Raw genomic sequence first — 113,373 nt, 5'->3', positions numbered from 1 at the left:
CCAGGCAGAAGATGGTGTGCTCCGGGTGCTCGTCGGCGAGCCGGTTGACCAGGTTGATCTCGGTGCCGATCGCGAAGGTGCTGCCGGGCTCGGCGGCCTCGACCGCCTTGCGGATGTGGTCGGTGGAACCGGACTCGTCCGCGGCGTCGACCACGGGCATGGGGCACTCCGGGTGCACGATCACCCGCACGTCCGGGTGCTCGGTGCGGGCCTGCTCGATCTGGGCGACGGTGAAGCGGCGGTGCACCGAGCAGAAGCCGTGCCACAGGATGACCTTGGCGTCGGCCAGCTGGTCCGCGGTGCTGCCGCCCAGGTCGTGGCGGGGGTTCCACATCGGCATCTGCTCCAGCGGGATCCCCATGGCCTTGGCGGTGTTGCGGCCCAGGTGCTGGTCCGGGAAGAAGAGCACCCGCCGGCCGCGCTCGAACGCCCACTCCAACACGGTGGCGGCGTTGGAGGAGGTGCAGACGATGCCGCCGTGGCGGCCGCAGAACGCCTTGAGCGCCGCGGACGAGTTCATGTAGGTCACCGGGATCACGGTCTGCCGGCCGTCGTCGTCGGTCTCCCCGAGCACGTCCATGAGCTGCTCCCACGCCTCCTCGACGGAGTCCTCGTCGGCCATGTCCGCCATGGAGCAGCCGGCGGCGAGGTTGGGCAGGATCACCGACTGGTGGTCGCCGGAGAGGATGTCGGCGGTCTCGGCCATGAAGTGCACGCCGCAGAAGACGATGGCCTCCGCCTCCGGGCGGCTGCGCGCGGCGCGGGCCAGCTGGAAGGAGTCGCCGAGGAAGTCGGCGTGCTTGACGACCTCGTCGCGCTGGTAGAAGTGGCCGAGCACCACCACGCGGTCGCCCAGGATCGCCTTGGCGGCGGCGATGCGGCGGTCGAGCTCCTCCGCGGTGGCCTGCTGGTACTCGGCGGGGATGACCGGCTGCGCGGGCGAGCCGGCGGGCACGGCGTCGTCCTGGGAGGCGCCGGGGCCGTAGCCGGCCGAGACCGTGGGGGCGAAGTCCCACGGGCTCGTCCCGAGCGCGGTGCTGCACGTGCTCGGGGCCGGAGAGGCGCCGGGCAGGTTCGCGGGCTTCTCGGTCAGCAGGTCGATGCGGGTGGCGACGGAGGTCATGTCTGCTCCTGGGTGCTGCGGCCGGCCGGGGTGCGGTCGGCGAGGTCGAGGTCGGAGTCGTAGCGGTAGAGCCGGGGCGGGCGGTGCCGGGTGCCCTCCAGGCGGGTGCCGGTGTCGAGGACGGCGCCGGAGGCCAGCACCTGGCGCCGGAAGTTGGCGGGGTCCAGGGCGGTGCCGAGGATGGCCTCGTGCACCTCCCGGAGCTCGGCGAGGGTGAAGGTCTCGCCGAGGAACGAGTGGGCCACGCGGCTGTACGTGATCTTGTTGCGCAGCCGGTAGACCGCGTAGTCCACGATGTCGCTGTGGTCGAAGGCCAGTGGCGGCAGGTCCGCCACGCGCATCCACGTGACGTTGAGGTCGACGTGGAGGTCGGAGGCCTGGTCGGCGCGGATCGAGGCCCAGTAGACGATCGAGACCACCCGTTCCTCGGCGTTGGCCGAGCGGGTGAGCCCGCCGAAGGCGTAGAGCTGCTCGAGGTAGCCCGGCTGCAGGCCGGTGGTGAGCTGCAGGGAACGGGCGGCGGAGGCCTCGAGGTCCTCGTGCTCCTGGAGCGGGCCGCCGGGCAGGGCCCACATGCCCCGGAAGGGGTCACGGATGCGGCGGACCAGGGGCAGCCAGAGCTCCTTGCGGCCGTCGGGGCCGGTGTCCCGGGCGGCGAAGATGACGGTCGACACGGCCAGGGCCACGTTCTGCGCGATCATCATCACCTCCAAGCACCTCGGACCTTCAGGTTGCAGTGACTATAACACCGTTCTGGTCAGTCTGACGTTAACGAAGTCGTGACCATATCGCTCCTGACCAGGACGCATGCAAATGCGTATTGATCGCTTCCACAGGGGTTGCTCGAGCACAGCGCGCGCGGTCTAGCATCTGACCCATCCGACCGGGGCGTCCGGCCGCGGCACAGCGAAGCGGAGAACTCATGGTGCGGTCCAGTCCACTCCCAGCGGCAGCCGGCGGGGCCCTCCTGGCGGCCCTCGTCCTCACCGGTTGCGGCTCCGACGACGACGGCGCCGCGGCGTCGCCTTCCAGCCCGGCGTCGGCCGGTGTCCCGCTGGACGAGTCAGTCGGCGGTTCGCCGTCACCGTCAACGACTTCCAGCTCCGCCGACGCGTCCGCCGAGTACGTGCCGGCCTCGCTGGACGGGCCGGCGCAGAACGTGCCGAAGCCGGTCATGCCCGAGCTCGCGCGGGAGGAGTCCCGGGAAGGGGCGCAGGCGTTCCTCGACTACTGGTCCGACGCGATGTGGTACGCGTACCAGACCGGAGACACCTCGTATGCCCGGGATATCATCAGTGATTCCTGTGATGTTTGCAGCGATCAATTAGACCTACTAGAAGAAATCTATCAATCAGACGCCTGGGCAGTTGGTGGACGGGAGTCTGTAACAATCAAAGAGTCCACAATTACGTCTGGTCCAGATGGCGTCTATAAACCGGTCGTGTCCGGTGTTACGGAGGGTGCCAAGCTGATCGAAAACGGTCAAGTTTCACTAGATGTGCCGCCAGACAGTGGGGCGGGGGACCCGCATGTTATCTATATGGATTACGTGCAAGGAGAGTGGGTATACATATCGGCGGCTAATCTTCCTGGGGGGAACCATGCGGATACCTAGCATCTTATGCCTCGTATTGACGCTCCTGGCAATCCCTATGTCTCAATCACACGCACGAGCTACACCGAATCAGGAACAATCTATAAGCGATTCAGCCCAATCAAGAGGATTTGGGGGTTCTAGGGCTGGCCAACGAGGTGTTCCTGACTTTAGTCGTTCATCTGCTCGTGCTGTGGGAGATGAAGTACGTTTAGAGGCGGAATTTAAATCAGAGCCCGTCAAGCAGCATGTGCGATTGCCACCTAATAAGCCAGGCGGCTCAGCTTCAGTTGCCTACGACCCCGACGAAGATCCCGCCTTCCAGAAAGCGCTTCGCCAGTACCTGAGCGATCAGGGGATCGACCGGCCGTTCAACCCGGACACGATCGCGCAGTCGAAGTCGCAGACGTTCGGTCTGCAGAACCCGTGCACCAACCGGAGGGGCGCAGTCCTCGACGACTGTCTCGCCGAACGGGTCTGCACCACGGACGGGGGTGGTGAAGGCGTCTACATGAACGTCGTCGTGCGCCAGGGGGAGGGGCCGAGCACGCCGTGGGGAGAGCCCATGTGCGTGGCGGCCGCCGAGGCGGAGGGCGACGAGGAGATCGTGGAGCTGCCGACCTTCACCCTGCAGGACTTCAGGACGCTCGCCGTCGCACCTGCGGCCAGCGCGGTCCAGCCGGCGCCGGACACCTTGAAGGGCATGCACACCAACGTCTACGCGGAGGCCCAGGGCCAGCAGTTCGCGACCGAACTAGGTGGTTTTCCCGTGCAGGTGCGGGCCGTCCCGGTGCAGTACGCCTGGGACTACGGGGACGGCAGCACGCTCGGGCCCACCGAGCTCAGCGGTGCCCCTCTGGAGGAGGGAGCGTGGGACGTGCAGACCGACACGAGCCATGTCTCTACCGAGACCGGGGACTACACCGTCACGCTGACCACCTGGTTCTACGGCGAGTACTCCGTGGCGGGCGGGCCGTGGCTGCCCGTGGCCGGGTTGAACGACGTCGCGAGCGCGCCCGTCCCGATCAGCGTCTGGCGCTCCACGGTGCGCAACTACGCGGACGACTGCCTGCAGAATCCGCAGGGCGCCGGCTGCTGACCCGCGCGGCGGCTGTTGGGCCGTCCGACCCGAGTGGCACGATCGGTGCACAGCGGTTCCCGGCCCCGCCGACGAACCGGTGACCGGCCCCCGGACGGACGCCCGGGGGCCGCCACGGCGGAGCAGTGGTGCCACGGGTGGCGAGGTCCAGTGACCGGCAGCCGCTCCAGCACCCCTGTGCCGCAGGAGGAAAGGGGTGGGACGGTGGCGATCTCCGGTACCTGGGTGCTCCACTACAGCTGGGGCTGCACCGGGAACTACGGGCGGACGAGCTTCGACTTCCGGGCGGAGGGCACCTTCTCGGGCGGCGGCTTCTCCGGTTCCTGGCGGCAGCTGGACGGGACCCTGCTGCTCCGCTTCGCCGACGGGCCGGCCCAGTACGGCGGAACGGTGACCGGCCGTGTGGGCACGGGCGCCATGTCCACCTTCGACGGCTCGCTGAACGGCTGCTGGTACCTGATCGAGCAGGGCGCGGCCGGCTCCGCGGAGCCGTCGGACCGCGGAGCCGACCAGCCCGCCGACGTCGCCGGCCGCAGGGCCGAGCCCGGCGAGGCCGCACCCGCCGAGCTGGACGCCGCGGGAAACCGGATCTGATGCGCGAGCGTCGGGAGGAGAGCACCATGCAGCACGCACACGGGGCCATCTGCGGGGTCATTCCGCCGTTCGTGCACGAGCACATGGCCGAGCACGGCGACGAGCGGACCCGCAGGATCGCCCTGGCCGCCCTGTCCGTGGACACGACCGTCCGGGCCGAGCGGCTGATCACCGACCTGACCGCGGGCGGCGTCGTGGCGCGGGCGGCGGCCCACACGAGGCGCACGGTCCACACGGCCCGCAACACCGGCGAACTGCCGGGCACCCCGGTGCGCTCGGAGGGGGAGCCGCCCACCGGCGACCTCGCCGTCGACGAGGCGTACGACGGGCTGGGTGCCACGGTCGACCTGCTGCGGGAGGTCTTCGGGCGGCACTCGCTCGACGACGCCGGCATGCCGCTGCTCGCCACGGTCCACTACCGGGAGAGGTACAACAACGCGGCCTGGGACGGGCGGCAGATGATCTTCGGCGACGGGGACGGCCAGTACTTCAACCGCTTCACGGCCGCGGTGGACGTCATCGGCCACGAGCTGGGCCACGGTGTCACCACGCACGAGTCCGACCTCCTGTACATGCACCAGGCCGGGGCGCTCAACGAGCACTTCTCCGACGTCATCGGGGCCATGATCAAGCAGTACGTCGCAGTGCCCCGGCAGACCGCCGCGGAGGCGGACTGGGTGATCGGGGCCGGGCTGTTCACGAGCGCCGTCAACGGCGTCGGCCTGCGCTCGATGAAGGCCCCCGGAACGGCGTTCGACGACGCCGTGCTCGGCAAGGACCCCCAGCCGGACCACATGTCCCGCTTCGTGGAGACGCTCAGCGACAACGGCGGCGTGCACATCAACTCCGGCATCCCCAACCGGGCCTTCTACCTGGTGGCGACCGGGCTGGGCGGATACACCTGGGAGAAGGCCGGTCGCATCTGGTACGCCGCGATGCGGGACCTCGAGCTGCGGCGCCTGCGCCGGGTCGCCCGCTTCCAGGACTTCGCGCGGCTCACGATCAAGCACGCCGCCGCGCTGCACGGACCCGCCGAGCGGGCGGTGGTGGAGGACGCCTGGCAGCAGGTCGGCATCGCGGTGGAGATCGCACCCGCCGCGGAACCGGTCGCGGACGTGTGGGTGCTGCACTACAGCTGGGGCTGCACGGGTTCCTACGCACGAGCGACGTTGGCGTTCCACGAGGACGGCTCCTTCAGCGGTGATCTCGCGGGCAGGTGGCATCAGCAGGACGGCACGCTGCTGCTCAGCTTCGACGACGGTCCGGCCCAGTACGCGGGCACCCTGGCCGGTGACGCCGCCACCGGTGCCATGTCCACCTTCACGGGGGCGGACGGGTGCTGGCACCTGACCCGGCAGGGCGCCGCGAGTACACTCGGGAAGTGATCCGGCCCGGGCTCGTCGGCCCTCTGCGCGGAGGCGCCCGGACCATCCGCGTCCGAGGAAGGGACGGTGCCCGCCATGGCCAGAGTGCGGTACCACGTGGAAGGCGGCATCGCATACTTCCCCGGTCTGGTCGCGGAGCGGTCCTTCGAGACGGAAGCCCTGCCCCCGGCCCGGCGCGAGGAGCTGCTCGGTCTCTTCGACACCGTCTGCACGCACCGGCTGTCGTCGGCCGACCCGACGATCCCGGAGGGCGCGGCCGACCAGCAGACCTACGTCATCGAGATCCAGGAGGACTCCGGGGTGCGACGCCTCGTGGTGGGCGAGTTCGACGAGGATCCGGTGGCCCGGGAGCTCCTGGAGCGGCTGCGCGACTGCGCCGACCAGTGCGAGGCCGGCGGCGAGCAGTGAGGCAGGTCCGGACGCTCCGGTTCGACAGCGTGTGCACCGCCTCCGGGCACCACTGCTGCGCCGTGCGGCCGAGCATGCAGTAGAACGGGAGGCATGACCTCCCCGGACCTGCCCCCTGCCCTCATCGACGGCCTCGGCGTCCGCCGCGCCCGCCCGCTCGGCGGCGGTGACACCGCCGCCGCGTTCCGCCTCGAGACGACCCGCGGCCCCCTGTTCGCCAAGACGATGGCGGACCCGCCCGCCGGGATGATGGCCGTGGAGGTCGCCGGGCTGCAGGCCCTGCGCGAGCACGCACCGGAGTCCCTCGGGGTGCCGGAGGTGGTGCGCTGGACGGAGGACGGCATCGTCCTCGAGTGGATCGAGGAGTCCGCCGGCCCCCGCCGGCCCGGGACCGAGGAGGCCTTCGGGCGGGGGCTGGCGGACCTGCACCGCGTCCAGGGACCGGCCTTCGGCGCGCTGGCCCCGGAGCTGCCCGGTCGGATCGGCTCCTTCGAGGTGGACCTGTCCCCGACGCAGGACTGGGCGGAGTTCCTGCTCGAGCGGCGGATCCGGCCGCTGATGCAGGACGCGGTCGCGTCCGGCCGGATCGACCCGCGTGCCGCGGACCTCCTGGAGGAGCTCGCGCCGCGGGCCCGCGAGCTCGCCGGGCCCGACGGGCCGCCGACGCTCGTGCACGGCGACCTCTGGGCCGGCAACCGGCTCGTGGACGCCGAGGGACGGAACTGGCTGATCGACCCGTCGGCGTACTGGGGGCACCGGGAGGTCGACATCGCGATGATGCTGCTCTTCGGCGGCTTCGGCGAGGAGTGCCTGGCCGCCTACCACGCGCAGCACCCGCTCGCCCCGGGCTGGGAGGACCGGGTGCCGTGGTACCAGCTGCCCCCGCTGCTGGTGCACGCCGTGCGGTTCGGCGGTGGGTACGGGGACGCGACGACGAGGGCGCTGCTGCGGCTGCGGGGCTGAGCCGCGGCGCGGCGGGGAACTCGTGACGTCCCGCTTCAGGTGCGCTTCAGCCCGTGGTGGTTGTCTGGGTCCTGCGGGGTTCCCCCGGGACACCAGGGAGTGCTGGTGGTCGCCGGGCGCGGGCTGGAGGGCCGGCGGCCGGTGATGCGTCCCGGACACCGGGTCCCGTGCGCGGTGCTGAGGAGTCCGCGCACGGGATCCGGACCCGGTGCCCAGCGGGAGGGCTCGGCGACCCTCGCCCCGGAGCGAGGGGCCCCGTAGAGTGCGAGTCCTGGCCCCGGGCGATGTTGCCCGAGGTGCACGCCCGTCCGGAGCACGACCCGCACGACACAGGAGAACACTGTGCCCATCAACGCCTCCGACTACGCCCACGTCCGCCTCACGGTCACCGACATCGATCGTTCCCGCGCCTTCTATGACGCCGTGTTCGGCTTCGAGACGGCCTTCGAGGCACCTCCCTCCGATGCCGACCAGCAGACCAGGGAGCAGCTGTCCTTCCTGTTCGGCGGCGTCATCTACAAGTTCGGCGGGGGCCTGCTGGGGCTGCGCCCGGTGGCTCCCGGGGCGGACCGCTACGACGAGGACCGGGTGGGTCTGGACCACCTGTGCTTCACTGTGGCGTCCAGGACCGAGCTGGAGGACGCGGTCGTCGTACTGGAGGGCCTGGGGGTCGCTCACCACGGGATCAAGGACATCGGGGTGGGCCACATCCTGGAGTTCCGCGACCCGGACAACATCGCCCTGGAGCTCTTCGTCCCGGCCTGAGCACGGTGTGCCCGGGGCCGGCGGACGCCGGGTTCACTCCTGGCCGAAGGACGCCGCCCACTCGGCCACGCGGGCGCTGCTCTCCTCGTCCGAGAGGTCCTCGACCCGCGTCATGATCGACCAGCGGATGCCGAACGGGTCGCGGATGCTGCCGTACCGGTCCCCCGAGACGAACGCGCTGACGGGTTCGCGCACCGTGGCGCCGGCCGCGACGGCGCGCGCCACCACGTCGTCGACGTCCGGGACGTAGAGGCCCAACGAGTAGCACGCGTCGTCGCCGCCCGGCGGCGGGACGAGGTGGAAGCCGGGATTCACCTCGCCGAGCTGGAGGCGACCGTTGCCGAGGTCCAGCGTCGCGTGCACCACCACGGGCGTCCCGTCCGGGCCGGGCATGTCGGTGCGGTCGACGAGGACGGCCCCGAAGACGCGGGTGCAGAAGTCGATCGCCGCGGCGGCGTCCACCACGGCGAGGAACGGGGTGAGGGACGTGAAACCGTGCGGAGTGCCGTCGGTCGTGTGCGCCCCGGTGACGCCGCGGACGCTCTGTTCTGTGCTCATGCCGCGAGCCTAGGACGCGGGTCCGGCGCGGTCTTGAAGATTCCCGACATCCGAGAAGGAGCGGTGGCTACGCTCGGGTCATGAGCGAGCCGCCCACCACGCGGGGCCACCTCACCCCGGGACCGCACGCCACGGTGACGCGCCTTCCCGCGCCCGACGACGTCGTCCACCTCGTCCGGCAGCTGTGGATCCCCGAGTGGAACCTGCCGGCGGGGGAACGCGTCGAGCAGCTGGTGCTGGGCTATCCGGCGAGCAACGTGGTGGTCGAACCCGAGGGTGTGGCGCTGCACGGGCCCACGACCCGCGCGTCCACCCGGGTGCTGACCGGGCAGGGCTGGGCGGTCGGCGCGCTGCTGCGCCCGGCGGGGGTCCTGCTGTTCACGGAGCGCCCGGCCGGTCTGCTCGACGGGTCGGTGCCGCTCGAGGCGCCGGGACTGCACCGCGCCGTGGCGGAGTCGATGGCCGGAGCCGTCCCCGGCCGGGACGCCGCCGCCCGGCGGGAGCGCGCCGCGGCGCTGCTCGTGGACCACGTCCGCGCCCGGGCGGCGGGACTGCCCTCGGCGACCGCGCGGGACGGCGTCCTGGCCAACCGGCTGGTGGAGCTGGTCGAGTCGGGCACCGGGGCGCGGAGCCCGGGCGCTCTGGCGCGGGAGCTGCACGTGTCCGTGCGCTCGCTGCAACGGCTCGCGGCCCGGTTCGTGGGGATGCCGCCGCAGCTGCTGCTGCGCCGTCGTCGGCTCCAGGAGGCCGCCGAACGGATGCGCGCGGACCCGGACACGGACCTGGGGATGCTCGCCGCGGAGCTCGGTTTCGCGGACCAGGCCCATCTCACCCGGGAGTTCCGCTCGGTCCTGGGCGCCACCCCGCGCGGCTACGGCCGCTCGCGCGCGGGGTAGGACGTGTCCGCGGCGCCGCGCCCTGCCGGGGCCCGGCCCTGACGGCGGGCCCCCACCGGGAATGTGAGGGAGGAGACACCGGAGGCGAAAATATCTGGGCCTCCGATCCCGTTGACACGGCAAGAAGCAGTTCCCTGATGAAAGGTTCCCCTGTGCCGAAGTCCTCCCTGACCACCCCGCTCGATCTCGGTTCCCTGCGGCTGCCGAACCGTCTCGTCATGGCGCCGCTGACCCGGATGCGCTCCGGCCGCGACGGCGTCCCCGGCGAGCTCAACGTGGAGCACTACACCCAGCGCGCCTCGATGGGCCTCATCGTCACCGAGGGCACCTACCCCGACGTGGTCGGGCAGGGCTTCGCCTTCCAGCCCGGCATCCAGACCCCCGAGCAGGTCGAGGGCTGGCGGCGCGTGGCCGACAGCGTGCACGCCGCCGACGGGCGGATCTTCATGCAGGTCATGCACGCCGGCCGGGTCTCCCACCCGGACCTCAACGGCGGCGCCCAGCCGGTCGCGCCCAGCGCGGTCGCCATCGATGGCGAGATCCACACCTACCGCGGCAAGTCCGCGCTGCCCGTGCCGCACGCCCTGACCACCGAGGAGCTGCCCGGCGTGGTCGACTCCTTCGTGCGGGCGGCCCGCAACGCGGTCGAGGCGGGGCTGGACGGCGTGGAGCTCCACGGCGCCAACGGCTACCTGCTGCACGAGTTCCTCGCCCCGGGCGCCAACCAGCGCACCGACGAGTACGGTGGCACCCCCGAGAACCGTGCGCGCTTCGTGCTCGAGGTGGTCCGTGCCGTGGTCGACGAGATCGGCGCGGAGCGGGTCGGCCTGCGGATCTCCCCGGAGCACAACATCCAGGACGCCTGGGAGCTCGAGCACGAGGACGTCGTGGCCACCTACACCGCTCTGGTGACCGGCCTGGCCGACCTGGGCCTGGCCTACCTCTCGGTCCTGCACCGTGAGCCCGAGGGCGAGCTGGTGCAGGGGCTGCGCCGCGCCTTCGGCGGGGTGTTCCTCGCCAACAGCGGCTTCGGGACCCCCACCAGCCGTGAGGAGGGTGTCCGGCTGCTCGAGGAGGACGTGGCGGACGGCGTCGTCGTCGGCCGTCCCGCGATCGCCAACCCCGATCTGGCCCGCCGGTGGGCCGAGGGCCTCGCCGAGAACGTGCCGAACCCGCGGACCTTCTATTCCCAGGGCGCCGAGGGCTACACCGACTACCCGTTCGCGGAGGCCTGAGCCGGCCGCGGCGCCGGCTCTGTGACGGGCCGGTGCCGCCGCGGCGCTCTCACCCGGTGACGTAGGGCGTGCCCCCGGACCTGTTCCCAGCACCGGGCGAGCGCCACAGGGCGACGGCGAGTACGGCCGTCCACAGCAGGAACGCGCCGATGCTGATCCGCTCCCCGACCCCCAGCACCAGGGACGGCCCGCGCGGGGCAGCGGCGAACGCCCCCGCCCCCATGGCCACCGACGTGATCAGCGACGCGATGCAGTATCCTCGCAGCCGGCCGTGGAGCCCCGCCGCAGCGGAGCCCATGGCCCCGAGCATCAGGACCAGCTGCGCGTTCGTGACGACCACGTGCATCGGCACCGAGGCGTCGTCGTCGAGCTCCAACGGGAAGAAGCCGGCCACGATGTTGGACACGCCGTAGCCGGCCAGCATCCCCCCGGAGACGCGCAGAGCCCGCTGGGTGCCCGCCGAGGCCCACACGCCCGCCCCGAAGGCGACCGTCAGCGCCGTGTAGGCCTTCATCAGGTCGTTGAGCACGGGACGCGCCGGGGAGCCGACGGCGAAGAGGTCACTGACCATCCGCTGCGCGCGGTGGTAGTGGTCCCACCGAGCGGCGCCGACCACATCGGTGGCGATCACGTACAGGGCCGAGGACAGAGGGCCGGCGGCCAGCAGCGCCTTGCGCACCACGTTCCAGCGGGCGGCGCCGGCGGTGCGGGCAGCGGTGACCTGCCGGCGGCTCGGTGGCGTGCGCACTTCGTGTCCTCGTCCTTCCCGGCTCCGCCGGGGCGCACGGAAGAACGCCCCGTGCCGGCCACCGTAGGCCGCTGCAGGTGGGGATCGGTCATGGGGCCACAAAGATTGCGTTGCCGTCCTGTCACCGTCGTGGTCCCGTCTCCTGTCGCTCCCTAGCCTGGGAGCAGAGCGCTGCCGGTGCTGGACCGCTGTGCGGGGGAGGCGTGATGGCCGTGCACCACACCCGCTCGTCGCTGGGCCGGCGCCGCGGTACGGCTCCGGGCCCACCGACGACCGGTGACAAGCTGCTGCTCGCCTGCGGGCCGCTCTCGGGACTCGTCTACGTCCTGTGGCACGAGGCCGCCGCCCTGCGGTGGGAGGGCTACAGCCGCATCGCCGACGCCATCAGCGAGCTGCATCTGACCGGCGCCCCGTCGAAGCCGGTGCTGGACCCGTGGGAGGGCATCGTCTACAACGTGCTGGTCATCGCCTTCGGGATCGGTGTGTGGCGATCGGCGGGGGACCGGTGGGTGCTGCGCGTGGTCGGTGCCCTGCAGGTCGTCGCGGGCTCGACAGCCCCGCTGTGGGCGCTGTTCGGAGAGGCCGGCCTGGCCGCCCACTTGGCCCTGGCCATGGTGGGCATCCTGGCCTGGGCCGGGTCGATGGGCTTCGGTGCGGCGGCCTTCGTACGAGGGTTCCGCGTCTTCTCATGGGTGTGTCTGGCGACCGTGATCATGTTCAACGCCCTGGCCCTGTCGTACGCACCCGACGTCGCTGCCGGGGAACCGACGCCCTTCATCGGCCTGGACGAGCGCATCGCCTTCAGCGCCTACTTCCTGTGGCAGGCCGTTCTGGCGGGGCGCCTGTGGCACGAGCGCCGCGCGGAGCCGCGCGTCCGGTCAGCACCGAGGCGTTCCCCCGGCTGATCGGAACAGGCGTTGCTCCGGCCGGATGTCAGCGTCGCCCTCCAGCACCTCGTGCGTGCGGTGCCGTCCCGCCGATGTGCGGCATCTCCTCCGGCCGAGGCACCCGCTCGCCGGTGGCACCTCTTAGGCTGTCCGAGCCGCCTGGGACCATGAGACATGACCATCACCGCCGCCCGGCAGCGGAGCCTGGAGGACGCTCTCCGCGAGGAGACGGACCTGGCCGAGATCGGCCGGGAGTTCTCCGAGGGCGTGCAGGAACTGGTCGAGGAATCCCGTGCCGAGGCCCGTGCGGCGGGGCGCCAGTTCCGGCTGATCCACCGTCTGTGGCAGCTGCAGGAGGAGGCCCGGGAGCAGCGCTGGGCCGTCGAGGTGCACTGGATGCCCGCGGCGGCGGATCGGCTCGGTCCGCACTCGCTCGAGCCCGAGGAGCAGACGCTTCGGGACGTGGCCGATGAGATCGGTCCGGCCCTGCGCCTGCCGGCGGGCACCGCGCTGCGCCGGGTCGAGGACGCTGTGCTGCTCGGGGAGTCGTTGCCCGCCGTGCTCGAGGCCCTCGAGCACGGCGTCGTGGGAGTCCGGCAGACGGGCGTGATCGTCGAGCTGTGGCGGGAGCTCGTGATCGATGCCGCCGACGGCCCGGCCGAGCTGCGGGCGCCGGTCGAGGCCGTCGGACGGATTGCCGACGAGCTGTTGGACCGAGCGCCGAACGCCACCGTCGCCCAGCTGCGCGCTCTGGCACGCCGGCGCAGGGCCGGCCTGCTCCGGGAGACCGAGGAGCAGCGCCACCGGCTGGCGCGCCGCAACAGGCGCGTGTGGGTCGAGCCTCGGGACGACGGCATGGCGCAGCTGTGCGCCCTGCTCGACGCCGCCACCGCCCATGCCATCCAGGACCGCATCGAGACGCTGGCCCACGGCTCGCACTCCGTGCCGTCGCAGGGTTCCCCAATCCCGGGCTCCGCACTTCAGGAGTTCCCGCCGCGGGAATGCTCGTCGCGGGACGTTCTGCCGCAGGGTTCCGATGCCGCGGAATGGGCGTCGCCCGAGGCCGGTGAGGGCGTGCCGCCCCGGCGCACCCTGCCCCAGGTACGGGCGGACGTGCTGGCGGATCTCCTGCTGGACGGTGAGCCGGCGGACCTGCCGGAGCATCTGCGGGGGATCCGCGGGCACGTGACGGTGACGGTACCGGTGCTGTCCCTCCCCCCCGGCGCCCTCGCCGATCGGCTCCCCGGGGCCGGGAAGGACGGGGGCGGGCTCGCCGGCGCTGAGAACGAGTCCGGTCGGCGTGCCGGGACCGGCGCGGGTGGGATCGCCGGCGCCAGGAACTTCTCCGATCAGTACACCGAGGCCAGGAAGGGCGCGGAGCAGCGCACCGGCGCTGGACATGTCGCCGAAGTGCTCACCGGCAACGGGGAGATGGCCGACGTGCTCGCCGGCGCCACCGGTTGCGCCGAGCTGGAGGGCTACGGGCCCGTTCCGGTGGGCATGGTGGAGCGCATCGCAGCCCGGGCGCCGTCCTGGTCCCGGATCCTGACCTGTCCCGTCACAGGCACGGTGCTGGATCGGGACCGCACCACCTATGCCGTTCCGGCGGACCTGAAGCACCGGCTGCGGGCCCGGGACGGCACCTGTCGCTTCCCGGGATGCCGGAGGCGGGCAGCGCGCTGCGACCTCGACCACACGGTGGCCTGGGCCGACGGCGGCCGGACCGCGGCGGACAACCTCGCCCATCTGTGCCGCCACCACCATCTGGTCAAGCACCGGAAGGGGCCGCTGGGGCGATGGCGGGTGGAGCACGTGGGCCGGGGATCTTCGGACCTCGAGCGCCCGGACCCCGATCTCAGTGCGGCCGAGAGGTCGGGGCCTCTGGACCAGCGTGGTGTGCTGGAGTGGACCTCTCCCGCCGGACAGGTACACCGGACGTATCCCCAGGAGTACCGGGGCCCGGCCCCGGCCGGCGGACCGCAGCTCGCGACCCGGCCTGGTCCGCGATTCTCCGTCGCCGATGACCGGCCACCGTTCTGAACAAGGCCGGGCCCCACACGAGGTCGGGTCCCACACGAAGTTCGGCCCACACGAGGCCGGGTCCCACATGAAGTCCGGCCCCACCCGTTGATCGGCCCCACAGAGGGGCCGGACCGATACCATGACCTGTCCCACAGAGCGGCCGGGCCGATACGATGACCTGTCCCACAGGGAGAGGATCCGCACGTGACCACCCCGTCGCCCGCCGAGATGCGCTCGGTGCTGCTCGATCTGGTGCGCCGTCGCGGCGCGGACAAGACCGTCTGCCCCTCCGAGGCGGCCCGGGTCCTGGCCCCCGTCGGCTGGCGGGACCTGATGGAGGACGTGCGCCAGGAGGCGTACCGGCTGGCCGACGACGGGCTCGTGGAGATCACCCAGCAGGGCCGCGTGGTCGACGGTCGGTCGGCTCGCGGACCGATCCGCCTCCGTCTCCGCTGACCACCTGGTCTCTCACCACGGGTACCGTGTGCCCATGACGACCGCCCCCATCAGTGCTCTGCTCGGTTCCGCACTCCGCGTTCCGTTCGTCCTGCTCAAGCAGTTCCGGCCGCAACGGCCCATCCACTCCGAAGGCGTCGGACTCGAGGGCGTCCTGACCCGCACCGGCGGCGGGTCCAGTGGCATCCGCTGGATCGACGAGGCCGGCGAGGACCCCGTGCGGGCCCGCTTCTCCCGCTCCGCCGGCTTCCCGCACGGGTGGCCCGACATCCTGGGCCTCGCCCTGCGCTGCCCGGTGCCACCCTCCGGCCAGATCGACGGCCGCAGCGACGGCCGCGCCGACATCCTTCTCGCCACCGCCGGCAGCGGGCGGCTCTCCCGGTTCGCGCCGACCCTCCACCGGTACGTCCCGGAGAGCCCGTTCACGTCCTTCATGCCCTACCTCGGCCTGAACGGCCCGGTTCTGCTGGCCGCGCACCCCGAGCCCCGTGCGGGGCAGCTTGCTGCTCGCCCCGACCTGTTCCGGGCCTCCGTCGCGGCCGAGCCATGGCGCCTCAGCCTGTCCTGGGCCACCCCTCTCGGCCCGTGGCGCCGCTTCGCCACCGTGGAGCTTTCGCCGGGCGTGCCGTTCGGGGACGACGAGCGCTTCGACCCTCTGCTCAACGTCCCCGCGGGCGCCGAGAACTACGACTGGACCTGCCGCCTGCGGGAACCGTCCTACAGCCTCGCCCGCCAGCCACGAGAGCAGCTGCGCCCGACATAGAATTGCGCCATGGGACTGAGACTGAGCCCGGCATCTTCTGCCTCGACGACCCGCCGCCATGCCCTGGTGGAGTCACCCATCGGCCCGCTGGCTCTCGTCGAGGAGGACGGCGCGCTTGCGGCACTGTCCGTCGAGGGGGCGCGACAGGGACCCGTCCCGGACTCCTTCGGTGCCCGGGACGACGACGTGCTGCCGCACGTCCGCGAACAGCTGGACGCCTACTTCGCCGGCCGGCTCCAGGAGTTCGACGCCGACGTCGTGCTCCACGGCACCCCCTTCCAGGTGCGGGTGTGGAACGCCCTCGCGCAGGTCCCGTACGGGACGACCGGCACCTACGGACAGCTCGCCCGCACGATCGGCGCACCCAGGGCGGCCCAGGCGGTGGGTGCGGCGAACGGCCGCAATCCCGTCAGCCTGCTCGTCCCCTGCCACCGGATCATCGGCGCCAACGGCCGGCTCACCGGCTACGCCGGAGGCATGGCACGCAAGGAATACCTGCTGCGCCTCGAGGGCGCTCTGCTCTGACCACGCCCGGCCGCCGTCCCACCAGGAGGACCCATGCCCCGCCTCGACGACCTTGTCGGCACCAACCTGGCGAAGGCCCGCGCGGCCGGCAGCGGGCGCAGCACGGAACTGGTGGTCCACGACGGCGTCCTGCGCCAGACGGTCATGGCGCTGTGCGCCGGCCGGGAGCTCGCTGAGCACGTGGCTCCACCGGCCGCGACACTTCAGCTGCTGCGCGGCCGGATCCGGGTGCTCAAGCGCGGCCAGCTCGCCGAGGAGCTCAGTCCCGGGGACCTGCTGTCCCTCACCGACTCGCGGCACTCCGTGGAGGCCCTGGAGGACTCGGTGTTCCTGCTGACCACGGTCTCCCGGCCCTCGGACGGCTACGACCCCCGGGTCGCCTGACGCCGGGTCGTCTGGCGCCGGGGCGCTCCCCGGCGCCATGAGCCCGGTCCGCGCCGCTCAGAACGCGTAGCGGACCTCGCAGTACGGCAGCCTGTGGTGCAGCAGGTCGAGGAACTGCTCCAGGTAGCGCTGTTTGTCCCGGAACCGATAGCGCACGTTCAGCGCCCCGTTCTGTGACCGTTTCGCCTCCTGGAGGTCCGGGCGCCACAGCACCTCCTCGGCCTTGGGGTGCCACTGCGTGTTGACCTCGTGCAGCTGGGCGTTGTGGGTCAGGAAGATGACCTCCGCGGCGAGCTGCTCCTTGGCCGCCGCGCCCAGACCGGCATCGAGCTGGTCGAAGAGCTCGGCCCAGTCCTCCAGCCAGGTGTCCGTGACGATCACCGGGGAGAAGTTCACGTGCACCTCGTACCCGGCCGCCACGAAGTCGTCGATCGCCGCGATCCGTTCGGGCACGGGGGTCGTGCGGATGTCCGTGAGCTTGGCCAGACGCTCCGGCATCAGCGAGAACCGCACCCGGGTGCGCCCCTGCGGGTCCCAGTCCAGCAGCTCGCGGTTCACGTACTTCGTGGCGAAGGAGGCCTTCGCCGTGGGGTGGCCGCGGAAGAGGTCCACGAGGTCGTGCACGTTGTCGCTGAACAGCGCGTCCGCCGAGCAGTCGCTGTTCTCTCCCAGGTCGTAGACCCACGCGGCCGGATCGCACTGGTTGGGCTCCGGCTTCACACCCTGGCGGCGGATGTGCCGGTCGAGGTATCCGCTGATCTGCTCGATGTTGGCGAAGACCGTCACCGGGTTGCTGTACCCCTTGCGACGGGGCACGTAGCAGTAGGCGCAGGCCATGGCGCACCCGTTGGCCGTGGACGGCGCGATGAAGTCCGCCGACCGGCCGTTGGGCCGGGCCGCCAGCGACTTCTTCACGCCCAGGACCAGCGCCTCGCGCTTGATCCGCACCCACCGCCGCACGTTGGTCTCGTCCCCGTGCAGCTCCGGGATCTGCCAGTGGCTGGGGACCTCCACCAGGGTGGCGTCCGGCCACCGCTCGAGCACTTCCCGGCCGCGGGGCAGCTCGGCCGCCGCCGGTTCGTAGTAGATGCGGGTGATGTCGACCAGTGACGGATCCGGGGGCATGCCGCCGAGTCTAGGGACCCCCTCCGACAGTGGACTTACCACTCCGGGGCGGACAGGATGGCACCATGACCGCCCGCGAGAACGGCCGTGCCGTCCGCGCGGCCTCTTCACGGGTGCCGCGCCGACCGGGGCCGGCCACTCCGCGCGGCGCCCCGTCCGCCGACCCGCACCGACCACGAGGGAGCAACCCCATGAAATCCGTATGGCTCGACACGTACGAGGTGCCGTCCGCGGCGTCGGACCAGTTCGTCCCCGGCGCGCACTACGACACCGTTGTCGCCGGTGCCGGGCTGACGGGACTGACCACCGCGGTCCTGCTGGCCCGTGCGGGTCAGCGCGTCGCCGTCCTCGAGGCACGCTCCGTGGGCGCCGTGACCACGGGCAACACCACGGCCAAGCTGTCCCTGCTGCAGGGCACCACGCTCTCCCAGATCCGACGGCACCAGTCCGACGAGGTGCTCCGCGCCTACGTGGAGGGCAATCGGGAGGGCCAGTCCTGGCTGGTCCGCTATCTCGAGGAGCGCGGCGTCCCCTTCCAGCGCCGGGCCGCCTACACCTACGCCACGACGTCGCAGGGCGCCGCGCAGCTCCGCAAGGAGCTCGAAGCCGCCCGTGCGGCGGACCTGCACGTGAACTGGACCAGCGACACCGGCCTGCCCTACAAGGTCTCGGGGGCGATCACGCTGCCGGACCAGATCCAGTTCCACCCCATGGAGGTGCTCGGCGCCCTCGTCGCCGAGCTGCGGGAGCGCGGCGGCACGCTCGTGGAGGGCGTCCGGATCACGGGCGCGGGACTCCGGTCGCCCCTGACGGTGCGCACCTCGGAGGGCTCGGTCCGGGCCGACCGGCTCGTGCTCGCCACCGGCATCCCGGTCCTGGACCGCGGCGCGTACTTCGCGAAGGTCTCCCCGAACCGGTCCTACGCCCTGACCTACCGGGTCCCGGGCGCGCCGGGGTCGATCCCGGAGGGCATGTACATCACCGCGGACAGCCCCACCCGCACGCTGCGCACCGTGCCGATCGACGGCCAGGAGCTGCTGCTCGTGGGCGGCAACGACCACGTGGTGGGACGTTCCGCCTCTCCGCAGGCGGCGGTGGACGACCTCGAGGAGTGGACCCAGCGGCACTTCCCCGGCGCCGAGCGCACCCACGCGTGGGCTGCTCAGGACTACGAGTCGATCAACGTCGTCCCGTTCATCGGCGCCCTGCCGCGCGGTGGCGGCAACATCTACCTGGCCACGGGCTACAACAAGTGGGGGATGAGCAACGCCGTCGCCGCTTCGATCGCCCTCAGCAGCGAGATCCTCGGCGGGAACGTCCCGTGGGCGCAGACCTTGGGCCGGCGGACGACCTCGCCGTCGGACGTGCTCACCGCCCTGAAGTTCAACGCGAGCGTGGGCTTCAACGCCCCGAAGGACTGGCTCAAGGCCGAGCTGAAGGAACTGCCCGCGGAGGCGCCGGCGGAGGGGGCCGGCGTCGTCGGCCGTGAGCGCGGGCGGCCCGTGGCCGTGTCCACGGTCGACGGGACGACCTGCCGGATCTCCGGGGTGTGCACCCACCTCGGTGGCGTGCTGCGCTGGAACGACGCCGAGCGGTCCTGGGACTGCCCGCTGCACGGCTCCCGCTTCGCCGCCGACGGCGCGCTGCTGGAGGGCCCCGCGGTCAAGGACCTCCCGCGGATCGACGGCTGACTCCACCCCGCGGACACGACGACGGCCCCCACCTCGCTCGGTGGGGGCCGTCGGTGCTCCTGCAGGACGCGGGCCTTGTGCCGCGCCGGGAGAGGAACTACTTCTTGGAGGAGGTCTCCTCGAGCTTCAGCGCGACGCCGATCGCGAAGAAGGTCGGCGTCCACTCGCCCACGAACAGGCCCCACCGGTCGGCCTGCGGCTTGGACTTGCTCTTGCCGAGGCTGGCCGCCCAGGACAGGACGGACAGGCCGATGGACGCAAAGCCTGCCGCATAGGCGTGCTCGCTGCGGACACCAAGGTTCTGGATCGTGCTGATCATGGAAATACCTCTTTCCTGTGGTGGTCACCATCGTGGGTGAGCTCGTCGAGCCGTGTTCGCCCAGTCTCACACGAAACAGGTGAATAGGAAAGCAGGCTGACGATAAAAGTGGGCGGTCCCCGCGGACGGCCGGGGGAAAGCACCTGCGGGCCGGCCCGAATTGCTCGCACCGGGAGGACCGGCCCCTCATGTCGCGGTTGTGGACAGTTTTGGGGTCCCGGAAAGCGCTGTTAGCTGATGCAAAAGTGTGTTTCCTCATGCAAACTGATCGGTACCCGACGCACCGGTCACCACCGTCGTCGGGTGGACGCCGAACCGGTCGGGGGGCCGGTGGCGTCGACGGCCCGGGCGCGACGGAGTGCCCGGGTCGCGCTGATGATTTCTGGGGGGAAACATGCTGCCATCCGTCGTGGGCGCTCTGCTGAGTGCCGTCGTCCTCGCATACGTGCTGCCGGACGCGAACTACAAGCGCCACAAGCGTTTCATCGTCGGTGCCAGGGGGCTGCGCCGGTCGATCGTCATCGTCTACTCGGTGCTGCTGGCACTGAACCTGTGGTGCTCCACGGTCATGCCCGTGACGCTGGTCTGCGACGCGATCGCGGTCTCGACGCTGGTCGCCACCGGTGTCTTCGGCTTCGCCATCGCCGAGCGGCGGATTCCGGCGGCCACCGTGGTGCAGCGCCGCCGGGTGCTGGCCGTGGGCGCCCACCCCGACGACCTCGAGCTGGCCTGCGGGGCGACCCTGGCCAAGCTGGTCGACACCGGCCACGAGGTCCGCGGCCTGGTGATGAGCTCCGGGGAGGTCGGCGGCAATGCGGGCCTGCGCCCGGCCGAGGCCCAGCGCGGGGCCTCGTTCCTCGGGCTGTCGGGGCTGCGGGTGCACGACTTCCCGGACACCAAGCTGGAGACGGTGACCAACGAGCTGGTGCGCGCGATCGAGGCCGCGATCAACGAGTTCCAGCCCGATGTGATCTTCACCCACTCGGCCCACGACCAGCACCAGGACCACTACGCGGTGCACCAGGCCACCCTGCGCGCCGCGCGGGCCCACCACTCGATCCTGTGCTTCGAGTCCCCCTCGGTGACCCGCGACTTCGACCCGTCGGTGTTCGTGGACATCGACGGCTACGTGGACGTCAAGGTCGAGGCCGTGCTCTCCCACCGGGACCAGGCCGGCAAGCCGTACATGACCCCGGGGCGGGTGCGGGGCATGGCCGCCTTCCGCGGCGCCCAGGCGAAGAACACCAACGCCGAGGCCTTCGAGCCGGTCCGCCTGCTCGGCTCCGCCATCGGCGACCTGTGAGCGGTGGCCGAGTTCCGGACAGGGGTTCAGCCATCGGATGCCCGCAGCAGCCACGACCGGGCGGAGGCCCGGGAATCATGCAGATGCCCGCGGTGGCCGGTGCCGGGCAGGCCCTGTGACCAGGCGAACACCCGCGGCGGCGGGTTCCGGGCAGGGGGCCGGGCCCCGGACGGTCGTCTCCGGCCACCGGCCCGGTGACCGGAGCCCCCGGCGGTGAGCTCCGGGCCGGCGCGCTCAGACCGGCCCGGAGCTGCCGGCGGGGTAGTCGAGCAACGGCACGCGGCCGTCCTCGAAGGCGGCCAGCACCTCGTCGACGATCCGCCAGCCCTGCTCCGCCGCGTCCCCGCGGACACTGAAGGTGTGGTCGCCCTCGAGGATGCCGCGCAGCACGCTGCCGTAGGCCGTCAGGCCCGGCCGGGCCATCCCCGAGGAGAGCGTCACCCGCGTCATCCCACGGGAGTCGAAGGGCCCGCCCACGTTCAGTTCCAGGGACAGCTGCTCCTCCTCGAGACCCATGCGCAGCACGTTCGGGGCGACGTCCCCGGAGCGGGGCAGCTGCTCGTAGTCGTGCGGCGGGCGGCGGAACGTGATGGCGATCTCCTGGCGCGGGTTGCCCACGGCCTTGCCCGAGCGCAGGGTGACCGGCACGCCGTTCCAGCGCCAGGTGTCGACCTCGAGGACGACCTGGGCGAACGTCTCCGTGCCGCGGCTCGGGTCCACCCCCTCCTCGGCCGTGTAGTCGGGCAGCTCCCGGCCGTCCACGGTGCCCGCCGTGTATCGGCCGCGGACCGCGGCCCGGGCGGGGTCGCCCCGCCAGGGCTTCGCGGCCCGCAGCACGTGGCTGGTCAGCGTGGGGATCTCCACCTGGTCGAAGGAGGACGGCGGCTCCATCATGACCAGGGCCATCACCTGCAGCAGGTGGGACTGGACCATGTCCCGCAGCGCCCCCGTGGAGTCGTAGAACCCCGCGCGTCCCTCCAGGCCCAGGGTCTCGTCGAACACGATCTCGACGGACTCCACGTGCTCCCTGCTCATCAGCGGCTCCAGCAGCCGGTTGGCGAAGCGCAGCCCCACGAAGTTGAGCACCGCCGGCATGCCCAGGAAGTGGTCCACCCGGAAGGTGCGCTCCTCGGGCACGAGCCGGCCCACGAGACGGTTCAGCTCCCGAGCGGTCTCCGTGTCGGAGCCGATCGGCTTCTCCAGGGCGAGCACCAGGTCGTCCGGCAGATCCATCCCGGCCATCACCTCGCAGGCCCGTGCGGTGACGGCCGGCGGCAGGGCGAAGTACAGGCAGACCGGGCCCTCCGCGTCGTCGAGCAGGCCGGCGAGGTCCCCGGCGTCGGTGACGTCACCCGCCACGTAGAGGGCCGTCTCCCGGGTGTGCGCGGCGGCGGGCCCGGAGGCGCCGACGGCGTCGAAGGCCTCCGCCACCACCCGCTCCCACCCGTCCGCGGGTTCGCGCGAGGAGCCGACGACGTCGATCCGCAGCTCCGGCTGCGAGCTGAGCAGCGTGCCCAGCCCCGGCAGGAGCAGACGGGAGGTGAGGTCGCCGGTCGCGCCGAGAATGATCAGGGTCCTGATGGGCGTCATACCAGCACGCTACCCCGGTGCCGAGGGGTCACCCCTCCGCGGCCACGTCCGCGGCCAGGTCCCGCTTGCGGATCTTGCCCGTGGCCGTCTTCGGCAGCTCGGCGAGGACGACGACCTCCCGGGGATACTTGTAGGCGGCCAGCGAGCGCCGGGCGTGCGCCACGATCTCCTCCGCGCTGACCGCCGTGCCGGGGCGGGGGCTGACGACCGCGACGATCTCCTGCCCGTGCCGGGGATGGGGCCGGCCGACCACGGCCACCTCGGACACCGCGGGATGCGTGGCGATCACCTCCTCGACCTCTCGGGGGTAGACGTTGTACCCGCCGCGGATGATGAGCTCCTTCTTGCGGTCCACCACGAAGACGAAGCCGTCCTCGTCCATCCAGCCCAGGTCCCCGGTGTGCAGCCACCCGTCCCGCAGGGCCGCCGCCGTGGCCTCGGGGTCCCCGTGGTAGCCCTTCATGATCGTGGGTCCTCTGAAGAGCAGCTCGCCGACGTGCTCGGGGCCGGGCGGCAGGACGGTGCCCTCGTCGTCGACCACGCGGCACTGCGTGCCCCACAGGGGCCTGCCGATGGAGAGCACCTTGCGCTCCTCCCGCGAGACGTTGACCGAGACGGAGCTCGTGGACTCGGACAGCCCGTAGCCCTCCAGGACCGTGGCGTTCGGGAACTCGGTCTCGAAGCGGCGCAGGACCTCGCCCGGCAGGGCGGCGCCCCCGGAGGTCACCCGTTCCACGCTGGAGAGGTCCCGGCCCGCGGTGCCCGCCTCCAGCATCGCGATCAGCATGGTGGGGACGGCGGAGAACCGCACCACCCGGTGCCGCTCGATCAGGTCCATCGCCGCCACGGGGTCGAACCGCGGCAGCAGGACCAGCGTCACCCCGAAGCGCACCCCGATGTTGAGCACGCTGGTGAGCCCGTACACGTGGAAGAACGGCAGGACCGCCAGCACCGTGCCGTCCGGGTCCACCGGCACGCGCTCCGCCGAGGCCGTCGAGTTCATGTAGATCCCGAAGTGGGTCAGCTCCGCGCCCTTGGGGGCGCCGGTCGTCCCGCTCGTGAAGATGATCACCGCCGTGTCGTCGGCCGCGGTCGCCGCGGCGTCCACGGACGGGCGGCGGTCGAGCAGCTCGGCGAAGTCGCGGGTGCCCTCCGGGCGGGAGCCCGTACCGGTGTCCACGACGTACACGGCGACGTCCCCGGCCCCGCGGGCACCGGCGAGGGCCTCGGCGGCCACCGCGTTCGTGGTCACCAGCAGCTCGCAGTCCGCGGTGCGCAGCTGGTGGGCGACCTCGCGGGCCGTGAGCAGCGGGTTCATGGGGACCATGACGCACCCCGCCCGGGTGATCCCGAAGTACGCGAAGAGGAACTGCGGGACGTTGGGCAGCTGGACCCCGACCGCCGTGCCCGGCGCGAGCCCGAGGGCGCGCAGGTTCGCGGCCACGAGGTCGGCGGCCGCGTCCACCTCACTGAAGCTCCAGCTGCGCCGCCCGAGCACCACGCACGCCTTCTCGGGGGTGGCCATCGCGGTCTCGCGCAGCATCACGGACACGTTGAAGCTCATCGGGTGCTCCTGACGTCGGTCGAGGAATCGGTCATGGATGCGGTGCTGGAGCCGGTCGGGGCGTTCGGCTCCGCGGTCGCGGCCGGGCGGGCGCCGCTCGGCCCGTCACGGGCGCAGCAGCGAGACGATCTCGGCCACGCAGGCGGGCCGGTCGGAGTCCTCGACCTCCACCGTGACCCGTACGGTGGCCCGGGCGCCCTGCGGGCCGCGCTCGAGGCCGAGCAGCTCGGCGCCCGCGCGGACCCGGCAGCCCACGGGCACCGGGCGGGGGAAGCGGACCTTGTCGGAGCCGTAGTTGACCACCATGGACAGGCCCTCCACCCGGTAGATCTCACGCAGGAACGCGGGCACCAGCGAGAGGGTGAGGAAGCCGTGCGCGATCGGCCCGCCGAAGGGCCCGGACCGGGCCCGCTCCGGGTCGGTGTGGATCCACTGGTGGTCGTCGGTGGCGTCGGCGAAGAGGTCCACCTGCTCCTGCGTGACGGTCCGCCACGCGCTGTGGCCCAGGTGTGTGCCGAGCGCCGCGGCGTACTCGTCGATCCCGGTGTAGGTCTGCATCTGCTCTTTCCTGTTCTGTGGATCGGCTGCTGTCCGGACGAGTTGCCGTCCGGGCGGCCTGCTGGCCGGACGGCCTGCGGCCGGTGCCGCTGCGGTCGGGTCCGGAGGTGGCGGGGACTGCCCCGGCCGGGAACCTGGTGCCGTCGCCGGCCGGTGTGGAAAGCCGGCCGGGGGTGGGAAGCCGGCCGGGCCGGACATCCGGCCCGGCCGGTCTTCAGGCGCGGGGTCCGCCGGCGACGTAGAGCACCTGCCCGGAGACGAAGGACGCGTCCTCGCGGGCGAAGAAGGACGCCGCCGCGGCGATGTCCTCGGGGGTGCCGGTCCGGGCCACCGGGATCTGCTGGGCGGCCTTCTCGACGAACTGCTCGTAGGGCACGCCCATCCGCTCCGCGGTCGCCCGCGTCATCGCGGTCTCGATCAGCCCCGGGGCGATCGCGTTGACGGTGACGCCGAACTTCCCGAGCTCGATCGCGAGGGTCTTCGTGAAGCCCTGGATGCCGGCCTTGGCGGCCGCGTAGTTGGCCTGCCCGCGGTTGCCCAGGGCCGAGGTCGAGGAGATGTTGACGATCCGCCCCCAGCCCTGCTCCGTCATGTGCGCCTGCACGGCGCGGGACATGAGGAAGTGCCCGCGCAGGTGGACGTTCATCACCGTGTCCCAGTCGTCGGCGCTCATCCGGAACAGCAGGTTGTCCCGCAGCACGCCGGCGTTGTTGACGAGCACGGTGGGCGGGCCGAGCTCGGCGGCCACGGCCTCGACGAGCCCGGCGACGGACGCCTCGTCGGCGACGTCCGCGGCGTAGGCCCGGGCCGTGCCCCCGGCCGCGGTGATGGCCTCGACGACGTCGGAGCACGCGTCGGCGGAGAGGTCGACGGCGGCGACGGCCATCCCGTCGGCGGCGAGCCGCTGCGCGAGCGCGGCGCCGATGCCGCGGGCCGCGCCGGTGACGACGGCGGTGCGCTGGTGCGTGGTCATGGGTCCTCCTGGAGTCGGCCGGGCGTGCCGGTCGGGTGATTCCGGCTGGTGCTTCCGGTGGGTGGGTCCGGTGGGTGATTCCGCCGGGCGGACCGCGGTGGTCGATCCGCGGGATGTGGGCGCTCAGAGCGGACCGTTGAGGCCCGATCCGCCGTCGAGCACGAGGGTGCGCCCGGTGATCCAGGACGCGTCCTCGGAGAGCAGGAAGGCGGTGGCGGCGGCGACGTCGGCGGGGGTGCCGATCCGGCCGAGCGGATAGCCCGCGGCGACCTGCTCCTCGCCCTCGGCCAGCAGCGCCGCCGCGAACCGGGTGCGCACGATCGCCGGGGCCACCGCGTTGACCCGCACCTGCGGGGCCAGCTCGAGGGCCAGCTCCTCGGTGAGGTGCAGCACGGCGGCCTTGGTGGCCCCGTAGAACGCGATGCCCGGGGCCGGGCGCGTGCCCGCCACGGAGGCGACGTTGACCACCGAGCCGTGGGCGCCGAGTCCCGCGCGCACAGCGGTGCGGGTCATCGAGAGCGTGCCGAGCACGTTGACCTCGAGGATCTTGCGCGCCGCCGCGTGGTCGAGCTCGTCGAGGGTGCCGTACACGGGGTTGATCCCCGTGTTGTTCACGAGATGGTCGAGCCGGCCGAAGGCCTCCAGGGTGCGCTCGACGACCTCCGCGTGGTGGTCGGGGTCGCTGCCCTGGCCGGGCACCGCGATCGCCCGCCCGGGCCCGCCGAGGGACTCCACGGCGGCCTCCAGCGCCTCGGGCTTCCGGGCCGTCAGGCAGACCTGGGCCCCCTCGGCCACGAGCCGCTCGGCGATGCCGAGGCCGATGCCCCGGCTCGCGCCGGTGACCACGGCGACCCGGTCCTCGAAGCGCCGGCAGCGGGAGCCGGTGGCCCCGCTCACGAGAGACGCTCCACGATCATCGCCATGCCCTGGCCACCGCCCACGCACATCGTCTCCAGGCCGATCTGCCGGTCGTGCTGGCGCAGCCCGTTCAGCAGGGTGGTGGTGATCCGGGCGCCGGTCATGCCCCACGGGTGGCCCAGCGCGATGGCCCCGCCGTTGACGTTGAGCTTGTCCTCGGGGACGCCCAGGTCCTCGGCGGAGGGCAGCACCTGGGCCGCGAAGGCCTCGTTGAGCTCCACGAGGTCCACGTCGTCGATGCTCATCCCCGCCCGGGCCAGCGCCTGCCGGGACGCCTCGACCGGGCCCAGGCCCATGATCTCGGGCGAGAGGGCGGACAGCCCCGTCGAGACGATGCGGGCGAGCGGAGTGAGCCCCAGCTCCTTGGCCCGGGTGTCACTCATGATCACCAGCGCGGCGGCGCCGTCGTTCATGGGGCACGCGTTGCCGGCGGTGACCGTCCCGTCGGGCCGGAACACCGGGTTCAGCTGGGCGACCGCCTCGAGCGTGGTGCCGGCGCGGGGGCTGTCGTCGCGCGTCACGAGCGTGCCGTCCGGCAGGGTGAGCGGGGCGATCTCCCGGTCCCAGAAGCCGCTGGCCTGGGCCTGCTCCGCGCGGTTCTGCGAGCGCACCGCGTAGGCGTCCTGCGCCTCCCGGGACACGCCGCGCAGCTGGGCGACGTTCTCCGCGGTCTGGCCCATGGCGATGTAGATGTCCGGGACCCCGCCGTCGTCCCGGGGGTCCTGCCACGTCCCGGCGCCGCCCGCGGCACGCCGGTCCGAGCGCTCCCACGCCTGCCGGAAGTACGGGTTGCGGGTGTCCTCGTCCGAGCGGCCCCGGCCGAGGCGGCTCGTGGCCTCCACCCCGGCCGAGAGGAACACGCTGCCCTCACCGGCCCGGATCGCGTGCATGGCCATGCGGGTGGTCTGCAGGCTGGACGAGCAGAACCGGGTGATCGTGGTCCCCGGGACGTCGTCGAGGCCGGCGCGGACGGCCACGAGACGGCCGAGGTTCTGTCCGGACTCCGCCTCGGGGACGCCGCAGCCCAGGATCAGGTCGTCGATCTCCGAGGGGTCGAGCTCGGGGACCTCGGCGAGGGCGGCGCGGACCATCTGGGCCGCCATGTCGTCGGCGCGCATCTCGCGCAGGGAGCCCTTGCGGGCGCGGCCGATGGGGGAGCGGACGGCGGAGACGATGACTGCTTCGGGCACGGGGTTCCTTCCGGTGGGGTGAGCGGGGGGCCGGGCGGCGCTCAGGCGAAGGCCGAGACGCCGGTGATCGCGCGGCCGACGATGAGGGACTGCATGGAGTCGGTGCCCTCGTAGGTGTAGACCACCTCCATGTCGGTGAGGTGGCGGGCGACGTCGTGCTCGAGCAGGAGCCCGTTGCCGCCCAGGACGTCGCGGGCGGTGGAGACGACCCAGCGGGCCTTCTTGGCCGCCGTGAGCTTGGCCAGGGAGGCCATGGGGCCGGTGAGGGCGCCCTCGTCCTGGAGCTCGACGAGCCGGAAGCAGATCAGCTTGATCGCCGTGGTCTCGGCGAGCATGTTGGCCAGGTTGTTCTGCACGAGCTGGTAGCTGCCGATCGACCGGCCGAACTGCTTGCGCTCGCCGGCGTAGCGGACGGCGATCTCGTAGGCGGCGATCGCGTGGCCGAGGGCCTCCCACGCCACCCCGCCGCGGGTGGCGTTGAGGACCTTGTTGACGTCCTTGAAGGAGTCGCAGCGCTGCAGGCGGTTCGCCTCGGGGATGCGCAGGTCCTCGATGACGATGTCCGGCTGCAGGATCGCGCGCTTGCCGATCTTGCCGGTGATCACGGTGGGCCGGAACCCGGCGGGGAACTCCGCGTCCGGTTCGCGCTCGAGCACGAAGGCCTTGACCTGGCCGTCCGCGACGTCCCGGGCGTAGATGATCACGACGTGGGCGTAGGAGGCGTTGCCGATCCAGCGCTTCGCGCCGTCGAGCACCCAGGTGTCGCCCTCGCGCCGGGCGCTGGTCTCCAGGGCCACGGAGTCCGAGCCGTGCTCGGGCTCGGTGAGCGCGAACGCGCCGATCCGCTCGAGGCGGGCCATGGCCGGCAGCCACCGCTGCTTCTGCTCCTCCGAGCCGAGAGCGTTGATCGAGCCCATGGCCAGGCCGGAGTGCACCCCGAAGAACGTGTTGATCGAGCCGTCCCCGCGGGCCAGCTCCAGGGACACCTGGGCCCCGGCCATCCGGCTCATCCCCGGGCAGCCGTGGCCCTCGATGGCCGTGCCGGCCACGCCGAGCTCGGCGAGCTTCGGGACCAGCTCGAAGGGGAACTCGGCGCGCTCCCAGTAGTCGTTGATGACGGGGCGGACCTCCGCGTCGACGAAGGCGCGCACCTTGTCGCGGACCGCGCGCTCCGCGTCGGTGAGGCGGGCGTCGAGCCGGTAGATGTCGTGGTCCTCCAGCACGGAGGTCCGGGGCGCGGTCACGGTCTGGGTCATGGGGTGCTCCTGGGCTCGGGCGGGCATGGGCGCTCGCCACCATCCTGTGCTCCGCATCACAGCCGGTACATGGGCGCGGTGCACGAAGATCCTTGTGCAGCCGTGGCCCTTCAGTGGTCCGGACTGTGCAGTGCGTGCGATCGTGGAGCGATGGAGCACAGCGAGGCACAGGACGCGGCGCAGCCCGGCGGGCAGGACCGGCTCCGCCGCGCCTGGACCGGGATGCTGGCGGACGCGGACCGGATCGCCGACGGGATCACCGCGGTGCTGCTCGCGAAGGACCCGGCCGGCGGCGGCTGGTCCACCCCGGAGCTGCGGGCGCTGCTGCGCCGGAGCACCCGCGAGCACGTCGGCCGGGGCCTGCGCATCCTCGCCGGGCGCGCGGACGACGACGGCGGCGCGGCCCGCGCGGTCGACGTGTGGCGGGACACGGGCATCGAGCGGGCCCGCCAGGGCGTCCCGCTGGAGGCGGTGCTGTCCGCCTACACCACCGGGAACCTGCTGCTCTGGGAGGCGATGACCGAGCGGGTGCGGGACGGCCGGGCCGAGATCACCGCCGAGGAGCTCGTCACCGCCGGCCGCCGGCTGTGGCACGACCTGGGGGTGCAGAGCGAGGTCATGAGCGAGGCCTACCGGCGGGAGACCGCCCGGCAGGAGCTGCGGGACCTGCGCCGGCAGGAGAACTACCTGGCGGGCCTGCTCGAGGGCCGGGCCGCCGACCCCGAGTTCGCCGCCCAGGCCGAGCAGATCCTCGGGATCCGCGCCGACGCCCCGGTGGCCTGCGTCGTCGCCGTCGTGGAGGACCCGCACAGCGAGCCCCTGCACCACCCCGAGGACCGGGTGGAACGGATGGGCGGGACCTCCCGCTGGGGCGTGCGCGACGGCGCCCTCTACGGGGTGGTCGCCATGCAGGGCGCCGACGAGGCGTGGCTGAGCGACCTGCTGCGCCCGGCCGTCGAGGGCCGGGTGGGGGTGGCCCTGGCCCGGCAGGGCATGGCGGACACCGCGGCCGCCTTCCGGCTGGCCGCCCGGGCCGCCGCGACCCTGCCGGTGGGGGCGCGGCGGCTCGTGTGGGCCTCGGCCCGCCTGCCGGAGCTGCTGCTCGAGACGAGCCCGGAGGTGGGCTCGATGATCGTCGAGCAGGTCCTGGCCCCGGTGCTCGCCCTGCCGGCCCACCAGCGCACCACGCTGCTGGACACGCTGCGGGCGCTCCTGCGGCACAGCGGCTCGCCGACGTCCGCGGCGGAGGAGCTGTTCTGCCACCGCAACACCGTGATCTACCGCAGCCGCCGGCTCGTGGAGCTGACCGGGTGCAGCCCGCAGGAACCGCGGGGCCGGCTGCTGCTCGAGCTCGCCGTCCTCGCCCACGACCTGGCCGTGTCCGGGGGCCGGAGCACCCCGGCTGGTTGAATGGGCCCATGAGCGACGAACCCCCGCGGCCCCCGTCCACGCCCCTGGAGGACTACGCCCTCCTCTCCGACCTGCACACCGGACCGCTCGTGTCCCGGGAGGGCAGCATCGACTGGCTGTGCTTCCCCCGGTTCGACTCCCCGTCGGTCTTCGCCGCCCTGCTCGGCGGCCCCGAGGACGGGCGCTGGAAGCTCTCCGCCGTCGGCGGCGAGGTCGCCTCCCGCCGCTACCTGCCCCGCACGTTCGTGCTCGAGACCACGTGGCGCACCCCCACCGGCACCGCCGTGGTCACCGACTTCCTGCCCCCGGGCGGGCCGGAGGGCCACCCCGACCACGCCGACCTGGTGCGCCGGGTGGAGTGCACCGCCGGAACGGTGGAGGTGGAGCACGACCTGCGGATCCGCTTCGACTACAACCGCGCCCTGCCCTGGACCCGGCGGGTCGAGGTGGACGCGGACGGCACCTGCGGGCTGCTCTCGATCGCCGGCCCCGACGCCCTGCTGCTGACCGGGCCCATGCTGCACGCCCACGGGGCCGCGCCGGCCGAGCCGCCCCGGGGCGCGGCGCCGGAGGAGCCCGGCCGGCCCGACGACGACGCCGGCGGGGTCTCCGACCGGCTGACCGGGCGGTTCGCGCTCTCCGCCGGGGAGTCCCTGGACTGGGCCCTGACCTGGCACGAGTCCCATCACCCGCTGCCCCGGCCGGTGGACCCCGCCCGGGCCCTGGACCAGGCGGTCAGGTTCTGGACCGAGTGGTCCTCGCACGTGAGCACGCACAAACGCCATGAGCAGGCCGTGCTGCGCTCCCTGCTCGTGCTGCGCGCGCTCACCCACCGCGGCACCGGCGGGATCGTGGCCGCCCCCACCACCTCCCTGCCGGAGGAGTTCGGGGGAGTGCGCAACTGGGACTACCGCTACACCTGGCTGCGCGACGCGGCCCTGACCATCGAGGTGCTCGTCGCCCACGACTTCACCGACGGCGCCCTGCACTGGCGCAACTGGCTGCTGCGGGCCGTGGCCGGGGACCCCGACCAGGTGCAGATCATGTACGGCCTGGCGGGGGAGCGGCGGCTGGCCGAGACCGAGCTGAGCCACCTCGCCGGGTACGAGGACTCCGCCCCGGTGCGGATCGGCAACGGGGCCGTGGGCCAGTACCAGGCCGACGTCGTGGGGGAGGTCATGCTGGCGCTGGCCGCCCTGCGCGACGCCGGGATCGAGGAGGACACCTCCTCGTGGGAGCTGCAGAAGAACCTGCTGCGCTTCTGCGAGCACCACTACGACCGTCCCGGCCACGGCATCTGGGAGATGCGCGGGGACCCGGCGTTCTTCGTGCACGGGCGGGCCATGATGTGGGCGGCCTTCGACCAGGGCATCCGTGCGGTGGAGGAGCACGGTCTCGGCGGGCCGGTGCAGCGGTGGCGCGAGCTGCGGGAGCGGCTGTGCACCGAGATCATGGAGCGCGGCTTCGACGAGCAGCTGAACACCTTCACCCAGACCTACGGCAGCACCGAGGTCGACGCCTCCCTGCTCCAGCTGCCGCACACCGGGTTCGTGGCCTACGACGACCCTCGGATGCTCGGCACCGTCGCCCGGATCGAGGCCGATCTGCGCGGCCAGCACGGGCTGGTGCACCGGTACCGGACGGCCTCCGGGCTGGACGGGCTGGAGGGCGGGGAGTACCCGTTCCTCATCTGCACGTTCTGGCTCGTCGAGCAGTACGCGCGCAGCGGGAGGGTGGACGACGCCGGGGCGCTGCTGGAGCAGCTGGCCGGCTACGCCAACGACCTGGGCCTCTACGCCGAGGAGTTCGACCCCGGCACCGGGCGGCTGGCCGGGAACTTCCCGCAGGCGTTCAGCCACCTGGGCTTCATCCGCGCCGTGGACGCCGTGGTGCGGGCGCGGGCCGGGGAGGACCTCGAGGAGCGGTCGGTGTCCTAGCCCTGTGCGGTCGGCGGTGTCCTGACCTCGTGCGGTCGCTGTCCTAGTTCCGTGCGGTCACTGTCCTGGGTTCGTGCGGTCGGTGTCCTGGTCCTGCGCAGTTGACGTTCTGGCGCCGTGCGGTTGCCGTCCTGGCGTCGTGCGGCCGGCGTCCTAGTTCCGCGCGGTCACCGTCTGCGCACCGCGGTCCGAGCGCCCCGCCGCGTGCGGGGCCGCCCCGGGCGCCGGGGCGCGCCCGCGCGCGAGCGCCGTGGCGACCACCACCAGCACGGCGGCGAGGGCCGCGCCGTAGGCCAGGGTCAGCGACTGCGGCTCGTCCAGGGCCCGGCCGACCGCGATCCAGGACAGGCCCCACGCCGAGGCGGCGGCCACGGCCCAGCGCCCGCCGACCCGGTGCTGGATCCACGCCAGCACCGCGGCCAGCACGAGCACCACGGCCACGCCGATCCACTCCGCGCCCGGCCCCTCCTGGCGCACGCCCGAGGCGACGAGGGCGGCCGCGACGTTGGCCGCCGTCGCGACGGCGACCCAGCCCAGGTACAGCCCGAACGTGCCGTCCACCACGAGCTGGTCCAGGCGGGTGCCCGGGTCCGGCAGCTCGGCCAGGCGCTGCACCAGCAGGCCCAGGACGAGGACCAGGACGACGATGACGCCGACGCTGACCCAGATCCACCCCTGCTGGGTGACCAGCAGCCAGCCGGCGTTGAGGAGCATGGAGACCGCGGCGAGCCAGCCGGTGGCGCGGGCACGTGGGTCGGCGGCGCGCGAGGGCAGCCACTGCCAGACGGTGTACGCGAACAGGCCCAGGTAGATCACCGACCAGATGGAGAACGCCGTGCCCGCCGGGGCGAGCAGGGTGGCGTCCGCGGCGAGGCTGCCGCCGGAGGACTCCTCGACCCGGGTGCCGAACAGTCCGATCCCCACCAGGGTGCCCAGCACGCACGCGATCTCGTTGACCGTGACCACGACCTGGCGGGTGCGATCCCCGGCGGTCGGCCGGGCGGGTCCGGCAGGGGCGCGGACGGGGGAGGTGCTCACGGGAGGACCTTTCTCGAAGGGCGCGGATCCTTGCCCACCACGGTAGGGGACGGACCTGGGAGCCGGCTTCGGAAAAGGCCTGACCGGGACGGTCGCCTAGAGTGACCGGATGGACTCCACCCAGAACCCCGGGCCCGTCGTGGGCCTGCTCGGGGCCACCGGCATCACCGGGCGCGTGGCGCTGGCCCACCTCGTGGCGCGGGCGCCCGAGGCGGGAGTCGACGTCGTCGTCGGCGCCCGGGACCCCGAGCGCGTGCGCGCCCTGTGCGCCGAGCGCGGGATCCCCGTGCCCGAGATCGTGCCCGCCGACGTGACGGACCCCGGGTCCCTGCGCGCGTTCGTGCGGCGGACCGACGTCCTGGTCAACCTGGCCGGCCCCTACACCAGGCTGGCCCCGCCGGTGCTGGCCGCGTGCGTCGCGGAGGGCGCCCACTACCTGGACCTGACCGGCGAGTCGCAGCTGGCCCACCGCACCGACCGGGACCTGGACACCCCCGCGCGGGCCGTCGGGGTGGCCCTGGTGCACACGGCCGGCTTCGAGGCCCTGCCCGCCGACGTGCTCGTGGACGCCGCCCGCCGGCACGCCGCCGCCCGCGGCGAGACCCTGCGCACCGCGGACCTCGTGACCTCCGTGCGCACCCCGCCGGGGACCGGGTTCTCGGAGTCGGCCTCAGGTGGGACCCTGCAGAGCCTCGTCGAGGTCCTGCGGGATCCCGACCCCGCCCGGATGGGGGACGTGGCCGCACGCCTTCCCGCGCCGGCACCCGGCACCGGCACCGCCGCCGACCCCGGTGCGGTGCGCCGCACCAGCCCGCTGCGCCTGCGCGCCCGGACCGCCGGCGGCCGGGTGCTGGCCCCCATGAGCCCGCTCGCGGCGATCAACCCGCCGGTGGTCCACCGCACCCAGGCCCTCAGCCCCGTGCCGGGGGCCGCCGCGCACCCCCTCGCGTTCCGGGAGGCCGCGGACCTGGGCCGGTCGGGAGGGCTCCCGGGCGCCGGGCGGTTCGCCGCGGCCACGGCGGTGGCCGTCGTCCAGTTCCTGGTCGGGCTCGCCGGCCGCCTGCCGCACCCGGTGCGCGCCCGCCTCGCCGACGTCCTCGCGGCGCGGCTGCCGCAGGCGGGCACCGGCCCGACGGGGGACGTCCTCACCGGCTGGTCCTGGACGACCCGCGGCGTCTTCACCACCCACCAGGGGAGTACCTTCCCCGCGGTGCTGGAGGCGCAGGGCAACCCCGGCTACGGCACCACCCCCTGGCTGACCACGGAGCTGGCCCTGCGGATGGCGGTGCGCGGCGTCCCGGAGGCCGCGCTCGGCTCCTCCACCCCGGCCCTCGCCCTGGACGGGGACCTCGACGCGCTGCTGCCGGCCCGGGTGCGCACCACGGTCGGCTGAGCAGGGCGGGCCGGGCAGGACCGGCTGGGCAGGACCGGCTGGGCAGGGCCGGCTGGGCAGGGCCGGCTGGGCAGGGCCGGCTGGGCAGGGCCGGCTGGGCAGGGCCGGCTGGGCAGAGCGGGCCCGACAGGAGGCGTCGGGCAGGGCGCACCGGGTCGGCGGGGTGCCGGGCAGGAGCGGCCGGGCGGAGCGCACGGTACTGTCCGGGCGCGCGGGGAGCCCCGGCCCTCGCGACAAGGGCCGGGGCTCCCCGGGACACCGCGCGGGGCGCTACGGCTTGAGCACCACCTTGATGCACCCGTCCTGCTTCTTCTGGAACTTCTCGTACATCTCCGGCGCCTGGTCCAAGGAGGCCGTGTGGGTCTTCAGATCCAGGACGCCCAGCGGGTCCGAGGGGTCGTCCACCAGCGGGAGCAGGTCGTCGATCCACCGCTTCACGTTGCACTGGCCCATGCGGAACTGGAGCTGCTTGTCGAACATGGTCAGCAGCGGCAGCGGGCTCTTCGAGCCGCCGTACACGCCGCTGAGCGAGATCGTCCCGCCGCGGCGGACCGCGTCGATCGCGGTGTAGACGGCGTTGAGCCGGTCGCTGCCGGCGGTCTCCATGGCCTTGCGGGCCAGTGCGTCCGGCAGCAGCCCCACGGCCTGCTGCGCCACGCCCGCCACGGGCGAGCCGTGGGCCTCCATGCCGACCGCATCCACCACGGCGTCGGGTCCGCGGCCGTCCGTGCTCTCGCGCAGCTCGTCGGCCACGCCCGAGTGCAGGTCCAGCGTCTCCACCCCGTGGCGCTCGGCCATGGCGCGGCGCTCCGCGACGGGGTCCACCGCGATCACGCGGTAGCCCAGGTGCCGGCCGATCCGCGCGGACATCTGGCCGATCGGGCCCAGCCCGAGCACGGCCAGTGAGCCGCCCTCCGGGGGCGCGGCGTACTTCACGGCCTGCCACGCGGTGGGCACCACGTCGGAGAGGTACAGGTAGCGCTCGTCCTCACCGGTGTCCGGGACCTTGATGGGCCCGTAGTCGGCGTGCGGCACCCGCAGGTACTCCGCCTGGCCGCCGGGCACGGACCCGTACATGCGCGAGTAGCCGTAGATGGCGCACCCGCTGTTGTACTCGCGGACCTGGGTGGTCTCGCACTGGGACTGCAGGCCCTGCCGGCACATGAAGCAGTGCCCGCAGGAGATGTTGAACGGGACCACCACGCGGTCCCCGGGCTTGAGGTTCGTGACGGCGGGCCCGACCTCCTCCACGATGCCCATGGGCTCGTGGCCGACCACGTCGCCCTTGTCCATGAACGGGCCCAGCACCTCGTACAGGTGCAGGTCCGAGCCGCAGATGCCCGACGAGGTGATCCGCACGATCGCGTCCGTGGGCTCCTGGATCCTCGGGTCCGGAACCTCCTCCACGCTCACCGCGCGCTTTCCCTGCCATGTCAGAGCCTTCATCGATCCTCCTTCTCAGGGCCGGGGTCGCCGCCGTCGACGGAACCGTCAGCCTGCTGATCTGTTCGGTCGGGACCGATCCTACCCGCCGGGCTCGTCCCGGGAAAAGGCCGCGGCCTGCCGGGGGGTGTCCCCGTCCCGGAGGAAGTAGGCCCCCACGGACCCGGCCAGGGTCGCGAAGACGCCCACCGAGTACACCGCCAGCACGACCTCCAGGACCCGGGGGAACCCGCCCGGCGCCCCGAGCTCCCGTCCCGTGATCGTGGACATCGCGGCGTCGGAGAGCGCCGGCCCGTAGTCCGGGTAGGCGCCCAGGACGTAGAGCAGCTGGCTCGACACCAGGACGACGACGCCGGTCAGCGCCGCGAGCCAGCCGATCCTGCTGGACAGCAGCCGCCCGGCGGAGCGGGAGCCCCGGACCCCGGCCGAGAGCACGCTCCCGGCCCGGGACAGGCGGGTGAGCCGGATCAGGCGGGCCGCCTGCAGCGCCCGGAAGAAGCGCAGGAAGGGCAGCAGGAGGAAGAGCACCTGCCACCAGTTGCGCTTCCAGAACGCCGCCGAGAACCGCGCGACGTAGGCGCGCAGCAGGAACTCGCTCACGAAGACGGCCCAGAACAGCCACCCGACCACGTTGAGGAAGGCCAGCAGGCCGGGGTCCTCCGCGAGGAGCTGGCCCAGCACCACGAACAGGAAGAGCACCCCCAGGATGCCCATCGGCCGGTCGAGCCGGCGGGCGAGCCCCTCGGCCAGACCCAGCTGCTCGGCCTCCCGCTCAGCCGCACCGGTCGAGCCGGCCCCGGGTCCCCGGTCCTCGTCCTCGGATCTCGTCACGCCGCCCGCCTGTCCCGTTCTCGTCGCTGGTCCGTTCCGCGGTCCACGCTATGCGACCGGGCGCGCGGGGGCCGGTCCTGACCCACAGCGCAGGGCGGTTGCCGGCTGACGCGCCCGCCCGGGCGGGGCCTCGCATCCTCGTCGTGCAGGCCCCCCGCCACGGATTTCCCCCGCAGCGGACAGCACCCGCCGGGGCGGCGGTGCCCACGGTGTCGGTGCCACAGTGGGGCCCATGGACACAGCTCACCCCTCCGCCCGCACCGCGCTGGTCGTCGGCGCCAGCGGCATCACCGGCTCCGCGCTCGTGGAGCAGCTCACCGGCCAGGACTGGGACGTGCTCGCCCTGTCCCGCACCCCCGTGCCGGGCAGCACCGCCCGCCACCTGAGCGCCGACCTGCGCTCCCCGGAGAGCCTCGCGGCGGCGCTGGCCGAGGAGCGGCCCACGCACGTGTTCTTCACCGCGTGGTCCCGCCAGGCCACCGAGAAGGAGAACATCGAGGTCAACGCGGGCATGGCCCGCAACCTCCTGGCCGCCCTGGCCCACGCCCCGGTGGAGCACGTGGCGCTGATGACCGGGCTGAAGCACTACCTCGGCCCCTTCGAGGCCTACGGGCGGGGCACCATGCCGGACACCCCCTTCCGCGAGGAGGAGCCCCGCCTGCCGGTGGACAACTTCTACTACGCGCAGGAGGACGAGCTGTGGGCCGCCGCCGGGCGCCAGGGCTTCCGCTGGTCCGTGCACCGGGCCCACACGGTGATCGGCCACGCGGTGGGCAACGCCATGAACATGGGGCTCACCCTCGCCGCCCAGGCCGCGATCTGCCGGGAGACCGGCCGGCCCTTCGTGTTCCCCGGCTCCGAGACGCAGTGGAACAGCCTGACCGACATGACCGACGCCGGCCTGCTGGCCGAGCACATGGTCTGGGCCGCCACCGAGGAGGCCGCCGGGAATGAGGCGTACAACGTGGTCAACGGAGACGTCTTCCGGTGGCGGAGGATGTGGCCGGCGCTGGCGGCGTGGTTCGGGCTGGAGTGGGAGGGCTACCAGGACGCCCCTCGGCCCCTGGAGGAGCAGATGCGCGGCACCGAGGACGTCTGGGCGCGGATCGTCGAGCGGCACGGGCTGGTCGAGCCCGACCTCGCGCGCGTGGCCTCGTGGTGGCACACGGACGCGGACCTGGGCCGGCCGATCGAGGTCGTCGCCGACATGTCCAAGAGCCGGCTGGCCGGGTTCACGGGGTACCGCCGCACCGAGGACTGCTTCACCCGCCTGTTCGAGCGCTACCGGGCCGAGCGCGTCATCCCCTGACCCGGTGGGGCCGTCAGCCGCCGACGAGCGGTGCGACGGCCTTCACCAGCTGCTGGGCGCCCAGGACGCCGAAGAGCAGGGCGGTGATCCCCAGCGCGGTGTTGGTGTGCCACCTGTTGGCCCACTCCTTGGGGATCCGGCGGCCGTTGAGCAGGCCCAGCAGGGTGAGCGCCAGGAAGGGCATGAACAGGGAGCCCAGGACGCCGTAGGCGAGGATCAGGCCGATGGGCTGGCCCAGGGCGAAGAGGAGCATGGGCGGGAACGTCAGCCAGAGCACGTAGAAGCGGAAGTACTTGCCGCCGACCCGGGTGTCGGGGTGGCCGGACTCCTTGCCGCGGATGTTCCCCCAGAAGTCGGCGAACATCAGGGACACGCCGTTCCACACGCCGATGATCGAGGAGAAGGAGGCGGCCCAGAATCCCACGAGGAAGCCGGTGCCGACCACGTCGCCGTACTCCGCGCGGAGCACGGCGTAGAGGTCCAGCAGGCCCTCGTCCCCGGAGCTGAGCGCCACGCCCGCGGAGCGGACCACCTCGGCGCCGACGATCAGCATGGCGATGACGAAGATGCCTGTGACCACGTAGGCCACGGAGTTGTCGATCCGCATGACGCGCATCCACTTGGGCGTGTACCAGCCCTTCTCCCGCAGCCAGTAGCCGTAGGCGGCCAGCGTGATGGTGCCGCCGACCCCACCGGCGAGGGCCAGCGTGTAGAGCACCCCGCCCTCCGGGATGACCGGCACGAGGCCCCCGATCATCTCGGGGACGTTGGGGGTGGCGATGACCGCCAGCCCCACCACGGTGACGAACATCAGGCCGACCAGCGCGGCGGTGATCTTCTCGAAGGTGGCGTACCTGCCGAACCACACCATGACGAACCCGAGCAGCCCCATGATGATCGCCCAGGCCCACAGGGGCAGGACGGGGAAGACCGCGGCCAGCGGCAGCGCGGCGGAGGACATCGCGGTGGCGCCGTAGACGAAGCCCCAGATCATGATGTACGGCCCGAAGTACCACGTGGTCCAGCGGCCCAGGGAGCGCCAGCCCTCGAAGATGGTGCGTCCCGTGGCGAGCGTGAAGCGCCCGGCGCCCTCCACCAGGATGATCTTCAGGATCACGCCGAGGACCACGGCCCACAGCAGCCCGTAGCCGTAGCGGGATCCGGCCACCAGGGTGGCGACCATGTCCGCGGCGCCCACACCGGTGGCCGCGACCACCAGTCCCGGGCCCACGATCTTCCACTTGGCGGGGGCCCCGCCGTCGTCGTCCGTGCGGGCGGCGTGCGCCCCGAAGTCGTGGTCGTTCTCTGTGCGCAATGCGTGTCCTCGTCGTTCCGTCCGGTGCGCGTTCCGTGGCGGAACCGGCCGGCGAAGGCGCTGCGGTACCGACGTCCGCACCGGAGTCGCTGTGCTCCGAGACACAGTACAGGGTGGGCGCACCGGGCGAGCGCCCACGTCCGCCCGTGCCCGAGCCCCGGTCAGGAGATGCCGTTCTCCTGCAGCCACATCTCGAGCAGCCCCAGCTGCCACAGCACGTTGGAGCGCAGCGGCGTGTGGTGCCGGTTGGGGTCCGCCAGCAGGGACTCCACCACCTCGGAGTTGTAGAGCCCGCGCCGCACCGCCGCCGGGTCGGTCAGCGCCGCCTCGACCCGGTCCAGGGTCCCGCCCTCCAGGGTGCGGATCGCCGGGACCGGGAAGTAGCCCTTCTTCCGGTCGATGACCTCGTCCGGGACGATCCCGCGCGCGGCGCGCTTGAGCACGCCCTTGCCGCCGTCGGCGAGCTTGAGCTCCGGCGGGATGCGCCCGGCGAACTCCACGAGCTCGTGGTCCAGGAACGGCACCCGGGCCTCGAGGCCCCAGGCCATGGTCATGTTGTCCACCCGCTTCACCGGGTCGTCCACGAGCATCACCGTGGAGTCGGTGCGCAGCGCGGCGTCGACGGCCGTCTCGGCCCCCGGGCGGCCGAAGTGGCGCTCGATGAACGCCGTGGGCGCGTCGTGGGTCGCCATCCACTCCGGGGACAGCACCTTGGCCAGCCGCGACCACGGGCGGTCGAAGAACGCCTCCGAGTAGGTCTGGCGCGCGTCGTCGCGCGCGACGTCGGCCAGCGGCGGGTACCAGTGGTAGCCGCCCAGCACCTCGTCGGCGCCCTGCCCGGACTGGACGACCTTGACGTGCTTCGAGACCTCCTCGCTGAGCAGGTAGAAGGCCACGCAGTCGTGGCTGATCATCGGCTCGCTCATCGCGGCCACGGTCCGGTCGATCGCCGGGACCAGCCGGGCGTCGTCGATCGCGATCTGGTGATGGTCGGTGCCGAAGCGGCGGGCGACCCGGGAGGAGAACTCGAACTCGTCCCCGGACTCCTCGCCCCGGGACTCGAAGCCGATGCTGAACGTCTGCAGGTCATCCTGCCCGCTCTCCGCGAGCAGGGCCACCACGAGGCTGGAGTCGATCCCGCCGGACAGCAGCACGCCCACCGGCACGTCCGCCACCATGCGCCGCTTCACCGCGGTGCGCAGCTTCTCGACGAGGCCGTCCTGCCAGTCCTGCGCCGACCAGTCCGAGCGGTCCTCGTCCCGGGTGAACTGCGGGTTCCAGTACTCGTGGTCGGAGGCCGACCCGTCCGGCTCGACCGTGCGCACGGTCGCCGGCGGCATCTTGCGCACGCCCTTGAGGATGGTGCGCGGGGCCGGGACCACCGAGTGGAAGGTGAGGTAGTAGGACAGGGCGGTGCGGTCGATCGAGGTGTCGACGTCGCCGGCCGCGAGCAGCGCCTGCACCGTGGAGGCGAACCGCAGCCGGGCCCCCGTGTGGTCCACGTAGAGGGGCTTGATCCCCAGCCGGTCCCGGGCGAGGACCGTGCGCCCGCTCGTGTGCTCGGTGATCGCGAAGGCGAACATGCCGTGGAAGTGGTAGACGCACTCCCGGCCCCAGCGGTGGTAGGCCTTCAGGGCGACCTCGGTGTCCGAGGTGGAGAAGAACTCGTAGCCCATGCCGCGCAGCTCCTCGCGCAGCTGCCGGTAGTTGTAGATCATGCCGTTGAACACGATCGACAGGCCCAGGCGCGAGTCCACCATCGGCTGCCCGCCCGAGGGGCTGAGGTCCACGATCTTCAGCCGGCAGTGGCCCATGGCCACCGGGCCCTGGGCCCAGGCGCCCGATCCGTCCGGTCCGCGGCCGGACTGGGCGCAGGTCATGCGGTGGATCGTGCCCGGGTCCGCGGTCGCGCCGTCGAACCGGACCTCACCGGCGATGCCGCACATCAGCGCTCACCTCCGCCGCAGGTCCAGGAACTGGTCGGGCGGGACGAGTCGTGGCGGGAGAGCATCCTCCCAGTCTAGGCGCTGGGTGCGGGTCGGCGGTCGGTGTCCTCCGCGAGACCGTCCACCAGCTCCAGTGCACGGTCCCGGGTCGGTCCGGTGACGTGCTCGGGGGTGCCCGCGACCCGCAGGGCCGTGTCCGCGATGCGGTGCGCCGCGTCGTCGGGCAGGCGCGGCGCTCTGCGCTGGCGCTGCAGGATCACGTTCTCCACGAGCCCCATGAGCACGGCCGCGTCGAACGGTGTCGCCGGGCGCCCGCTGGTGCGCTCCAGCAGCGTTCCGTAGATCCGCTCCAGCGCGTCCCGGTTCTCGTGGAACTCCTCGAACCCCTCGCCCCGCAGCTCCGGGGCGAAGTAGAGCGCCCCGAGGTTCTGCGGGTCCTCGAGCAGCAGCCGGGTGTCCGCGAAGCACAGGGCCCACAGCAGCACGTGCCCGGGGGCGTCGGCGGCCAGCAGCCGCTCGGCGAGGCGGCGCGAGGGCACCACCGTGCCGAGCACCAGGCGCAGCAGGACCTCCTCCTTGGAGCGGAACCAGTGGTAGACGCTCGCCTGCTGCAGGCCCGCCGCCTCCGCGATCGCGCGGGTGCTCGTCCGGGCGAAGCCGCGGCGCACGAACAGGCCCCCGGCGGCGTGGAGGACGTCCTGCTCGGCCCCGCGCCCCGTGGGGGAGGCGGGATTCTTGCGCGGGCGTCCTCGGCTCTTCGTCACGGGACAGAACCTACCAATCCCGTCCGCCACCCGGTGGGGCGTCCGGACGGACCGCGGAGTTACCTCCCCGAAACGCCCGCCTGACCCGGGGGAAATCCGGCCCTGCTCTAATACCTGTCAAGCGACAGAAAATCCGTCCGAGAAGGAGCCGGCCATGACCGTCACCGAGACCACGTCCACCACCGGGACGACCGCCGGGGCCCGGGCCCACGCCCGCGCCCAGGAGGGCACCGTCGTCGAGTGCAGCCCCACCGTGCCCGCCACGACCTACGGGGACGCCCCGGCGCGGGTGGCGCCGGAGGACATCGTGTGGGCCGAGCGCGTGGCGGGCGGCAACTACACGCACAAGGTCCTGGCCCGCGGCACCGCCGTCCGGCTCACGGACGTGGCCGGCGACGCCTGCGCCTCGGTGCTGCTCTACAACGCCGCGGAGCCGTTCGAACGGCTCAACGTGGCGGACACGATGAAGATCCAGTGGCAGGTCCGCACCGGCGCCGGCCAGGTGCTGCTCTCCGACCAGGGCCGTGCGCTGGCCACCGTGGTGGAGGACAGCTCGGGCCACCACGACGCCCTCTACGGCGCCAGCTCCCGGGCCCGCAACGAGGAGCGCTACGGGGACGGGCAGCCCCAGGGCCCCAGCCCGGCCGGGCGCGAGCTGCTCGTCCTGGCGGGCGCCAAGCACGGGCTCTCCCGGCGCGACGTCCCGCCCTGCGTCTCGTTCTTCCAGGGCGTGGAGGTCGGTCCCTCCGGCCGGCCGGTGTTCACGGGCTCCGCCGGGGCGGGCGCCTCGCTGACCCTGGTCACCGAGATGCCGTGCGTGCTGCTGCTCGCCAATGCCGCCCACCCCCTGGACCCGCGCGAGGAGTACGTGAGCACTCCGCTCGACGTCGTCGCCTGGCGCGCCCGGGCGACCGCCCCCGAGACCCCCGCCTGGAACTCGGCGCCCGAACGCCGCCGCGCCTACCAGAACACCGCCGAGTACCTCCGCGCCCGCGGCCTGGCCTGAGCCCCTCCAGCGACGAGGAAAGGAACCCACCATGACTGCTCCCACCACCACCCCGGTCCCCGCCACGATCCCCGCCGACCGCGCGGCGGACCTCGCGTCCCGGTTCGGCCCCGAGCTGCGCCGCGAGACCGTGGCCCCGCTCGCCCCCTGGTCCACCGTCCTGCGGGCCGGCCAGGTGCTCACCATCGTGGACGTGGACGGCAACCAGGCCGTCGACTTCCTCGTCTACGACGCCGCGGACACCGCCCGCGCCTACAGTGCGCAGGCCACCCTGCAGGGCCAGGACAGCGTCTACCTGAGCGACGGGTCGGTCCTGCGCAGCAACGAGCACGACCCGCTGCTGACCGTTGTCGGCACGGACGTCGAGCGCCACGACACCCTCGGCGGGGCCTGCTCCAAGGAGTCCAACACCCTGCGCTACGGCCACCACACGTGGTCCCAGCACGGGTGCGCGGACAACTTCCTGGCGGAGCTCTCCACGTACGGCATGGGCAAGCGGGACCAGGTCTCCAACGTCAACTGGTTCATGAACGTCCCGGTGGACCCGGACGGCGCCCTCGGCATCGTGGACGGCATCTCCGCCCCCGGGCTGTCGGTGAGCCTGCGGGCGGAGCGGGACGTGCTGGTGGTGGTCTCCAACTGCCCGCAGGTCAACAACCCGTGCAACGGCTTCGACCCCTCCCGCGCCGAGATGATCGTCTCCGCCGGCACGGTGGCTCCGACCGGTCAGGAGGCGTGAGCATGAGCGCCTTCGACACCGTCCTCGTGGCCAACCGCGGCGAGATCGCCGTGCGGATCATCCGCTCCGTCCAGGCCCTCGGGCTGCGCGCCGTGGCCGTGTACTCGGACGCCGACCGCGGCTCCCTGCACGTGTCCGCCGCCGACGAGGCCGTGCACCTCGGGGCCTCGCCCGCCGCGGAGAGCTATCTGGACATCGCGAGGATCATCGCCGCGGCCGAGCGCACCGGGGCCGGGGCGATCCACCCCGGATACGGGTTCCTCTCCGAGAACACGGACTTCGCCGCGGCCTGCGAGGCCGCCGGGATCGCGTTCGTCGGCCCCACGGAGGAGCAGCTGCGCGTCTTCGGCGCCAAGCACACCGCGCGCGATGCCGCCGTGGCCGCAAACGTGCCCCTGCTCGCCGGCACCGGGCTGCTCGGCTCGCTCGAGGAGGCGCTGGCGCAGGCCGAGGGGATCGGCTGGCCGGTCATGCTCAAGGCCACCGCCGGCGGCGGCGGGATCGGCATGCAGGAGTGCCGTGACGCCGAGGACCTGCGCGCGGCCTGGGAGAGCGTCCGGCGCGTGGCCGGGGCGAACTTCTCCTCCGCCGGGGTCTTCCTGGAGCGGCTCGTGGACCGCGCCCGGCACGTCGAGGCGCAGGTCTTCGGCGACGGGCGCGGCGACGTCCTCGTGGTCGGGGACCGGGACTGCACCCTGCAGCGCCGCCACCAGAAGGTGGTCGAGGAGGCCCCGGCCCCCGACCTGCCCGAGCACGTGTGCGCCACGATCCACGACGCCGCCCGGCGGCTGTGCGCCTCCGTGGACTACCGCTCCGCCGGCACGGTCGAGTTCATCTACGACCCCGACCGCCAGGAGGCGGCGTTCCTCGAGGTGAACACCCGCCTGCAGGTCGAGCACCCCGTCACCGAGGCGGTCTACGGCGTGGACCTCGTCGAGTGGATGCTCCGCCTGGCCGGGGGGGACCGCACCATGATGGACGCCGAGCTCATCGCCCGCGGCGCCGCCGTGGAGGCCCGGGTCTACGCGGAGAACCCCGACCTGGACAACCTGCCCAGCGCCGGCACCGTGACCGGCCTGGTGGTCCCGGACGGCATCCGGGTGGACTCCTGGATCGAGGTCGGCTCCGAGGTCAGCGCCTTCTACGACCCGCTGCTGAGCAAGTTCGTCGCCCACGGCGCGGACCGCGAGCAGGCCTGGGCGCGGCTGGGGGAGGCCCTCGAGCAGGCCCGCGTGCACGGGGTGGCCACGAACCTGGGCGTGCTCCGGGCGATCCCGCAGCTGCCCGCGGTCCGCGACGTCGAGCACTCCACCGCCACCCTGGAGGGCGTGCGCAGCGCCCAGCCGCGCCTGGAGGTCCTGAAGTCCGGGCTGCTGACCACCGTCCAGGACCGGCCCGGGCGGATCGGGTACTGGCCGGTGGGCATCCCGCCGTCGGGCCCGATGGACGAGCTGTCCTTCCGGCTGGGCAACGAGGCGCTCGGCAACCCCGAGCGCGCCGCCGGCCTCGAGGTGACGATGGCCGGGCCGACCCTGCGCTTCCACACTCCGGCCCGGGTGATGGTCACGGGCGCCCCGGTCGAGGTGCTGGTGAACCGGGAGCCGGCGGCGCAGTGGGCCGTGCTCGAGCTCGCCGCCGGGGACGTGCTGGCGATCGGGCGCGCCGAGCAGGGCATGCGCGCCTACCTGCTCGTCGAGGGCGGGCTGGACGTCCCGCTGGTGCTGGGCTCCGCGGCCACCTTCGTGCAGGGCGAGATCGGCGGGGCCGCCGGCCGCGCGCTCGCTCCCGGCGACGTCCTGGGGATCAGCACCCCGGCCGTGCCGCACGAGGTCGCCGACGTCCCGCTCGCCGAGCGCCCCCAGGTGGGCGCCTACTGGGAGGTCGGGGTGCTCGAGGGCCCCCACGCCGCCCCCGAGTTCTTCACCACCGCCGACATGGAGGAGTTCTACGCCGCGGACTGGGAGGTCCACTTCAACTCCGACCGCACCGGTGTGCGCCTCGTGGGCCCCAAGCCCCAGTGGGCCCGCCGTGACGGCGGCGAGGCCGGACTGCACCCCTCCAACATCCACGACACCCCCTACGCCGTGGGCGCGGTGGACTACACCGGCGACATGCCCATCCTGCTCGGCCCCGACGGTCCCAGCCTGGGCGGGTTCACCTGCCCGGCCACGGTGGCCGAGGGGCAGAAGTGGAAGCTGGGCCAGCTGCGCGCCGGGGACCGGGTGCGCTTCGTGCCCATCACCCAGGCGCAGGCCGCGCAGCTGCGCCGCGAGCCCCGCGCCCGGGTGCTCGCCGACCGCGCGGCCGTGGTCGACGGCGGCGTGGTCACCGCCGTGGCGGCCACCGGCGACCGCCCGTCCCTGACCGTGCGCCGCAGCGGGGACGCGAACATGCTCGTCGAGTACGGCGCGATGACCCTGGACATCGCCTCCCGGATGCGGATCGAGGCGCTGCGCCGGGCCCTCCAGGAGCAGATCGACGACGGTTCGCTCCCCGGGGTGCTCGAGCTGACCCCGGGCATCCGGTCCCTGCAGATCCACCTCGACCCGGAGCTGCTCGGCCTGGACGAGGTCCTGGAGCGGGTGCTGGCCCTCGACTCCGCGCTGCCCGCCACCCACGACCTCCGGCTGCCCAGCCGCACCGTGCACCTGCCGCTGTCCTGGGACGACCCCGCCACCCGCGAGGCCATCCGCCGGTACGAGAAGGGCGTGCGCGACGACGCTCCGTGGTGCCCCTGGAACATCGAGTTCATCCGGCGGATCAACGGCCTGGACTCGGTCGAGGACGTGCGCTCGGTGCTCTTCGAGGCCGAGTACCTGGTCCTGGGCCTGGGCGACGTCTACCTCGGGGCGCCCGTGGCCACCCCGGTGGACCCCCGGCACCGGCTCGTGACCACGAAGTACAACCCGGCCCGCACGTGGACGCCGCAGAACGCCGTGGGCATCGGCGGCGCCTACCTGTGCGTCTACGGGATGGAGGGCCCCGGCGGCTACCAGTTCGTGGGCCGGACCACCCAGGTGTGGTCCACCCACCGGCAGCGCGGGCCCTACGAGGAGGGCACCCCCTGGCTGCTGCGCTTCTTCGACCGGATCAAGTGGTACCCGGTGTCCCCCGAGGAGCTCGAGGGCATGCGTGCGGACATGGCCGTGGGCCGGCTGCCGCTGCGGGTCGAGGAGGGCGAGTTCTCCATGGCCGAGTACGCGGCCTTCCTGGCCGAGCACCGGGAGGGCATCGACGCCTTCGAGGCCCGCCGCCGCTCCGCCTTCGACGCCGAGCGGCAGGCCTGGGAGGACGCCGGGGAGTTCGAGCGCGTGGCCGCGCTCGCGGAGGTCGCCGCGGAGGAAGACGTCGCCGTGGAGATCCCCGACGGCTGCGAGGGCGTCGAGGCGCAGTTCGCCGCCAACGTCTTCCGGGTCGACGTCCGGGCCGGGGACCGGGTCCGGGAGGGCCAGACCCTCATGGCGGTCGAGGCCATGAAGATGGAGGCGCCCGTGATCGCCCCCGTGGACGGCGTGGTGCACAGCGTCGTCGTCGAGCCCGGCGCGCACGTGGGCCCGGGCGCGGTGCTGGCCGTGGTCCGCCCGGACAAGAACAGCCCGGACCCGGTCGGCCCGGGCGTCGTCGGTACGGACACGGACGTGCCGGACGCGTCCGTCACGGAGGCGGCCCCGCAGGCGCCGGCCACGACGGCGGATGATCCGGCCGCGGACGTGAACGGACCGGCCGCACCCGCGGACGCGCCCGCCGTGGCCCGGACCGCCTGAGCCGCGGCGCGGATCCCGAGAACGAGGAGGACAGAGATGACGACCACCACCACGGCCGCCCCCACCATGAACGGGCCCGCACCGGCGGAGCGCGCCGCCCACGATCTCGTGGCGCAGCGCTACCGGCTGATCGAGGAGGCGGACCGGCCCGAGGTCTGGATCGGCCTGCGCCCGGAGGCCGACGTGGCCGCGGACGTCGCCCGGGCCCTGGCCGCCCGCGCGGCGGGCGAGCACCTGCCGCTCGCCGGCACGCTGTTCGCGGTGAAAAACAACATCGACGTGGCCGGGCTGCCGACCACGGCGGCCTGTCCCGCCTTCGCCTACGAGCCCGCGGCCGACGCCACGGTGGTGCGCCGGCTCAAGGACGCCGGCGCCGTGGTGCTCGGCAGCACCAACCTCGACCAGTTCGCGACCGGGCTCGTCGGCACCCGCAGCCCGTACGGCGCCGTGCGGCACGCCGAGGACCCCACGCGGATCTCCGGCGGGTCCAGCAGCGGTTCCGGCGTGGCCGTGGCCCTCGGGTTCGCCGACTTCGCCCTCGGCACGGACACCGCCGGCTCCGGCCGGGTGCCCGCCGCCCTGCATGGGCTCTACGGCGTCAAGCCCACCAAGGGCGTGGTGCCCGCCAGCGGGGTGGTGCCGGCCTGCCGCAGCCAGGACGTGGTGACCACCATGGCCCGCGAGCTCCGCCTGGCCCGGCTCGCGGCGGACGTCATGGCCGGCGTCGACGACGGCGACGCCCGCTCCCGCGCCTGCGTCCCGCGGCGCGCAGCCGGGCTCGAGCGCGTCATCGGGTACGCCGTGCCCGAGCAGCTGGGCGAGCTCGCCCCCGGCTGGGCCGAGGCCTACGACGCCGCGGTGCGGCAGTTCGAGGACCGCGGGTTCCGCACCGAGCCGGTCGACGTCGAGCCGTTCCTCGACGCCGCGGCTCTGCTCTACGACGGCGCGTTCGTCGCCGAGCGCTGGACGGCCGTGGGCGCCTTCGTGGAGGCCCGCCCCGGGGAGGTCGACCCGACGGTGGGGCGGATCATCGCCGCGGCCGGGCGGATCCCGGCCCACCGGGTCTTCGCCGACCAGGAGTTCCTGGACGGCTGCGCCCGCACGGCCCGCCGGGTGTTCGGTGCGATCGACGCCCTCGTGCTGCCCACCACCACCTTCCACCCCACCCTCGCCGAGCTCGAGGCCGACCCCGTGGGCGCCAACAGCCGGATGGGCCGCTTCACGAACTTCGCCAACCTGCTCGACCTCGCCGCGCTCGCGGTGCCGGCGGGCCGGGTGGACGGCCTGCCGTTCGGCGTGCAGCTGGTGGGGGACACCTTCGAGGACGCCCGGCTCGTGGACGTGGCCCGGGAGAGCGGCTTCGGTGGCTGCTGAGACCGCGTCCTCGCCCGCCGTGCGCACGGCGGATGCGTGCTCGGCCAGTGCGGCTGCAGACGGTGCGGCTGCGGACGGTGCGGCTGCGGACGGTGCGCCCTCGGGTGCCGCCTCCGCGGTCGCCGGTCCCGGCGCCCCGGAGCTGCTGCTCGTGGTCGCGGGAGCGCACCTGCGCGGCCAGCCGCTGCACCACCAGCTGGCCGAGCGCTCCGCCCGGTTCGTGGAGGCCACCACCACGGCCCCCGAGTACCGGATGTTCGCCCTGGACACCGTGCCGGCCAAGCCAGGGGTGCTCCGCGTCCCGGACGGCGGGGCCGCCCTGGCCGTGGAGGTCTGGGCGCTGGGCGCCGCGGCGTTCGGCACCTTCGTGGCCGGGCTGTCCGCGCCCATGGCCATCGGCCGGGTCCGCCTCGCCGACGGCCGGGAGCTGCCCGGGTTCCTCGTGGAGCCGTGCGCGCTCGAGGGCGCGCAGGACATCACGGCCCACGGCGGCTGGGTCGCCTACCGCGAGGCGTCCGCCTGACCGGCGCGGGACCGCCTCCGCCGGCTCACGGCTCATGGGCCGTACGGTGGCGAGCATGAGCACGAACACCACCGACCTCTGCCTGCTGTCTGCCCGGGACCTCGCCGCGGCCGTCCGTTCCCGGACCGTGTCCGCGCGGGAGGTGCTCGACGCCCACTTCGCCCGGATCGACGCCGTGAACCCGGCCGTCAACGCCGTGGTCACCCAGGTCCGGGAAGAGGCCTACGCGGCGGCCGCGCGAGCCGACGAGCGCACCGCCGTCACCCCGGCGGACGAGCTGCCGCCCCTGCACGGGGTGCCGATGACCCACAAGGACACCCACGCCACCGCCGGGATCCGCACCACCCTGGGCTCCCCGGTGTTCGCCGAGCACGTGCCCGACCACGACGACCTGATCGTGGCCCGCTTCCGGGCGGCCGGGGTGATCAGCACCGGCAAGAACAACGTGCCCGAGTTCGCCGCCGGCTCGCACAGCTTCAACGAGCTCTTCGGCACCACGCACAACCCCTACGACCGCACCCGCAGCGCCGGCGGCTCCAGCGGCGGGGCGGCCGCGGCGATCGCCTCCCGCATCCAGCCCCTGGGCGACGGCTCCGACATGGGCGGGTCCCTGCGCAACCCGGCCGCGTTCTGCAACATCACCGGATTCCGCCCCTCCGCAGGCGTCGTGCCCTCGACGCCGGCCGGCAACGCCTGGGCGTGGCTGGGCCGGTCCGGCCCCCTCGCCCGCAGCGTGGACGACCTCGCCCTGGCGATGTCCGTGCTGGCCGGACCGGACCCTCGGATCCCCCTGGCCTGCCCGGCGGACCGGGCCGGATTCCGGGCGCTGGCGGCCGAGGCCCCCGCCGACCCGGATGCCCGTCCCCTCGCCGGCGTCCGGATCGGGCTGAGCACGGACTTCGGCCTCGGCGTCCCGGTGGAACCGGGGATCGTCGAGGTCCTGAGGGACCAGGCGCGGGTGTTCGAGGAGCTCGGGGCCGTGGTCGAGGAGGCCGTGCCCGACCTGCGCGACGCCGACGAGGTCTTCGACACGACCCGGGCCTTCGACATGGCCGGAAACCTGCGCACCGTGGTCGCCGAGCACCGGGAGCTCGTGAAGCCGGAGATCGTCTGGAACGTGGAGAAGGGACTCGCGCTCACCGCCGAGCAGCTCATGGACGCCGCCCTGGCGCGCACCCGCCTGCACGAGGCGGTGCGCGCGTTCTTCGACCGGTGGGACGTGCTGCTGACGCCCACCTCCCAGGTGCTGCCGTTCCCCTCCGAGGAGCGCTGGCCCCGCACGGTCGCTGGTATGCCGATGCAGACATATGTCGAGTGGATGCGCTCGGCCAGCCTGATCTCGGCCACCGGGTGCCCGGCCGTCTCGGTCCCGGGTGGCTTCACCGGCGGCGGTCTGCCGGTGGGTCTGCAGCTGGTCGCCGCGCACGGCCGCGACGTCGAGCTGCTGCGGACGGCCCGCGCCTACGACCGGGCCACGCGGCACGCGGAGATCGCGCCGAGGATCTGAACGGGGCGGCTCGAGCCGGTTCCGCCGCGTCCTGACTCCCGGGCCGGACCGGCTGCGCCGGAACGTCCGGGTCGGGGCTCCTGCGCCGGAACGTCCGGGTCGGGGCTCCTGCGCCGTGCTCCTGGACAACGGGCACGGCGCAGGCAGGTCTCAGGCGGCGGCCTCCAGCTCGAGCAGCACCGACTTCGCCTCCAGCCCGCCGATGTACCCGCCCAGGCCGCCGTCGCCGCGCAGCACACGGTGGCAGGGGACGACCACCGGCAGCGGATTCGTGGCGCAGGCCGTGCCCACCGCCCGCACCGCCTGCGGACGCCCGACCGACCGGGCCACCGCGCTGTACGACTGCGTGCTGCCGTAGTCGATGCCCGGCAGGTGCTCCTGGACCAGGCGGCGGAAACCCCGCGAGAGCGAGCGGTCCAGGGGGAGGTCGAAGCGGGTGCGGGTCCCGGCGAAGTACTCCCGCAGCTGCTCCACCGCCGGCTCCAGCCGGGCCGGGGCGTGCAGGATCCGCGGACCGAGCCGGTCGGCCAGGTCCGCCAGGACCTTCTCGTGGTCCTCCCGGGCGTAGGCGACCCGCACCAGACCCCGCTCCGTGGCGGCGAGCAGCAGCGTCCCCACCGGGGTCTCGAGCGTGGTGTACGCGACGTCGAGGACTCCCACGGCTGCGGCGGCGTCCTCCAGCCGCCGGTGCAGACGCTCGAGGGTGCTGCCCGGCACGGGGACGGATGTCAGGAGGGCTTCCGGCCGCGGGGTGTGCTGGTCGGTGCTCATCGGTCCTCTCCTTCGAGATCGGTCGTGGTCAGGGCCCGGCGCAGGGCGGCGAGGCCGTCGGCGGCGGCCCGGCGGGCGGCCTCCGGGGTGCCGCCCAGCAGCTCGGCGATCTGCCGGTAGGGCAGCCCGCCCAGATAGCGGTAGGCCACGACGTGGCGCTGCCGGGGCGGCAGGGCGGCCACCGCCGCCCACACCGGGGAGTCGTGCTCGGGTGTCGCGTCCCGGTGCGCGGGCGGTTCCGGCAGGACCGCCACCGGCACCGCCGCCCTCGCCCGGGCCCGGACCACGTCCACCGCCTTGCGGTGGGCGATGGTGACCAGCCACGCCTGCACGTTGGCCGTGTCCGGGAGGCCGGGATAGGCGCGCATCGCGGCCACGAACGTCTCCGACCACGCGTCCTCGGCGTCCGCAGGAATGCTCAGGACCGCCCGGCAGACCCGCCACACGACCGGACCGTGCTGGGTCACCAGCGTCTCGAAAGGCTGTTTCGTCGTCATCACCCCGTAGACGTCCGAGGGGGCCGGAACGTGAGACCGAAGCGTGAATCATTCCGCGCGGGTCACGACAAGTGTGTCCGGGGATCGGGCGCGGTGCTGTGGACCCGCCACGAACGGGCCGGTGGGTGTGCGGTCCGTCCCACGGATTCTCCGCGCCGTGTCAGGTGGGAAGCCGCGTGGATTCTCGGACGACGAGTTCCGGCGGGAAGCTGACGTGGCGGTGCCGGTGCTCGGGGTCGGCAACCTCGTCCTCGAGCAGCTCCACGGCCGTGCGGCCCATGAGCCGGCTCGGTTGGCGGATCGAGGACAGGGGGACGACGGCCGAGGTGGCGAAGTCGATGTCGTCGTAGCCGATGAGCGCGACGTCCTCGGGCACCCGGAGGCTGTGGGTGAACACAAAGGCCTGGAGCAGGCCTAGGCCCAGCAGGTCGTTGGCCGCGAACACCGCCTCGGGCCGGCGTGCCGCGGGGCGGGAAAGCATCGCCGCCCCGGCCCGCCGGCCCTCCAGCACGGTGAGGGCGTCGGTCGGTACGACCTCGAGCGACGCTCCGGGCACCTGCGCCACGGCCTGCTCGGCTCCCGCGTGCCGGTCCACGACCTGGTGCAGCGTGGCGGGGCCGCCCACGAAGGCGATCCGGCGGGCTCCCCCGGCCAGCAGGTGCTCGACGGCCATGCGCCCGCCCTCGACGTCGTCCACGGCCAGCGAGCAGTAGCGGGACGGGGGCGCGTGCTCGTCCACGAGCACCACGGGGATGCCCCGAGCACGCAGGGTCTCGATCCGTGACCGCTCCGGGGTCTGCGGGGTGACGAGCACGCCGCGCACCCGCTGTTCCTCGAACAGGTCCAGGTAGAGGTTCTCCCGGTCCGGGGACTGCCCGGCGTTGCCCATGATCACGGCCTGCCCCAGTTTCTCGGCGGCCGTCTCCGCACCCAGGGCGATCTCGTTGTAGAAGGGGTTCGCCGAGTCCTGCACCACGAGTCCCACGGTGCGCGAGCGGCCGGCCTTGAGCTGCCGGGCGACGTCGTTGCGGACGTACCCCAGGTCGTCGATCACCTGGAGCACCCGACGCCGACGATCGGCGGAGACGGCCTCCGGGCGGTTGAGGACGTTGGACACGGTGCCGATGGAGACCCCTGCCTCCCGGGCGACATCCTTGATGCTCACCGTCGGTCGCTCAGGAGCCACGTCGTCACTTTCCCTCGGGTACGTGCGGAGCCTCGATTCTAGCGAGCACGGCGCGGAGGGAGGGGGCGTTCCGCCTCGCCGCGCGGGACGGGGCTCCGGCCCATCCGCGTCCCGCCGATGGGCCGGAGCCCCTTGTCCCCACCGCGCCGGTTCAGACCGTCGTCCGGGCAGGCCGGGGAACCGGTTTGCCGTAGCGCTCCTCCTCGATCTGCTCCAGGCTCTTGCCCCGGGTGTCCGGGGCTCCGACCACACCGATGAGCAGCGCGGCCACGAGAGCGCCGATCATGATCATGCCCACGAACGGCACGCCGTGCTCGGCGAGCAGGGTGGGGAACCAGTAGCTGAGCAGACCCACGACGATGCGTGCGACGAAGAAGAGCACGCCCTGCGCGCTGGCCCGGTAGCGGGTCGCGAACATCTCCGCGGCCCAGAGGGCGTAGAACGCCTGGGCGCCGATGCCGGCGGAGACGCCCCAGAGGACGGCGAAGAGGATCAGCACCGGCATGGTGACGTGGGCGAAGACGAGCAGGAGCCAGGCGACGATGCCCAGTACGGCGCCGATGCCGTAGAGCAGGCGGCGGTCGACGCGGTCGCCGTAGCGCATGAAGCCGAACCAGGTGGCCAGCACCGTGAAGCTCCACAGGAGCACCTGGAGCAGGTTCTGCTGGGTGGCCGACTCCACACCGGCGGTCTCGTACACCCGCGGCATGAAGATGCCCATCTGACCGGCGACGAGGTTCCACAGGGCGTAGACGCCGATGAGGAAGAACAGGGCCTTGAGATTGGTCGAGCTGGTGAGCAGCTCGCGGTAGTTGCGCCGCTTGATCCCGGTGGCCTCCGAGGCGCGCCGCTCCTCGTCCGACTTCTTCCAGGTGTGGGACTCGGAGAGCCCTCGGCGGACCCACCAGGTGATGAAGGCGACGACGAACAGGTGGGCGAAGACGATGCGGCTCCCCAGCAGCCCCAGCGGGACCACGAAGGTGGCGAACAGGAACACCAGCGCCGGAGCCAGCGACCACGCGAACTGGGCGGTGCCCACGTGCTTCGCACGGTCCTCCGACGGCGCCTCCTCGGCGATGTAGGTCCAGGCCACCGGCACGCCCGCGCCCACGGCGATGCCGGTCAGGATCACCCCGAGCACCAGCATCCACGGGGCGACGGCGAAGATCACGAACGCGGTGCCGATCATGTAGAGGATCAGGTCGTAGGTGTAGATGAACTTGCGTCCGTACCGGTCGCCGAGCGGGCCGCCGATCATCGCGCCCAGGGCCGCGCCGAAGGCGTTGGCGCTGAGCGCGGCCACGAGGCCGACGGCGAGGTTGGTGAAGCCGAAGTACTCCTGCCACAGCCCGAGGCTGGTGGCCAGGGCGATGATGGACCCCGCTTCGATGTAGTTGGACATGGAGACCGCGATGGTGGCCTTCCAGCCTCCGAGCTTGGTGGTGGTCATGGGTGATCCTTCGACGACGGTGACGGTGGTGGCGCGGAGCGCACGACGGGGGCCGGGTCAGGCGAGGTGGAAGTACTGCAGCAGCGGCTCGGGGCGCGAGCCCTCGACGAAGTACTGGGCCATCTCGGCCTGCCAGCGCGTGTTGACGGGATGCTCGGCCATGCGCTGCTCGGTCGCGGCGGTGTCCTCGGCCTCGAAGCAGCCGACCACCAGCCCGTCCTCGGGGCGCAGGAACAGGGAGTAGTTCCGCCAGCCCGTCTCGTGCAGCGCGGCGAGCATCTCGGGCCAGACCCGCTGGTGCACCTCCACGTACTCGGCCAGCTTCTCGGGCCGGATGTGGAGCAGGAAGCACCGGCGGGTGCGTGTGGTCTCCTCGGGCAGCCGGATCAGTTCCTGCAGCTCCGCAGAAGAGGCGTGGGTGCCCATGCAGGACTCCTTCGTGGTGGACGGCCGGACGGGCCGGGACGGCAGGGAAGGCGGTGGCGCTCGCCGGCAAACCGGGCATCGCGTGACCCGCGACGTGTGAGCTGCCTCTCACTACGCCGCTATCGTAGCGATTTTTTGAGACGTTTCAATAGCTCGACATGATTTCCCTCGCGCGGCGTGCCGCGACTTGCCGTTGTCGCGCGCCGACGGTCAAGACTTCGTGTCTTGACGTGATCCACCTCACCGCTTACCGTGATGAAACGATTCATACGCATATCGCGGCCCAGCCGGTCGCGCCCCGCCTCCCGCACGGAAGACGTGAAGGTCATGACTGCATTCGACGACATCGCGCCACAGCTGGCCACCCAGGCCATCGAGCTGCCCTCCTGGGCGTTCGGCAACTCCGGGACCCGGTTCAAGGTGTTTCCCACGCCCGGGACGCCACGCACGGTGGAGGAGAAGATCGCCGACGCCGCCATGGTGCACCGGCTGACCGGGCTCGCTCCGTCCGTGGCGCTGCACATCCCGTGGGACCGGGTCGACGACTACGCGGGCCTGGCCCGCTACGCCGCCGACCAGGGGGTGGCCATCGGGACGATCAACTCCAACACCTTCCAGGACGACGTCTACAAGTTCGGCTCCCTCACCCACACCGACCCCGCGGTACGGCGGAAGGCGATCGAGCACCACCTCGAGTGCCTGGAGGTCATGGACGCCACGGGCTCGCGGGACCTGAAGATCTGGCTGGCCGACGGCACCAACTACGCCGGCCAGCAGGACATGCGGGGCCGCCAGGACCGGCTGGCCGAGTCGCTGGCGGAGATCTACGCCCAGGTCGGGGCGGAGCAGCGGCTGGTGCTGGAGTACAAGTTCTTCGAGCCGGCGTTCTACCACACCGACGTGCCGGACTGGGGCACCGCCTACGCCCAGGTCGCCGCCCTGGGGGAGCGGGCCGTGGTCTGCCTCGACACCGGCCACCACGCCCCCGGCACCAACATCGAGTTCATCGTGATGCAGCTGCTGCGGCTGGGCAAGCTCGGGTCCTTCGACTTCAACTCCCGCAACTACGCCGACGACGACCTCATCGTCGGTGCCGCGGACCCGTTCCAGCTGTTCCGCATCATGGTGGAGGTCGTCCGCGGCTGGGGCCTGGACCCGGCCTCGGGCGTGGCTTTCATGCTCGACCAGTGCCACAACGTCGAGGAGAAGATCCCCGGGCAGATCCGCTCGGTGCTCAACGTCCAGGAGATGACCGCCCGGGCGCTGCTGCTGGACCGGGCCTCGCTGACGGCCGCCCAGGAGGCCGGGGACGTGCTGGGGGCCCACCAGATCCTGATGGACGCCTTCTACACCGACGTCCGGCCCGCCCTGGCCGCCTGGCGGGAGTCGCGTGGACTGCCTGCCAACCCGATGGCCGCCTTCGCCGACTCCGGGTACCAGCAGCGGATCAATGCCGAGCGTGTCGGTGGCACCCAGGCCTCCTGGGCCTCCTGACCCGCTTTCCGCGTCCCTCGCTGCGTGGCGGGAGTCCTGCAACCCGCACGTGGACCACTGGCCGCCTTGGGTTGGCAGGATCCCGGCTCTGCTGGGCCGGCTGACCTGTTCTCCTTCCGCTTTTCTCGACCTCGACCCTGAGAGAGACACCTGATCATGCACACCACCACGCACTCCGTCGTCGAAGCCCTCATCGAACGCTCCAACCGGCTGGGCGCGGATCCGAAGAACACCAACTACGCCGGCGGGAACACCTCTGCCCAGGGCCCCGCCACGGACCCGGTGACCGGCGAGGACGTCGAGCTGCTGTGGGTCAAGGGCTCCGGCGGGGACCTGGGCACGCTCACCGAGCAGGGCCTGGCCACGCTGCGCCTGGACCGCCTGCGGGCCCTGGTGGAGGTCTACCCCGGTGTCGAGCGCGAGGACGAGATGGTCGCCGCCTTCGACTACTGCCTGCACGGCAAGGGCGGGGCCGCCCCGTCCATCGACACGGCCATGCACGGCCTGGTCGACGCCGCCCACGTGGACCACCTGCACCCGGACTCCGGCATCGCGGTCGCCACCGCCGCCGACGGGCAGCGGCTGACCGCCGAGATCTTCGGGGACAGGGTCGTGTGGGTGCCCTGGCGCCGTCCCGGTTTCCAGCTGGGCCTGGACATCGCGGCGGTCAAGGAGGCCCACCCGGAGGCGATCGGCTGCATCCTGGGCGGCCACGGGATCACCGCCTGGGGCGAGACCTCCGAGGAGGCCGAGACGAACTCCCGGTGGATCATCGACACCGCCGAGGCCTACATCGACCAGCACTCCCCGGACGAGCCATTCGGCCCGGTCCTGGACGGCTACGAGGCCTTGCCCGAGGCGGAGCGCCGGGCGAAGGCCGCGGCCCTGGCCCCGGTGATCCGCGGGCTGGCCGGTCACGACCGCCCGCAGGTGGGCCACTTCACCGACGACGCCCGGGTGCTGGAGTTCCTGGCCGCCGCCGAGCACCCCCGCCTGGCCGCCCTTGGGACCTCCTGCCCGGACCACTTCCTGCGCACCAAGGTCAAGCCCCTGGTCCTCGACCTGTCGGCCGACGCCCCGGTTCAGGAGTGCGTGAGCCGGCTGCAGGAGCTGCACGAGGCCTACCGCGCCGACTACCAGGCCTACTACGACCGCCACGCCGGCCCGGACTCGCCGGCCATCCGCGGCGCGGACCCGGCGATCGTGCTCGTGCCCGGGGTGGGGATGTTCTCCTTCGGCAAGGACAAGCAGACCGCGCGGGTGGCCGGGGAGTTCTACCTCAACGCGATCAACGTCATGCGCGGGGCGGAGGGCATCTCCTCCTACGCGCCCATCGACGAGGCCGAGAAGTTCCGCATCGAGTACTGGGCGCTGGAGGAGGCCAAGCTGGCCCGCATGCCGAAGCCCAAGCCGCTGGCCACCCGCATCGCCCTGGTCACCGGCGCCGCCTCGGGCATCGGCAAGGCCATCGCCGCTCGCCTGGCCGCCGAGGGCGCCTGCGTGGTGATCGCCGACCTCGACCTCGAGAAGGCGCGCGCGGCCGCCGCCGAGCTCGGCGGCCCGGACGTGGCCGTGGGCGTGGCCGTGAACGTCGCCGACGAGGCCGCCGTGCAGGCGGCGATCGACGCGGCGGTGCTGGGCTTCGGCGGGCTGGACCTGGTGGTCAACAACGCCGGGCTCTCGCTGTCCAAGCCGCTGCTGGAGACCACCGAGGCCGACTGGGACCTCCAGCACGACGTCATGGCCAAGGGCTCGTTCCTGGTCTCCAAGAACGCCGCCCGGGTGCTCATCGCCCAGGACATGGGCGGGGACATCGTCTACATCTCCTCGAAGAACTCGGTCTTCGCCGGGCCGAACAACATCGCCTACTCCGCCACCAAGGCCGACCAGGCCCACCAGGTCCGGCTGCTGGCCGCCGAGCTGGGCGAGCACCAGATCCGGGTCAACGGGATCAACCCCGACGGGGTGGTCCGCGGCTCGGGGATCTTCGCCGGCGGCTGGGGCGCCAAGCGCGCGGCGGTCTACGGGGTGCCGGAGGAGGAGCTGGGCAAGTTCTACGCCCAGCGCACCCTGCTCAAGCGCGAGGTGCTGCCCGAGCACGTCGCCAACGCGGTGTTCGCCCTCACCGCCGGGGACCTCTCGCACACCACCGGCCTGCACGTGCCCGTCGACGCCGGCGTGGCCGCCGCGTTCCTGCGCTGATGCGCGCTCGGCAGCGGAGGCGACGACCATGACGAGAACCGTGGCGGCGGTGGACCTGGGCGCCACCAGCGGACGGGTGATCCTGGGCGGGATCGAGGACGGGCGGCTCCGGCTGCGCCACCTCGCCCGCTTCCCCAACCAGCCGGTGCGCCTGCACGAGGGCGGGCGGACCGGGCTGCACTGGAACATCACCGAGCTCCACCGGTCCCTGACCGCCGGGCTGGCCCAGGCCCTGCGGCAGGGCGAGCTCGTCGTCTCGATCGGGATCGACTCCTGGGCCGTCGACTACGCCCTGCTGCGGGACGGCCGGATGCTCGGGGCGCCCTACTCCTACCGCGACGAGCGGACCGCCGTCGGGGTGGAGGCCGTGCACGGACGGGTGTCCCCGGAGGAGCTCCACGCCCGCACCGGTCTGCAGCACCTGCCCTTCAACACGGTCTACCAGCTGGCCGTCGACCGGGTCCGCGGCGACCTGGACCTGGCCGACCGGATGCTCCTGGTCCCGGACCTGATCGGCTACTGGCTCACCGGCCGGCAGGTCGCCGAGGCCACCAACGCCTCCACCACCGGGCTGCTCGACGCCCGCACCCGGCAGTGGGACACCGGGTTGATGGACCGGCTCGGCTACCCGCGCGAGCTCTTCGCCCCCGTCGTCACCCCCGGCACCAGGATCGGGGAGCTGCTGCCGGACGTCGCCGCCGAGCTGGGTGCGGCCCCGGGGCTCGCGGTCACCGCCGTGGGCTCCCACGACACCGCCTCGGCCGTGGTCGCAGTCCCGACGACCGACGACGCCGCGGCGTTCATCTCCTCGGGCACGTGGTCGCTGGTCGGGATCGAGCTGGACGCCCCGGTCCTGACCCCGGAGAGCCGTGCCGCCAACTTCACCAACGAGGGGGGACTCGACGGCCGGGTGCGCTTCCTGAAGAACGTCTCGGGGCTGTGGCTGCTCTCCGAGTCGATCCGCACCTGGGACGGCCCCGGCGCCAGCGACGCCCAGCGCAGCAGCGACCTCGCGGCGCTGCTGGCCGAGGCCGCCGCGGTGACCCGGCCCGTGTCCGTCGTCGACGCCACCGACGAGCGCTTCACCGCCCCCGGGGACATGCCCGCCCGGGTCGTGGCCTGGTGCGAGGAGCGGGGCCTGGAGCCCCCGCGCACCCGCGCCGAGGTGGTGCGCTGCATCCTGGAGTCGCTGGCGGCCGCCTACGCCACCACGATCGAGCAGGCCGAGCACCTGTCGGGCAAGCGCATCCGCACGATCCACGTCGTCGGCGGCGGGTCCCAGAACGCCCTGCTGTGCCAGCTCACCGCCGACCGCACCGGCCGCACCGTCGCCGCCGGCCCCGTGGAGGCCACCGCCGTGGGCAACGTCCTGGTCCAGGCCCGCGCCGCGGGCCTGGTGACGGGCGACCTCGAGGCGCTGCGCGGCATCGTGGCCACCACCTTCGAGCCCGTCCGCTACCAGCCGCGGACCGTGACGGACACCGCGCGCTGAGCATCCCGCGCTGTGGGGCCGGCCCCGCCGGACCGGCCCCGCAGCGCGGGTCCCGAGCACTCAGACGCGCGCCGGGACCTGCGGATCGACGGCGGGTTCGACGTCGGGTGCGGCAGCGCGCTCGGCCGCCGCGCCCGCGCGCACGCGCGGGGTGAAGCCCGAGGGCGTCTGCTCGCGGTAGAGGCGGTACAGCTCCAGCCGCTGCGTGTCCGTCTCGGCCTGGGGCCGGGCGGCGGTGAGACCCACGAGCACGTAGGTCAGCCAGCCCAGGGCGCCGGCCAGCAGGGTGGCCCAGCCGTCGAAGGCGCTGGTGACGAGGGTGCTCTCGAGGTGGAAGAGCTCGTTGGGGGCGCCGTAGATCGTGGGCGTCAGCGCGAGGAACACCAGCCGGCTGGTCAGGCCGACGCCCGCCGCGGCCAGGGCGGCGCGGGCGCCGGGCCGCTTCCAGAAGGCGCCCAGGATGAAGGACGCCGACAGGCTCGCCAGCATCAGGTCGAAGGCCAGGGTCAGCAGGATCCCGGTCTGGCTGACCCGCACGGCCAGCAGGATCCCGATGAGCACCACCGGGAGCATGGCCAGCCGCGTCCAGCGCAGCAGCGGGTCGTGGGCGCCGGAGATCTCGGTGCGCCGCACGTTGAAGACGTTGCGCACGGTCACGGCCGAGGTGGCCAGGATCGCGCCGGAGGCCGTGGAGAAGGACGCCGCCACGATGCCGGACAGCACCAGCACCGCAAGCAGTGGAGGCGCGTACTCGCCCAGCAGGGCGTAGAGGATCGGCCCGTCCGCGGCGGAGAGCCCGAGCACGGAGGAGGCGGTGAGGGCCACGAGGGCGAAGATCGTGCCGATCACGGCGGTGGTGCCGGCCGCCAGGAAGCAGGAGCGCTGCGCCACCCGCGGGCTCTTCGCGCCGAAGATCCGCTGCATGAAGTCGATCGCCACGAGGTCGCCGATGCCGAGGGCGACCAGCGTGGCCCAGTTGACCGGGGCGCCGGCCTCCGAGCTGGTGAGCTGCTCCAGGTCGAACGGGCCCATGCCCTCCGGCACCACGATGCCGTAGGTGAGCGCCACCCACACGATGAGCGCCACGGCGGCCACCACGGTGATCACGGTCTGCAGCACCGCGGTGTAGGCGTCGGAGAACAGCCCGCCCGCCAGGGTGTAGCTGAGCACCAGGGCGCTGGCCACCACCACTCCGGCCGCGTAGGGCACGTGCGCGAAGTACTCGAGCAGGAACCCGCAGGCCACGAGGTTGCCGGCCAGCAGGAACGTGAAGGCGAAGATCATGATGAGGGACGCCAGGGTCTCCGTGCGCCGGCCGTAGCGGATCCGGAAGAAGTCCCCGAGGGTGAGCAGCCGCATCCGGTTCATGGGCTTGGCCAGGAAGAGCCCGGCCAGCAGGAGGCACACCGCCAGGCCCAGGGCCAGGGACGCCCCGGCCCAGAAGCCGTAGCCGGAGGTGAGGTCCGTGTTGCCCACGGTGGCGTTCGAGTCCACCGCCGCGGCGGTGAGCGAGACCGCGACCAGCGGCATGCCCAGCTGGCGTCCCGCCACGAGATAGTTGGTGCTGTCCCCGTCGACCTTGCGCGCCACCAGCACGCCGATGACGAGCACCGCCAGGACGGTGGTGCCGACCCCGAGAATGATCATGTGCTTCTCCCCGCCTGGACCCCGCCCGAGCGGAGTTTCTGTCAACTGACAGGTAAAGCATGTCGGCGGGGTGCGGCGCCGGAGTTTCCCTTCCGTAACGGTCGTGTTTAACCGTCCGAGGGCGTCCAGCGGGCCGGTGTGCCCGGCCGTCCGGCGCGGCGGCCCGCAGGGTACCGGCGCCGGGGGCGGTCAGGTACGGGCGGGGTCCAGGAGCCACGCCTCGAGGGCGGCGCCCGTGTCCCGGTACCAGGGCCGGGAGTCCTCGTAACCGGCCCAGCCGTCCGTCATCACGACGACGACGTGCTCCCGACCGTCCAGGGTGAGCAGACCCGCGTCGTGGGAGACGTCCTCGAGCAGCCCGGTCTTGTGCGCGAAGGCCGTGCCCGGCGAGAACCCGGAGGGCAGGGCGTAGTCCAGCTGCTGGTCCTCCAGCAGCTGCCGGAAGAGGGCGGTGGAGGCGGGGGACAGCAGCTCACCGCGGCGCAGATGCTCCAGCAGGGCCGCGACGTCGGCCGGGGTGGTCGTCATGGCCACCCGGTCCGCGTCCCCGGCGTCCGGGTCGAAGGTCGTCGCCGAGAAGCCGTGCCCGTGCGCGAACTCCTCCAGCTCGGCCCAGCCGAGCCACCGGCCCAGGGCGGCGCCCGAGGGGTTGTCCGACCAGCTCATCGTCGCGGCCAGCGCGTGCCCCACGGTCAGCGCGCTGCCCGGCACCGGGTCGTCGAGGGCGAGCTCGCCCCGGTCGACGCGCTCGAGCACGGCGTGGGCGACGAAGAGCTTGTAGAAGCTGGCGCTCGTGAACGGGCGGTCGGCGGCACGGGACGCCAGTTCGTCCCCGTCCGGGCCCAGCAGGACGAGGCCGAACTCGCCGGGCACCCCGACGGCGAGCTGCTCGAGGTCGTCGGCGAGCACGGGCTCCGCCGCGGCCGCCCCGGCGGTCGCCGATGTGCCGGCCCCCGGTTCCGCGGTGCATCCGGTGAGCAGGAGCAGTGCGGTCAGCGCCGCCGCTCCCGTGGTGAGCCCTCGGGGCGGGAGAGGCGTGCTCGGGCGTCGTCGGTCGGACACGGGCGAGCTCCGATCCTGGAGGGCGGAATGACCGCCCTCCAGCCTGCCCCGCCCGTGGCTCCGGTTGCCAGACGCCGTTGTGGGGGCACCGCCGGTGCCGCACAGCGCACCGCCGCCCGCGTGCGAGGCACGCGGGCGGCGGTGGGGATGGGCGCTGAGGCGGTCACACGTCCCGGCGGGACCGGTTCACGATCTTGGAGCGCACGGTCAGCGCCAGCACGACGAACAGCAGGCCGTAGAGCACCAGCGGGATGGGCCCGGTCACGAAGACCGAGTAGTCGCCGTTGGAGGACAGCAGGGCGTCGCGCATGCTGGTCTCGGCCAGCGGCCCCAGGACCATGCCGATCAGCAGCGGGGCCACCGGCACGCCGTGGCGGCGCATGATGAAGCCCAGCAGGCCCAGGCCCAGCAGCAGCAGCAGGTCGAAGATCGCGCCCGAGGTCGCGTAGATGCCCAGGCCGCAGAACACCATGATGCCCGCGTACAGGTACTGGCTGGGGATCAGCAGCAGCTTGGCCCAGTACCGGGCGAAGGGCAGGTTGATGATCAGCAGCACGACCATGGCGATGAAGAAGCTGGCCAGCAGGGCCCAGACGAGCTCGGGAGCGCGGTCGAAGAGCAGCGGGCCCGGCTGCAGGCCGTACTGCTGGAACGCCGCGAGCATGATCGCCGCGGTCGCCGAAACCGGCAGGCCCAGCGCCAGCAGCGCCCCCATGGCGGTGCCGGTGGTGGCGTTGCCGGCGGCCTCCGGGGCGGCCAGGCCGCGGATGGCGCCCTTGCCGAACATCGGGTTCGGGCGGCGGCGGTCGATGCGCCGCTCGAGGTCGTAGGACATGAAGGTCGGGACCTCCGCGCCGCCCACCGGGATGACGCCGAAGGGCAGGCCGATGGCGGTGCCGCGGGCCCAGGCCGGGGCGGCCTCCTTCAGCTCGGCGCGGGACAGGAACGGGCGCCCGCTGAACTTCATCTGGTGGGCCGCGGGGTCGCGCCGGATCCGGGAGGCCACGTGCAGGACCTCGCCCAGGGCCAGCACGGCCACGGAGACGGTGACCAGGGAGATCCCGTCGAACAGGTTCGGGGAGCCGTAGGTGAAGCGCTCCGAGCCGGAGATCGCGTCGATGCCCACCGTGGCGATGCCCAGGCCCAGCACCAGGGACGCCAGGCCCTTGGGCACGGAGTCGGAGACCACCGAGGAGGTCGCGACGAAGGCGAACAGGGCCAGGGCGAAGTACTCGGCCGGGCCGAAGTTCGCGGAGAAGTCGGCGAGCCGGGGCGCCAGGAAGACCACGACCACGGAGGCGACCATGCCGCCGATGAAGGCGCCGATCGCTGCGGTGGCCAGGGCCTGCGGGGCCCGGCCGTCCTTGGCCATCTTGTGGCCCTCGAAGGTGGAGGCGATCGCGGAGCCCTGACCCGGGGTGTTCATCAGGATGGCCATGGTCGAGTCGCCGAACAGGCCGCCGAAGTAGACGCCGGCGAAGAGGATGAACGCCGCGGTGGGGTCCAGCGCGAACGTCATGGGCAGCAGCAGGGCCACGGCCATCGAGGAGCCCAGGCCGGGCAGCACGCCCACCGCGGTGCCGAGCAGACAGCCCACCACGACCCACAGGAGGTTCATCGGCGTCAGCGCGCCGGCGAACCCGTCCATCAACAGGTTGAGTGCGTCCATGTCAGAAACCGCCTCCCAGGAGGCCGGACGGGAGGTTCAGTCCCAGACCGACCGTGAATGCCAGGTAGATCGCGCTGCTCACGAGCAGGGCGAGCGAGATGTCGAAGAGGGGCCGGCGGCTGCCGAAGCCACGGGCCACGGCCCAGAAGAGCAGCGCGGCGGCGAGGATCCAGCCGAGCAGCTCGATGGTGAGCGCGAAGGCCAGGAAGCCGCCCGCGCACCAGAGCACCGCGGACCAGTCCGAGTGGGTCCGCCAGGTGCGCTGCGAGAGCTCCTCCGGGTGCTCGGGGTGGCGCAGGTAGTGGAGCACCAGCAGCGCGGACAGCACGTAGCCGGCGACCACCAGGATCAGCGGGTAGAACGTGGGGCCGGGGAAGTCCGTGCCCTCCGGGATCTCCATGGTCAGGGTGCCGACCAGCAGGTAGGTGCTGAACGCGGCCACCACCGCGGGCACCACGAGGCCGCTGCGCCCGCTCCACCAGGACTTCTGCGTCTCCGGCCCGGCCCACGGGGCCTGCGTGCCGGTCTCGTGCTCTCCCGCCGCGGCGGTGTACGAGGACGTGGGGGTGCTCATCAGGAAATCTCCTCTACCAGCATGGCGATGCGCTCCTGCTCCGAGGCCATGAACTCGTCGAACTCCTCGCCCGCGAGATACACCTCGGTCCACTTGTTGCGCTCGACGGCCTCCTGCCACTCCGGGGTGGCCACGGACTCCTCGAGCAGCGTGCGCAGCTCGGCGAACTCCTCGTCGGTGATCCCCGGCGGGGCGAGCACAGCCCGCCAGTTCGCCAGGTCCACCTCGTAGCCCTGCTCGGTGAGGGTCGGGATCTCGACGCCGTCCAGGCGCTGCGGGGCGGCCATGCCCAGGGCCTTCAGACGACCCGCCTCGATCTGGTCCGCGACGTCCATGTAGCCGGAGGTCGCCGCGTCCGCGGTGCCGGTGATCAGCGCCTGGGTGGCCTCGCCGCCGCCGGACTTGGGGATGTAGGTGGTCTCGGACGGCTCGATGCCGGTCGCGAGCGCGAGCTCGGTCATCACGAGCTGGTCGAAGGTGCCGCCACCGGTCCAGGCCACCTCGGCCGGGTTCGCCCGCCAGGCCCGCACGAGGTCGTCGATCGTCTCGTAGGGCGAGTCGGCGGGGACCACGACGACGTCGTACTCCTCGACCACCCGGGCGATCGGGCGCACGTCGTCGTGCGTCACGGCGGAGTCCAGCTGCGCCACGCCGGCGACCAGTCCGGCGCCGGTGACCATCAGGGTGTTCGCCTGGCCCTCCATGGTGGAGAGCTGGCCCAGGCCGATGGTGCCCGCCGCGCCCGGGATGTTGACCACCTGGGTGTTGTTCACCAGGCTGTTGGCCCGCATCGCCTGCTGCTGCTCCCGCATGAACGTGTCCCAGCCGCCGCCGGCACCGGCCGGGGCGATGAGCGTCAGGTTCGCGCGGATGTCCGAGCCCGCGGTCGCGGACTGGAACGAGAAGAAGGCGGCCAGGCCGATCACTGCGGTGGCCACGATGCCGTAGACGGCCATGACGACCGGGTGCTTGCGGCGGGTGCCGGACCGGGTCTGATCTGGTGGTGAACTCACGGGATCAACTGTCCTTGGTCGAGGAAGAGGAATGCTGGGCTCGGAGTGAGCCGCTGCACAGACCCTAAGTGACCCCCGTCACGTGACCGGCGTTGATCGCGCTTTCGTGCGTACTGATCGTTGTGCAGGTTCTGCGCATTCTGCTCACGCCCGGAGAGATGCGCGTCACAGGTTCGGCCGTAGGGTGGACCTCGCTCTGTCCGTCCACCCCACCCACCACGGAGGCCCCCATGACCGTCGTCGTTGCCCGTACCAGCACCCCCGAGGGCGGGGCCGCGCTCGCGGCCTCGATCGAGGAGGCCCGGCGCCGTCAGGAGGACCTGCTGGTCTTCAACCTCGAGGGCGCCCAGCTCGACCCCGAGGGCAGCGAGCTCGACGGCGTGCCCGTCACCTTCCGCACGCCCGACGCCCGCAACCGGGACGCCGTGGGCGAGCTGCTCGACGCCGCCGAGCAGGTGGACGCCTCCGCCGTGGTGATCGGCGTGAAGCACCGCAGCCCCGTGGGCAAGCTGCTGCTCGGCAGCGCCGCCCAGCAGATCCTGCTCGAGGCCAACGCCCCGGTGATCGCGGTCAAGCCCCGGCGCGACTGAGGGATGCCGGCGTCCTCGGGGCCGCGCTCCGGGGCCTGGCTGTGGTTCCTCGTGGCCGGTGCGCTGCTGACGCAGACCGCACTGAACCTGGTCCGGCCCGTCACCACCTACAAGCTGCTCTCCCTGGACGCCGACTCGGTGACGGTCGGCCTGGTCACGGCCGCCTACGCGGTGCTGCCCCTGGTCACCGCGATGTGGCTGGGGCGGATGACCGACCGGGTGCGGGACCTGCGGACCATGGTGGTCGCCGGCGCCCTGGTCCTGGCCCTCGGGGCCATGGGCCTGGCGGTGGCCCCCACGGTGGCCCTGATCGCCGCGGCGAGCGCCCTGCTGGGGATGGGGCACCTGCTGTTCACCATCGCCGGGCAGTCCGCGGTCGCCCGGTTCTCCCCGGAGGACCAGCTCGACAAGGGCTTCGGCTGGTTCACCGCCGCGTTCTCCGCCGGGCAGCTGCTGGGGCCGCTGCTGGTCGGCCTGCTGCTGGGCACGGGCAGCGACGTCGCCTCCCCCGAGCGGGTCGCCGACATCACCCTGTCGCTGTGGATCGGGGCCGCCCTGTCCCTGCTCGTGGTGCCGCTGATGCTCCTCCGCCTGCGCGCGACGGGCGCGGAGCGCGGCCGTACCCGGGCCGACGACGCCGTGCCCGGTCCCGCCACCGGGGAGCTGGAGGTGGTCCAGGACCCGGTGCCGCGGGCCTCGATGGCGCGGATCCTGCGGGTCCCGGGGATCCCGTCCCACATGCTGGCCTCGCTGGCCCTGCTGGCGATGCTCGACATCCTCACCGCGTTCCTGCCGCTGGTGGGGGAGCGGGCGGGGGTCTCCCCGGCGTGGGTGGGCGTGCTGCTGGCCGTGCGCGGCGGCGCGTCGATCCTCTCCCGCGTGCTGCTGCCGTGGCTCGCCCACCGCATGTCCCGGAGGGCCCTGCTGCTGGTGAGCCTCTACGGCGCGGGGCTGGCGCTGGCCGCGCCGCCCCTGGTGATCACCGTGCCGTGGCCGGCGGCGCTGTGCCTGTTCGTGGGCGGGTTCTGCCTGGGCCTGGGCCAGCCGATCACCATGACACTGGTGTCCACCGCGGTGCCGTCCGCGTGGCGGGGCTCGGCCCTGGCGGTCCGGCTCGTCGGCAACAGGGCCGGGCAGGTGGCCATGCCCCTGCTGGCCGGGCTGGTCGCGGCGCCGCTGGGCCCGGCCGGAGCCATCTGGTCCACGTGCGCGGTGCTGCTGGCCAGCGGGCTGGAGAAGTCGGTGCGGCGGTAGGCCGGCGCACCGGCCCGTCCCGGCGGGCCGCTTCGACAGCCGCGGCACAGGATCGCCACAACGGCGGCACAATCGTGCCTGGTCGGATGGAGGACGAGGGCCCCGAGGGCCCGGGCCGGCGGGCCGCACCCGCCGGTACGTCCGACCGAAGGAACGCACCAGCATGGTCAACGTCCACCACCCCGCCCCCGGGGCGCCGCCGTCAGCAGAGGGCCCGGGGCTGCCCGTGCTCCGGAAGCCCCGGCTCGTGGGGGTGGACGCCGCGCGGGGTCTGGCCCTGGTCGGGATGATGTCGATCCACATCCTGCCCACCTGGAACCCCGAGACCTACGAGCCCACCCTCCAGTGGCAGCTGTTCGCCGGCCGGGCCGCCGCCCTGTTCGCCCTGCTGGCCGGGGTGGGCCTGGGGTTCTCCTCCGGCGGGCGCACGCCCCACCGGGGCCGGACGATGACCGGCGACCGCGTGGGGCTGCTCGTCCGTGCCGTGCTCGTCACCGCGCTCGGGCTGCTCGTCAACCAGGTGATGCCGGAGGACCCGCCCGCCTACGACATCCTGCTGTACTACGGGATGTTCTTCCTGCTGGCCGTCCCCTTCCTGCACCTGCCCGCCCGGACCCTGTTCGTCCTCGCCGGGGTGACCGCCGTGGCCGGACCCGTGCTGATGCAGGCGCTGCGGGGCATGCTGCCCGCGCTGGAGACCTACAACCCCACCCTCACCGGGGTGCTGTCCGACCCTGGGACCGTGCTCTCCCAGGTGCTGCTCACCGGCACCTACCCCGCGGTCCCGTATCTCACCTATCTGCTCGCGGGAATGGGCATCGGCCGGCTCAACCTGCGGTCGCTGCACGTCCAGGCCCGCCTGCTCGGGGCGGGGCTGGTCCTGACCGTGGGGGCGTGGTTGGTCTACTGGGTGCTGATCCTCCGGTCCGGCGGCTACGACCGGCTGATGAGCTCCACCCCCTGGCTGAGCGAGGAGCAGATCGACGAAATCATCGTGTGGGGCCCCGATCCCGTCCTGCCCGACACGTCGTGGTGGTGGCTGCTGATCCCCGGCCCGCACACGAACACCCCGGTGGCCCTCCTTTCCGACCTCGGCTCCGGCGCGGCCGTGCTGGGTGCCCTCCTCCTGCTCGCGCGGGTCGTCGGCGCGTGGCTGCTGCCCCTGAGCGCCATGGGCTCCATGACCCTGACCCTCTACACCGCGCACCTGCTGGCCCTGGCCGCCATGCTGCACTACGAGGTGCCCCTGCTGTGGTTCCTCATCCACGCCGGCGTCGCCGCCCTGTTCGCGGTGGCGTGGCAGCGGGCCTACGGGCGGGGTCCGCTCGAGCGCGTCGTCACCCGGGTGGCCGGCGCCGCGCGTGGCCGCGTCCTGGCCCCCGGGCGCCGGGTCCGCGCCGGGCGGTGAGCCGGGCCCGGGCGGTGGAGGCGGGGTCGGCCGGTCACGGCGGGGCGCCCATCGGCCGTCCCCACCCGGATCCGCCGGCGCCGGGCCGTTCTCGGCGGACAGTGCCGGCCCGGCCGCCGGATCGGCGAGCACGTCGACGACGTCGACCGGCGCCCGCGAGTCAGGCGGTGTGCAGCGGCAGGCGGACGGTGAAGAGGGTGCGGCCGGGGCGGGAGTCGACGGTGACGTCCCCGCCGTGGGCGGTGACCACGGAGCGGACGATGGACAGGCCCAGTCCGGTGCTGCCCTCCCGGGAGGTGCGGGAGGTGTCCAGGCGGCTGAAGCGCTCGAAGAGCTGGTCCTGGAACGCCGCCGGGATGCCCGGGCCCTCGTCGAGCACGCTGGCCTGGGCCCACCCGTCCTCGGTGCTGGTGATCGCGGCGGTGACCGCGGTGCCGGCCGGGGTGTGCTTGCGGGCGTTGGAGAGCAGGTTGGCCAGCACCTGGCCCAGCTGGGCGGCGTCGGCGCGCACCGGCACGGGGCTCTCGGGGACGTCCAGGGACCAGCGGTGGTCGGGGCCGGCGGCGGAGGCGTCGGTGAGGGCCTCGGCCATGAGCTCGGCCAGGTCGGTCTCGCGCAGCTGCGGGGCGCGGCCCTCGTCCAGGCGGGCGAGCAGCAGCAGGTCCTCCACCAGGGCGGTCATCCGCAGGGTCTGCTGCTCGACCCGGGTCAGGGACGCCCGGCCGTGCTCGGTGAGCGGTTCGGTCAGCTGGAGCATGTCGGTGTAGCCGCGCACCGCGGCCAGGGGCGTGCGCAGCTCGTGGGAGGCGTCGGCGACGAACTGGCGCAGCCGGGTCTCGGAGTGCTGGCGGGCGGCCAGGGCGGAGTCGACGTTGTCCAGCAGGGAGTTCAGGGCGTGGCCGACCTCCCCGACCTCGGTGCCGGGCTCGGCCAGGTCCCCCGGCACCTGCTGGTCGGCCAGCGACACCTCCCCGGAGGCCAGGGGCAGGCGGGCGACGCGGGCGGCCGCGGCCGAGACCTGCTCCAGCGGCCGCAGCGACCGACGCACCACCACCGTGCCGGCCACCGCCGTGGTCAGCAGCGCCAGGACGCTGCCGCCGGCCATGGTGGCCACCAGCTCTCCGACGGTCTCGTCCACGGAGGTGGTGGGCAGCCCGACCACGAGCACCCGTTCGGTGTCCTCGCGCGCCCGGGCGACCGACTCCACCCGGTACTCGCCCACCGACAGCTCCACCGTGGTCAGCCGGCCCTGCTCCGTGCCCACGGAGCGGCGGCGGTCCCCGAAGCCGCGCTCGTCCGGGGTCTCGGCCTCGAAGGCGCCCGCCGTCCGCAGGGCCTCGACGTCCTCCTCGGGCAGCGGCTCGGCCTCCCCGGACTCGGCCCGGTAGGAGGCCGTGCTCACCTCGCCCTCCTGCGTGGCCACCACCAGGACGCCCACCGGCTGGCCGGGGGCGTCGAGCGGGTCCCGGGCCTGGGGCCCGTCGGGGCCGGTGAAGGTGATGGCGCGGCCGGTGGCCTGGCGCAGGGACCCGTCGAGCCGCTCGGCGAGGTCCTGGCGGGTCAGCTCGACGATGGTCGCGCCGAGCACGAGCAGCACCACGGCCAGGATCGTGAGGACGCCGGCGATCAGCCGGGTGGCCAGGCGCCGGCGGCGCCGGAGGGCCGGTGCGGTGCGGTGGCCGGCCGCCATCAGGGGGCGGGCTTGATGACGTAGCCGGCCCCGCGCACGGTGTGGATCATCGGGGCGCGGCCGGCGTCGATCCGCTTGCGCAGGTAGGAGATGTAGAGCTCCACGATGTTGGCCTGGCCCGAGAAGTCGTAGTGCCAGACCGCGTCCAGGATCTGCGCCTTGGACAGCACCCGGCGCGGGTTCTCCATCAGGTAGCGCAGCAGCTCGAACTGCGTGGCCGTCAGCTCGATCGGCGCACCGGCCCGGGTGACCTCGCGGCTGTCGATGTTCAGCACGAGGTCGCCCACCACCAGGGTGGCGCTGTCCTGGGCGGCGGCGCCGGAGCGCTGGACCAGCCGGTGCAGCCGGATCAGCACCTCCTCGATGGAGAAGGGCTTGGTCACGTAGTCGTCCCCGCCCGAGGCCAGGCCCTCGATCCGGTCCTCGACGGTGTCCTTGGCCGTGAGGAACAGCACGGGCACCTCCGGGAAGGACTGGCGGATCCTGGACAGGACCTGCAGCCCGTCCAGTCCCGGCAACATCCGGTCCAGCACCAGCACGTCCGGGGCGAACTCCCGGGCCTGGGTCACGGCGTCGTAGCCCTCGTGGGCGATCCTCGCCTCCCAGCCGCACATGCCCACGCCCATGGCCACGAGGTCGGCCAGGGCGGGCTCGTCGTCCACGACCAGGGCGCGGATGGGCGAGCCGTCCGGGTGGGTCAGGCGGGGCAGGACCTCGGTGAGGACGGTGAAGCTGGAGGCGTAGGACATGGCGGGCTCCCGGTTCCGGGCGGACGGCGGTGACAGGACCACTCTGCGCGATCAGGGTAGGCGCAGCTCCTGTGGAAGCTGTGTTCCAGCTGTGTCGTGGTGCGCCCGGTCCCGGCTGCCTCGTCGCGGCGGGCCCGGCGCCGTCCACGGAGACGCCCGCGCCCATGCAGGGCGGAGGGAGCGGGCTCCCCGGGGGCAGGGCGCGGGGCTCAGCCCGCCGAGAGCGACTGCTGCCGGCGCCGCTGGACGGCGTAGGTCAGGATGAGCAGCCCGGCCAGCGCCAGGCCCACGCCCACCCAGGCCGGGGCGCGGTAGCCCCATCCGGCGGAGATCACGGCCCCGCCCAGGAAGGCGCCCATCGCGTTGGCCAGGTTGAACGCGGCGTGGTTCATGGCCGCGGTGAGGGAGGGGGCGTCCTTGGCCTCGCGCAGCAGGCGCACCTGCAGGGAGGTCGTGAAGATCGAGCCCATGATCCCGATCCACAGTGCGCCGATCACGGCCGCCGCCGGGACGTGGACGAACAGCGCGAAGAAGGCCAGGGCGAGCCCCGAGACGGCGCCGGCGCCCAGGGCGGTCCTCTCGATCGAGCGGTCCACCAGCGGACCGGCCAGCAGGGAGCCCACGGTCATGCCCACGCCGAACACGGCCAGCACCCACGGGACGGTGCCGATGTCCAGGCCGGAGAGCTCGGTCAGGGTGGGGGAGATGTAGGTGTAGACCGCGAACATCCCGCCGAAGCCCACGGAGCCGGCCAGCAGCGTCAGGACCACCTGCGGGCGGGCCAGGGCGCGGATCTCCTGGGTCGGGGAGGCCATGCCCTCGTTGCGCGTGCGCGGGACCCAGAGGGCCAGCGCCGCGATGGTCAGGGCGCCCAGCAGCACCACCAGCAGGTAGGCGGAGCGCCAGCCCAGGGCCCCGCCGAGGGCCGCCGCGAACGGCACGCCCACGATGTTGGCGATCGTCAGCCCGAGCATGACCCGGGCCACCGCGGTGCCGCGCCGCTCGCGGGGCACGAGGGAGGAGGCCACCACCGCGGCCACCCCGAAATAGGCCCCGTGCGGCAGCCCGGAGAGGAACCGGGCCACGAACAGCCACTCGAGCGAGGGCGCGGCCGCCGAGAGCCCGTTGCCCACGACGAACGTGAGCATCAGCCCCAGCAGCAGCGTCTTGCGCTCCACCCGGGCGGCGAGCGCCGTGATCAGCGGCGCGCCCACCACCACGCCCAGCGCGTAGAGCGAGATGGACTGGCCCACGGCCGGGATCGAGGCGCCGAGGTCCTCGGCGATGAAGGGCAGCAGGCCCATCGAGGCGAACTCGGTGGTGCCCACGCCGAACCCGCCCATGGCCAGGGCGAAGAGCGCGAGACGGGTGCCGGCGGGGCCGGGGGCGTTGACCACCTGGAGCAGAGCGGTGCGGGGTGCGGACACGGCGGGACCTTCCGGAGGGCGGCGGTTGGGGCGACGAGCGCGTCATCGAGCCCGCGACGGAGTGGCGGAACTCCTGATGCTACGCGTGCGTCCCCGGGGCCTCCCAGGTCTCCCGGTGTGATCTTCGTCAGTCCGCCCGGCGCCGGCGGGTGCTCAGCGGAAGGCCGCGTGCCCGGTCAGGTGCTGGCCCAGGATCAGCGTGTGCACCTCGTCGGTGCCCTCGTAGGTGCGCACGGACTCCAGGTTGTTGGCGTGCCGCAGCGGGGAGTGGTCGAGGGTGACCCCGTTGCCGCCGAGCATCGTCCGGGCCTCCCGGCACACCTCGATCGCCACCCGGCAGTTGTTGAGCTTGCCCACGGAGATCATGTGGTTCTCCAGCCGGCCCTCGTCCTTGAGCCGTCCGATGCGCAGGGCCAGCAGCTGCCCCTTCTGGATCTCCAGGGCCATGTTCACCAGCTTCTGCTGGGAGAGCTGGTAGGCCGCCAGGGGCTTGTCGAACTGGATGCGCTGCTGCGAGTAGGCCAGGGCGGCCTCGAAGCTGTCGCGCGCGGCGCCCAGGGCGCCCCACACGATGCCGTAGCGGGCCTCGTTGAGACAGGAGAACGGGCCCCGCAGCCCGGGGTTCTCCGGCAGGAGCGCATCGGCCGGGAGCCGCACGTCCTGGAGGGTGATGTCGCACTGGATGGAGGCGCGCATCGACAGCTTCGGCTCGATCGGGGTGGCCGTGAACCCGGGGGTGCCGGTGGGCACCAGGAAGCCCCGGACCCGCGCCTTGCCGCTCTCGTCCACGGTCTTGGCCCAGATCACGGCCACGTGGGCGATCGAGGCCAGGCCGATCCAGCGCTTGGCGCCGTTGAGCACCCACTCGTCGCCCTCGCGCACCGCGGTGGTCGCCATCGTGGAGGGGTCGGAGCCGGCGGTGGGCTCGGTGAGCCCGAAGCAGCCGATGATCTCGCCGGCGGCCATGCCGGGCAGCCAGCGCTGCTTCTGCTCCTCGGAGCCGTGCTTGGCGATCGCGGACATCGCGAGCGAGCCCTGCACGGAGACGAACGTGCGCAGCCCGGAGTCCCCGGCCTCGAGCTCCTGCATCGCGATGCCGTACTGCACCGCGGACTTCCCGGCGCACCCGTAGCCCTGGATGTGCATGCCCAGCAGACCCAGCTGCGCCATCTCGGGCACGATCTCCTGCGGGAAGACGGCGTCGGCGTACCACCCGGCGATGTTGGGGCGGATCCGGCGGTCCACGAACTCGCGGACGCTGTCGCGGGTCTCGAGCTCCTCGGGGCCGAGGTCCGCGTCGACGTTGAGCAGATCGGTCGCGGCGGCGGTCATGGGTCCTCCTGGGGAACGGGTGTGGGGCGGGTGCCTCTGTCGAGGATGTCGCAGGTGTGACCCGGACAACACCCGGCCCGCGATATTTCCTTTATGGGTATCACTGGAGCGCACATTAGGTATTTGAGGTTTCACAGTCGGTCGTGCGAATGTGATGTGCACTACATCCCGACGTTCGGAGGACCCCGTGCCGGAGCCGCACCCCACCGCCCTCGAGGCCCCGCCGCAGGTGCGCGTCGAGCGCGCCGGCGCCGTGGCCGTCGTGATCCTGGACGACGAGCGCCGCCGCAACGTGCTCGGCGCCGAGCTGCGCGACCGGCTGCGCGCCGTCCTGGCGGAGCTCGCGGCGGACCCCGCGGTGGGCGCCGTGGTGCTCACCGGCGCGGGCGACTGCTTCAGCGGCGGCGGGGACCTCGCCTCGATGCCCCCGGCCGGCGCCGCGGCGTCGGCCGACCGGATGACGGAGATCGCGGGCCTGGTGCAGCAGCTCGCCGCGCTGGAGAAGCCCGTCGTCGCCGCGGTGAGCGGGCCCGCCGCCGGTGTGGCCGTCGGCCTCGTCTGCCTCTGCGACGTCGTGGTGGCCGGGGAGTCCGCCCGCTTCCTGTTCCCCTTCACCCGCCTCGGGCTGGTCCCCGACGGGGGCCTGGTGCACTCGCTGGGCCAGCGCGTGGGTCCCGGCCGGGCCCGGGCGATCCTGCTCGAGGGCGCGCCGGTGGACGCGCGGGCCGCCCTGGCCGCCGGGCTCGCCGACCGCGTGGTGGCGGATGCCGACGTGCTGGACGCCGCGATCGCCGGCGCCCAGGACCTCGCGCAGCGGGCGCCGCTGGCGGTCGCCACGCTCAAGCGGGGCCTGCGCGAGTCCTCCGGCTCCCTCGGGGACGCCCTCGCCTTCGAGCGGGAGCACCAGCCCGCGCTCTTCGGGACCGCCGACTTCCGGGAGGGCAAGCACGCCTTCCTCGAGCGGCGCGAGCCCTCCTTCTCCGGGCGCTGAGCGCCCCCACCGCACGACGAAAGGCCGTCATGAGGACAACGAGAACACGGTTCGCCGCCCTGGGCGCCATCGCCCTGCTGGGCCTGACCGGGTGCAGCGCCGCCGTCGGAGAGGAGCCGGTGGGCCCCAACGGGCTGCCGCAGCAGCTGGTGTGGTCCACCTACAACGTGGGCACCGGCACGTACAACGACCTCGCCGCGATCGCGAACACGCTCACCAACGAGGAGGGTGTGCAGGTGCGCCTGATGACCGCGGACACCGGCATCGGCCGGCTGGCCCCGCTGGTCAACGGCACCGTGGACTACTCCCGGGCCGGGGACGAGTACTACTACGCCTTCGAGGGCGACTACGAGTACGCCAGCCCGGAGTGGGGCCCCCAGGACCTCCGGATGGTGTGGGCGCCGCTGGGCAACTACGGCCTGCTGGTGCGCGAGGACAGCGGGATCGACTCCTTCGCGGACCTGGAGGGCAAGCGGTTCCCGGAGCTGACCGCCAACACCTCGATCAACAACAAGATGGAGGGCTTCCTCAACTACGGCGGCCTGACCGGGGAGGACGTCCAGAAGGTCCCCGTCTCCTACGGCGAGCAGATCGCCGCTCTGGAGGCCGGGCAGATCGACGCCCTGTACCAGAACGTGGTGGGCTCCAACATCGACGAGCTCGCCTCCAAGCACGACGTGAAGTGGCTGGGCTTCGACGACCCGGACCCGGCCCGCTACGAGACCTGGGACGAGCTCATGCCCATGGTCTCGGTCGGCGAGGTCACCGACGGCGCCGGGATGGAGAAGGGCGAGAGCGCCCGCGTGCTCGAGTACACGATCCCGCTCACGACCCTGGCCTCCCGCGACGCCGACGAGGTCTACCACCTCGTGAAGTCGATGGTGGAGCACTACGAGCGCTACGAGACCACCACCCCGGACACCCACCGGTTCTCCTTCGACGCCGTCCTGAAGGAGCCGCTGGTGGTCCCGTTCCACGAGGGCACCGTCCGCTACTTCGAGGAGCGCGGCGTGTGGACCGAGGAGCTCGAGCGGAAGAACCAGGAGCTCGTCGAGCGCGGCGAGCGGATGCGGGAGGGGTGGCCCGGCGTCGTCGAGTCCTCCTCGGAGGAGACGCTCGCACAGGACTGGGCGGAGTGGAAGAAGACCGAGCTGGACACCGAGCCGACCGAGGGAACCGAGGGGACCGACGATGAGAACTGACACCCGGGTGACGACCCCGTGGCGCGCCGCCGTGATCGTGCTGACCGTCCTGGGCGTGCTGCTGGCCATGAACCAGGTCTTCTTCTGGAACGTGGGCGGGCTGTCCCTGCTCACCAACTCCTACCTCTATCTGATCCTGGCCGCCTTCCTGCCGGTCGTGTTCATCGTCAACCCGCTGCGCAAGGTGCCCCTGGCCGCGAAGGTCGGGGCCGGCCGGGACGACGACGCACCCGTGCCGCAGGAGTCCCCGGTCCGCTGGTACGACGTGCTGCTCATGGTGGTCTCGGCGGCGGTGTGCGTGTACTTCGCGGTCAACGGCACCCGGATCAAGAACTTCGGCTGGGAGTTCATGGCGCCGACCACCGCCACGGTGGCCGCCTTCGTGCTGTGGCTCGTGGTCCTGGAGGCCCTGCGCCGCACCGGCGGGACGGTCGTCACCGTGATCGCCCTGCTCTTCTCGCTCTATCCGCTGGTGGCCGAGAACCTGCCGATCGGGGTGCTGCAGGGCGTGACCTACGACCTGCCCACGCTGGCGCAGGTGCACATCATGGGCGCCGAGGGCGTGCTGGGCCTGCCGATCCAGACCGCGGCGACCATCCTCGTGGGCTTCCTGGTCTTCGGCGTGGCCCTGCAGCACACCGGCGGCGCGGACTTCTTCCACAACCTGTCGATGTCGATCTTCGGCCGCTACCGCGGCGGCTCCGCCAAGGTGTCCGTGGCCAGCAGCGCCGCGATGGGCATGATGAGCGGCAGCGCGGTCTCCAACGTGCTGACCACCGGACCCATGACCATCCCGGCCATGAAGCGTTCCGGGTTCAGCCCCACCTACGCCGGCGGGATCGAGGCCACGGCCTCCTCCGGCGGGTCCATCACCCCGCCGATCATGGGCACCGCGGCCTTCCTGATGGTCTCCTTCGTGGGGGTGCCGTACACGGAGATCCTGGTCGCCGCCACCATCCCCGCCGTCCTGTACTTCCTGGGCATCTACCTGCAGGTCGACGGCTACGCGGCCCGCAAGGGGCTGAAGGGCGTGCCCGTGAGCATGCTGCCCCGGACCCTCGCCACCCTGGTGCAGGGCTGGCCCTACGTCCTGGCGCTGGCCCTGCTCACCGGGATGCTGTTCCTCACCAGCTCCGAGGCGCAGGTGCCCTACTGGGTGATCCTGGTGCTGCTCGTGGTGGCCGTCCTGCGCCCGGGCCAGACGTTCGGCCTGCGGGAGTTCACCGACTTCCTGGTCGACGCCGGCCGGACGCTGGGCAACATCATCGGGATCATCGCCGGCGTGGGCCTGATCGTCGGCGGGCTCACCGCCACCGGCGTGAGCCTGTCCCTGGCCCGCGAGCTGGTCTCGCTGGTCGGCGACAACGTGGTGCTCATCCTCATCGCCGGCGCGGTCACCTGCTTCATCCTCGGGATGGGCATGACCATCTCCGCGGCCTACGTGTTCCTGGCGATCGTCATGGTCCCGGCGGTGATCGACCTCGGGGTGAACCCGCTCGCGGCGCACCTGTTCGTCATCTACTGGGCGTCCGTCTCCTACATCACCCCGCCCGTGGGCCTGGCCGCGTTCGCCGCGGCGGGCCTGGCCAAGGCTCCCGCCATGGCCACCAGCGTGGCCGCCATGAAGCTGGGCGCGGTGAAGTACATCGTCCCGTTCGGCTTCGCCCTCAACCCGGCGCTCGTCGCCCAGGACTCGCCCGGGCGGATCCTGCTGGCCTTCGCCCTGAGCATCGTGGGCGTCTACGCCCTGGCCTCGGCGATCGAGGGCTGGACGGTCGGCTTCGACCGCCGGATGCCCGCGCTGTTCCGGGTCGCCGCGGCCGTCGGCGGGTTCCTGCTCTTCCTGCCCACCCCGCTCACCGCCGTCGTCGGCCTGGCCCTCGTGGCCGGGAGCGTGCTGCTGACCTTCCTCACCGTGAAGGCCGGGGCCACCGACGACGACGCCCCTGCGGCCCGGGCCGATGCGCCCGTGACCGCGAACGCCTGACCGGAAGGACCAGCCATGAGCGAGACCACCACGGACGCGACCACCGGCACGGCCGCGGACACGACCACCGGCACGAACAGCAGCACCGGCACGGACGCCGACACGACCACCGGCGCCGACACGGCCGCGGACACGACCACGGGCACCGGCGCGACCGGCGCGGACACCAGCACCGGCACGGACGCCGCCATCGAGACGGGGACGGGCACCGTCGTCGTCGAGCTGCGGGGCCGCGTCGCCGTCGTCACCGTGACCCGGCCCGAGGTGCGCAACGCCCTGAACGTCGGGGTGCTGGACGGGATCGAGGCCGCCCTCGACGCGTGCGAGCGGCGGGCCGACGTCGACGCGGTCGTCTTCACCGGCGCGGGGGAGAAGTCCTTCGTGGCCGGCGCGGACATCTCCCAGCTGGTCGGCTACACGCTGCAGGACGGGCTGCGGGCCCGGATGCAGCGCCTCTGGGACCGGATCCAGGACCTCGAGCTGCCCACGATCGCCGCCGTCAACGGCGTGGCCCTGGGCGGGGGCAACGAGCTGGCGATGTCCTGCGACATCCGCATCGCCGCCGACCGCGCCCGGTTCGGGCTGCCCGAGGCCGGCCTCGGCATCCTCCCGGGCGCCGGCGGCACCCAGCGGCTCTCCCGGCTCGTGGGCCTGGGCCGGGCCCAGGAGATGATCCTCACCGGCCGGATCATCGACGCCGAGGAGGCCCTGCGGATCGGCCTGGTCACCAGCGTGGTGCCCCCCGAGGAGCTGCTCGACGCCGCGCTCGGCACCGCGGGCACGATCCTGGCCAAGGGGCCGCTGGCCGTGCGCCTGGCCAAGCTCGTGGTGCGCGGCGGCGCCGAGACGGACCAGCGCACCGGGCTGCTGCTGGAGCGCCTGGCCCAGTCCCTGCTCTACGCCGCCGACGAGAAGGCCGAGGGCGCGAGCGCCTTCCTGGAGAAGCGGCCCGCGCACTTCCGCGACGCCTGAGGCACCACCGGCCGGCACCACGGCCGGGCCCACCGACCACGACCCACCACCCGAGGCCCCCGCGGCCTCTCGAAGGAGCCACCATGAACCCCCAGCCGAGCATCGACGCCGTCCACGACGTCCTCGTGGTGGGATCCGGGGCCATGGGCACCCAGATCGGGGCGGTCTTCGCCCTGGCCGGCTACACCGTCACCACCAGCGACCTCGACCCCGCCGCCCTGGAGCGGTCCCGGGACGAGGTGCACCGCCGCCTCGGCCGGCTCGCCGAGAAGGGCAGCCGCAGCCGCGAGGAGGTGGACGCCGCCCTGTCCCGGATGGCCTACACCACCGACTCGCTCGAGGCCGCCCGCACCACCGACTTCGTGCTCGAGGCCGCCGTGGAGCGGCTGGACATCAAGCGGCAGCTGTTCGCCGACCTGGACGAGGCCGCCCCCGAGCACGCGATCCTGGCGACCAACTCCTCCACCATCCCCTCCTCCCTGCTGATGGACGCCACCGGGCGCGGGGACCGGGTCTGCAACATGCACTTCTTCAACCCGGCGCTGGTCATGGCCTGCGTCGAGGTGGTGCGCAACCCGCTGACCTCGGACGCGACCGTGGAGACGACCCTCGCACTGGCCCGCCGGCTCGGCAAGCAGCCGGTGCGGCTCAACCAGGAGGTGCCCGGTTTCGTGGCCAACCGCCTGCTGGGGGCCCTGCGGGACGAGGCGCTGCGCCTGGAGGCCGACGGCGTGGCCAGCTTCGAGGACATCGACGTGGCCGCGCGCACCGCCCTGGGCCACCCCATGGGCCCCTTCGAGCTCATGGACCTGGTGGGCATCGACGTGTCCTACCTGATCCGGCTGTCCGAGCACGAGCAGAGCGGGGACCCCGCGGACCTGCCGCACCCCTCCGTGCAGACGCTCTACGAGCAGGGCCGCTACGGCCGCAAGACCGGCCGCGGCTGGTACGAGTACGCCGGCTGAGCGCCACCCGCGCGCCGCACCCACCGAACCACGAGGAGAGACGACATGAGCCAGTTCGAGGACCTGCGCGTCCTGCAGGAGATCTTCGGCCGCCCCGGCACCGGCCCGCTCGCCGGGGTGGTGGTCGCGGACCTCAGCCGGGTGCTCGCCGGACCCTACTGCACCATGCTGCTGGCGGACATGGGCGCCACCGTGATCAAGGTGGAGTCCACCGCCGGGGACGACGCCCGCGCGTGGGTGCCGCCGCACCGGGACGGGGAGAGCACCTTCTTCCTGTCGGTCAACCGGAACAAGCACTCGATCGCCCTGGACTTCGCCGACCCGGAGCAGCTCCGGGTCGTGGAGCAGATCGTCGCCCGGGCGGACATCCTCGTGGAGAACTTCAAGCCCGGCGGGCTGGCCCGCTACGGCCTCGACTACGAGAGCGTCAGCGCCTGGCGCCCGGACCTCGTCTACGCCTCGATCACCGGCTTCGGCACCGCCGGCGGCGCCGACCTGCCCGGCTACGACCTCCTGGCCCAGGCCCTCTCCGGGATGATGAGCCTCACCGGCAGCCAGGACGGCGAGCCGTACCGGGCCGGCGTGGCCCTCTTCGACGTCATCACCGGCCTGCACGCGGCCACCGGGATCCTGGGCGCCTTCCACGAGCGCCAGGCCTCCGGGGCGGGCCAGCACGTGGAGCTGAACCTGCTCACCTCGGCCCTGTCCGGGCTGGTCAACCAGTCCGCCGCCTACGTGGCCGGCGGCAGCGTGCCCACCCGGATGGGCAACGAGCACCCCAGTCTCTATCCCTACGAGCCGTTCCCCGCCCGGGACAAGGACATCGTCATCGCCGTGGGCAACAACGGGCAGTTCGCCCGGCTCTGCCGGTGCCTCGGGGCCCCGGAGCTGGCCGAGGACGAGCGGTTCCGCACGGTGTCCGCACGCAACGCGAACCGGGTGGAGCTGCGCCGGCTGATGATCGAGCGGCTCGCCGCCCGGGACGCCGAGGACTGGTTCGAGCAGCTCAAGGCCGTGCAGGTGCCCTGCGCCCCGATCCTCGGAGTCGACGAGGGCGTCCGGTTCGCCGAGGGGCTCGGCCTGGACCCGGTGGTCCTCGCCGGGTCGGGGGACCGCGAGATCCCCACGGTCCGCCACCCGGTGGAGTTCAGCCGCACCCCGGTCGACTACACGCAGGCCCCGCCCCGGCTCGACGGCGACCGGGACCGGGTCCTGGCCTGGCTCCAGCGCGGGCGGCCCGCGGTCCGGAAGGCGTCATGAGCGCCGTGCACCGCACCGTGCTGCCCGTGCGCTGGTCCGACCAGGACCTCAACCGGCACGTCAACAACGCCCGCGTGGTGACCCTGATCGAGGAGGCCCGGCTCTCGGCCGTCGCCGCCTGGCTGGGGGAGGACGGCGTCCCGGACCCCGCCCGCCCCCGGGTGGTGGTCTCCCTGTCCCTGGACTACCTGCGGCCCATCGACCACGGCCCGGAGCTCACCGCCCACGTCTGGGTGGCCGGCCTCGGCCGCTCCTCCTACACCGTGGCCTACGAGCTGCGCCAGTACGGCCGGGCCGCGGCCCGGGCCCGCACCGTGCTCGTGCAGACGGACCCGGCCACCGGCCGGTCCGTGCCGCTGCCGGAGGGGGTGCGCTCGGTCCTGGAGGGCCTCGTCGTCCCGGACCCCGTGACCGCACGTGCATGAGCGCGACGGCGGGGCCCGGGCGGGGCGTGGGGCGGATCGCCTATCCGGCGCTGCTGGCCACCACCGCGCTGGGGACCATGTCCTCGAACGTCATCAACGCGCCGCTGTGGGTGATCCGCACCGACCTGGGCATGACGGCCCAGCAGTCCGTCCTGGCCGTGAGCGCCTTCACGATCGCCATGGCCACGGCGGTGCCGCTGGCCGGCTGGCTCGGCGACCGGCTCGGGGTGAAGGTCTTCCTCATCGCAGCCCTCGGGGTGATGGTGCTCGCGGAGCTCACGGCGGCCTCGGCCACCGGCCTGGAGACCCTGGTCTCCGCCCGCGCGGTGCAGGGCGCGGCGTGCAGCGCGATCCCGCCGTGCGTGCAGGCCGCCCTCGTCAGCACCTGGCCGGAGCGCACGGCGCGGACCATGGGCGCGTGGGCCTCGGCCATCGGCGTGGGCCAGGCCGTGGGGCCGCCCTTCGGCGGGCTCCTCACCGAGGCCCTGGGCTGGCGCTGGGTCTTCCTGGTGCACGCCGGGCTGGTGCTCGTGCTGATGGCCCTGCTCGCGGCGTCCATGCCCCGGACCGGACGGCGGCGCCCGCCCATGCACGTGGCCGCGATGGCCTGGCTCGTGGTGGGCGGCGGCTCCACGGCCACCGCCGTGCTGCTGGCCGGGCAGACCGGCCCGTGGACCGCGGTGGCGCTGCTCGCGGCCTGCGCGGTGCTCGGCTGGTGGCTGTTCGCCCACCTCTCCCGGCGCCGGGCCCGGCGGGCGGCGGCGGACGGCACAGCACCCCGGCCCCTGCTGGACCCCGCCCTGCTGCGGGACCCGGCCTACCTCACGGCCGCGGCCGGGGCGGGGCTGGCCATGGGGACCCTGGCGGTGGCGATCGTGGCCGTGCCGCTGTTCCTCGGCGCCGAGCTGCGGCTGGGCCCGGCCCAGATCGGCCTCGTGGTCCTCACCCTGGCGCTCGCGATGACGGCCGCCGGCCCCGCCGCCGCGCGGGTCGGCCGGCGGCGGGGCAGCCGGGTGCAGCTGAGCCGCGGCGTCGTGCTGGTCGTGCTGGCCACTCCCGTGGTCACCGTGGCCATGGCGACCTCCGGGCTGGGCGTGGCCCGCTGGGTGGTCGTGTCCCTGGTGGTGCTGGGGCTCGTGCTCGCCGGGATCGGCATCGCCTTCGCCCAGAGCGCGGCGGCCACGGAGCTCCTCCTCTCGCCCGCCGGCCGCTCGGGCACCGCCGTGGGCATCCACAACATGATCCGCTTCCTCTCCATGGCCGCCGGCTACTCCGCGGTCTCCCTGGCCTGGGCCACCGGCGCCTCGCTGCTCGTCTTCCCCGCGCTCGCCGTGGCCGCCCTGGGCCTGCTCCTGCTGCTGCGGGCCACCCGGGGCCCTGAGCCGGCCCCGGCGCCCCCGCCCCTTCCCACCACCGCGGGTCCTGCGACCCGCTGACGAAAGGACCGACCATGACCACCACCTCCAGCGCTCCCTCGACCGCGTCCCCGGAGGCCGTTCCCGCCGGCGCCGCGACCTCCGACTACTTCCGGCTCGACGACGACCTCAGCCCCGAGGAGATCGCCGTGCGCGACCGGGTGCGCGCCTTCGCCGAGCAGCAGGTGCTGCCCCTGATCAACGACTACTGGGAGCGCGCCGAGTTCCCCTGGGAGCTGCTGCCCGGCCTGGCCGAGCTGGGCATCATCGGCACCACCATCCAGGGCCACGGCTGCCCCGGGATGAGCCGGAAGGCCGCCGGCATGGTCGCCCGCGAGATGGCGCGGGTGGACGGCAGCATCAACACGTTCCTGGGCGTGCACGGCAACCTGTGCATGGGCGCGCTGAACATGCTCGGGTCCGAGGAGCAGAAGGACCGCTGGCTGCCGGCCATGGCCCGGCTGGAGAAGACCGGGGCGTTCGCCCTCACCGAGCCCGAGCACGGCTCCGACTCGGTGGCCCTGGAGACCACCGCCCGCCGGGACGGGGACTCCTGGGTGATCGACGGGCACAAGCGCTGGATCGGCAACGGGCACGCGGCCGACGTGGTCGTGCTGTTCGCGCGCAGCACCGAGGACGGGAAGGTCAACGCCTTCGTCGTCGAGAAGACCGCCGCCGGCGAGCACCCTGCCGGCTACCGGCCCGAGGTCATCACCGGCAAGGTGGGAAAGCGGGCGATCCAGCAGGCCGACATCGTGCTGGAGGGCCTGCGGGTGCCTGCGGCCAACCGGCTGGAGCACTGCCGGTCCTTCAAGGACGTCTCCCGCGTGCTGCAGGCCACCCGCGGCGGGGCCTCCTGGGAGGCCGTGGGCCACGCGATGGCCGCGTTCGAGATCGCCGCCGACTACGCCGCCCGCCGGAAGCAGTTCGGCCACGCGATCGGCAGCTACCAGCTCGTGCAGTCCCGGCTGGCGAACATGCTCAGCGAGCTCACCGCCATGCAGCTGCTGTGCGACCGGATGGCCGAGCTCGCCGACCGGGGGCAGCTGTCCAACGCGCAGGCCTCGATGGTGAAGATGGCCACCGCGCAGAAGGGCAAGTGGATCTGCAACGAGGCCCGCGACCTGCTCGCCGGCAACGGGCTGCTGCTGGAGAACCACATCATCCGGCACATGACGGACATGGAGGTCGTCTCCACCTACGAGGGCACCGACTTCATCCAGGCGCTGCTCGTGGGCCGGGACATCACCGGCATCTCGGCCTTCAGCTGATCCGCCCGGCACGGGGCCGCCGCGCCCATATCGCCGACGACGTGGCCCGGTGCCGTGGCCCGGTGCCGTGTTCCCCGGTGCCATGGTCCGGTGCCGTGGCCCCCGTGCCGCGCCCCCGGTGCCGCGTCCCTCGTGCGGGGGGTCACGGAGCCGGGAGCGGGTCCTCCGGGACCGAGGGATCGGCGGGGGCGGGGAACACCGTCTCGGAGATCTCGATGACCGACTGCAGGGCGGGATTGGGGTCTCCCCGGCGCCAGATGAGCCGGACCTCCACGGGCTTCTGCTCCCGGGTCAGCGGCTTGTAGACCACGCCCCGGGAGGGAACGTTGTCCCGCACGCTGGAGAGGATCAGGGAGATCCCCATCCCGGCGCCCACCAGCACCACCAGCGTCCAGGAGTCCGGGGCCACCTGCACGATCCGCGGGACGAAGCCGGCGTTCATCGCCAGGGTGTTCAGCCGGTTGGGCAGCGTGGCCCCGGCCCCGCCGGGCAGGACGATCCAGGCCTCCTCGGCCAGGTCCTCGACGTCGAGGGTCTCGCGGTCGGCCAGCGGGTGGCTCTCCGGCAGCGCGATGAGCAGCTCCTCGAGGGCGACGAGCCGGGAGTCGACCTCCGCGGGCAGGAAGTCCCAGCGGCCGATCACCAGGTCGAGGGAGTCGTCCAGGACCTTCTGCAGGCCCAGGTGGGAGAACTGCGAGCTGTAGAGCTCCAGGCTGATCCCCGGGCGCAGCCGGCGGACCTGCCGCGCCAGCTCGCCCACCGCCTGGTTCACGGAGGCCCCGGCGAAGCCGAGCCGGGCCCGCCCGATCTCGCCCTGCTGGGACTTGCGGACCACGTCCTTGATCCGCCGGGCCAGCATGACCAGCTCCCGGGCCGGCTCCAGGAGGGCCTCGCCCTGCGGGGTGAGCGTCACGTGGCGGGTGCTGCGCTCGAACAGGGTGGCGCCCAGTTCGGCCTCCAGCTGCCGGATCAGCCGGCTCAGGGGTGGTTGCGCCATGTGCAGGCGCTTGGCCGCCCGGCCGAAGTGCAGCTCCTCGGCGACGGCGAGGAACGCCTGGGCCTTGTGGACTTCCATCCCGCCAGACTATGGCGTGCCGCGACGGCGGAACGGCCGCGTCCTCGTCGCAATCGTCATGTATGGGGCTTGTGCGGCGGTCCGTGGCATGCTTCGTCTCGTTATGGGCGCCGTCACGTCGCGGAAACGTGCCGTGCCCGGTGCAGTAACACGGCTTTCCTACAGTTCGGAGCAGCATCCCTCGCCCCGCCCCCAAGGAGCACCCATGACCGAGCACGCAGGACCAGGACCCGCGCCCTCCCTGCCGCACGCGCGGCGGCCGGCGCTCCGCGTGGTGGGCGGCACCGCGGTGGAGCCCGCGGGCACCGAGGAAGAGCGGGCGCGGGCCCGCGCCGCCGCCGCGCGCGCCGCCCACCCGTCCTCCGGGATCGGCGTGCCCCGGTTCCGGCGTCCCGAGCCTGCCGCCACGGTTCCCGGGGCCCCGGACGTCCCGTCGGCCACCGTGCCGGATCCGGGGCAGGAGCGCCCGGAGGACATCCCGGCCCTCGACGGCGCCGGCCCGCACCTCGCCACGGGCCGGGCGTTCCTCGCCGCCGCCCGGCCCGGGGACGTGCTGCGGGTCGAGGTGCTGGGCCTGGCCGGCGGGAGCGCGCCGCTGGAGTCCGGGTGCACCGCCTACCTGCCGGTCCGCACGCAGGGCACGGCCTTCTGCCCCCGTGAGCTGTGCCGGGCCCTGGGCTCGGCCGAGGAGGACCCGCGCGGCTCCTTCCGTCTCACCGTGTGCCCGGCCGGCACGCAGGACCTGCCCTCCGTGGCGCACCGGCACCCGTTCGCCGAGACCGACGAGCACTGGATCGTCGTCGGGCACTCGCGCGTCGAGGCGCCCGAGGAGCCGGCGGGTCAGGTCGGAGCCGGGGACGGCGAGCGGTCCTTCTGCATGACCACGGCCATGCACCGGGCGGTGAGCGCCGGGGTGGAGTTCCTGCAGCGGGACCGCGGCCTGGACCGGCCGATCGCCCACGCCTACCTCTCGGCCACCGCCCAGTTCGCCGTCACCCGTCTGGGGGACGGCACGGTCGGCGCGCACGGCCGGATCCGCAAGGCCGACTTCGCCTGAGACCGCCGGAACACGCGCCGATCCCCTCGGCGTGTGCAGTTGCAATGGTCATATTGCGCATGCATTCACCACGACCACTTCCGACCCCCTACTCTGGGTGACGCAGGTCACGCGGGCGTCCGTGCGCGGTTCCGACGACGAGGTCGGACTGCCCGCCGCCGGCCGGAGCACCACGGCCGGGGCGCCCGGTGACCTGTCCAACCCCCTGCGCCGCGCTCCCGCCGCGGCTTGCTGCCCGCGGCTCCCTTCCCGGGGCTCCCTTCCTGCGGCTCCCTTCCTGCGCCGCCACTTCCGCACGACCTCGTTCGCGCCCTGCCGGGCAGGGCCCCGGCCGCTCTGTCCGGCCGCTCTGTCCGGCCGATCCGCCCGGCAGTGATGCGTCCCAGCGCCGCCCGGCGGCAGCTGCCGGCGCCGTCACGGTGCCGAAACACGGGGGCGCCGATCCCGTAACACCGTCTCCCTAGGGTCGTAGTCATTCGACGAACCCGCATCCGACCTCGGGAGACCACCCATGCGTGAGCACCTCGCACGACGAGCCGCCGACGAACTCCAGCGCGGCCTCGGCCGGCGCACCTTCTTCCGGGCGGCCGCCGGCGTGGCCGCCGCCGGTGCCGTCACCACCACCGGCGCCGGCGCCGCGGTGGCCTCCGCCTCGGGCGCCGGTGGCCGGTCCTCCTCGTCGGGCGGCGGGCGTCCCGGCTTCCGCGGCACGATCCTCCAGCCGGGACGGGGGCCGATCCCCGGCGACCACTACCTGCCCTCCGAGGTGGACCGCGTCCTGTGGGGCTACGTGCCGTCCGTGGACGCCGAGCCCGCGCTGCGCATGCGCTCGGGGCGGACGGTCACCATCGACGCCGTCTCCCACGAGGGGATCCTCGAGGACCAGGGCCGGGACCCCGTGGAGTTCTTCGCCGGGCAGGGTGTGCCGAGGTCCCGGGTGCTCGACGACGCGGTGGAGATCGCCCGCGACTACGACCGCACCGAGCGGGACTTCGACCGCGACGGCCCGCACGTGGTCACCGGACCCGTGTTCGTGGAGGAGGCCCGCCCCGGTGACGTTCTGAAGATCGAGACCCTGCGCGCGGACCTGCGGGTGCCCTACGGGGTGGTCTCCAGCCGGCACGGCAAGGGCGCGCTCCCGGGACCCGCCCGCGGGGGCCCGGTGGCGGACCTCCTCGTGGAGGACGTCCTGCCGGCGGTGGGCACGGACGGCCGGGCCACCGGGAACCCGGAGGAGTACGGCAACGTCTCCACGTTCACCCCGGTCGAGCACGGCCAGGGCGTCATGGCCGGCGGGGCGGTGCGCTTCCCGCTGCGCCCCTTCATGGGCATGATGGGCGTCGCCCACCAGCGGGGCGCGGGACTCACCGACGACCTGCTGAACTCGATCCCGCCCACCCTCGGCGGCGGCAACATCGACATCCGCCACCTCGGCGTGGGCTCCACCTTCTACCTGCCCGTGCAGACCGACGGCGCCCTGTTCTACGTCGGCGATCCGCACATGGCCATGGGCGACGGCGAGGTGGCGCTCACCGCGATGGAGGGCTCGCTGCGCGGGACCTTCCGGCTCACCGTCTGCCGCGCGGGGGAGGGGGACGCCCCGTCCGTGGCCCACCACTACCCGTTCGCCGAGACCGCCGAGCACTGGATCCCCATCGGGCTCTCCGACCCGGACGGCGCGGGCGGCGGCGAGCAGAACTCCGACCTGGACGTGGCGATGCGCCGGGCCGTGCTCAACGCCCTCGACTTCCTCGAGCACGACAGGGGCATGGAGCGGGCCGTGGCCTACGCCTACCTCTCGGCCGCCGCCGACTTCGCGATCTCCCAGGTGGTGGACCGCACGGTAGGCGTGCACGGGCTGATCCGCAAGGCCGACTTCGACCGCTCCTGACCGCTCCTGGCCGGCCTCGAGCGCACCCTGCGGCCCTGGGGTGCGTGGCCGCCGGAACGCGTGGCCGCCGGAACGCGTGGCCGCTGGGCCGCTGGGCTGCTGGGCCGCGTGGTCGCTCGGGGTGCCTGGCCGCTTTGCGCTTGGTCGCTCGGGGTGCCTGGCCGCTGGGCGCTTGGTCGCTCGGGGTGCCTGGCCGCTGGGCGCTTGGTCGCTCGGGGTGCCTGGCCGCTGGGCGCTTGGTCGCTCGGGGTGCCTGGCCGCTGGGCGCTTGGTCGCTCGGGGTGCCTGGCTGCTGGGGCGCTTGGTCGCTCGGGATGCTTGGCCGCCGGGGCGCCTCGGGCGCCTGCTAGCCTCCGGGCATGGCCTCCTCCGCCCGGCCGGGTGCCCCTGCCACGTCCGTAGCGCGCACGCTCGCCCGGGTGGCCCTGGCTCTCGTCCTGCTCGGCGCGGGCATCGGCCACCTCACGGTCGCCCGGCAGGAGTTCACCGCCCAGGTGCCCCCGTGGTTGCCGGTGCCCGCGGACGCCGTGGTGCTGATCTCCGGGGTGGTCGAGATCGTGCTCGGGGTCGCGCTGCTCGCGCTGCGGCGGCACCGGGCGGCCGCCGGCTGGGTCGTGGCGGCGTTCTTCGTGGCCGTCCTCCCCGGCAATGTCTCGCAGTACCTCACGCGCACCGACGCCTTCGGCCTGGACACCGACCGGGCCCGGGCGGTCCGCCTGCTGTTCCAGCCGCTGCTGGTCGTCTGGGCGCTGTGGTCCACCGGGGCGTGGCGGGCCTGGCGCCGCGCCCGCCGGGAGCGCTGAGCCCCGCCGGGTTCAGTCCTCCCGGTTGGCGTAGCGGTCCCGCATCCGCCGGTACAGCGCGAAGGTCCCGAGGTAGGCCAGCGCGGCGAGCACCACCGTGGGCAGCCACTCCTGGGCGTCCAGGGAGGTCAGCAGCACCCCGGCCGAGGTGAGCACCAGGGCCAGCACGAGCAGGCTCGCGACGATCGACTTCACGGGCGTCCTTCCGGGACGGGTGCGGGGGCCCTTCCAGCCTAGCGAGGCCGCCGACCGGCGACGACGCCGCTCCCGCCCCCGGCCGAGCCCGGCCCACGTGACCAGCTGCTCCCGGCCCCGGCCCCGGCCCCGGCCGAGCCCGGCGCACGCGACCAGCTGTTGCGCCCGCCGCGGGCTGCTCCCGCCGCGGGCTGCTCCCGCCGCGGGCTGCTCCCGCCGCGGGCTGCTCCCGCCGTGGGCTGTTCTCGGCACGGGTCAGCCGGGCGCACGCGAGTGACCACGCTCACTCCGACTGACCACGGTGCCTCCGACTGACCACGGGATGTCGTGGTCAGTCGGGGCGGACGTGGTCAGTCGGCGAGCGGGGGTGCGGCGGGGCGCCCGTCAGTGGGTGGGGAAGCCCAGGTTGATCTGGGACTCCGAGGGCTCCGGCCAGCGGGTGGTGACCAGCTTGCGGCGGGTGTAGAAGTTGAACGACTCCGGCCCGTACATGTGGGTGTCGCCGAACAGGGACTTCTTCCAGCCGCCGAAGGAGAACGCGCCGATCGGCACCGGGATCGGGACGTTGATCCCCACCATGCCCACCTCGATGTCGAACTGGTACTCCCGGGCGGTCTTGCCGTCGCGGGTGAACACGGCGGTGCCGTTGGCGAACTGGTTGGAGTTGATCAGCCGCACGGCCTCGTCGTAGCTGCCGACCCGCACGACCGACAGGACCGGGCCGAAGATCTCCTCGTCGTAGACCTTCATCCCCGGCTTCACGTGGTCGATCAGCGACACGCCCGTGAAGAAGCCGTCGCCCTCGAACTCCTGCTTCGTGCCGTCCACGACGACGGTCGCGCCCTCGGCCTCCGCCCCCGACACGTAGCCGTTGACCCGTTCCAGGGCCTGCGGCGTGATGAGCGGGCCCATCTCCGAGGCGGGGTCGGTGCCCGGGCCGATGGTCAGCTTCCCCACCCGCTCGGTGATCCTCTCGATCAGCGGGTCCGCCGTGTCGCCCACGGCCACGACCACCGAGATGGCCATGCAGCGCTCCCCGGCGGAGCCGTAGGCGGCCGAGACGGCGGCATCGGCCGCGCCGTCGAGGTCGGCGTCCGGCATGACCACCATGTGGTTCTTCGCCCCGCCCAGCGCCTGGACGCGCTTGCCGTGGGCGGCCGAGGTCTCGTAGATGTACTGGGCGATCGGGGTGGAGCCCACGAAGGACACGGCCTTCACGAGCGGGTTGGTGAGCAGCTCGTCCACGGCGACCTTGTCCCCGTGCACCACGTTGAGCACGCCCGGGGGCAGGCCGGCCTCGGCGAAGGCCTCGGCGATCCACACGGAGGCGGAGGGGTCCCGCTCCGAGGGCTTCAGGACCACGGTGTTCCCGGCGGCGATCGCGGTGGTGATCATCCACAGCGGCACCATGGCCGGGAAGTTGAACGGGGTGATGCACGCGACCACGCCCACCGGCTGGCGGATCTGGTGCACGTCCACGCCGGTGGCGGCCTGCTCGAGGTGCTCGCCCTTCAGGTGGTGCATCAGCCCGGTGCAGAACTGCACGTTCTCCAGCCCGCGGGCGATCTCCCCGGCCGCGTCCGAGAGGACCTTGCCGTGCTCGGCGGTGACGATCTCGGCCAGCTCCGGGGTGCGCTCCCGGATGATGTTCTCGACCTTGAACATGATCGCGGTCCGCTTGGCCAGGCTGGTCGCCCGCCAGCCGCGCAGGGCGGCCTCGGCGGCCTCCACGGCGGTGGCGACCTCCTCGGCCGAGGCCAGCAGCACCTGCTTGGCCACCTGCCCGGTCGCGGGGTTGTAGACGGGCGCGGTCCGCTCCGAGCCGCCGTGACGCCTCCCGTCGATGAAGTGCTCGATGACCTCCCCGGCACCCCGAGGGTCCTGGGCGCCCTGCTCGGCGTCCTGCTGCGCGCGCACCTCGGCGCTCTGCTTGGTGTCCTGCATGGTGTCCTCCTGTGGTGTGTGGTCGCCGCTCAGGCCTTCTCCGGGTCCCAGCCCGGGATCTTCCCGTCCGGGGCGGCGTACTTGGTGATGAGGGAGCAGTCCTTGTCCCCGTAGCCCTCGTCGATGAGCTGCTGCAGCCGCTCGGCCACGAGCTCCGCGGCCGGCAGCCGCACGCCGGTCTGCTCGCCGGCCATCAGGGCCAGGCCGGCGTCCTTGGCGGCGAGGGTCGCGCTGAAGGTGGCCTCGAAGTTGTTGTTGGCCGCGGCGGAGTCCACGATGCCGGGCACGGGGTACCAGGTCTGCAGGGCCCAGGAGTTGCCGGAGGACACCGAGGCGATGTCCCAGAACACCTTCGGGTCCAGGCCCAGCCGGTCGGCGAGCACGGAGCCCTCGGCGCAGGCCTCGAGGCAGATGAACAGCATCATGTTGTTGACGATCTTGGCCGACTGGCCGGTGCCGGCCTCGCCTGTGGCCACGATCTTGCGCGCCATCGGCTCGATGCAGGCGGAGGCGGCCGCGACGTCGTCGGCCTCCCCGCCGACCATGAACGTCAGGGTGCCGGCGGCGGCGCCGCTGATGCCGCCGGAGACCGGCGCGTCCACGAAGCGGAAGCCGGCCTCCCGGGCGGCCCGGTGCAGCTCCAGCGCGGTCTCCACGTCGATCGTGGAGCTGTCCACGAGCAGCGCGTTCTTCGGCGCGAGCGCGATGACGCCGGTGTTCCCGAGGTAGACCGCGCGGGCGTGCTCGCCCTTGGGCAGCATCGTGAACACGATCTCCGCCCCCTGGAGGGCCTCCTCCATGCTGTCGAACGTCTGCACGCCCTTGTCCCGGGCGGCGGCCATGGCGTCGGCGCTGACGTCGTGGCCGCGGACCTCGTGGCCCGCCCGGACGAGGTTCGCGGACATCGGGTTGCCCATGTGGCCGAGGCCGATCCAGGTGATGGTGGTCATCGTGTGTTCCCTTCAGCGAGGTCGTGAACTGCGAGGTCGTGAGCTGCGAGGTCGTGAACTGCGAGGTCGTGAACTGCGAGGTCGTGAACTGCGGGGCGCCCCGCAGCGGGGGTCATGCACAGTGCGCCCAGCGGCGGACCGGGGAACCGGTCCGCCGCTGGGCGCGGGCGGGGCAGGACGGCGGGAATCAGGAGGTCCGGTCCCGGGCGGCCTTCTCCTCGGAGAGCCGGCGCCGGTCCTCGGCGTCGACGTCCTGGAGGGAGATGCCCTTGGTCTCGCGCAGCGTCGCCACGGCGATCAGGGTGATGAGGCAGGCCGCGGCGATGTAGATGGCGATCGGCACCCACGAGTTGAACTCGCGCAGCAGGGCGGTCGCGATGATCGGCGCCAGCGAGCCGGCCACGATCGAGGTCACCTGGTAGCCCAGGGAGACGCCCGAGTAGCGCATCCGGGTGGGGAACATCTCGGCCATGATGGCCGGCTGCCCGGCGTACATGAGCGCGTGGATCATCAGGCCCAGGGTGATGGCCGCGAGGATGATGAAGCTGTTGTCGGTGTCGAACATCGGGAACGCGACGAAGGCCCAGAAGGCACCCAGGGCGGCGCCGGCGGCGTACATCGGGCGCCGGCCCACCTTGTCGGTGGCCCGGCCCACGAGCGGCACGCAGATCGCGTGGATGACGTGGGCGATCAGCAGCAGCAGGAGGATCCGGCTGGTGTCCACGTCCCGCTGGGTGGACAGGTAGGTGATCGAGAAGGTCACCACCACGTAGTAGAGGATGTTCTCCGCGAAGCGCAGGCCCATGGCGCCGAAGACGCCGCGGGGGTAGCGGCGGAAGACCTCGCCCACGCCGTAGGCCGCGGACTTCTCCTCGCGGACCTCCTGCTGGGCCTCCTTGAAGATCGCGGCGTCGGTGACGTGGGTGCGGATGTAGTAGCCGATGGCCACGATGACGATCGAGAGCCAGAAGCCCACGCGCCAGCCCCAGGAGAGGAACGCCTCCTCGGAGAGGGTGAACGAGAGGGTGAGCAGCACGACGGTGGCCAGCAGGTTGCCCAGCGGCACGGCGGCCTGCGGCCAGCTGGACCAGAAGCCGCGCTCCTTGTTGGGGGAGTGCTCGGCCACGAGCAGCACGGCGCCGCCCCACTCGCCGCCCACCGCGAAGCCCTGCACGAAGCGCAGCACCACGAGCATGGCGGGGGCCCAGTAGCCGACCTGCTGGAAGCCGGGCAGGCAGCCCATCAGGAACGTGGCGGCGCCGACCATGACGATCGAGATCTGCAGCAGGTGCTTGCGGCCGTACTTGTCGCCGAAGTGGCCGAAGACGATGCCGCCCAGCGGGCGGGCGACGAAGCCCACCGCGTAGATCAGGAACGCCTTGAGGATGCCGTCCAGCGGGTTGCCGGTGTCCACGAAGAACAGCTGGCCGAAGACCAGCGTGGAGGCCGTGGCGAAGAGGAAGAACTCGTACCACTCCACGACCGTGCCGGCCATCGAGGCCGCCACGACCTTCTTCAGCCCGCCCCGGTTCTCCGGCGAGTCGTTCGGGTCCGCCGAGGCGGCGACCCTGTCCTCAGTGCTCATGGGATTCTCCTGCTGCTGGATGAACGGTGACTGTGGTCACAATGTTTGCCTACAGTGTGCGGATCTGTGGTGCGCTTCACAATGACCATGCGCTCGCGGCACCTGTGCAAAAATGCACATGACGCCCAGATGTGCGCAGTCACCGGTGCTGCGCTCCGTCCCGGAGGAGAAGCCCCTTGTCGCACGGCGCTGATGACCTCCTGCTGCTGCTCGCCGTGGTCCGCCACGGGTCCTACACGGGTGCCGCGGCGGACCTCGGGTTCAGTCACACCACCGTGTCGCGGCGGATGGCCGGGCTCGAGAGAGCCGTGGGGGCCCGGCTGCTCGTGCGCTCCGGGGACATGTGGGAGCCCAGCGAGCTGGGCCGGAAGTTCGTGGCCGCCGGCGAGGAGATCGAGCACGCCATGGATGCCCTTCCCCTGGGGCCCGGCGGGCGCGGCAACTCGATCAGCGGCGTGGTGCGGGCACTGGCCCCGGACGGGTTCGGGGGCGTGGTCATGGGCGCGGCCATGCGCCACGTCGTCCAGGAGCACCCCGGGGTGCGGCTGGAGATGATCAACGCCGCCCGGCGGGCGCAGACGAACCCGGTGGGCATCGACCTGGAGGTGGTCGTCGGGCGCCCGGAGGTCTCCCGCAAGGAGGCCTCCCACCTGGCCGACTACTCCCTGGGCGTCTACGCCTCGCGGGACTACCTCGCCGCCCACCCGCCGCTGCGCACGCCCGAGCAGGTGCAGGAGCACCCGCTGATCTACTTCGTGGACTCCATGCAGGACGTCGCGGAGCTCGACATCCCGCGCCGGCGGTTCCCGCGGATGCGCCAGGGCGTGGGCGCGACCTCCTCGGTGGTGCACGTGGAGCTCACCCGGGCCGGCGCCGGGATCGGGCTGCTGCCCTGCTACCTCGCCGAGCGCGTCCCGGAGCTGGTGCGGCTCTTCCCGGAAGAGCTGTGGTTCCCGGTGGAGTACTGGGTGGTCTCCCGGTCGGACCTGCTGCGCCGCCCGGCCGTGCAGGCCGTGATGGCCGCGGTCCGCGCGGCGGTGGCGGAGATGCGCGAGGAGCTCGTCGCCGCCCCGAGCCCCCGGGCCTGACCGGCCCGCCTTCCCAGGGCTGACGGGTCTCGAGCTCCGGCCACAGAGCCGCCCGAAAGTCCGCGACCGACCACGCGTCCCCCGACTGGCCACGGGAACGCGTGGTCAGTCGGGGGACGCGTGGTCAGTCGCGGGGTGGGGGCGCCCGCAGCAGAGGTGGGGCCGGGGCCGGGGCGGGGCTAGCGGGGGCGGAGGATGTCGTAGACCGAGGAGTCGTCGTGCCGGCCGTGGCCCTCGCGGCGGCCGCGCACGTAGAGCTGCTCGGCCGCGGCGGCCAGCGGCACGGGCTGGGCGACCGCCCGGGCCGCGTCGGTGACCAGGCCCATGTCCGTGACGAAGATGTCCAGGGCGGAGCGGACCTCGACCGCCTCGCCCTGCAGCATCCGCGGGCCGCAGTCCTCCATCAGGGCCAGGAAGGGATGCACCCTGCCCTTGATGATCAGTCCCAGGATGACCGCGACGGCGGCCAGTCCCAGCCGGACGAGTGTGGTGGTGGTCATGAGATCCTCGGTGAGTTCCGGGCCCGTAGGTCGGCCTGTAAGATGTCAGACATCTTATGTGAGCTGCGACACGCGGTCAACGCTCGGCCTCTCCCCGGCAGAAGACCAGACATCTGACATGGCGTGATTGCTAGGCTCTTGTCCCAGAGCCGGGAGCATGCACAGGTGCCGCTGCCAGCCGTCCAACGCGCCGAGGAGGAGCACCATGGCCCGCCCGTCCCTGGTCGACCAGGTCGCCGACGCCCTCCTCGAGCGGATCATCGCGGGGGACCTCCCGCCCGGCTCGGTGGTGCCCGGCGAGATCGACCTCAGCGCGGAGCACCAGGTCAGCCGCATGACGGTGCGGGAGGCGATCAAGACCCTGGGCGCCCAGCGCATCCTGCGCGTGGAGCGCGGGCGCGGCACGTTCGTGAACCCCGTGTCCCGGTGGGCGTCCCTCGACGCCGTGATCCGGGCGGTCTCGGAGGGACAGGACGACGCGGCGGCGGCCGTGCAGCTGATCGAGCTGCGCCGCTTCCTGGAGACCGGCGCCTGCGAGCTGGCCGCCGGGCGGCTCTCCGCCGAGGAGCTGGACGGGATGGCCCGGGACGCCGACGCCATGGAGGACGCCCACCGCGCCCGGGACGTGGCGGCCTTCGTGACCGCCGACCTGCGCTTCCACGAGCGGATCCTGCAGGCCTCGGGCAACGTGTTCATCGCGGTGCTGTTCGAACCGCTGCACCGGGTGCTCACGGAGCGGCGGGCCCAGACCTCCCGGGTCCCGGAGATCCAGGCCCACGCCATCGCCGAGCACCGCAAGATCGTCTCCGCGCTGGCCTCCGCCGACCCCGCCCGGGCCCGGCAGGCCATGGACGAGCACATGCAGCAGACGCTCGCCGACCTGAAGACCTACGTGCTCGGGGACACCTCCCCGGCCGACCGCTGACCGCATATCCCGAAGGACTGTGCCCATGCGCGCCAACCTGCTCGACGTCGTCACCGCCGCCCTCGCCGCCCGCACCGCCGTGCCGGCGCTGAGCACCTACGACTTCACCACCGCCCAGGCCGTGGTGGAGGCCAGCGAGCGGGCCGAGCGCCCGGTGATCCTCCTGGTCCCGCCCAAGGCCGCCGCCGGGGCCGGCGGACGCCGCCTCATCACCGCCCTGCGCGCGCTGGCCGACGACGCCGCCAACCCCGTGTGCGTGCAGCTCGACCACGCCGTGGACCTGGACCTGATCGAGCACGCGGCGGCGGCCGGCGTCGACGCCGTCCTGGCCGACGGCTCCGCCCTGCCCGCCGCCGCGAACGCCGCGTTCGTCGCCCGGGCCCGGGAGCTCGTGGGCCCGGGCGTGGTGGTCGAGGCGGAGCTCGGCAGCCTGCCCGGGGACGAGGACACGGCCGGGACCTCCGAGGCCGGCGGCATGACCGACCCCGGCGAGGTCCCCGGGTTCCTGGACGGGTCCGGGGCGGACCTGCTGGCGGTGGCCGTGGGCAACGTGCACGGGCACTACCGGGGCACCCCGCGGCTGCACTGGAGCCGCCTGGAGCAGATCTGCGAGGCCGCCGAGCAGACCCCGCTCGTGCTGCACGGCGCCTCCGGGATCCCCGAGACCATGCTGGTCCGCGCGCCGCTGGCGGGCATCGGCAAGATCAACATCAACACCGAGCTGCGCTCGGCCGTCTTCGCCTCCTTGGCGGACCGGGTCGAGCAGCGACGGTGCCAGGGCCTGAACCTGTGGGCGCTCCTGGAGGACTGGACCGAGGCGGTGGGCGAGTTCACCACGCTGGCCCACCGGCTGACCACCGCCGAGGCGCGCTCCCGGAATTCCTGAGCCCCGGTTCGTCGTTGCCGCATACCGTGCCCCGCGGGCCCGGTCCGCCGGCCGCCCGGGAGCACCCGCAGGAAGCACCACCACCGCACCACGAGCAGAGGAGTCCTTCCATGGAATACACCCGACTCGGCAGTTCTGGCCTGTACGTCTCCCGGCTGGCCCTGGGCACCATCCCCTTCGGCTCCGGCGGAGGGTTCGAGAAGATCGCGGGGCTGGGCCCGGACGAGGCCCGCCGGCAGATCGACGAGGCCCTGGACCGCGGCGTGAACTTCATCGACACCGCCAACCTGTACTCCGGCGGGGACGCCGAGCGGGTGCTGGGCGAGGTGCTGGGCAGCAGGCGGGACGACGTCGTCCTCACCTCCAAGGCCCGCACCCCCACCGGGGACGGCCCCAACGACGGCGGCGCGAGCCGGATCCACGTGACCCGGGCCGTCGAGGACAGCCTGAAGCGGCTGAGGACCGACCACCTCGACCTGCTCTACCTGCACCAGTGGGACGGGCAGACCCCGATCACCGAGACCATCGCCACCGCCAACGAGCTGATCCGGGCCGGGAAGATCCGCTACTGGGGGGTGTCCAACTACAACGGCTGGCAGCTGGCCAAGACGGTCTACGAGGCGCGGCTGGCCGGGTTGGAGGGCCCGGTGGCCCACCAGGCCTACTACACCCCGGAGGCCCGGGAGATCGAGTACGAGATCGTCCCGGCGGCCCGCGACCTCGGGCTCGCGACCTTCGGCTGGAGCCCGCTGGGGGAGGGCCTGCTCAACGGCAAGGTCCGCCGCGGCGCCGAGACCCCGTCCGACACCCGCCAGGGCACCGGCTGGCCCGAGCCCCACGTGGTGGACCGGGACCGCGCCTACGACCTGATCGAGCTCTTCGACGAGATCGCCCGGGAGCTGGGCTGGACGATCCCCCAGGTGGTGATCTCCTGGATCCTGGGCCGCCCGGGCATCGACGGGACCGTGATCGCCGCCCGGCGGTTCGAGCACCTGCAGGAGGACCTCGACGCCGCCGAGCTGACGCTGCCGCAGGAGGCCCGGGACCGGATCACGTCCGCGTCCCAGCTGCCCGCCTACTACCCGCTGTGGCACCGGCTGCTCAACGGCCAGGACCGCCCCGAGCCCGCGGAGGCGGAGTTCTACGCCGAGCAGCGCGGCCACGTCTTCGGTGAGGACCCGGCCCAAGCGTAGGAGGCCGCGCACCGGACGCCGGAGGCCGCGCACCGGACGCCGGATGCCGCCCGGCCGTCCGGGCGAGCACGGCCGGCCGAGCCCTCCCGGCGCGAACGGGCCACGCAGGTGCCGACCGGCCGTGCCTGTCCCGCCGGGCCGTGCTCGCTCCGGCGCGGTCAGCCGATGAGCATGCCCGCGATCGCGGCGCTCATGAGGTTGGCCAGCGTCCCGCCGAGCACGGCCCGCAGGCCGAGCCGGGCGATGTCCCGGCGCCGGCTCGGGGCGATGCCGCCGAGCCCGCCGAGCAGGATCGCCAGGGAGCCGAAGTTCGCGAACCCGGTCAGGGCGAAGGTCACGATGGCCTGGGTCTTGGGGGAGTAGTTCTCGATCTGCGGGGCGAAGTCGGCGAACGCGACGAACTCGTTGAGCACCAGCTTCTGCCCCAGGAAGCTGCCGGCGTCGATCGCCTCGGCCCAGGGGACTCCGACGGCGAACATCACCGGCGCGAAGACGTACCCGAAGAGCTGCTCGAGGGTGATCGCCTCCAGCCCGAACAGGCCGCCGACCGCGCCGAGGATGATGTTGATCAGCGCGATGAGGGAGATGAAGGCGATGAGCATCGCGCCGACGTTGAGGGCCAGGCTCAGCCCGTCGGACGCGCCGCGGGCGGCGGCGTCGATGACGTTGGCCGGCTCCGTGTCCTCGTCGGCCGCATCGCCCCTCGCGCCGCCCGTCGCGCCGTCGGCCGCGTCCGTGGCGGACACCCCTGCCGGGTCGGCGGACCGGGCAACATCGTCGGGCCGAGCGGCGTCGCCGGACTGGGCGGCATCGTCCGACCGGACAGCACCGTCGGGCCGGGCGGCGACGCCGTCGCCGCGAGCCGCGGCCTGGGCGTCCTCCCCCTGGGCGTCCTCCCGGCGGGCGAACTCGACGGCCGCGTAGGACGTCGCCCCGCGCCGGGAGCCGCGGGCGAGCCACCGGGCGGCGCCGCGGCGCTCCTCCTTCGCCGACCCGGTCTGCGCCGGGGCACCGGCGTGGTGTCCGGAGTCCGCCGGGCCGGCGGCATCGTCGGAGGTCCGCACGGAAGCACCCGCCGGCGCCTCGTCCCGGGCCTCCTCCAGCGCCCCGGCGGGGACGAGGAGCTTGGCCATGAGCAGGGCGGCCGGCGCCGCCATGAACGAGGCGGCAATGAGGTACTCGAGCGGCGCTCCGAGCAGGGAGTAGCCCACGAGCACCGAGCCGGCCACGGTGGCCAGCCCGCCGCACATGACGGCGAAGAGCTCGGAGCGCGTCATCCCGGCCACGTAGGGCCGGATGACCAGCGGCGCCTCGGTCTGCCCCACGAAGATGTTGGCGGCCGCGTTCATCGACTCCGGCGTCGTCGTGCCGAGGAGCTTCGCCAGGCCGCCGCCGATGATCTTCACGACCCACTGCAGGGCGCCCAGGTAGTACAGCACCGACGTCAGGGCCGCGAAGAACACGATGACCGGCAGCACCTGGAAGGCGAAGACCGACCCCTCCTCGGGCAGGACCGGGCCGAAGAGGAAGTCGATGCCCGCGGAGGAGGAGTTGATCACGGCCTGGACCGCCAGGGTGAGGGCCTCCAGCACGGCGCGGCCGGCCGGGACGTAGAGCACCAGCACGCCGAAGACCACCTGGATGGTCAGCGCCAGGGCCACGGTGCGGATGCGGATCCTGCGGCGGTCCACCGAGAAGAGGACGGCGATGGCGAGGAGGGCGATCATGCCCCCGATGCCCCACAGCACGTCGAGCATGTCCGGTTGTCCTTCCGTCGAGGGTGCCCAGGGTGCCGGCGACGACGTCGGTGCGGGCACTGCCTCCTGCGAGCGGCACCGCCGGCGTGGTACCGCGTACTCTAGCCGGAGCGCTGCGAGGTCCCCCTGTCCTCGACCGATCCGAAGGGTGAGAGCGATGACCGATCCGGCTGCCCGGCCCCTCTATATGGACTGCGACACCGGCATCGACGACGCCGTCGCCCTGGCCTACCTGGTGGCCACCCCCTCGGTCGACCTGCGGGGCATCGGCACCGTCAGCGGCAACACCGACGCTGGGACCGCCGCGCGCAGCACCGTGGATCTGCTGGCGCTGCTGGACCGCTCCGACATCCCGGTCGCGGTCGGCGCCCGTGACCCCCTCCGCGACCGGTTCGGCGGGGGCGCCCCGGCGGTGCACGGCGGCAACGGCACCGGGGACGTGGAGCTGCCGCGGACGGCGGCCGAGCCGGTGACCGAGGCGGCGGACGCGATGCTCATCCGGCTGGCTCACGAGCACCCGGGCGAGCTGCACGTGCTGGCCACCGGCCCGCTGACCAATCTCGCCCGCGCCCTGCGGCAGGACCCCGCCCTGCCCGGGCTGGTCGCCGGCGTCACCGTCATGGGCGGCGCCGCCCTGGTCCCCGGCAACCGCACGCCGGTCGCCGAGGCCAACATCCTGCACGACCCGGAGGCGGCCGCCGAGGTGCTCGCCGCCGCCTGGGAGGTGACCCTCGTGCCGCTGGACGTCACCATGGACCACCGCCTGGACGAGGATCAGCGGCAGCAGCTCGCCGCCGTCGACCATCCGGCGCTGCCCCCGCTGGCCGCGATGCTCGAGCGCTACGCCGAGTTCTACACCGGGGTCTTCGGCCGCCCGCTCTCCGCCCTGCACGACCCCTTGGCCGCGGCCCTGGCGGCCGGCACCGTGGAACCGGCCCTCGCGCCGCGGGTGACGGTCCAGGTCGACACGACCGACGGCCCCGGGCGCGGCCAGACGATCTGCGACCTGCGCGGGCGGTTCACCGGCTACCCCGCGGCCGCCGGCGCCCGGTGCCGCGTGGTGCTCGAGCTGGCCGAGGACTTCGCGCCGCACCTCCTGAACACCCTCCGCCGGCTCGCCCCGGCCGCGCCCGCGGAGCCCTCCAGGGCCGCGCTCACCGTGGTGGGCAGCATCAACGTCGACCTCACGGCGGTGTGCGAGCGGCTGCCCGCGCCCGGGGAGACCGTCATCGGCGCGGACCTGCAGCGGCAGCCGGGCGGCAAGGGCGCCAACCAGGCCGTGGCCGCCGCACGGCTGGCCGGCCGCGCCCGGATGATCGGCGCCGTCGGCGACGACCCGGACGGCGGGCTCCTCCTCCGCCACCTGGCGGCCGCCGGCGTCGACACCACCGGCGTCCGCCGCGTGCCGGCGCCGACCGGCACCGCCCTCATCACGGTGGACCGCCACGGGGAGAACCAGATCACCGTCTGCGCCGGGGCCAACGCCGAGGTGTCCCTCGAGGACGTGAGCTTCGCGCCGGAGGACGTCGTGCTCTGCCAGCTGGAGATCGAGCTCGACACCGTGTGCGAGACCGCCCGCCGGACCCCGGGCTTCTTCGCCCTGAACGCCGCCCCGGCCCGGCCCCTCCCGGCCGAGCTCGTGGAGCGGTGCGACCTCGTCATCGTGAACGAGACCGAGTACGCCCGGATCCCCGAGCTGGCCGACGCCGAGCTGGTCGCGGTGACCTACGGCGCCCAGGGCTCGGCCCTCTACGCGCACGGGCGGCAGATCGCCTCGGCCCCCGCCCACGAGGTCGCCGTGGTCAGCACGGTCGGCGCCGGTGACGCCTTCTGCGCCGCGCTGGTGCTGGCCCTCGCCGCCGGGCTCGACCACGAGACGGCCCTGCGCGCCGCCAACGCGGTGGGCGCCCACGCCGTCGGCGACGCCTCCTCGCAGCCGGAGTTCTCCCCGCTGGAGCACTACCTGCCGTCCCCCTCCGACGGCGGCACGCCCTCTGCCGGTCCCGCCTGACCGTCCGCGACACCGGCCCGGCACGGGCCCCGGACCCTGGGGTCGGTGCCGAGAACTACGCTGGAGGCATGACCTCGCAGCCTCCGCGGCGACCGGCGCCCTGGCAGCCCGCCCCTCCTGCGCCCGCGCCCTCGGGCGTCCGGCCTCCCGGCCCTGTGGGGTGGCCCGCGGCCCCGTACCCGGGGCGCCCCGGCGGCCCGGTCCCGCCGTTCGGCGTCCCGACGACGGCGCCGGTCACCTACGCGGAGTTCTACCGCACACCCCGCAACCGCTGGTGGAAGGGACTCACCAGCATCCTGGTGCTCTGCGCGGCGGTGCTGCTGTTCTCGATCGTGCTGACCTTCGGCGCCATGGGGATCGACCTCGTCCTGGGCTCCACCACGATGGACGACCTCGCGAGCGGGCAGATCACCATGACGCCGGTGCTGCTGCTGGCCAGCAATCTCACGCTGGTGCTCTCGGCCGTCGTCGCACTGGTCCTCCACCGGTATCTGCACCGGCAGCCGGTCGGCACCCTGCACTCGGTGCTGGGCCGCTTCCGCTGGGGCTGGTGCGGGCGGGCCGCCCTGGTGGTCGTGCCGCTGTTCGTGGCCTACGTGGGGCTGGTGGCGCTCGTCGAGGCGCCGGGCCCGCTCTCCCTGGACGCGACCGCGTGGGCCTTCCTCGCGGTCGTCCTGCTGACCACGCCCCTGCAGGCGGCCTCCGAGGAGTACATCTTCCGCGGCGTGATCCAGCGCGCGGCCGGCTCGTGGGTCTCCGGGGCCGTCCCGTCCCTGGTGGTCGGCACCGGGGTGAGCGCCGTGCTGTTCTCGATCGCGCACTTCGCCACCGACGTGTGGCTGATCGTCTACTACCTGGTCTTCGGGATCGCGATGTCGCTGCTGAGCCAGGCCACGGGCGGGCTCGAGGCGGCCTCGCTGGTGCACGCGGCGAACAACGTCATGCTCTTCCTGGTGGCCACCGCCGCGGGCCAGATGAGCGAGGGGCTCGACCGCTCGGCCGGCGCCGGCGGCCCGTTCATGCTGGTGCCGATGCTGGTCATCTCGGCCATCGCCGCGGTCCTGATCGTCCTCGCCCGCCGGCGCGGACTGGCCTACCGGGCCGCCCCGCCGGCGGGTGCCTGAGGCCACGACCTGGCGCATCGGCCGGGAGATGCCTGGGAATCGGGGGGCGTCGCACGGTGACCCGCACGGTCGGTCACTAGGCTCGGAACCGTGACCGGACTCCGTGGAGCGGCTCTGCTCGAAGTGCTCAGCGCCGCCGCCACCAACACCGGTGTGGCGCTGGTGGTGGCGGCCCTGCTCATCCGGTGCCTCTACCTCGGCTGGCACAAGACGGAGGCCCTGCACGTGCTCACGGACGGGGAGTCCTGCCTGCGCTGGCACACCACCCGCTACGAGATCCACGAGGAGCCGTGGCCGGACCCGCCGGCGCCCGTTCCCGCCCCTGGGGCCGAGGTGACGGTGTACTACCGCGTCCGCGATCCGCGGCGATGGGCGCTCACGGCCCCCTACCGCATGACGCGGTGGCTGTTCTGGACCGGCGCCGTGCTCACGGTGATCGGCCTGCTCCTGCCCGTGCTGCTCGGCTGAGCGGTCAGCGCACGGCCCGGTTGCGCCCGGCCAGGCTCTCGGCCACGCCGATCAGCAGCACCGCGGCGATCACGGCCACGATGAAGCCCAGGACGTTGAGCTCGAAGATGTCGCCGGTGCCCAGCGCGCTGGCGATGACGCCGCCGATCACCGAGCCGGCCAGGCCCAGCAGCAGCGTGGCGATCAGGCTGAGGTGCTGCTTGCCGGGCTTGATGAGCCGGGCGAGGGCGCCGATGACGAGTCCGGCAACGATGAAGCCGATCATGGGGGGTCTTCCTTCTCAGGTCGGGGGTCCCTGCGGCGACGGGGGTTCTCCTGAAGTGCCGCACACCGATACTACGCATACTGCCGATTCCTCCGCACGGACCGGGGCGGGCCGATCCCGCGGCGGGACGGTCCGGCGCACGTCCTCGATAACTCCCGGACCGGGCGGTACGGTGAACGGCGTCACAGCCCAGCACCGAGACCGGAGGTCGTCGTGAAGATTCGTGGAGCCGTCCTGGAGACCATGGAGGCCTCGGCCCCGTACGCGGAGTCGCAGCCGCTGCGCGTCGAGGAGCTCGAGCTCGGCGAGCCCGGGCCCACCGAGCTGCTCGTGCGGATCACCGCCGCCGGGGTGTGCCACTCCGACCTCTCCGTGGTCAACGGCAACCGGCCGCGGCCCCTGCCGATGCTGCTGGGGCACGAGGCGGCCGGCGTCGTCGAGCACGTGGGCGCCGAGGTCACCGACCTCTCGGAAGGCCAGCACGTGGTGATGGCGTTCCTGCCGCGCTGCGGCGAGTGCGCCGCGTGCCGGACCGAGGGGCTGCTGCCGTGCACGGTCGGCTCGAAGGCCAACGCCTCCGGCACCCTGATCGAGGGCTCCCAGCACCTCACCTCCCAGGCCCGCGGGAACGTCTACCACCACCTGGGGGTCTCCGGGTTCGCCACCCACGCCGTGGTGGACCGCCGCTCCGTGGTGCCCGTGGGCGAGGACGTCCCGGCCCCCATCGCGGCCGTCATGGGGTGCGCGGTGCTCACCGGGGGAGGGGCCGTGATCAACGCGGCACAGGCCACCCCCGACGACGCAGTGGCCGTGGTCGGCCTCGGCGGCGTGGGGCTCGCCGCGGTGCTGGTGGCCAAGGCCGTGGGCTGCCGCCGGGTGATCGCCGTGGACACGCTGGCCGAGAAGCTGGAGCTGGCGAAGGAGTTCGGCGCCGACGAGGCGCTCACCCCGGACGAGCTCGTGGCGCTGGAGGACAAGCCCCGCGTGGTGATCGAGGCCGCCGGGCATCCGCGGGCGTTCGAGACCGCGTTCAACGCCACCGCCGTGGGCGGGGTGACCGTCACCGTGGGCCTGCCGGCACCCGGTGCGATGTCCCAGATCGAGCCGTTGAAGATCACCGCCGAGGCCCGCCAGATCATCGGCAGCTACCTCGGCTCCGCCGTGCCGGCGGTGGACATCCCCAAGTACGAGCAGATGTGGCGTGACGGCGCGCTGCCGCTGGAGAAGCTCATCACCTCCCACATCCGGCTCGAGCAGATCAACGAGGCGATGGACGAGCTGGACGCGGGGCGGGCGGTGCGGCAGGTAATCGAGTTCCCTGACGCATGAACAAAGCACTGCAGCGAGATGCTCATAGCGAAGCAGCATCATGCATGACGATGTGCGCGTCCTTCGGGGCTGAAGACCAATGGGCGCCCTAGACTCCGTTTATGGCTGCCTTTCCACGCATGACATTTGAGCACGAGATGAAGTTCCGCCACGCGGCCATGGAGTGGTTGGCGATGCGCACTAACGACGGTGCAGAGCCAATGTACTACCTCGATATTGAAGAATTTGAATATGATGGTGCGAAAATTCCACTCCGCAACCGGTACAAGGGCATTTGGAAGCCTGCAAGTTTTGGTGCTGCGCTTTCATTCACCACGAAATTTACGAAACCGGGCAGGGAACGGCCTTACGAGGATGCCGTAGGCAGCGACGGCTTGATGCGCTATAAATGGCGAGATGGCGGGCCGGACATCCCTGACAATCGGGCCTTGCGAGCAGCCATGGAGGCGGGTTTACCTCTAATCTGGTTCTACGGTGTCGCGGAAGGTGTCTATCAGGCAGTCTTCCCCGTCTTCTTGGTGGGCGAAGAAGCAGATGAACAACAGTTCATGGTCGAAGTCGCCGATATGGACCGTCTATCCAGGGATGGGCAGATCTTCTCTGAGGGGCCCTCTTTGAGCGTGGTGGAAAAGCGCTATGCCGCGCGCATGGCTCGTCAACGACTTCACCAGCCAGTGTTCCGTTCCATGGTCATGAGGGCCTATGACGAGCACTGCGCCGTTTGTGCTCTCCACCATGTGGAATTGTTGGATGCCGCTCACATTTTGCCGGACGCTCACGAGGACGGCATCGCCGCTGTGACCAACGGGTTATCTTTGTGCAAGATTCACCACTCGGCCTATGATAGAAAATTCATGGGGATACGTCCGGATTATGTCGTGGAAATCCGAACAGATCTTCTAAATGAAGTTGACGGACCCATGTTGCGGCATGGCTTGCAGGAGCGTCACGGAGAGCGGCTCTTGGTCCTTCCCCAACAGCGCAAAGAGCGTCCTTCAAGTGTCCTGCTGGAAAAAGCTTACCTTCGCTTCCGGGAAGTCGCTTAGGGCGTATAACTGATAATTTTGGCTGGCGTCCTTCAGTTCGGATGGGAATAATGCATACCTAATGCGCCTGTTTCCTTTCTAGTGGCCCGTCTTTGAAGTGGTTGGTCGGTTGGCTTTCTTGAGGATCTCGGTGCGGGTCTTGGTCCACACGAACGGGTGACAGCGCTCGTTCCAGTCGGTGACGAAGGCCCGGATCTTGGCGTTGAGCTCGGGCGCGGAGACGACATCGGCCCGGTGCAGAGCCTGGCGCTCGATAATCCCGAACCAGACTTCGACCAGGTTAAGCCACGACGCCGAGGTGGGTGTGAAGTGCACCCGGAACCTGGGGTTCTCCGCCAGCCAGGCTCTCACTTCGGGGGTCTTGTGCACGGCGTAGTTGTCCATCACCAGGTGCAGCTCCCTCTCCGGGTAGGCCCGTGCCACCTGTTGGAGGAAGGCCAGGAACTCCTGGCGCCGGTGCCGGGGCTTGCTCGCGGCGGTGACGTGGCCGGTGGCGATCTCCAGGGCAGCGAACAAGGTCGAGATTCCGTGCCGGAGGTAGTCATGGGTGCGCGCCGCCGGCTTCCCAGGCTGCATCAGCAGACCCGGGGAGGTGCGCTCCAGGGCCGGGATCTGCGACTTCTCGTCCAGGCACAACACCACCGCGTTCTGAAGGAGGGGCCAGGTAGGGCCCCGCGACGTCGACGACCTTGGCCACCAGTTCCGGATCGGTGGAGAACGTGAAGGTGCCCTCCCGCCACGGCGCCACCCCGTACTCGTGCCAGGCCGTGGCCACGGTGCTGTGGTCGATCCCGAGCCGGGCGGCCAGCAGCCGGGAGGACCAGTGCGTGACCCCGAGCTTTTTCGGCGGCGGCCGCAGGGTGGCGGCCACGATCGCGCCGTGGTCGATCCGCCGGGGCTTCCCGGACCGGTCGTGATCGGCCAGCCCTTCGATGCCGGCCGCGTCGTCGCGGGCCCGCCAGGCGATGACCGTGGTGCGGGTGGCCCCGACATTCTCAGCGATCTCGGTGTTGGAGACCCCGTCGGCGGCTAGGAGCACGAGCCTTGCCCGCTGGGCCAGCCCGGCGCGCACCGAGGTGGACCGGACCAGCCTCTGCGGCTTCTCCCGGTCGCCTTCCCGCAATAGCAGCGGCGCCGCAGGATGGTTTGCCATAACCCATGATCCCACCCCGACAAGCGTTCAAGCAGTTCGCAGACGGGCCACTAGTCTGCAGTTCTCCATCCCCCCAAGTACTTGTCGACGAGCTCAAAGAGCTCAGCATGCTGCTGCCCCCTTACCTCCCGCGCCAATTCAACGTGCCAGATCAAGTCCAACTGTGAACCAAACGCTTTGACTAACGAATCCCAGGCAAGCCGGTCTTCATATTGAATGGCACGCTTTCCAAGTTCTTGACTCCGGGCTCGACTCACAGCCGACTGCAAAATCGATACGGTCAAGTCAGGGTCCTCCGGAGGTCGCCAGTTCGGCTCATCGGAGTTCGACCTCTGAGCATCCACGACCACACGCAACAACTCGCGCTCCATCGAAAGGTTAGTGGCGGAACGAGAACGAACTTCGGCCCGCCATGCTCGTTCAAAACTTGCCGCGGCGTCCTGCGAAATTAACCTATGCCCAGCGTTTTCACGGTACCCCACAATGTCTAAGACGTGCCGTTGGCCGTTCAAGGACGGCACATAAACCAAAATTTCACGGACCATGTCAGCAAGACGTTGCTCATCTTCAACTTTACGCAAAATTAGATACATCAAACGACTAACAATCAGTTCGTCCGGAATATCAAAAACACCTATATCCCGGTCGGGCAATTTTTCAAATTGATTCGCGAGGGCAACAACCCCAGAAACAACATGATTATCGCCAAACGCATCTTCATAAACTTCTAGGTGGGATACAACGTCTGGCAATTGCTGCGGGTCGACTGCATTCAGGACGGAGCTAATGCCCCGTAAGTCATCCATTACTGCCCACGCACGCTGCGCTTGGTCGAAGGCGGTCAACGAGGCACCCGCAACTTTTTCAAGGTAAAGACGCAAAATGTCTTCGTGGGCTACACGACGCGTTCGCAACCACTCCTTTTCCGAGCCGCGTACGTACGCCGACCCTCCAAGGTGGCGTTGCGCGGCGGGAAACATTTGTTTGATAACAGCAGCGACGACCGACCCATGTTCGCCACCTCTTCTAATCAGTTCCTCAACATAAGCGACATACTCCGGCGAATCTTGCCCCTTCGGCCAATCCGAGGGAAGAGCGGTAAGAGCCTGGGCAGAGAGGTGTAGATGAGAGTAAACATCTGGCAAGAAAATGCGGATTGCTTCGAGACCAAGAATATCTGACAGTGCCACTTTGCCTGCCAGGGTCTCCATAGCCCCACCCATAGACGCAACATATCGCCTCACGTCCCGCATGTTTTTAATTAGTGGACTAATAATCTCCATATAGACATCTGGCCACCTGTTATTATCGGCACTGTCAATCCAGGCAGCCTCTGGCAGTTGCTCATCCAGTGCAGCAATCGTACGTTTTCGCAACAATTCCGGCGGAACCGCTGGCAAATCGACAGCCAACTGGAGAATTTTTTCCAAATAGTCCCGACCTCGAAGGTTCTCTTCCGACAAAGCATACTCAACGCGAGTACGGTCAAACGCAACGATGTACGTAACATTGGGAAAGCTTGCCGTCAATCGCACGAGCTTGAATACGTCACGTATTTCTACACTGGAAAGCCGGTCTATGTCATCCAGAAAGACGATGATCGGCTTTTCGAGCTCAAGCAGGGCCTTTCTAAGTCGATCCTGACGCTGCTCAACACCTTCTTCACGCCACTGCATGAGGCGCCCGACAAGCGTTGTGGCTACCTTGCTGCGCTCAAACCACGTCCCTACGACAGGCACCCACCCCAGGCCGGAAAATACCTCTCCGTACTCTTCTACAAGCTTACCTATGGCGGGAAGGCCCGCCTTCAGCTTGAGTTGAGCGGCAAGCTCGACAAAAAATGAGTCGACGAGCTGATCAGCCCCACTAAACATCCATGGATTGAAATCTAAAAGTGCCGCGCCAGCTTTCTCCAGTTGGGGTCGGGCAAGATTCAGAAATGATGTTTTTCCCGATCCCCATGGACCCAACACGCCAACAACGAGACCTTGACTCGCGTCATGCTTAAGTACTTGACGCGCGAACTGTGCGGCAGTGTCCGCACGACTTAATAGGTCCTCATTTTTCTCATTGATGGGATTGTCACTCGGGGCCTTCATTCCACCCTTCCAAGAATCTCATGCCGTTGCCGTGTCGCGCTGTGGGCCCGCCTGCCTCCCCTGAAGCCACTTTAGCCCCACTTTTGAGGCATCTAGGACTCTGCTGTCATTGGCTTACGATTGTCTTTATCACGAGGATGCCCACCTCGCTCGGCAAGTCGCAATACGCCTCGCCGATGGGAACCTCGGTGGTGATCAGAGGTTCCGGTGGTCGAGCACCCTATGTGTGCCCACCGCATATAGACCCGGGTGTACTAAACACTTGTGGCGTTGCCGAGATGTGTGGCACCCGACTGATGTCGTGCGGAGCAGCATCGGTGATTTTGGAATGCCGTACGTCTCGTTGCGGAAGCGCACTTTAGTTCTGCCCAGCGGTCGTGACCGCGACTTGGGTAGAGAGGACCCGCCTCGTAGACTGCGCAGAAGTATCAGTCCACGTCGAATTAATCGGCTAGTGGCCCGCGTCACACCTTCGTAGCGTTGAGGACATCGCGCACCGGCTGCCCGCTCTTCTGCTCGCCAGGTGCCTTTCACTTGGTGTCCACGAAGGAGTACCCGCATGTTCGGCATGCCCCGCCGCCTGCTCTTCGGCTATCTCGCCCTCGCCGTCTTCATGACCGGTGATGGTTTTGAGCTCACTTTCCTGTCCCGCTTCCTCGTCGAGAGCGGCTTCACGCCCACCCAGGCCGGGCTCGTATTCACCGTCTACGGCCTGGTGGTCGCCATCTCGGCGTGGACCACCGGCGTGCTCGCCGAGGTCGTCGGCGCCAAGAGACTCATGGTCCTCGGCGGCGTCCTCTGGATGGTGCTGCACGTCCTGTTCCTCACCGTGGGGCTGGAGAGCGTGCTCGGCACGATCCTCATCTACAGCCTGCGCGGGGTCGCCTACCCGCTGTTCATGTACTCCTTCGTGGTGCTCATCGCGCAGTCGGTGCACCCCAGCCGCCTGGCCTCGGCCATGGGCTGGTTCTGGGCGTCCTTCTCCCTGGGCATCGGTGTGATGGGCGCCTACGTGCCCAGCCTCCTGGTCCCGGTCATCGGCGAGTACGCCACCCTGTGGGCGTCCCTGCCCTTCGTGGCGGCCGGCACCCTGATGTGCGCCTTCCTCGTCCCCGGCGCCCCGCCCGAGACCGACCTCTCGCAGAAGCTGCACGGCGCGGAGCGCACCCGCGAGCTGCTGCGCGGGGTGACCATCCTCGTGGAGAACCGGCAGATCGCCCTGTCCGTGGTCATCCGGGTGCTGTGCAACCTCACCCTCTACGCCTTTCCGATGATGATGCCGCTGTACCTGACCACCGGCGAGATCGGCGGGGCGGCCTGGTTCTCCCTGCCCGAGTGGATGATGCTCTGGGCGATCATGAACACCATCACCATCGGCGCCAACATCGTGTGGGGCCGGCTCGGGGACCGCTACGGCTGGATGCGGCAGATGCGCTGGTTCGGCTTCGGCGGCATGGCCCTCGCGGTCCTGGCCTTCGCCTACGTCCCGGTGTGGTTCGGCCCCAGCTTCGCGCTGATGGTCGTGGCCGCGGTGATCTTCGCCCTGTCCGTCACCGCGTTCGTCCCGATGGGCGCGATCTTCCCGGCCCTGGCCCCCGAGCACCGCGGCGCGGCGATCTCCGCGCACAACCTCGCCTCCGGGCTGACCACGTTCCTCGGCCCCGGCATCGCCACCCTGCTGCTGCCGGTACTCGGCCCGGTCGGAGTGTGCTGGGTCTTCGCCGCCCTGATGCTCCTCGGCACCGTCACCACCTTCTTCATCCACCCACCCCAGCCCGGCATCACCACCGAGACCGGCCGGATGCTGCCGCGCCGCGAGCGCCTTGCCGTCGCGGCCTGAAAGGACCTGAGACCATGAACCCCACGACGCTCACCACCACGAGCCCTGCGACCACCGCACCGAAGACCTCGAACACCCAGGAGAGCCCCATGGACGCCGTCGTCCTCGAACGCCAGCACGAGATTCAGGTCCGGCCCGTCCCGGGGCTGCGCCCGGTGGGCCCCGGTGAGGTGCGCATCGGCGTGCACACCGTGGGCATCTGCGGCAGCGACGTCCACTACTTCACGCACGGGCGGATCGGGCCCTACGTCGTCGAGGCTCCGATGGTCCTCGGCCACGAGGCCTCCGGCACGGTGCTGGAGGTGGGGAAGGGTGTCGACCACCTGGCCGTGGGGGACCGGGTCTGCATGGAGCCGGGCATCCCCAACCCGCGCTCGCGCGCCGCGCGGCTGGGCATGTACAACGTGGACCCGGACGTGCAGTTCTGGGCCACGCCCCCGGTGGACGGCTGCCTGCAGCCCGAGATCATCCACCCCGCCGACTTCACCTATCGGCTGCCCGAGCAGCTCTCGCTGGAGGAGGGCGCTCTGATCGAACCCTTCGCCGTGGCGGTGCACGCGGTGACCAAGGCCGGCCT

At 72.4% G+C, this 113,373-nt stretch carries 99 protein-coding genes and 2 pseudogenes (2 of these 101 running past the window's edge); 57 read left to right on the top strand and 44 right to left on the bottom strand.

Features of this window, described 5'->3' with window-relative positions; translation table 11 throughout:
• Both nadA and AYX06_RS10435 read right to left on the bottom strand, forming a co-directional pair.
• Nucleotides 1–1,123 carry the 5' portion of a quinolinate synthase NadA gene (nadA, locus tag AYX06_RS10440; RefSeq protein WP_062735714.1) on the bottom strand. The gene continues 173 nt to the left of window position 1, outside the view, so only the first 1,123 of its 1,296 coding nucleotides appear in the window; the start codon lies at nt 1,121–1,123; its stop codon lies off the left edge, out of view.
• Nucleotides 1,120–1,824 (bottom strand): NUDIX hydrolase, encoded by a 705-nt coding sequence (locus tag AYX06_RS10435; protein ID WP_062737002.1) that lies wholly within the window; start codon nt 1,822–1,824, stop codon nt 1,120–1,122. Before AYX06_RS10435 ends, nadA begins: the two co-directional genes overlap by 4 nt.
• 425 nt (nt 1,825–2,249) lie before the next feature.
• Between AYX06_RS10435 and AYX06_RS19770 the strand changes: the two genes are divergently transcribed.
• From AYX06_RS19770 to AYX06_RS10405, 7 genes are all read left to right on the top strand, one after another.
• Nucleotides 2,250–2,738 carry a DUF6318 family protein gene (locus tag AYX06_RS19770; RefSeq protein ID WP_147017567.1) on the top strand — a complete coding sequence of 163 codons (489 nt, stop codon included), beginning with the start codon at nt 2,250–2,252 and terminating at the stop codon, nt 2,736–2,738.
• A 490-nt stretch (nt 2,739–3,228) separates the two neighbouring features.
• Nucleotides 3,229–3,816, top strand: coding sequence for a PKD domain-containing protein (locus AYX06_RS19290; protein ID WP_232319287.1), 588 nt, complete (start codon nt 3,229–3,231; stop codon nt 3,814–3,816).
• A gap of 204 nt (nt 3,817–4,020) precedes the next feature.
• Complete coding sequence (locus tag AYX06_RS10425) at nt 4,021–4,410, top strand: hypothetical protein (RefSeq protein ID WP_062735713.1); 390 nt, start codon at nt 4,021–4,023, stop codon at nt 4,408–4,410.
• A gap of 26 nt (nt 4,411–4,436) precedes the next feature.
• Entirely contained in the window at nt 4,437–5,795 is a 1,359-nt protein-coding gene (locus tag AYX06_RS10420; protein ID WP_062735712.1) for a M4 family metallopeptidase, read from the top strand.
• Nucleotides 5,796–5,870: 75 nt separating this feature from the next.
• Entirely contained in the window at nt 5,871–6,203 is a 333-nt protein-coding gene (locus AYX06_RS10415) for a protealysin inhibitor emfourin (RefSeq protein ID WP_147017569.1), read from the top strand.
• A gap of 93 nt (nt 6,204–6,296) precedes the next feature.
• On the top strand, nt 6,297–7,166 hold the full coding sequence (locus AYX06_RS10410) for a fructosamine kinase family protein (protein WP_062735710.1): 870 nt from the start codon (nt 6,297–6,299) through the stop codon (nt 7,164–7,166).
• Between the two features lie 342 nt (nt 7,167–7,508).
• Nucleotides 7,509–7,931 (top strand): VOC family protein, encoded by a 423-nt coding sequence (locus AYX06_RS10405; RefSeq protein ID WP_062735709.1) that lies wholly within the window; start codon nt 7,509–7,511, stop codon nt 7,929–7,931.
• 33 nt (nt 7,932–7,964) lie between these two features.
• Here the strand turns inward: AYX06_RS10405 and AYX06_RS10400 are convergent, their stop codons facing one another.
• Nucleotides 7,965–8,489: a VOC family protein gene (locus AYX06_RS10400; protein ID WP_062735708.1), complete on the bottom strand. Its 525-nt coding sequence runs from the start codon at nt 8,487–8,489 to the stop codon at nt 7,965–7,967.
• A gap of 80 nt (nt 8,490–8,569) precedes the next feature.
• Between AYX06_RS10400 and AYX06_RS10395 the strand changes: the two genes are divergently transcribed.
• A complete protein-coding gene (locus AYX06_RS10395; RefSeq protein ID WP_062735707.1) occupies nt 8,570–9,385 on the top strand; it encodes an AraC family transcriptional regulator in 816 nt (271 codons plus the stop codon).
• A 137-nt stretch (nt 9,386–9,522) separates the two neighbouring features.
• A complete protein-coding gene (locus tag AYX06_RS10390; RefSeq protein WP_062735706.1) occupies nt 9,523–10,620 on the top strand; it encodes an alkene reductase in 1,098 nt (365 codons plus the stop codon).
• Nucleotides 10,621–10,669: 49 nt separating this feature from the next.
• On the opposite strand, the gene AYX06_RS10385 is transcribed toward AYX06_RS10390, so the two are convergent.
• The gene (locus AYX06_RS10385) at nt 10,670–11,368 is read right to left on the bottom strand and encodes a DUF998 domain-containing protein (protein ID WP_062735705.1); all 699 of its coding nucleotides are present in this window, start codon (nt 11,366–11,368) and stop codon (nt 10,670–10,672) included.
• A 206-nt stretch (nt 11,369–11,574) separates the two neighbouring features.
• Here AYX06_RS10385 and AYX06_RS10380 point away from each other — a divergent pair, with 206 nt between their 5' ends.
• The 6 genes from AYX06_RS10380 (at nt 11,575) to AYX06_RS10355 (ending at nt 16,405) form a co-directional block, all read left to right on the top strand.
• Complete coding sequence (locus AYX06_RS10380) at nt 11,575–12,273, top strand: DUF998 domain-containing protein (RefSeq protein ID WP_062735704.1); 699 nt, start codon at nt 11,575–11,577, stop codon at nt 12,271–12,273.
• A 156-nt stretch (nt 12,274–12,429) separates the two neighbouring features.
• Nucleotides 12,430–14,295, top strand: a complete 1,866-nt coding sequence (locus AYX06_RS10375) for an HNH endonuclease signature motif containing protein (protein ID WP_062735703.1) — start codon at nt 12,430–12,432, stop codon at nt 14,293–14,295.
• A gap of 186 nt (nt 14,296–14,481) precedes the next feature.
• Nucleotides 14,482–14,733, top strand: a complete 252-nt coding sequence (locus AYX06_RS10370; RefSeq protein WP_222596074.1) for a DUF3253 domain-containing protein — start codon at nt 14,482–14,484, stop codon at nt 14,731–14,733.
• Between the two features lie 34 nt (nt 14,734–14,767).
• Nucleotides 14,768–15,496 carry a hypothetical protein gene (locus tag AYX06_RS10365; protein ID WP_062735702.1) on the top strand — a complete coding sequence of 243 codons (729 nt, stop codon included), beginning with the start codon at nt 14,768–14,770 and terminating at the stop codon, nt 15,494–15,496.
• 66 nt (nt 15,497–15,562) lie between these two features.
• The gene (locus AYX06_RS10360; RefSeq protein ID WP_269148873.1) at nt 15,563–16,021 is read left to right on the top strand and encodes a methylated-DNA--[protein]-cysteine S-methyltransferase; all 459 of its coding nucleotides are present in this window, start codon (nt 15,563–15,565) and stop codon (nt 16,019–16,021) included.
• A 33-nt stretch (nt 16,022–16,054) separates the two neighbouring features.
• The gene (locus AYX06_RS10355; protein WP_062735700.1) at nt 16,055–16,405 is read left to right on the top strand and encodes a cupin domain-containing protein; all 351 of its coding nucleotides are present in this window, start codon (nt 16,055–16,057) and stop codon (nt 16,403–16,405) included.
• 57 nt (nt 16,406–16,462) lie between these two features.
• Here the strand turns inward: AYX06_RS10355 and AYX06_RS10350 are convergent, their stop codons facing one another.
• Nucleotides 16,463–17,530, bottom strand: a complete 1,068-nt coding sequence (locus AYX06_RS10350) for a spore photoproduct lyase family protein (RefSeq protein WP_062735699.1) — start codon at nt 17,528–17,530, stop codon at nt 16,463–16,465.
• 191 nt (nt 17,531–17,721) lie between these two features.
• On the opposite strand from AYX06_RS10350, the gene AYX06_RS10345 reads away from it, so the two are divergent.
• Nucleotides 17,722–19,221, top strand: a complete 1,500-nt coding sequence (locus AYX06_RS10345; RefSeq protein WP_062735698.1) for an FAD-dependent oxidoreductase — start codon at nt 17,722–17,724, stop codon at nt 19,219–19,221.
• A 97-nt stretch (nt 19,222–19,318) separates the two neighbouring features.
• Here AYX06_RS10345 and AYX06_RS10340 read toward each other — a convergent pair whose 3' ends face one another.
• Nucleotides 19,319–19,540: a hypothetical protein gene (locus AYX06_RS10340; RefSeq protein WP_017831777.1), complete on the bottom strand. Its 222-nt coding sequence runs from the start codon at nt 19,538–19,540 to the stop codon at nt 19,319–19,321.
• A 394-nt stretch (nt 19,541–19,934) separates the two neighbouring features.
• Here AYX06_RS10340 and AYX06_RS10335 point away from each other — a divergent pair, with 394 nt between their 5' ends.
• A complete protein-coding gene (locus AYX06_RS10335; protein WP_062735697.1) occupies nt 19,935–20,843 on the top strand; it encodes a PIG-L deacetylase family protein in 909 nt (302 codons plus the stop codon).
• Between the two features lie 234 nt (nt 20,844–21,077).
• On the opposite strand, the gene AYX06_RS10330 is transcribed toward AYX06_RS10335, so the two are convergent.
• The 7 genes from AYX06_RS10330 to AYX06_RS10300 all read right to left on the bottom strand — a co-directional run bounded on the left by AYX06_RS10330 (nt 21,078) and on the right by AYX06_RS10300 (nt 28,892).
• Nucleotides 21,078–22,433 (bottom strand): glucose-6-phosphate dehydrogenase, encoded by a 1,356-nt coding sequence (locus tag AYX06_RS10330; protein WP_062735696.1) that lies wholly within the window; start codon nt 22,431–22,433, stop codon nt 21,078–21,080.
• Between the two features lie 28 nt (nt 22,434–22,461).
• Complete coding sequence (locus AYX06_RS10325; RefSeq protein ID WP_062735695.1) at nt 22,462–23,997, bottom strand: AMP-binding protein; 1,536 nt, start codon at nt 23,995–23,997, stop codon at nt 22,462–22,464.
• Nucleotides 23,998–24,102: 105 nt separating this feature from the next.
• Nucleotides 24,103–24,555 (bottom strand): MaoC family dehydratase, encoded by a 453-nt coding sequence (locus AYX06_RS10320; protein ID WP_062735694.1) that lies wholly within the window; start codon nt 24,553–24,555, stop codon nt 24,103–24,105.
• 214 nt (nt 24,556–24,769) lie between these two features.
• Entirely contained in the window at nt 24,770–25,528 is a 759-nt protein-coding gene (gene fabG, locus AYX06_RS10315; RefSeq protein ID WP_062735693.1) for a 3-oxoacyl-ACP reductase FabG, read from the bottom strand.
• Between the two features lie 123 nt (nt 25,529–25,651).
• Nucleotides 25,652–26,425 (bottom strand): SDR family oxidoreductase, encoded by a 774-nt coding sequence (locus AYX06_RS10310; RefSeq protein WP_062735692.1) that lies wholly within the window; start codon nt 26,423–26,425, stop codon nt 25,652–25,654.
• The gene (locus tag AYX06_RS10305) at nt 26,422–27,636 is read right to left on the bottom strand and encodes an acetyl-CoA C-acetyltransferase (protein ID WP_062735691.1); all 1,215 of its coding nucleotides are present in this window, start codon (nt 27,634–27,636) and stop codon (nt 26,422–26,424) included. Before AYX06_RS10305 ends, AYX06_RS10310 begins: the two co-directional genes overlap by 4 nt.
• A 41-nt stretch (nt 27,637–27,677) precedes the next feature.
• The gene (locus AYX06_RS10300; RefSeq protein WP_062735690.1) at nt 27,678–28,892 is read right to left on the bottom strand and encodes an acyl-CoA dehydrogenase family protein; all 1,215 of its coding nucleotides are present in this window, start codon (nt 28,890–28,892) and stop codon (nt 27,678–27,680) included.
• Nucleotides 28,893–29,042: 150 nt separating this feature from the next.
• On the opposite strand from AYX06_RS10300, the gene AYX06_RS10295 reads away from it, so the two are divergent.
• Nucleotides 29,043–30,302 (top strand): PucR family transcriptional regulator, encoded by a 1,260-nt coding sequence (locus AYX06_RS10295; RefSeq protein WP_062735689.1) that lies wholly within the window; start codon nt 29,043–29,045, stop codon nt 30,300–30,302.
• Nucleotides 30,303–30,310: 8 nt separating this feature from the next.
• On the top strand, nt 30,311–32,239 hold the full coding sequence (locus AYX06_RS10290) for a glycoside hydrolase family 15 protein (RefSeq protein ID WP_062735688.1): 1,929 nt from the start codon (nt 30,311–30,313) through the stop codon (nt 32,237–32,239).
• Nucleotides 32,240–32,392: 153 nt separating this feature from the next.
• On the opposite strand, the gene AYX06_RS10285 is transcribed toward AYX06_RS10290, so the two are convergent.
• Nucleotides 32,393–33,277 carry a tryptophan-rich sensory protein gene (locus tag AYX06_RS10285; RefSeq protein WP_062735687.1) on the bottom strand — a complete coding sequence of 295 codons (885 nt, stop codon included), beginning with the start codon at nt 33,275–33,277 and terminating at the stop codon, nt 32,393–32,395.
• A 109-nt stretch (nt 33,278–33,386) separates the two neighbouring features.
• Between AYX06_RS10285 and AYX06_RS10280 the strand changes: the two genes are divergently transcribed.
• A complete protein-coding gene (locus AYX06_RS10280) occupies nt 33,387–34,670 on the top strand; it encodes a saccharopine dehydrogenase NADP-binding domain-containing protein (protein ID WP_062735686.1) in 1,284 nt (427 codons plus the stop codon).
• Nucleotides 34,671–34,940: 270 nt separating this feature from the next.
• Here AYX06_RS10280 and AYX06_RS10275 read toward each other — a convergent pair whose 3' ends face one another.
• The gene (locus AYX06_RS10275) at nt 34,941–36,116 is read right to left on the bottom strand and encodes a zinc-dependent alcohol dehydrogenase (RefSeq protein WP_062735685.1); all 1,176 of its coding nucleotides are present in this window, start codon (nt 36,114–36,116) and stop codon (nt 34,941–34,943) included.
• 78 nt (nt 36,117–36,194) lie between these two features.
• Nucleotides 36,195–36,944 carry a hypothetical protein gene (locus tag AYX06_RS10270; RefSeq protein WP_232319286.1) on the bottom strand — a complete coding sequence of 250 codons (750 nt, stop codon included), beginning with the start codon at nt 36,942–36,944 and terminating at the stop codon, nt 36,195–36,197.
• 232 nt (nt 36,945–37,176) lie between these two features.
• Here AYX06_RS10270 and AYX06_RS10265 point away from each other — a divergent pair, with 232 nt between their 5' ends.
• Nucleotides 37,177–38,253 (top strand): SDR family oxidoreductase, encoded by a 1,077-nt coding sequence (locus AYX06_RS10265; protein ID WP_062735684.1) that lies wholly within the window; start codon nt 37,177–37,179, stop codon nt 38,251–38,253.
• A gap of 13 nt (nt 38,254–38,266) precedes the next feature.
• On the opposite strand, the gene AYX06_RS10260 is transcribed toward AYX06_RS10265, so the two are convergent.
• The 3 genes from AYX06_RS10260 to AYX06_RS10250 form a co-directional block, all read right to left on the bottom strand.
• The gene (locus AYX06_RS10260) at nt 38,267–39,568 is read right to left on the bottom strand and encodes an Nramp family divalent metal transporter (protein ID WP_062735683.1); all 1,302 of its coding nucleotides are present in this window, start codon (nt 39,566–39,568) and stop codon (nt 38,267–38,269) included.
• Nucleotides 39,569–39,729: 161 nt separating this feature from the next.
• On the bottom strand, nt 39,730–41,514 hold the full coding sequence (locus AYX06_RS10255; RefSeq protein WP_062735682.1) for an N-acetylglutaminylglutamine amidotransferase: 1,785 nt from the start codon (nt 41,512–41,514) through the stop codon (nt 39,730–39,732).
• A gap of 74 nt (nt 41,515–41,588) precedes the next feature.
• On the bottom strand, nt 41,589–42,278 hold the full coding sequence (locus tag AYX06_RS10250; protein WP_062735681.1) for a TetR/AcrR family transcriptional regulator: 690 nt from the start codon (nt 42,276–42,278) through the stop codon (nt 41,589–41,591).
• A 154-nt stretch (nt 42,279–42,432) separates the two neighbouring features.
• Here AYX06_RS10250 and AYX06_RS10245 point away from each other — a divergent pair, with 154 nt between their 5' ends.
• Genes AYX06_RS10245 through AYX06_RS10220 form a run of 6 tightly spaced genes read left to right on the top strand, consistent with a single transcriptional unit; the run spans nt 42,433 to nt 51,191 of the window.
• Nucleotides 42,433–43,284: an urea amidolyase associated protein UAAP1 gene (locus AYX06_RS10245; protein ID WP_062735680.1), complete on the top strand. Its 852-nt coding sequence runs from the start codon at nt 42,433–42,435 to the stop codon at nt 43,282–43,284.
• A gap of 31 nt (nt 43,285–43,315) precedes the next feature.
• Nucleotides 43,316–44,023: an urea amidolyase associated protein UAAP2 gene (locus AYX06_RS10240; protein ID WP_084271569.1), complete on the top strand. Its 708-nt coding sequence runs from the start codon at nt 43,316–43,318 to the stop codon at nt 44,021–44,023.
• Between the two features lie 2 nt (nt 44,024–44,025).
• Nucleotides 44,026–47,787, top strand: coding sequence for an urea carboxylase (uca, locus tag AYX06_RS10235; RefSeq protein ID WP_084271568.1), 3,762 nt, complete (start codon nt 44,026–44,028; stop codon nt 47,785–47,787).
• 36 nt (nt 47,788–47,823) lie between these two features.
• Nucleotides 47,824–49,161, top strand: coding sequence for an allophanate hydrolase (locus AYX06_RS10230; RefSeq protein ID WP_062735679.1), 1,338 nt, complete (start codon nt 47,824–47,826; stop codon nt 49,159–49,161).
• The gene (locus AYX06_RS20475; protein WP_147017574.1) at nt 49,151–49,684 is read left to right on the top strand and encodes an allophanate hydrolase-related protein; all 534 of its coding nucleotides are present in this window, start codon (nt 49,151–49,153) and stop codon (nt 49,682–49,684) included. The genes AYX06_RS10230 and AYX06_RS20475 overlap by 11 nt, the downstream gene beginning before the upstream one ends.
• A 55-nt stretch (nt 49,685–49,739) precedes the next feature.
• Nucleotides 49,740–51,191 carry an amidase gene (locus tag AYX06_RS10220; RefSeq protein ID WP_062735677.1) on the top strand — a complete coding sequence of 484 codons (1,452 nt, stop codon included), beginning with the start codon at nt 49,740–49,742 and terminating at the stop codon, nt 51,189–51,191.
• A gap of 150 nt (nt 51,192–51,341) precedes the next feature.
• Here AYX06_RS10220 and AYX06_RS10215 read toward each other — a convergent pair whose 3' ends face one another.
• The 6 genes from AYX06_RS10215 to AYX06_RS19765 all read right to left on the bottom strand — a co-directional run bounded on the left by AYX06_RS10215 (nt 51,342) and on the right by AYX06_RS19765 (nt 55,850).
• On the bottom strand, nt 51,342–51,962 hold the full coding sequence (locus tag AYX06_RS10215; RefSeq protein WP_084271567.1) for a methylated-DNA--[protein]-cysteine S-methyltransferase: 621 nt from the start codon (nt 51,960–51,962) through the stop codon (nt 51,342–51,344).
• Entirely contained in the window at nt 51,959–52,459 is a 501-nt protein-coding gene (locus tag AYX06_RS10210) for an RNA polymerase sigma factor (protein WP_062735676.1), read from the bottom strand. The genes AYX06_RS10215 and AYX06_RS10210 overlap by 4 nt, the downstream gene beginning before the upstream one ends.
• Nucleotides 52,460–52,619: 160 nt before the next feature.
• Nucleotides 52,620–53,624, bottom strand: coding sequence for a LacI family DNA-binding transcriptional regulator (locus AYX06_RS10205; protein ID WP_084271566.1), 1,005 nt, complete (start codon nt 53,622–53,624; stop codon nt 52,620–52,622).
• A gap of 172 nt (nt 53,625–53,796) precedes the next feature.
• The gene (locus AYX06_RS10200) at nt 53,797–55,095 is read right to left on the bottom strand and encodes an MFS transporter (protein WP_062735674.1); all 1,299 of its coding nucleotides are present in this window, start codon (nt 55,093–55,095) and stop codon (nt 53,797–53,799) included.
• A gap of 57 nt (nt 55,096–55,152) precedes the next feature.
• A complete protein-coding gene (locus tag AYX06_RS10195; RefSeq protein ID WP_062735673.1) occupies nt 55,153–55,521 on the bottom strand; it encodes an L-rhamnose mutarotase in 369 nt (122 codons plus the stop codon).
• Between the two features lie 119 nt (nt 55,522–55,640).
• Nucleotides 55,641–55,850: a hypothetical protein gene (locus AYX06_RS19765; protein WP_147017841.1), complete on the bottom strand. Its 210-nt coding sequence runs from the start codon at nt 55,848–55,850 to the stop codon at nt 55,641–55,643.
• On the opposite strand from AYX06_RS19765, the gene rhaI reads away from it, so the two are divergent.
• From rhaI to AYX06_RS10180, 3 genes are all read left to right on the top strand, one after another.
• The gene (rhaI, locus tag AYX06_RS10190; protein WP_062736996.1) at nt 55,849–57,015 is read left to right on the top strand and encodes an L-rhamnose isomerase; all 1,167 of its coding nucleotides are present in this window, start codon (nt 55,849–55,851) and stop codon (nt 57,013–57,015) included. The two genes, AYX06_RS19765 and rhaI, sit on opposite strands and share 2 nt — an antisense overlap.
• Before the next feature lie 156 nt (nt 57,016–57,171).
• Nucleotides 57,172–59,217 carry a bifunctional rhamnulose-1-phosphate aldolase/short-chain dehydrogenase gene (locus AYX06_RS10185; protein WP_062735672.1) on the top strand — a complete coding sequence of 682 codons (2,046 nt, stop codon included), beginning with the start codon at nt 57,172–57,174 and terminating at the stop codon, nt 59,215–59,217.
• A 28-nt stretch (nt 59,218–59,245) separates the two neighbouring features.
• Nucleotides 59,246–60,709: a rhamnulokinase gene (locus AYX06_RS10180; protein ID WP_062735671.1), complete on the top strand. Its 1,464-nt coding sequence runs from the start codon at nt 59,246–59,248 to the stop codon at nt 60,707–60,709.
• 60 nt (nt 60,710–60,769) lie between these two features.
• On the opposite strand, the gene AYX06_RS10175 is transcribed toward AYX06_RS10180, so the two are convergent.
• From AYX06_RS10175 to AYX06_RS10155, 5 genes are all read right to left on the bottom strand, one after another.
• Entirely contained in the window at nt 60,770–62,356 is a 1,587-nt protein-coding gene (locus AYX06_RS10175; RefSeq protein ID WP_084271565.1) for a sodium:solute symporter family protein, read from the bottom strand.
• Between the two features lie 189 nt (nt 62,357–62,545).
• On the bottom strand, nt 62,546–63,418 hold the full coding sequence (locus AYX06_RS10170; protein ID WP_186815687.1) for a serine hydrolase: 873 nt from the start codon (nt 63,416–63,418) through the stop codon (nt 62,546–62,548).
• 163 nt (nt 63,419–63,581) lie between these two features.
• Entirely contained in the window at nt 63,582–65,087 is a 1,506-nt protein-coding gene (locus tag AYX06_RS10165; RefSeq protein ID WP_062735669.1) for a tripartite tricarboxylate transporter permease, read from the bottom strand.
• A 1-nt stretch (nt 65,088) separates the two neighbouring features.
• Nucleotides 65,089–65,661 carry a tripartite tricarboxylate transporter TctB family protein gene (locus tag AYX06_RS10160; protein WP_062735668.1) on the bottom strand — a complete coding sequence of 191 codons (573 nt, stop codon included), beginning with the start codon at nt 65,659–65,661 and terminating at the stop codon, nt 65,089–65,091.
• Entirely contained in the window at nt 65,661–66,617 is a 957-nt protein-coding gene (locus AYX06_RS10155; protein ID WP_062735667.1) for a tripartite tricarboxylate transporter substrate binding protein, read from the bottom strand. The genes AYX06_RS10160 and AYX06_RS10155 overlap by 1 nt, the downstream gene beginning before the upstream one ends.
• Before the next feature lie 287 nt (nt 66,618–66,904).
• Here AYX06_RS10155 and AYX06_RS10150 point away from each other — a divergent pair, with 287 nt between their 5' ends.
• The 3 genes from AYX06_RS10150 (at nt 66,905) to AYX06_RS10140 (ending at nt 69,926) form a co-directional block, all read left to right on the top strand.
• A complete protein-coding gene (locus AYX06_RS10150) occupies nt 66,905–67,264 on the top strand; it encodes a universal stress protein (protein ID WP_047802296.1) in 360 nt (119 codons plus the stop codon).
• A gap of 3 nt (nt 67,265–67,267) precedes the next feature.
• The gene (locus tag AYX06_RS10145) at nt 67,268–68,518 is read left to right on the top strand and encodes an MFS transporter (RefSeq protein WP_062735666.1); all 1,251 of its coding nucleotides are present in this window, start codon (nt 67,268–67,270) and stop codon (nt 68,516–68,518) included.
• Between the two features lie 163 nt (nt 68,519–68,681).
• Nucleotides 68,682–69,926, top strand: coding sequence for a heparan-alpha-glucosaminide N-acetyltransferase domain-containing protein (locus AYX06_RS10140; RefSeq protein WP_062735665.1), 1,245 nt, complete (start codon nt 68,682–68,684; stop codon nt 69,924–69,926).
• A gap of 160 nt (nt 69,927–70,086) precedes the next feature.
• Here the strand turns inward: AYX06_RS10140 and AYX06_RS10135 are convergent, their stop codons facing one another.
• The 4 genes from AYX06_RS10135 to AYX06_RS10120 form a co-directional block, all read right to left on the bottom strand.
• Nucleotides 70,087–71,616, bottom strand: a complete 1,530-nt coding sequence (locus AYX06_RS10135) for a sensor histidine kinase (protein ID WP_062735664.1) — start codon at nt 71,614–71,616, stop codon at nt 70,087–70,089.
• Nucleotides 71,616–72,365 carry a response regulator transcription factor gene (locus AYX06_RS10130; protein WP_062735663.1) on the bottom strand — a complete coding sequence of 250 codons (750 nt, stop codon included), beginning with the start codon at nt 72,363–72,365 and terminating at the stop codon, nt 71,616–71,618. The genes AYX06_RS10135 and AYX06_RS10130 overlap by 1 nt, the downstream gene beginning before the upstream one ends.
• A gap of 209 nt (nt 72,366–72,574) precedes the next feature.
• Nucleotides 72,575–73,792, bottom strand: a complete 1,218-nt coding sequence (locus tag AYX06_RS10125) for an MFS transporter (protein WP_084271563.1) — start codon at nt 73,790–73,792, stop codon at nt 72,575–72,577.
• 153 nt (nt 73,793–73,945) lie between these two features.
• Entirely contained in the window at nt 73,946–75,124 is a 1,179-nt protein-coding gene (locus AYX06_RS10120; protein ID WP_062735662.1) for an acyl-CoA dehydrogenase family protein, read from the bottom strand.
• Between the two features lie 187 nt (nt 75,125–75,311).
• Between AYX06_RS10120 and AYX06_RS10115 the strand changes: the two genes are divergently transcribed.
• From AYX06_RS10115 to AYX06_RS10075, 9 genes are all read left to right on the top strand, one after another.
• On the top strand, nt 75,312–76,115 hold the full coding sequence (locus tag AYX06_RS10115; RefSeq protein ID WP_062735661.1) for an enoyl-CoA hydratase/isomerase family protein: 804 nt from the start codon (nt 75,312–75,314) through the stop codon (nt 76,113–76,115).
• A 29-nt stretch (nt 76,116–76,144) separates the two neighbouring features.
• Nucleotides 76,145–77,317 carry a TAXI family TRAP transporter solute-binding subunit gene (locus AYX06_RS10110; protein WP_062735660.1) on the top strand — a complete coding sequence of 391 codons (1,173 nt, stop codon included), beginning with the start codon at nt 76,145–76,147 and terminating at the stop codon, nt 77,315–77,317.
• Nucleotides 77,307–79,304, top strand: a complete 1,998-nt coding sequence (locus AYX06_RS10105) for a TRAP transporter permease (RefSeq protein ID WP_232319285.1) — start codon at nt 77,307–77,309, stop codon at nt 79,302–79,304. The genes AYX06_RS10110 and AYX06_RS10105 overlap by 11 nt, the downstream gene beginning before the upstream one ends.
• Nucleotides 79,305–79,319: 15 nt before the next feature.
• Nucleotides 79,320–80,276, top strand: a complete 957-nt coding sequence (locus tag AYX06_RS10100) for an enoyl-CoA hydratase/isomerase family protein (protein WP_084271561.1) — start codon at nt 79,320–79,322, stop codon at nt 80,274–80,276.
• 83 nt (nt 80,277–80,359) lie between these two features.
• On the top strand, nt 80,360–81,241 hold the full coding sequence (locus AYX06_RS10095; RefSeq protein WP_062735658.1) for a 3-hydroxyacyl-CoA dehydrogenase family protein: 882 nt from the start codon (nt 80,360–80,362) through the stop codon (nt 81,239–81,241).
• Between the two features lie 45 nt (nt 81,242–81,286).
• A complete protein-coding gene (locus AYX06_RS10090) occupies nt 81,287–82,501 on the top strand; it encodes a CaiB/BaiF CoA transferase family protein (RefSeq protein ID WP_062735657.1) in 1,215 nt (404 codons plus the stop codon).
• Entirely contained in the window at nt 82,498–82,926 is a 429-nt protein-coding gene (locus AYX06_RS10085; protein WP_062735656.1) for an acyl-CoA thioesterase, read from the top strand. The genes AYX06_RS10090 and AYX06_RS10085 overlap by 4 nt, the downstream gene beginning before the upstream one ends.
• Nucleotides 82,923–84,362, top strand: coding sequence for an MFS transporter (locus tag AYX06_RS10080; RefSeq protein WP_084271560.1), 1,440 nt, complete (start codon nt 82,923–82,925; stop codon nt 84,360–84,362). Before AYX06_RS10085 ends, AYX06_RS10080 begins: the two co-directional genes overlap by 4 nt.
• Before the next feature lie 14 nt (nt 84,363–84,376).
• A complete protein-coding gene (locus tag AYX06_RS10075) occupies nt 84,377–85,612 on the top strand; it encodes an acyl-CoA dehydrogenase family protein (RefSeq protein ID WP_062735654.1) in 1,236 nt (411 codons plus the stop codon).
• A gap of 142 nt (nt 85,613–85,754) precedes the next feature.
• On the opposite strand, the gene AYX06_RS10070 is transcribed toward AYX06_RS10075, so the two are convergent.
• On the bottom strand, nt 85,755–86,687 hold the full coding sequence (locus AYX06_RS10070) for a LysR family transcriptional regulator (protein ID WP_062735653.1): 933 nt from the start codon (nt 86,685–86,687) through the stop codon (nt 85,755–85,757).
• A 205-nt stretch (nt 86,688–86,892) separates the two neighbouring features.
• On the opposite strand from AYX06_RS10070, the gene AYX06_RS10065 reads away from it, so the two are divergent.
• The 3 genes from AYX06_RS10065 to AYX06_RS10055 all read left to right on the top strand — a co-directional run bounded on the left by AYX06_RS10065 (nt 86,893) and on the right by AYX06_RS10055 (nt 90,438).
• Nucleotides 86,893–87,744 (top strand): hypothetical protein, encoded by an 852-nt coding sequence (locus tag AYX06_RS10065; protein WP_062735652.1) that lies wholly within the window; start codon nt 86,893–86,895, stop codon nt 87,742–87,744.
• Between the two features lie 511 nt (nt 87,745–88,255).
• Entirely contained in the window at nt 88,256–89,635 is a 1,380-nt protein-coding gene (locus AYX06_RS10060) for an acetamidase/formamidase family protein (protein ID WP_062735651.1), read from the top strand.
• A gap of 359 nt (nt 89,636–89,994) precedes the next feature.
• A complete protein-coding gene (locus AYX06_RS10055; protein ID WP_062735650.1) occupies nt 89,995–90,438 on the top strand; it encodes a DoxX family protein in 444 nt (147 codons plus the stop codon).
• 12 nt (nt 90,439–90,450) lie between these two features.
• Here the strand turns inward: AYX06_RS10055 and AYX06_RS10050 are convergent, their stop codons facing one another.
• The 4 genes from AYX06_RS10050 to AYX06_RS10035 all read right to left on the bottom strand — a co-directional run bounded on the left by AYX06_RS10050 (nt 90,451) and on the right by AYX06_RS10035 (nt 95,112).
• On the bottom strand, nt 90,451–90,633 hold the full coding sequence (locus tag AYX06_RS10050) for a hypothetical protein (RefSeq protein ID WP_047802282.1): 183 nt from the start codon (nt 90,631–90,633) through the stop codon (nt 90,451–90,453).
• A 384-nt stretch (nt 90,634–91,017) separates the two neighbouring features.
• Nucleotides 91,018–92,577, bottom strand: a complete 1,560-nt coding sequence (locus AYX06_RS10045) for a CoA-acylating methylmalonate-semialdehyde dehydrogenase (protein ID WP_084271559.1) — start codon at nt 92,575–92,577, stop codon at nt 91,018–91,020.
• Between the two features lie 29 nt (nt 92,578–92,606).
• Nucleotides 92,607–93,527, bottom strand: coding sequence for a 3-hydroxyisobutyrate dehydrogenase (mmsB, locus tag AYX06_RS10040; protein WP_062735649.1), 921 nt, complete (start codon nt 93,525–93,527; stop codon nt 92,607–92,609).
• 187 nt (nt 93,528–93,714) lie between these two features.
• The gene (locus tag AYX06_RS10035; protein WP_062735648.1) at nt 93,715–95,112 is read right to left on the bottom strand and encodes an MFS transporter; all 1,398 of its coding nucleotides are present in this window, start codon (nt 95,110–95,112) and stop codon (nt 93,715–93,717) included.
• 176 nt (nt 95,113–95,288) lie between these two features.
• Here AYX06_RS10035 and AYX06_RS10030 point away from each other — a divergent pair, with 176 nt between their 5' ends.
• The gene (locus AYX06_RS10030) at nt 95,289–96,200 is read left to right on the top strand and encodes a LysR family transcriptional regulator (RefSeq protein WP_062735647.1); all 912 of its coding nucleotides are present in this window, start codon (nt 95,289–95,291) and stop codon (nt 96,198–96,200) included.
• Nucleotides 96,201–96,379: 179 nt separating this feature from the next.
• Here the strand turns inward: AYX06_RS10030 and AYX06_RS10025 are convergent, their stop codons facing one another.
• Nucleotides 96,380–96,700 carry an NAD-binding protein gene (locus tag AYX06_RS10025; RefSeq protein ID WP_062735646.1) on the bottom strand — a complete coding sequence of 107 codons (321 nt, stop codon included), beginning with the start codon at nt 96,698–96,700 and terminating at the stop codon, nt 96,380–96,382.
• A 205-nt stretch (nt 96,701–96,905) separates the two neighbouring features.
• On the opposite strand from AYX06_RS10025, the gene AYX06_RS10020 reads away from it, so the two are divergent.
• The 3 genes from AYX06_RS10020 to AYX06_RS10010 all read left to right on the top strand — a co-directional run bounded on the left by AYX06_RS10020 (nt 96,906) and on the right by AYX06_RS10010 (nt 99,704).
• Nucleotides 96,906–97,625 carry a FadR/GntR family transcriptional regulator gene (locus AYX06_RS10020; protein WP_062735645.1) on the top strand — a complete coding sequence of 240 codons (720 nt, stop codon included), beginning with the start codon at nt 96,906–96,908 and terminating at the stop codon, nt 97,623–97,625.
• Nucleotides 97,626–97,650: 25 nt separating this feature from the next.
• Entirely contained in the window at nt 97,651–98,511 is an 861-nt protein-coding gene (locus tag AYX06_RS10015; RefSeq protein ID WP_062735644.1) for a class II fructose-bisphosphate aldolase, read from the top strand.
• A 110-nt stretch (nt 98,512–98,621) separates the two neighbouring features.
• Complete coding sequence (locus tag AYX06_RS10010; RefSeq protein ID WP_062735643.1) at nt 98,622–99,704, top strand: aldo/keto reductase; 1,083 nt, start codon at nt 98,622–98,624, stop codon at nt 99,702–99,704.
• 158 nt (nt 99,705–99,862) lie between these two features.
• On the opposite strand, the gene AYX06_RS10005 is transcribed toward AYX06_RS10010, so the two are convergent.
• Nucleotides 99,863–101,461 (bottom strand): NupC/NupG family nucleoside CNT transporter, encoded by a 1,599-nt coding sequence (locus tag AYX06_RS10005; RefSeq protein WP_062735642.1) that lies wholly within the window; start codon nt 101,459–101,461, stop codon nt 99,863–99,865.
• Here AYX06_RS10005 and AYX06_RS20200 point away from each other — a divergent pair.
• From AYX06_RS20200 to AYX06_RS09985, 4 genes and pseudogenes are all read left to right on the top strand, one after another.
• Nucleotides 101,346–102,521: pseudogene (locus tag AYX06_RS20200) on the top strand (nucleoside hydrolase); the annotation flags it as partial. The gene AYX06_RS10005 and the pseudogene AYX06_RS20200 overlap by 116 nt on opposite strands.
• A 36-nt stretch (nt 102,522–102,557) precedes the next feature.
• Nucleotides 102,558–103,472: a ribokinase gene (locus AYX06_RS19760; RefSeq protein ID WP_062736992.1), complete on the top strand. Its 915-nt coding sequence runs from the start codon at nt 102,558–102,560 to the stop codon at nt 103,470–103,472.
• A gap of 68 nt (nt 103,473–103,540) precedes the next feature.
• Nucleotides 103,541–104,596 (top strand): CPBP family intramembrane glutamic endopeptidase, encoded by a 1,056-nt coding sequence (locus AYX06_RS09990; protein WP_062735641.1) that lies wholly within the window; start codon nt 103,541–103,543, stop codon nt 104,594–104,596.
• A 90-nt stretch (nt 104,597–104,686) separates the two neighbouring features.
• The gene (locus AYX06_RS09985; protein ID WP_147017783.1) at nt 104,687–105,064 is read left to right on the top strand and encodes a hypothetical protein; all 378 of its coding nucleotides are present in this window, start codon (nt 104,687–104,689) and stop codon (nt 105,062–105,064) included.
• 4 nt (nt 105,065–105,068) lie between these two features.
• Here the strand turns inward: AYX06_RS09985 and AYX06_RS09980 are convergent, their stop codons facing one another.
• Entirely contained in the window at nt 105,069–105,329 is a 261-nt protein-coding gene (locus tag AYX06_RS09980; protein WP_062735639.1) for a GlsB/YeaQ/YmgE family stress response membrane protein, read from the bottom strand.
• A 213-nt stretch (nt 105,330–105,542) separates the two neighbouring features.
• Between AYX06_RS09980 and AYX06_RS09975 the strand changes: the two genes are divergently transcribed.
• Together AYX06_RS09975 and AYX06_RS19280 are read left to right on the top strand one after the other, a co-directional pair.
• Complete coding sequence (locus AYX06_RS09975) at nt 105,543–106,658, top strand: zinc-binding dehydrogenase (RefSeq protein ID WP_186815681.1); 1,116 nt, start codon at nt 105,543–105,545, stop codon at nt 106,656–106,658.
• 101 nt (nt 106,659–106,759) lie between these two features.
• The gene (locus AYX06_RS19280) at nt 106,760–107,704 is read left to right on the top strand and encodes an HNH endonuclease (protein ID WP_232319284.1); all 945 of its coding nucleotides are present in this window, start codon (nt 106,760–106,762) and stop codon (nt 107,702–107,704) included.
• Nucleotides 107,705–107,782: 78 nt separating this feature from the next.
• On the opposite strand, the pseudogene AYX06_RS09970 reads toward AYX06_RS19280, so the two are convergent.
• Both AYX06_RS09970 and AYX06_RS19275 read right to left on the bottom strand, forming a co-directional pair.
• A pseudogene (locus tag AYX06_RS09970) lies at nt 107,783–108,857 on the bottom strand (IS630 family transposase).
• A 50-nt stretch (nt 108,858–108,907) separates the two neighbouring features.
• The gene (locus AYX06_RS19275; RefSeq protein ID WP_084271557.1) at nt 108,908–110,956 is read right to left on the bottom strand and encodes a KAP family P-loop NTPase fold protein; all 2,049 of its coding nucleotides are present in this window, start codon (nt 110,954–110,956) and stop codon (nt 108,908–108,910) included.
• Nucleotides 110,957–111,515: 559 nt separating this feature from the next.
• Between AYX06_RS19275 and AYX06_RS09965 the strand changes: the two genes are divergently transcribed.
• Together AYX06_RS09965 and AYX06_RS09960 are read left to right on the top strand one after the other, a co-directional pair.
• Complete coding sequence (locus AYX06_RS09965) at nt 111,516–112,796, top strand: MFS transporter (RefSeq protein ID WP_062735637.1); 1,281 nt, start codon at nt 111,516–111,518, stop codon at nt 112,794–112,796.
• Nucleotides 112,797–112,810: 14 nt separating this feature from the next.
• Nucleotides 112,811–113,373, top strand: partial view of an NAD(P)-dependent alcohol dehydrogenase gene (locus AYX06_RS09960; protein WP_147017785.1) — the 5' portion only. Its footprint extends 553 nt past the window's final position; 563 of the gene's 1,116 nt are visible here — the first part of the coding sequence; the start codon lies at nt 112,811–112,813; its stop codon lies off the right edge, out of view.

This window comes from Kocuria turfanensis (assembly GCF_001580365.1).
Lineage (GTDB): Bacteria > Actinomycetota > Actinomycetes > Actinomycetales > Micrococcaceae > Kocuria > Kocuria turfanensis.
This window is presented reverse-complemented; position numbering and strand designations above follow the sequence as displayed.

Bases quoted from the DNA above. Each gene is read 5' to 3' on its own strand.
- AYX06_RS10435 (WP_062737002.1), bottom strand. From the start codon at position 1,824: ATGATCGCGCAGAACGTGGCCCTGGCCGTGTCGACCGTCATCTTCGCC.
- AYX06_RS19290 (WP_232319287.1), top strand. From the start codon at position 3,229: ATGAACGTCGTCGTGCGCCAGGGGGAGGGGCCGAGCACGCCGTGGGGA.
- AYX06_RS10420 (WP_062735712.1), top strand. From the start codon at position 4,437: ATGCAGCACGCACACGGGGCCATCTGCGGGGTCATTCCGCCGTTCGTG.
- AYX06_RS10415 (WP_147017569.1), top strand. From the start codon at position 5,871: ATGGCCAGAGTGCGGTACCACGTGGAAGGCGGCATCGCATACTTCCCC.
- AYX06_RS10410 (WP_062735710.1), top strand. From the start codon at position 6,297: ATGACCTCCCCGGACCTGCCCCCTGCCCTCATCGACGGCCTCGGCGTC.
- AYX06_RS10400 (WP_062735708.1), bottom strand. From the start codon at position 8,489: ATGAGCACAGAACAGAGCGTCCGCGGCGTCACCGGGGCGCACACGACC.
- AYX06_RS10395 (WP_062735707.1), top strand. From the start codon at position 8,570: ATGAGCGAGCCGCCCACCACGCGGGGCCACCTCACCCCGGGACCGCAC.
- AYX06_RS10390 (WP_062735706.1), top strand. From the start codon at position 9,523: ATGAAAGGTTCCCCTGTGCCGAAGTCCTCCCTGACCACCCCGCTCGAT.
- AYX06_RS10380 (WP_062735704.1), top strand. From the start codon at position 11,575: ATGGCCGTGCACCACACCCGCTCGTCGCTGGGCCGGCGCCGCGGTACG.
- AYX06_RS10375 (WP_062735703.1), top strand. From the start codon at position 12,430: ATGACCATCACCGCCGCCCGGCAGCGGAGCCTGGAGGACGCTCTCCGC.
- AYX06_RS10365 (WP_062735702.1), top strand. From the start codon at position 14,768: ATGACGACCGCCCCCATCAGTGCTCTGCTCGGTTCCGCACTCCGCGTT.
- AYX06_RS10355 (WP_062735700.1), top strand. From the start codon at position 16,055: ATGCCCCGCCTCGACGACCTTGTCGGCACCAACCTGGCGAAGGCCCGC.
- AYX06_RS10350 (WP_062735699.1), bottom strand. From the start codon at position 17,530: ATGCCCCCGGATCCGTCACTGGTCGACATCACCCGCATCTACTACGAA.
- AYX06_RS10345 (WP_062735698.1), top strand. From the start codon at position 17,722: ATGAAATCCGTATGGCTCGACACGTACGAGGTGCCGTCCGCGGCGTCG.
- AYX06_RS10340 (WP_017831777.1), bottom strand. From the start codon at position 19,540: ATGATCAGCACGATCCAGAACCTTGGTGTCCGCAGCGAGCACGCCTAT.
- AYX06_RS10335 (WP_062735697.1), top strand. From the start codon at position 19,935: ATGCTGCCATCCGTCGTGGGCGCTCTGCTGAGTGCCGTCGTCCTCGCA.
- AYX06_RS10330 (WP_062735696.1), bottom strand. From the start codon at position 22,433: ATGACGCCCATCAGGACCCTGATCATTCTCGGCGCGACCGGCGACCTC.
- AYX06_RS10325 (WP_062735695.1), bottom strand. From the start codon at position 23,997: ATGAGCTTCAACGTGTCCGTGATGCTGCGCGAGACCGCGATGGCCACC.
- AYX06_RS10320 (WP_062735694.1), bottom strand. From the start codon at position 24,555: ATGCAGACCTACACCGGGATCGACGAGTACGCCGCGGCGCTCGGCACA.
- fabG (WP_062735693.1), bottom strand. From the start codon at position 25,528: ATGACCACGCACCAGCGCACCGCCGTCGTCACCGGCGCGGCCCGCGGC.
- AYX06_RS10300 (WP_062735690.1), bottom strand. From the start codon at position 28,892: ATGACCCAGACCGTGACCGCGCCCCGGACCTCCGTGCTGGAGGACCAC.
- AYX06_RS10295 (WP_062735689.1), top strand. From the start codon at position 29,043: ATGGAGCACAGCGAGGCACAGGACGCGGCGCAGCCCGGCGGGCAGGAC.
- AYX06_RS10290 (WP_062735688.1), top strand. From the start codon at position 30,311: ATGAGCGACGAACCCCCGCGGCCCCCGTCCACGCCCCTGGAGGACTAC.
- AYX06_RS10280 (WP_062735686.1), top strand. From the start codon at position 33,387: ATGGACTCCACCCAGAACCCCGGGCCCGTCGTGGGCCTGCTCGGGGCC.
- AYX06_RS10275 (WP_062735685.1), bottom strand. From the start codon at position 36,116: ATGAAGGCTCTGACATGGCAGGGAAAGCGCGCGGTGAGCGTGGAGGAG.
- AYX06_RS10265 (WP_062735684.1), top strand. From the start codon at position 37,177: ATGGACACAGCTCACCCCTCCGCCCGCACCGCGCTGGTCGTCGGCGCC.
- AYX06_RS10255 (WP_062735682.1), bottom strand. From the start codon at position 41,514: ATGTGCGGCATCGCCGGTGAGGTCCGGTTCGACGGCGCGACCGCGGAC.
- AYX06_RS10245 (WP_062735680.1), top strand. From the start codon at position 42,433: ATGACCGTCACCGAGACCACGTCCACCACCGGGACGACCGCCGGGGCC.
- AYX06_RS10240 (WP_084271569.1), top strand. From the start codon at position 43,316: ATGACTGCTCCCACCACCACCCCGGTCCCCGCCACGATCCCCGCCGAC.
- uca (WP_084271568.1), top strand. From the start codon at position 44,026: ATGAGCGCCTTCGACACCGTCCTCGTGGCCAACCGCGGCGAGATCGCC.
- AYX06_RS10230 (WP_062735679.1), top strand. From the start codon at position 47,824: ATGACGACCACCACCACGGCCGCCCCCACCATGAACGGGCCCGCACCG.
- AYX06_RS10220 (WP_062735677.1), top strand. From the start codon at position 49,740: ATGAGCACGAACACCACCGACCTCTGCCTGCTGTCTGCCCGGGACCTC.
- AYX06_RS10215 (WP_084271567.1), bottom strand. From the start codon at position 51,962: ATGAGCACCGACCAGCACACCCCGCGGCCGGAAGCCCTCCTGACATCC.
- AYX06_RS10210 (WP_062735676.1), bottom strand. From the start codon at position 52,459: ATGACGACGAAACAGCCTTTCGAGACGCTGGTGACCCAGCACGGTCCG.
- AYX06_RS10200 (WP_062735674.1), bottom strand. From the start codon at position 55,095: ATGACCACCACCAAGCTCGGAGGCTGGAAGGCCACCATCGCGGTCTCC.
- AYX06_RS10195 (WP_062735673.1), bottom strand. From the start codon at position 55,521: ATGGGCACCCACGCCTCTTCTGCGGAGCTGCAGGAACTGATCCGGCTG.
- rhaI (WP_062736996.1), top strand. From the start codon at position 55,849: ATGACTGCATTCGACGACATCGCGCCACAGCTGGCCACCCAGGCCATC.
- AYX06_RS19765 (WP_147017841.1), bottom strand. From the start codon at position 55,850: ATGACCTTCACGTCTTCCGTGCGGGAGGCGGGGCGCGACCGGCTGGGC.
- AYX06_RS10185 (WP_062735672.1), top strand. From the start codon at position 57,172: ATGCACACCACCACGCACTCCGTCGTCGAAGCCCTCATCGAACGCTCC.
- AYX06_RS10180 (WP_062735671.1), top strand. From the start codon at position 59,246: ATGACGAGAACCGTGGCGGCGGTGGACCTGGGCGCCACCAGCGGACGG.
- AYX06_RS10175 (WP_084271565.1), bottom strand. From the start codon at position 62,356: ATGATCATTCTCGGGGTCGGCACCACCGTCCTGGCGGTGCTCGTCATC.
- AYX06_RS10165 (WP_062735669.1), bottom strand. From the start codon at position 65,087: ATGGACGCACTCAACCTGTTGATGGACGGGTTCGCCGGCGCGCTGACG.
- AYX06_RS10160 (WP_062735668.1), bottom strand. From the start codon at position 65,661: ATGAGCACCCCCACGTCCTCGTACACCGCCGCGGCGGGAGAGCACGAG.
- AYX06_RS10155 (WP_062735667.1), bottom strand. From the start codon at position 66,617: ATGGCCGTCTACGGCATCGTGGCCACCGCAGTGATCGGCCTGGCCGCC.
- AYX06_RS10150 (WP_047802296.1), top strand. From the start codon at position 66,905: ATGACCGTCGTCGTTGCCCGTACCAGCACCCCCGAGGGCGGGGCCGCG.
- AYX06_RS10145 (WP_062735666.1), top strand. From the start codon at position 67,268: ATGCCGGCGTCCTCGGGGCCGCGCTCCGGGGCCTGGCTGTGGTTCCTC.
- AYX06_RS10140 (WP_062735665.1), top strand. From the start codon at position 68,682: ATGGTCAACGTCCACCACCCCGCCCCCGGGGCGCCGCCGTCAGCAGAG.
- AYX06_RS10135 (WP_062735664.1), bottom strand. From the start codon at position 71,616: ATGGCGGCCGGCCACCGCACCGCACCGGCCCTCCGGCGCCGCCGGCGC.
- AYX06_RS10130 (WP_062735663.1), bottom strand. From the start codon at position 72,365: ATGTCCTACGCCTCCAGCTTCACCGTCCTCACCGAGGTCCTGCCCCGC.
- AYX06_RS10120 (WP_062735662.1), bottom strand. From the start codon at position 75,124: ATGACCGCCGCCGCGACCGATCTGCTCAACGTCGACGCGGACCTCGGC.
- AYX06_RS10110 (WP_062735660.1), top strand. From the start codon at position 76,145: ATGAGGACAACGAGAACACGGTTCGCCGCCCTGGGCGCCATCGCCCTG.
- AYX06_RS10105 (WP_232319285.1), top strand. From the start codon at position 77,307: ATGAGAACTGACACCCGGGTGACGACCCCGTGGCGCGCCGCCGTGATC.
- AYX06_RS10100 (WP_084271561.1), top strand. From the start codon at position 79,320: ATGAGCGAGACCACCACGGACGCGACCACCGGCACGGCCGCGGACACG.
- AYX06_RS10095 (WP_062735658.1), top strand. From the start codon at position 80,360: ATGAACCCCCAGCCGAGCATCGACGCCGTCCACGACGTCCTCGTGGTG.
- AYX06_RS10090 (WP_062735657.1), top strand. From the start codon at position 81,287: ATGAGCCAGTTCGAGGACCTGCGCGTCCTGCAGGAGATCTTCGGCCGC.
- AYX06_RS10085 (WP_062735656.1), top strand. From the start codon at position 82,498: ATGAGCGCCGTGCACCGCACCGTGCTGCCCGTGCGCTGGTCCGACCAG.
- AYX06_RS10080 (WP_084271560.1), top strand. From the start codon at position 82,923: ATGAGCGCGACGGCGGGGCCCGGGCGGGGCGTGGGGCGGATCGCCTAT.
- AYX06_RS10075 (WP_062735654.1), top strand. From the start codon at position 84,377: ATGACCACCACCTCCAGCGCTCCCTCGACCGCGTCCCCGGAGGCCGTT.
- AYX06_RS10070 (WP_062735653.1), bottom strand. From the start codon at position 86,687: ATGGAAGTCCACAAGGCCCAGGCGTTCCTCGCCGTCGCCGAGGAGCTG.
- AYX06_RS10065 (WP_062735652.1), top strand. From the start codon at position 86,893: ATGACCGAGCACGCAGGACCAGGACCCGCGCCCTCCCTGCCGCACGCG.
- AYX06_RS10060 (WP_062735651.1), top strand. From the start codon at position 88,256: ATGCGTGAGCACCTCGCACGACGAGCCGCCGACGAACTCCAGCGCGGC.
- AYX06_RS10055 (WP_062735650.1), top strand. From the start codon at position 89,995: ATGGCCTCCTCCGCCCGGCCGGGTGCCCCTGCCACGTCCGTAGCGCGC.
- AYX06_RS10045 (WP_084271559.1), bottom strand. From the start codon at position 92,577: ATGCAGGACACCAAGCAGAGCGCCGAGGTGCGCGCGCAGCAGGACGCC.
- mmsB (WP_062735649.1), bottom strand. From the start codon at position 93,527: ATGACCACCATCACCTGGATCGGCCTCGGCCACATGGGCAACCCGATG.
- AYX06_RS10035 (WP_062735648.1), bottom strand. From the start codon at position 95,112: ATGAGCACTGAGGACAGGGTCGCCGCCTCGGCGGACCCGAACGACTCG.
- AYX06_RS10025 (WP_062735646.1), bottom strand. From the start codon at position 96,700: ATGACCACCACCACACTCGTCCGGCTGGGACTGGCCGCCGTCGCGGTC.
- AYX06_RS10020 (WP_062735645.1), top strand. From the start codon at position 96,906: ATGGCCCGCCCGTCCCTGGTCGACCAGGTCGCCGACGCCCTCCTCGAG.
- AYX06_RS10015 (WP_062735644.1), top strand. From the start codon at position 97,651: ATGCGCGCCAACCTGCTCGACGTCGTCACCGCCGCCCTCGCCGCCCGC.
- AYX06_RS10010 (WP_062735643.1), top strand. From the start codon at position 98,622: ATGGAATACACCCGACTCGGCAGTTCTGGCCTGTACGTCTCCCGGCTG.
- AYX06_RS10005 (WP_062735642.1), bottom strand. From the start codon at position 101,461: ATGCTCGACGTGCTGTGGGGCATCGGGGGCATGATCGCCCTCCTCGCC.
- AYX06_RS09990 (WP_062735641.1), top strand. From the start codon at position 103,541: ATGACCTCGCAGCCTCCGCGGCGACCGGCGCCCTGGCAGCCCGCCCCT.
- AYX06_RS09980 (WP_062735639.1), bottom strand. From the start codon at position 105,329: ATGATCGGCTTCATCGTTGCCGGACTCGTCATCGGCGCCCTCGCCCGG.
- AYX06_RS19280 (WP_232319284.1), top strand. From the start codon at position 106,760: ATGGCTGCCTTTCCACGCATGACATTTGAGCACGAGATGAAGTTCCGC.
- AYX06_RS19275 (WP_084271557.1), bottom strand. From the start codon at position 110,956: ATGAAGGCCCCGAGTGACAATCCCATCAATGAGAAAAATGAGGACCTA.
- AYX06_RS09965 (WP_062735637.1), top strand. From the start codon at position 111,516: ATGTTCGGCATGCCCCGCCGCCTGCTCTTCGGCTATCTCGCCCTCGCC.